The organism is Acinetobacter lwoffii (assembly GCF_019343495.1).
In the GTDB taxonomy this organism is placed as follows: domain Bacteria; phylum Pseudomonadota; class Gammaproteobacteria; order Pseudomonadales; family Moraxellaceae; genus Acinetobacter; species Acinetobacter lwoffii_P.
This window is the reverse complement of the sequence record NZ_CP072549.1, coordinates 1,557,128-1,672,470: the sequence shown is the minus strand read 5'-3', so window position 1 is coordinate 1,672,470 and position 115,343 is coordinate 1,557,128. Positions and strand designations below refer to the sequence as shown.

Genomic DNA, 115,343 nt, shown 5'->3' with positions numbered 1-115,343 from the left:
CACGATATTATCGTTCAGTGAGAAACCGATGATTGCAAGGAGTGCTGCAAGTACAGTCAGGTCAAATGGCCACTGCATCATCGCAAAAATCCCGAGGGTAACGACGATATCATGGAACAGTGACAATACTGCACCCATAGCCAGCTTGACCTCAAAGCGGATGGTGACATAGACCAGCATCAGCAGGAGCGCAAGTGCCACAGCACCGCCAGAACGGACATAGAGCTCATTACCGACCTGTCCACCGACGACATCAACCTTCGGTACTTCTGCGGCATTATTTGGCAGTTGAACTGCGGCTGTAACAGCTTTGGTCAGGTCTTCAGCTTCGATATCTTCCTGAACCGGCATACGCACCATCAGGTCACGTTCAGAACCTAAAGTCTGAACCACAGCATCATTAAAGCCTGCCTGGTTCAATGCCTTGGAGACATCTTCAGGTTTGACCGGATTGGTATAGTTTAATTCGGCTGCCACACCACCGGTAAAGTCTAAACCGAGGTTCAGGCCTTTGGTGGCAATAAAGAAGATACTCGCAACGGTTAAGAGGATTGAAAACAATGCCGCAGGCATCGCAATCTTCATAAACGGAATAATGCGTTCGTCTTCCGGGCGACCGTACTGTTTTTGATTCAGTTGAGTATTTTCAGTCATCAGTGATCTCCTTAAATGCTCAACTTTTTCAAGTTACGTTTTTTGCCATAAATGAGCTGTACCACGGCACGCGTTACTGTAATGGCAGTAAACATCGAGCAGACAATACCAATCATCAGGGTTACGGCAAAGCCTTTGATCGGACCTGTACCAATCGCGAACAGAATGAACGCCACCAGGAATGTGGTCAAGTTCGAGTCGAAAATGGTGTTATAGGCACGATCATAACCGGCCACAATCGCCTGTTTTGGCGAAGCTCCCCATTTCATTTCTTCCCGTATTCGTTCACAGATCAGTACGTTGGCATCGACCGCCATACCGATGGTAATGACGATACCGGCAATACCCGGAAGGGTAAGGGAAGCGCCAATCCAAGACATGACTGTCAGAATCATCGCCAGGTTAAAGACCAAGGCAAAGTTGGCAATCACACCAAACAGACGGAAGAATACCACCATCCAGATGGCGACCAGAAGGAAACCGATCTGAGTTGAAAGTACACCTTTATCGATGTTTTCTTGACCCAGACTTGGACCAATTACACGTTCTTCAACAAAATACATTGGCGCAGCCAACGCACCTGCACGCAGCATCAAGGCAAGTTCAGCAGCTTCTTGCGGCGAGTCCAGGCCAGTAATACGGAACTGAGAACCCAGTACTGCCTGAATGGTTGCAGCGTTAATGACTACAGATTCAGTATACGGGGTACGAACTTCAGTCTGAGTGCCGGTCGCAGGGTCTTCCACATAATTAATACGCTGCTTGTTCTCGATGAACAAGACGGCCATACGTTTGCCGACCGCATTACGGGTGGCATCCGACATCAGTTTGCCGCCTGCGCTGTCCAAGGTAATGTTAACTTCAGCACCGCCTGTGTCTTGGCTAAAGCCACTTGATGCATTCTGAACACGTTCACCGGTTAAGATACGGTTACGGTTCAATAGGAGCTGACGACCACTGTCCAGTGACTCATAAGCAAAGACTTCTGTGCCTGGTGGCAATGCACCCGTTGCCTGACCGGTATATGGATCAATATATTGATCATTCAGGTCAGACACCAGACGGAACTCGAGGTTCGCGGTACGACCTAAGACACGTTTCGCTTCAGCGGTATCCTGCACACCAGGAAGCTCAACCACAATACGGTTGCTGCCCTGAGTTTGAACCAGTGCTTCTGCCACACCTAACTCGTTAATACGGTTACGTAAAGTGGTCAAGTTCTGATTGACAGCATAAGATTCAATTTCTTGCTTACGCACATCAGTATAGTTTAGACGTAAGGTCGAACCGGTCTCGGTCGCAACAGCCTGCTGGGTAAACTCATTGCCATTACGGCGCAAGAAGTCCATCGTTGCAGAACGATCATCATTGTTGGCAAACTGCATCACAATGGTGTTGTTGCTTAAATTCAGGCTATTAAATTTCAGGTTGTTATCACGCAACTGACGACGTAGATCCGTCGCAGAGGTTTCCATGCGCTGGGAAATGGCCTTGTCCATATCCACTTCAAGCAAGAAGTGAACACCACCACGTAAATCCAGGCCAAGCTTCATTGGTTTGGCACCAATTTTTTGCAGCCATTCTGGGGTGGTCGGGGCAAGGTTCAGTGCAACCACGTAATCATCACCTAAACCACGACGTAAAGCCTCTTTGGCTTTAAGCTGTGATTCACTTGAATCTACACGTAATAAGGCTGCATTGTTGCCAAAGCTATTGTCATGGGTGGCAATATTTTCAGTTTTTAAAATTTGCTCTGCTTTTTGTACGATGCTTGCATCAATTTGAGTACCGGCTTTGGCACCCGAAATCTGTACAGCAGGTTCATCTGGATACAAACTTGGCAGGGCATATAAGGTACTGATCACCAGGACAACCAGGATCAGTACATATTTCCATGCTGGGTAACGCATTCGTTTTCTTCTTAAAATGAAAAAGTCGTGCGAGGGCACGACTATTTTTGATTAAAGGTTATTTAAAGTGCCTTCAGGGAGGACTGAAATCACACTTGCACGTTGAACTTTGACTTCTACACCACGGCTCAATTCAACCACTGCGAAGTCACCTTCAATCTTGGTGATTTTGCCCATTAATCCGCCTGCAAATACCACTTCACTGCCAACGCCAAGGCTGTCGACCAAAGCACGGTGTTCTTTGGCACGTTTAGATTGAGGACGCCAGATCAAGAAATAGAAGATTGCAATAAAAACAGCAATCATCAAAAGGTTCGCCATCATGCTTGGTTGTTGTGCAGCTTCACCTGCAGCGTGAGCAGTCGAAATAAAAAGGCTCATTACATTTTCCTAAAATAAAAAACTGGTGATCAACTCGATAATAAATTGACATATTCTTGCAATTTACATTGTCTTTTTCCTCAGCGCAAATGCTGATGGATTAATCTTGCGGACAAGGTGGCACTTCCAGGCCACGGCGGGCATAAAAGTCATGAACAAATTCGTCAAATGTACCGTTGTCTAATGCATCACGCATTGTTTCAGTCAAACGCAGGTAATAGCGCAGATTATGAATCGTACCGAGCATAGAGCCGAGCATTTCCCCACATTTCTCAAGATGGAATAAATAGGCACGGGTAAAGTTCTGGCAGGTATAGCAGTCGCAATGCGGATCGAGTGGGCTTTGGTCATGACGGTATTTACTGTTACGGATTCGCACCAAGCCGTCTGTCACAAAATAGTGACCGTTACGTGCATTTCGGGTTGGCATCACGCAGTCAAACATATCCACACCACGACGTACCGCTTCCACAATATCTTCGGGCTTGCCGACACCCATCAAATAACGCGGTTTATCTGCCGGCATTTTTTCTGGAAGATAATCCAGAACCTTGATCATTTCCTCTTTGGGTTCGCCAACGGACAGACCGCCAATCGCATAACCATCAAAGTCGATTTCAAGCAGGCCTTTTAAAGATTCATCACGCAAGTCTTCATACATGCCGCCCTGAATAATCCCGAACAGTGCATTACGGTTTTTCAGCACGTCATGATGCTGGGTTTTACAGCGTTTCGCCCAGCGTAAAGACAATTGCAATGATTTTTGCGCTTCTTCATGCGTCGCAGGGTACGGCGTGCATTCATCAAAAATCATTACAATGTCAGAATTCAGCGTATGCTGAATATCCATTGAAATTTCAGGCGATAAAAATACTTTTGAACCATCGATTGGTGAGCGGAAGGTCACACCTTCTTCTTTAATTTTACGCATTGCGCCCAGACTGAAGACCTGAAAGCCGCCTGAATCGGTCAAAATGGGACTATTCCATTTCATGAATTCGTGCAGGCCGCCATGTTCACGAATCACATCCAGTCCTGGACGTAGATACAAATGGAAAGTATTGCCCAGAATGACTTGAGATTTGATCTCTTTAATATCGCGCGGCAACAGGCCCTTGACCGTACCATACGTACCCACAGGCATGAACATCGGGGTTTCCACCACACCATGTTCAAGCGTTAAACGACCACGACGGGCACGGCCCGACTGACCTAATTTTTCAAACTTCATAGGAGTTCCACATCAAGGCGAAAAAACAGTTCGCTGATTGTTATAGCTAAAGGGCGCTATTTTCCTTGATTCTTACACTAAACGCCAGCATTGTAGAGCATTCGCTCTGTAATTTTATTTATCGCTGAAGCTAGGGAACATCCGTAGAAATGAGTGGATGTGTAGAAAACTGCTGCAAACGCTGCTGGATATCTTCCCGGCTGAGGGCGCAGCTGCCATCCGGTTCTGAGGCCATTGCAGCGATATGCTGGATCAGTTTCTGGATATAAATATTGCTATCGACAAAGTAGGATTCCAAGGTTAGCAAATAGGTATCTTGCGCCACTTGCAGATAGTCATAAGGTTCCATTACCAGCATCTGCTCCAGATCAATCAGAATACCCTTGTCGTTTTGCGAGAGTTTCAAGCGTTTCTGCATGGCAGGTAAATGAGTAGTTTGTCTGGATGCCAGAAATTTCTGTAAATGAATATGGGCCGGATTAAGTGTCTGCGCAGATTGGCATTCAAATTCGACTTGGGTGGGCAGGCTCATGAAAAACAGGATGCGATCCAGATCCAGACCATAGGCCTCAGAAAGACGATGTTTGGCCTGTTTAAAACTATCCAGCAATAAATCCAGATGCGTCGCGTGCAGCTGTTTTTGCTGTGTCAATACCGGATGGCCAAAGCTGTGCTAGGTTTTAAAATAATCGGCCAGCAAGGTTTTAAAGGGGGTGAGTCCTGAGTCGGGCGAAGTGTGGGCCCGATAACGCCATTTCTGGACATTCCAGCGATCCTGTTCCGCCAGATATTGCTGAAGATATTCCGGATCTTTAAAAATACTGCGTTCAGTCGAAATGGCCAGATCATCCAGCAGTAAAAATTCGTCAAAGACCAGACTACAGGCATAGATTTGATCATCCTGATAATGGTCGTATAACCGATAAAATTCCTCGACCAGCCTCTGTTGCAAGTGCTCTAAATAATCCAGCATAATTTTTATTCTTTATATTATAAGTTTTAGATAGGTACAGCCGCATCCTTGGCTATTTTTATAATAAGTTAATGCGCCAAGGATGCAAAATTTTATCAGATCTTACTGTTCACTCAGTGAAAGTTCGGACGGTAATCAAAATTCTGTGTCACGCTTTGATCACGGAATGGACGTACCACTTTTTTTCTGAGTAACATATTATTAATGATGTTGTGCGGAAAAATCTGGATCTGGTTGTTAAACAGCTCGACATTGCGATTATAAATGGTAATCGCTGCACCGACATTTTCATTCTGTTCTTCAATTTCAGCCATCATTTTCAGATAGATGTCATTGGCTTTCAGTTCCGGATAATTTTCAATCACGACATTCAGGCTATGCATTAACTGTTTGTTCAGACTTTCAATGCGTTGTAATTGTCCAATATCGGCATCCTTGATATTCAGGTTCATGATGTTCTGACGCAGTTCGGTGACTTTTTCTAGCGTGCCTTTTTCAAAACTCGAGTATTGCTCGACCAGCGGTTGCAGCCCATCCAGAATTTTCAGTTTTTGCCGTTCATAACTGGCGACATCCGACCAGGCGCGAATCGTGGCGTTGTGATGACGGACAATACTGTTGCGGATCATGATAATCGTGACAATCAGCGCCACAATGATCAAACATAAAATCAAAAATCCCATCCGAGATCTCCCCAAGCTATATCTATATTTTAAAAATGATGCGAAAAATTTATTTTAAAAACTGCAGCAGATCATGTTGTAAGTTTTCGAGCTGTTTTAATTTAAACGTTCTCAGGTGGCCGCGCAATGTGGAAATATCGCTAATATTCTGCTGCTTGCTCGATACCTGAAATAAATCATGGGGCCCTAGATAGCACAGCATCTTATTTTCTGGGTGAAACAGTAAATCACCCTGACGCTGTTCAAAAAAATCGGCCAGTCGCAGCACAAAACCCGGACTGAGTAATTTGGCAGTTTGCAGCGGATCACTGCCATAAAAGCTTAATCTCTGGTTGGTGCGAATATCGCTGCTGTGCCAGGGATGGCTATAAGGATAATAAAATTTCTTTCTGGAAGTCGTAACGGCCAGTCCCTGAATCTGGATATCAAACGCAAATACGCCCCACAGGTCTTTATGGACCTGCATCAGTTTGACTGGCTGACCTTCCTTATTTCGGGCCTGTACTTCATCAATATAGTGGTATTGGAACAGTAGCACCTGATGTTGCTGGCCATTTTCATCTTCCCAGACCGTGCTGGCATAACGCTGAATCTCATTACTCAACGAACCTTGATTGAATACTGGAAATAATTGTTTTAAATGCCGGATAAAGTGCAGGGGATTGAGTGGCATGGAAATATGCAGTGGCTGTTTTTGAAAGGCAAGCTGATATTTTTTGGCCAGTGCCTGTTCTTCCAGAAAAGCAATGACTTCCTCTAAGGGCTGCTGCTGTTCATAGCAAATATAGGCCCAGAAAATGCAGAGACAGCCGAGAAAAACACTGCCCTGAATCCAGATATTTCCCGGCGCAATAAAAATGCTGCCAATCAGAAAAAGCCCAATTCCGGCAAGCGCAAGCGGCAGGTTATTTTCAAACTTGAGCGTAATCGGGCCATTCCAGGGATGCAGCCCATCCAGCAATTGCTGATGCGTTTTGGCCTGTTGACCCAGATCCCAAAGCCGAGCGATATTTTGAAACACCACTGCATTTTTCTTGCGGCGAATATGAATGGACTGTTGTACAGACTCGATCGGCATGGGCAATGGTTCTCGCTTATTTCGCCTGATCAATCAGCATGGCATCGCCATAACTGAAGAAGCGATACTGGCTGTCTACTGCATGCTTATAAGCATTGAGAATATTGTCACGATTGGACAAGGCAGACACAAGCATTAACAGGGTCGATTCTGGTAAATGGAAGTTAGTGATCAAACGATCGACCACTTTAAACTGATAACCCGGATAGATGAAAATCTGGGTATCACCTGTCCAGGCTGCCAGTTCACCGTTATGTGCTTGTGCTGCACTTTCGACTGCACGGGTGGCAGTCGTGCCTACAGAAATGACTTTATTACCGCGGGCTTTAGTCTGACGAATCATCTCGACCGCAGTTTCAGGGACGTCGCACCATTCGCTGTGCATGATGTGATTTTGAATATCATCGGTACGCACTGGCAGGAAAGTACCTGCACCAACATGTAGGGTCACAAAAGTTTTTTGAATCCCTTTGGCTTCCAATTTTGCCAACAGATCGGCATCAAAATGCAGGCTGGCAGTAGGTGCTGCAACGCTGGCCAGTTTGGTTGGGTCATTAAACACGGTTTGATAACGTTCAGTATCAATCTCTTCCGCTTCACGGTTGAAATAAGGCGGAATCGGCAAGGCGCCGTATTGATCCAGCACATCGAGAATTGGTTGTGAAAATTCTACAATAAACAGATTTTCATGACGGCCTTGTACGGTCACTTTCACTGCATCCGGGCCAATAAAAAGTTCTGCACCGGCTTTCGGAGTGTTGCTGGCCTTAATATGACAATAGGCAATAAAGCGATCTTGCATACGCTCAACCAGCACTTCTACCGCACCGCCTGAAGCACGTTTACCTTTTAAACGGGCCTTCATGACTTTGGTGTCGTTTAATACCAACAAGTCGCCGTCTTCAAGTAAATCCAGAATGTCGGTAAATTGATGGTCATGATATTGACCTTGTGCATCGAGGTGCAGCAGGCGAGAGGCACTGCGGGTTTCCAGTGGATAGCGAGCAATCAGCTCATCGGGGAGATCAAAATTAAAATCAGAAAGTTGCATGATGATTTACGCTAAAAAAACTGCGGCTAGTATAAACTTTTTTCTTTTTTATGGCGGGAATTGCTCGATTTTAAAACGAAAAAATGCCATTTGTTTTAAAAATAAACAAATGTAAATATTCTGCGTTGACAGTGCTGAGAAATCGCGTATTATACCTTTCATCCACTCCCGAGGTGGTGAAATTGGTAGACGCGGCGGACTCAAAATCCGCTGTCAGAGATGACGTGTCGGTTCGAGTCCGACCCTCGGGACCAAAATTCTAGAAAACCCCAAGCGCATTCAGTCTTGGGGTTTTTTATTGTCTAATGAAAAATATAACAACTAGTTTATAATGAAGAAACTGTTATCACTAATTTAATAAAACAATTATCAAGCTTAAATTAAAGAGTTAAGTATGACCGTAGAGAAAATCGAATTGATTCAAAAATTAAATGAATTTAAAAATAGGCTTAGCGAAGAAGTATATAGTGCTTATAAAGAGAAAGGCAGGGAGTATGGGCGGGAAAGATTTAAATCATGGGAAAGAGCAATACAAAAATTTTTAGAAAAATATTTTCCTGCTTATACTAGTAAATTACACTCAAAACTTCATCCTCTAGTGATGGTTGGTTATCATGATCCAATTAAGCAATTTATGGAGGACGAGTATAAACCCTCAATCTCCTTTATTGATTCTCTAATTATGGATATTGAGAATGATGAAGTACTAGCTGATGATTCTAGTAAATTAAAAGTCAAACTTAGTAAATCTGATACAAATTCGAATACACCATTAAGAAAAGCTTTTATTGTTCATGGTCATGATAAAGCTAAAAAGCTTGAGACAGCACGCTTCTTAGAAAAAATAGGTTTTGAGGCTATTATCTTGCATGAGCAAGCTAGTAGTGGGAAAACTATTATTGAAAAATTAGAAAAATTTATCGATGTTGGATTTGGTATTGTGCTATATACGCCAGATGATGTTGGTGAGGCAGTTTCTAAGCAGGCTAATCTAAAACTGCGAGCGAGACAAAATGTTGTATTTGAACACGGTCTTTTAATTGGAAAGTTAGGACGTGATAAAGTAATTCCATTAGTTGTTGATCATAATATTGAACTTCCAGGAGATATCAGTGGAATGGTTTACATGTCTGATAATGGCTGGGAAATTCAACTTGCCAAAGAAATTAAATCCCTTGGTTACGAGGTAGATTTTAATAAATTATTTTAAACACATTAAAAAAACCGGCGCCTAGACGCCGGTTTTTCTACATCACTGACTCAGTTAGTTCTTAAAAGCTTAGATCGTTTCAAGCGCTGCATTCAAAGTTGCACTTGGACGCATCACTGCATTTACTTTTTCTTGATCAACTGCGTAGTAACCGCCGATGTCTACTGATTTGCCTTGAACTTCTGCAAGCTCAGCAACGATTTTCTCTTCATTTTCAGCTAAAGTTTTTGCAAGTGGTGCAAATTTCGCTTTCAATTCAGCATTTTCGTCTTGAGCAGCAAGTTCTTCAGCCCAGAATTTCGCCAGGTAGAAATGGCTACCACGGTTGTCCAATTCGCCAGTACGACGAGAAGGAGACTTGTCGTTATCTAGCAATTTACCAGTCGCTTGGTCTAAAGTTTTAGCAAGTAACTTGATGTCGTCATTGCCTTCTTTAATCCCCATTTCTTCTAAAGATACCGCCAACGCCATGAATTCACCGAGTGAATCCCAACGTAAGTGGTTTTCTTCAACTAACTGCTGTACGTGCTTAGGAGCAGAACCGCCTGCACCTGTTTCGTACATGCCACCACCTGCCATTAATGGCACGATTGACAACATTTTCGCAGATGTACCCAATTCCATGATCGGGAACAAGTCAGTCAGGTAGTCACGCAGAATGTTACCTGTTACAGAAATAGTATCTAGACCGCGAGCAACACGTTCAAGCGTATAACGCATTGCACGTACTTGTGACATGATCTGGATGTCAAGACCAGTGGTGTCATGATCTTTCAGGTATTTTTCAACTTTCTTGATCAGTTCGTTTTCGTGTGGACGGTACGGGTCAAGCCAGAAGATTGCCGGCATGCCAGAGTTGCGTGCACGAGTAACTGCAAGTTTTACCCAGTCGCGGATCGGTGCGTCTCTCACCTGACACATACGCCAGATATCGCCTTCTTCCACATTTTGAGACATTAACACTTCACCTGTTTCTAGGTCAGTGATGTTCGCAACACCTGCTTCAGGAATTTCGAAAGTCTTGTCGTGTGAACCGTATTCTTCCGCTTTTTGCGCCATCAAACCAACGTTAGGTACAGTACCCATGGTTTTTGGATCGAAGTTGCCATTCCACTTACAGAAATTGATCATTTCCTGGTAAATACGTGCGAATGTAGATTCAGGCATGACTGCTTTACAGTCATAAGGCTTGCCGTCAGCGCCCCACATTTTACCGCCACCACGAATCATTGCAGGCATAGAAGCATCTACAATCACGTCGTTTGGTGAATGGAAGTTAGTGATGCCTTTTGCAGAATCAACCATCGCTAAAGCTGGGCGGTGTTCTTGACAAGCATGTAAATCAGCAATGATTTCTTCACGTACAGAGGTTGGTAAAGTTTCAAGCTTTTCGTAAAGACCCGCCATACCGTTATTGACATTAATGCCAAGCTCATCAAAAAGCTTGCCATGTTTTTCGAATGCTTCTTTGTAGTAGATTCTTACACAGTGACCAAATACGATTGGGTGAGACACCTTCATCATGGTTGCTTTAACGTGTAAAGAGAACAGGATGCCTGCTTCACGACAGTCTTCAAGTTCTTTCTCGTAGAAGTCGCAAAGTGCTTTTTTGCTCATGAACATTGAGTCGATGATCTCGCCGTCCAGAAGCGCAACTTTTGGCTTAAGAACAATGGTTTCACCAGACTTGGTGATCAGTTCCATTTTCACATCACGTGCGCGGTCTAAAGTCATTGACTTTTCGCCGTGGTAGAAGTCACCTTCGTCCATGTGTGAAACGTGAGTTTGAGACCACTGTTTCCACTCGCTCATAGAGTGCGGGTGTTTTTTCACGTAGTTTTTAACGGCAGCAGGCGCACGACGGTCTGAGTTACCTTCACGTAGAACAGGGTTTACTGCTGAACCAAGACATTTGCTATAACGTGCCTTGATTGCTTTTTCTTCTTCAGTGGTCGGGTTTTCAGGATAGTCAGGGATTGCATAGCCTTTAGACTGAAGTTCCTTGATACACGCTGTTAGCTGGCCAACAGAAGCACTGATATTTGGGAGTTTGATAATGTTCGTGTCTGGATCTTGTGTAAGACGACCTAGCTCAGCTAGAGTGTCAGGCACCTTTTGCTCTTCGCTTAGGTAATCTGTAAATTCGGAGAGCACGCGCACAGCTACAGAGATGTCACTTTTGACGATCTCAACGCCAGCTGGCTTAGTAAAGGTCTCAATGATCGGCAGCAGAGAATAAGTCGCCAGTAATGGCGCCTCGTCGGTCAGTGTGTAAATGATAGTTGACTTTCCACCAGCCATATATAGCCCCTTGCGTTGGATTGAGTTTCTGAGGACCGAACTTTTGGCCCAGTCTCTTTGAACCGATTTGCTTAAATAAAAACATTGAGAGTATCGTCTTTCAGCGCATTTCAGTCAACGAAATATGCCTTTAGATTGAAATTTGGGCGAAAATTTGTACAGATTTGTACAGATTTGTGCGGTTTAGCCGTGTTTGTATTTTGTACAAAAAAATAATCCTCTATCGCTGTAAATCCTGATGAAAATGATCGGAAATGCTCTGTTAGCCAATTGTATTCACTGAAAATGAGTTTTTGGTCCTGAGACAGGCTTAAACTGATCCTCGAGATGTATATCGGTACCGAATGACTTCATGCTGTTTTGCGCAAATTCAGTCATGCTGATGATGCAAATTTGTCCTTGGCAGATGGCTACATCATCATGGAATAGCTTTGCGCTATACTGGCAAGCATCAATGAAATGATCTTAAAGATTGACGCTAACAAGGAAATGTAATGCCCAGCCTGTTTATTGTGATGCTCGGTGGTCGTCATGCCCGTGCCAATACAGAAGTTCATGATGTGGTTTTGGCAATAGGAGAGAGTCTGGAAGATACCTATGCGCAATTGAAAAATGCCTGGTTTGCGGAACAGAAAGGCTTGCATATTGATGCCTGGGCGCAAATCAATGGGCTAGAGTTTGAAGGCAGGTCCTATGCGCTGCAATTTACTGATGCACAGCCACAGCAATCCGATGAAAAACTTTGGCTGATTAATCTGGGTGGTTATGATCCACGCGAATTTGGCGAGTTGCATCGTTATGTGCTGGTGGTTGCGCAGAATGCCATGGTCGCTAAACAGCGCGGTAAAGCTTACTTCGCCAGGCACTGGCAAAAACAGCATACTGACCGTGTTCTGGATGTAGATGACTGTATTGCCATCGATCAGGTTTATGGCCGCTACGTCCAACTGCTAGAGGGCAGCTTTAGTGGCAATCGCTGGGAAAATACCTATCTCACGATTTAAAGCAGTTTGCGATTGAATTAAACCTGCGGCTGGCTTGATGATTCGATAAGCGGTTTAAAAAATCTCTTTATCAAAATTTAATAATTGGCATAATACTGCCAAGGAAAAACAGTTTTGACTGAGATGGAATGTCTTAAATGGATTTAATTCAGGCAAATGGACAACCGCGTTATGGACGTTTTAAGGAGCTTCCAAAAAGTATTGACTATCAGGCATATCAATACAAAAATCCTTATGGTCATGTGCTGTCAGGCTGGCGTAAGCATCTAAAATATAAAAAATTCAAATTCTGTAGTATTCAGCACGAGCATTATACGATTGGACTGGCAATTGCCGATATTGCATGGGCAGGGCATGGTTTTGTCTATGTCTATAACCATATGAGCAATGAAGTGCTGGAATGGAATGCGATTAATTTCCTGTCCCGTAACACGGTGCTGGACGAGCAGCCACTGTTTAATCATAGTTATTTTCACAAGTCACCTTTTCAGATCGATATCCAGCATGCCAACGGCGTGCGTTATATCAACGTCAGCAAATATGGTGAAATTAAACTCAGTGCCCGGATTTTCTGTGCTGGCACAGACCCGCTGAGTATGTGCAGTCCGATTGGCATCAACGGCTGGACCTATACCCAGAAACTGACCACTTTGGGCTGTGAAGGCTTTTTCATTAACAAGCAGGGGCAAACCATCCAGTTTAATGAACGCAGCTTTGCCTCATTAGATGATACCTGCGGCTTTTTACGTCCGGAAACCGCCTGGTTCTGGCTGTCCTGTAATTTCTGGGATGTGAACCAGAACCGGATTGGGATTAATCTGGCCTCTGGCGTAAATGAAAGCTTCGGTAACGAAAACTGTCTGTGGATCAATGGGAAAATTTATCCCTTGGCCGATGTGCTGTTTCAACAGGAATCGGAAAACCAATGGACGATTCAGTCGCTGGATGAAAAATTGAATCTGATGGTGAGTATAGGCTGGCGCCGTTATGAAAATCTGAACCTGCGTCTGGTCGGAAGTCAGTTTAGTCAGTGGCAGGCCAAGGTTTCAGGAACGATTCAGCAGGATGATCAGGAAATTATTTTACTGAATGAATATGCCTTGCTTGAGCAGCATTATGCCAAGTGGTAAATCAGATTGAGTCATTTAAAAGCCTTCAACATTGAATAATGCTGATCAGTTAAAGAATTTAGAAATAGGCTCTTTAACTTTTTAGTAGTTCACGATGGATTCTTACGTTTTAAATCAGATATTAATGAATCATTTGTTACTTTGGTTTCGCCCAAATGAGAAGCGGAGCTTCGCAAGGAAGGCATCTTGCGGAGTAATACTCCTCACCGCAAAACTTGTCAGCCACCATCCACTAGTAAATTTGTCGCAGAAATAATCATTTTTTAATGTAGTCCTGCCTCAAATAGTTGCGGATGACTTTTCCATCTATCAAATATAATACTGAATTTAAAAAATAAAATTCCAGTCAATTGCTTAACTGACGGGCACTATCAACATTAAAGGCTTTTTGACTTGAGCTTAATCTTTGGCGGCCTGCCAGAAGGCTTCACCGGCCTGAATTGGATCATTGGTTTCGGCTAAAGTCTTCACCCAGACATCATATTGCGCAATCACAGGATGCTGACTGGGATGAAAATCTTTTTTAAACCAGTCCCGATATTGTGGGCCCATACGAGTCAAGGTGCCGTTGCGGCCAAACAACCAGGGCAATCCTTTTAAGTTCATTTGCAAACGCTCTAAGACACTGAAGCCATCATGTTTCAGCATGACATTGGCGCGATAGGCGGTATAACTAAACATCAAAAATGTCGTGCTGAGCAGAGTCATTTTGCGCATCCATTCAGGTGTTTTTGCGACATCTTTCATCACGTCAAAAGCCACATCACGATGTTCCATTTCTTCAATCGCATGCCAGGCAAACATGGCACGTACATAAGGATGACCGTCTTTTAAGGTGGATTTCTGACCGTAAAAAGTTTCAGCCATCAGCGCGGTCAAGTGTTCTGCCGCTGCCGTCGTTGCAATATTGAACTGTGCTGAACGATGTTTGAGGTCATAAGCGAACATATTATTCAGACGCTCAATAAAATCATCGACAGGCATGCCTTGTTCACGCATCAGCTGGTTCATTTTTTCATGGGCAATGCCATGCTGTGCTTCCTGACGAATAAAATTTGCCACACGTTGTTGCAGTTCCAGGTCTGTGATCTGATCGCGGAACAGGCGCACACTTTGAATAAAATAACGCTCGCCATCTGGAAAGGTCAGGCTCAAGGCATCGAACATGCGGGTCAGAAAGGGATCGCCGCCAAACCAGTAGCGCGGAATTTCATCCAGTTTAAAATCAAGCTGGGTCCGGACCACGGGCTTTATTGAAGATTTTAATACTGCATTCATCTTAGAAGTTCTTTTTTGTGACGATGCTGACAGTATGTCGGGGAATGCCGTAATTGTTTTGACAGTGCTTGCCAATTTTTATACATTTTATGCCAAATGAAAATAAAACTGCTTAGACTAAAGCAGGCAGCGGGAAGCGCGCATGCAAGAAATTAAAATATCCAATGGTTATATTCAGCTTTGGGCGACTTATCTGCGCAGTCTGCAAATTGAGCCTTTGGAAGCTGACTTTCTGCAAGATGTACATGAAGCGCTTGTCCCCCTGATTGATCAGCCTTTTGCCACGCAAGTGCCGCTGGAATTATTAAATCAGCTTCTGTTAAGAACCCGGCAACATTTAAACTGTCCACAACTAATTTTCGAGATCGTGCAGGTTATTCGTCCAGAACATTTTGGCGTGCTCGGCTATATGGCTTCGCGAAGCAGCAGCGTTGCGGAAATGATCCGGCATATCATTCGCTTTCAACGACTGGTGATTGATGGCAGTGAGTTTGTACCTTTGCAATTGAAGCAGCGTGAACACAGTCTTGAATTATTTTGGGCCTATCTGGATGAAAAATATAATCTGCTCAATGAGCTGACCATGGCCGCGATGGTGCAATTGGGACGCGTCATTTTGCAGGATCATCAACTGTTACTGCATTGTGTACGCTTTGCCCATGCGCCCGATAGGGGACAAATGCATTATCAAAAGTTTTTCGCCAGCGAGGTGATATTTTCCCAAGCCTACTACGGCATAGAACTGGATTTACAAGGACTGGCACATCGGTCTGAGCAGGCAGATCCTATGCTGTTGCAGTTGCTGGTACATCAGGCAGAACAGGCCATTGCAGCCAAGCCACTAGTTGAGGGTCATCTGGAGCAGGCCCAGCAAATGATTGCCGAACAGCTCCGTACCCGGCATCAGGTCATTAAAGTTGAACAGCTTGCCCGGCAGCTGCTGATGTCGACACGGAGTCTGCAGCGCTTGTTCAGCACCCATGGCACCTCATTTAAAAAACTGCTGGAACAGCAGCGGATCAAACGTTGCGAGCTGTTGTTGCAGAAGGGATTAGGTCTGACCGAAATCGCCGAGCAGCTGGATTATTCTGACCAGTCGGCATTGGCACGGGCCTACAAGGCAGCCACCGGACAGACATTATTAGAGCGCAGAAAGCAGTTACACAAACAGCGCAGCTAAAAAAAGCGACCCGTATCGGTCGCTTTTTTATTTGAAGAAAATGGTGAGGTTAAGCGTTGGCTTTGATTTGAGGGAATCTAAACGCAATCGCCGCAATCGCAAAAATGGCCAGAATCCAGCAATAGTACACACCACCAATCAGTTCAACCGGTGAGATTTTTGCAATGGAACAGGCCAGTAGTAACTGTGCGCCATAGGGAATCAACCCTTGTACCACACAGGAGAAAATATCCATCAGTGCCGCAGAACGCTTAGGATCTACGCCGTATTCTTTGGCAACTTCACGTGCCATATCACCAGACAGAATAATCGCCACGGTATTATTGGCCACAAAGATATTCGAAAACACCACCAGAAAACTAATCCCGATTTCGCCGGCACGTTGCTTCCCAACTTTAAACAGACGGGTCAGGCTATAAATACGCTCGATCAGCCAGCGTAAACCGCCTTCACGCTGCATGATCGCCGACAGGCCACCCAGGAACATCGACAATAACGCCACTTCAAACATGCCGACAAAGCCGTCATAAATTGAAGTATTCAGTTTGAGCAGATCAAATTCAGCTGTGGCAAACAGGCCAAACAAGCCGGAAAGTAACACCCCAATGCTCAGCACAGCCAGAACGTGTAAACGGCTAAAGGCTAAAATAAATACGGCGATATAAGGTAAGACCAGAAGCCAGTTGAAGTCCCTGTATTCCACTGCATTGCTACTACCGCTACTCAACACGTAAATCAAAATAGTCACGATTGAGGCTGGAACCGCAATCCAGACATTGACTCTGAATTTGTCACGCAGTTGTACGCCCTGACTGGTCGTTGCAGCAATGGTGGTATCCGAGATCATTGAAAGGTTGTCACCGAACATGGCACCACCAACGACCGCACCAACCGCATAAACTACATTGATCTCGGTGACCTCGGCAAATCCAAAAGCGATCGGCGCACAGGCTGCAATGGTGCCCATAGAGGTACCCATCGCCGTAGCAATAAAGGCCGAGATCACAAATAACATCGGCAGAATAAATGTGGGTGGAATCACCGACAGGCCCATTTGCACGGTGGCATCCACACTGCCAATGGTGCTACTGACGCTGGCAAAAGCACCTGCCAGCATAAACACCATAAACATCAGGATTAAGTTCGGATGACTGGCACCTCTGAGGAATTCCTCAATGCCCTGGTTGAGTTTGCCGCGATACACTAATGCAGCCAAGATAATCGCAGGCAGGGCAGCCACAGGCGCTTTCACCTGATAGAACGCGAACTCGGTTCCGATCAGGGAATGATAGATCCCGCTACCCAAAAATATGGTTAAAAATACAATAAGCGGCAGCAGTGCAATGGCGCGTGCCTGCACTGTAGCCTCAGAATCAGTCTGCATAGGAGATAAAAAAGTAAGAGAATAGGACTAGTATAAAGCAGGTTTTGCTATTTCAGAAAACTTTAAATGAATGCGCTAACATCTGCATTTTTATTAATTTTTATATGATAAAAATAAGTTTATCTAAATATTCAGGATTTTAGGTAAGAGCAAAATTAGGCATCTTTGATCATTGTGAAAAAAATCAAAATAATCGTAAATAGACCCTTCCGAATTGTTTTGAAATCTTCGCACAGGAAATGAAGTACTCGAGGTCGGTATCGCAGACTGTTCATTGGACAAAAAATAGCGTTACAATGCGATGTCTTGTATTTCTACATAGTCAATGCCTCAAGTTTGAAACACGTTAAGGAAAATACCTCTCTATGTCACGTTTAGCCACACGATTTGGACAACTTAAATCTCAACAGCGTAAAGCTTTAGTTTCTTATGTCATGGCGGGTGATCCGCATCCAGAAGTCACAGTGCCTTTGCTGCATGAGATGGTGGAAGCGGGTGTCGACGTGATTGAGCTGGGACTTCCTTTCTCGGACCCGATGGCAGATGGGCCAGTGATTGCACTAGCTGCTGAACGTGCTCTGGCAGGTGGAACCAATACCCTGGATGCCCTGCACATGGTGAAAGAATTTCGCTTGAAAGATCGCGAAACACCAGTGGTGCTGATGGGTTATCTGAATCCGGTTGAAGTAATTGGCTATGAAAAGTTTGTGGCTTATGCCTATGAATGTGGAGTAGACGGTGTGTTGCTGGTGGACTTGCCACCAGAAGAAGCAAAAAGTCTGGGTGAAGTACTGGAAAAATATGACATGGATCAGATTTTCCTGCTGGCACCCACTTCAACCGATGCACGTATTCAACATGTAGCAAAACAGGCCAGCGGCTTTATTTACTATGTGTCACTGAAAGGCGTGACCGGTGCAGCAACTTTAGATGTTTCTGAAGCCGCTGCACGCATTCAAAAGATTAAAGCTGTGACTGATGTTCCTGTAGGCGTAGGTTTCGGTATCAGTGATGCTGCATCTGCGAAAGCGATGGGTGTTGCTGCCGATGCAGTTATTGTGGGTAGTGCGTTTGTAAAGCAGTTTGCAACGCTCGCACCAGAACAAGCCGTTATTGCGACGGTGAATAAAGTCAAGGAGCTTCGAGCAGCGCTCGATGAGTTAGTATGAGTCAACAAGTGAAATCAGGCAAAATTCTGAGCCCATCGACCCCATGGACGGAGCGTACTGTTCCGGGCATTCAGGTACCCGATGAGCAAACGGCATATAAAGCGACATTTACCGAGCCTACGATTGAGTGTCCTGAATGTCATGCATTGGTGACCCGTACTGCCATGTCATTTAATGCCTATGTCTGTCCGCAATGTGATGAACATTTGCGTATGAAAGCCCGTGAACGTCTGAACTGGTTCTTTGATCAGGTACAAACAGAATTGGGTCAGGAATTTATAGCCAAAGATCCCCTGAAATTTGTCGATAGTAAAGCCTATCCAGACCGTATGGCTGAAGCGCAAAAGAAAACCGGTGAAACTGAAGCACTGGTGGTAATTCAGGGTTTGCTGAAAGGCGTACCGATGATTGCCTGTGCGTTTGAGTTCGACTTCATGGGCGGTTCTATGGGCACAGTGGTCGGTGACCGCTTTGTTCAGGCTGCAGAACATGCGATTGAAGCTCGTCAACCTTTGATCTGTTTTGCTGCTTCGGGTGGTGCTCGTATGCAGGAAGGCATGTTGTCCCTGATGCAAATGGCGCGTACTTCGGCTGCGATCCAGCGTTTAAAAGAAGCAGGTCTGCCTTATGTCGTGGTACTGACTCATCCAGTGTACGGCGGTGTGACCGCATCATTGGCAATGCTGGGTGATGTACATATTGCTGAACCGAAAGCGATGATTGGCTTTGCCGGTAAACGTGTGATCGAACAGACTGTACGTGAAAAACTGGAAGAACCGTTCCAGCGCGCGGAATATTTGCTTGATCATGGGGTAATCGATCAGATTGTTCACCGTCATGCATTACGTGATACAGTTTATCGTATCGTTACGAAGTTGATGAATTTGCATTGAACACAGCACCCTTAGCAACAGATTCTTTAAATACATGGCTCGATTATTGGAGCCATGTTCACGTTACGGGTATTGATTTAGGTCTGGAACGGGTTATTCCTGTGGCTGAAAAGCTGGGAGTAACATGTCCGGAAGCCAAAGTGCTGACGGTGGCAGGAACCAATGGTAAGGGTTCAACCACCACTACGCTGGCCGCGATCTTGAATGCACAAGGCTTCAAGGTCGGATTATATCAGTCTCCACACGTGTACCGTTTCAATGAACGAGTGAAATTACGCGGCATTGAAGTGGAAGATCAGTTGCTCATTGATGCTTTTGTTCAGGTCGATCGGGCTCGTCGCGAATGCGGTTTGAGCCTGTCTTTCTTTGAAGCCACCACACTGGCTGCTTTTGTGATTTTTAAAGATCAGTGCTGTGATGTCTGGGTGCTGGAAGTTGGTTTAGGCGGCCGTCTGGATGTGGTCAATGTGGTCAATCCGGATGTTGCGGTGATTACCAATATTGGTCTGGATCATACTGACTGGCTTGGTGACACCATCGAGAAAATTGCTTTTGAAAAGGCCGGAATTATTCGCCCGGATATTCCAGTCGTGTTTGGTGGACAGCAACAGATCCCGCAAGCCATTCTAAATAAAGCTCAAGAATGTAATGCATCTTTGTATGCAATCAACCGTGATTATTTCTATAAAGCCTTTGAAGATGGCCAAAGCTGGGCTTTTGCTTCATCGGGTACGACCTTAAAACTCCCAACAGGTTCGCTGGCACTGGATAATATTTCTACCGCCGTGGCCGCCATTCTGCTGAGCGGATTAAACGTCAGCCAGCAGGCAATTGCACAAGGCATTCAAACGGCAAAATTGCCGGGACGGTTTGAAATCCGTCAAATCCAGAATAAAACCGTGATTTTTGATGCAGGACACAACCCGCATGGGGTCGAATTTCTACTGAAACAATTACGAGATTATTTAAATTACAATCAAAAATATAATGAAGTTATTTGTGTATTTTCAATGCTGGCAGATAAAGATATAAATTCTGTCGTCAAGTTATTGAAAGACACGGTTCAATTGTGGAAAATTGCACCATTATTCGTCCCACGTGCGGCAGAGGTCACAGTTTTGGCTGATGCTTTAAACGGTGAGGCGGTAGAACAATTTGACAATGTAAAATTAGCTTTTAAATCAGCACTGGATCAAACAGATAATAATCAGCTGATTTTGGTATGTGGATCATTTCATACCTTAGAAGCGGTATGGGAGTATTTGGAAGAATGTCAATGAATAACAAACAGCGCTGGATGGGCGGTGTTGTTTTACTCGGTGGTGGTGTTTTATTGGCAGCATTACTCCTGAAAGGCCAAGATGAAATCAATCAGGACCGTCAGCAAAATCCGGCACAGGCTGCGGAAGTTGAAAATAAAGAGACAGGCAATCATTCGCTCGGTTCTTTGACGGTCGATGTGGAAACAGAAAAGCGTTTACTTGAACAGCAACGTCGTGACCGGGAAAAATCGGTTGCAGAGCAGGAAGCACGTGCAGCCGAATTTTTAGCGATGCAACAGCAGGCTGAAGCAGATGCTGCGCGTAAAGCGGCTGAAGAATATGCTGCCCTGAATGCACACCGCCTGGGACAGCAAAGTTCCGATAATATTCCGCCAGAACTGGTTGAAGACGAACAGGCCAAGCAGAAACGTCTGGCTGAAGAAAAAGCGGTGCAAGAAAAAAAGTTAGCCCAGCAGCAGCTGGACCAACAAAAAGCCAATAGTTCTACTGATGCAGCCAAGAAAGAAGCAGAGCGTAAAGCTGCTGAAAGTAAAGCTGCTGAAGAAAAACGCAAGTTAGAGCAACAGCAAAAAGCCGAAGCAGAACGTAAGGCGGCTGAAGCAAAACGTAAAACCGAGGAAGAGCGTAAAGCGGCTGAAAAGAAAGAAGCTGAACGTAAAGCAGCCGAAGAAAAACGTAAGGCCGACGAAAAGCGTAAAGCTGAAGAAGCTAAGAAAAAGGCTGCAGCCGAAGAAGCCAAGAAGAAAGCAGAAGCTGAACAGGCGCGTAAGTTACTGGAAGGTGAAGAGGACAAGCAATGGATGGTGCAGGTGGCACTGGCAGCGAATGAAGCCAATGCAGATGCTGTAGCAGCCAAACTGCGTGCCAAAGGTTATAAAGTAACCAAAAGCTCAACGTCTAAAGGTGTACGTATCATGGTGGGTCCGTCCAAAGACCGTGAGACTGCAGATGCACTTCGTAAGAAAATTGCGTCTGATGCCAGCCTGAATATGAAATCAGCTTGGGTGAACGATTGGGTGCCGCTAGATAAGCGTTAATTCTTTGCATTAACCAAAGTTTCTGTAGATGGATTCGTGAGTTGCTCGCGAATCCATTTTACATTTTCAGGGGTAAATAAATTTTCAATATTGTGCCAAATGGCATGAAAACCATATCCGCCATGTTTCATTTCCTGTAGTGCCTGCTCAATCGGCCAATGTTCAAAAATAATCCGGTACATGGCGACACTTGCACCAGTTCGGTCTGAACCGTGATAACAATGCAAGAGCACCTTCTGGTGATTTTGTTGTGCTTGCTGAATCAGTAGCATAATTTTCAATAAATCTTCCCGATCAATTGCCCAGGTATGTATGGGTACATGATGTAGCTGAAAGTTTTCATTGCTCAAAACAAAGCTGTCTTGATCCCGTGAACGTAAATTAATAACTACATCGATTTGATGCTTTTTTAATAAAGGAATGAGTTCAGTTGAAGGCTGCTCACTACGATAGACAAAATTGCTGATTTGATGAAAATTATGATTCTGATGAATGGGCTGTCCCCAATGCTGAGGACGTTGCTGCTCAGGCAGGGCGGGCGTAGTCATGCAACCTGTGGTTAGGAGGTAGCCACTCATGAGAATTGGAAATATGCAGATTTTCATACAGAGCGTAGATGTTGTTTTTGTTATTTCAAGTTTAAAGTGAATACGAGATTTTGAATATAAAAAAGCCTATCCGAAGACAGGCTGTATCAACAAATCGAATCCGTGGCACGTCAATGTCGTATTCGATAAAGCATAAAATGTGGAAAATAGAGTTTCTCTTATCCTTTACTTTGCTTGTCTTTCGCAAAATTAAAAAGGAGTCCTTTTAATTTTGCTCAGGATGGGGCGTGAGGCGTAAATAAGGTTTAACCGCGGTATAACCTTTTGGAAAACGTTGCTTGATTTCTTCTTCATCTTTCAGTGAGGGAACAATCACCACATCATCGCCATGCTGCCAGTTCGCAGGCGTTGCTACTTTATGGCTATCGGTGAGTTGCAGGGAGTCCACCACACGCAAGATTTCATGGAAATTACGGCCGGTCGATGCAGGATAAGTAATAATCAAACGGACTTTTTTATTGGGATCAACGACCACTAAAGAACGAACTGTTAGCGTTTCGCTGGCATTTGGATGAATAAAGTCATATAGCTCGGAAACTTTACGATCCTGATCGGCAATGATCGGGAAATTCACCGTGGCGTTCTGGGTTTCATTAATATCTTTAATCCAGCCATGATGCGACTCCACATCATCAACTGACAAGGCAATCGCTTTAACACCACGTTTTGCAAACTCATCTTTCAGTTTTGCGGTATAGCCAAGTTCAGTCGTACATACCGGTGTATAGTCGGCAGGGTGTGAAAATAAAATGCCCCAGCTATCACCCAGAAAATCATAAAAATTAATCAGGCCTTCACTGGATTGTTGTTCAAAATTCGGTGCGGTATCGCCTAAACGTAAACTCATCTTTTTAGCCTCAATTGGTCTTTTAATGTCGAGATAGGATTTAATATGAACCAAATTTTTTATGATTAAAAATAGTGTTTTTTGCTTTCTTTATGATTAAATTGCATAAGTGGTATATCCATCTATCCAGAAGCGCAAAAATCAGTCACTTAATTGACTATGTTGCACAGGGAAAATTTGCTACATTACTTTGCCTTAGATCTTAGGGCTAGAACTAAGGATCAGATTTTTTTAGCGGTTTTACAGCAAAACCCTTGTAGTTCAAATTTCTAGCACCATAATAACGACTAAGAACATATTCATTTGACAAGCAAGATTTAGAGAGTCTATTCATGTTGGCAAGTCTGATCGGAGGAATCTTCGGTACCAAAAATGAGCGCGAACTCAAACGCATGCGTAAAATCGTAGACAAGATTAATGTGCTCGAGCCGACGATATCTACCCTGAGCGATGCAGACTTATCTGCAAAAACTGAAGAATTCAAACAACGATATAATAAGGGTGAAACCCTCGATAAATTACTGCCTGAAGCATTTGCAGTCTGTCGTGAAGCCGCAAAGCGGGTGATGGGCATGCGTCATTATGACGTGCAGCTGATCGGTGGTATTACCTTGCACGAAGGCAAAATCGCAGAAATGCGTACCGGTGAAGGTAAAACCCTGATGGGTACTTTGGCCTGTTATCTGAATGCTATCAGTGGCCAAGGTGTACATGTCATTACCGTGAACGATTACCTGGCGCAACGTGATGCCGAGTTAAACCGTCCATTATTCGAGTTTTTGGGTTTAAGCATCGGCATTATTTATTCCATGCAAAATCCGATGGAAAAAGCGGAAGCTTATCGTGCCGACATTACGTATGGTACCAATAACGAATTCGGCTTTGATTACCTGCGTGACAACATGGTGTTCTCGCTGGCTGAGAAAAAGCAGCGTGGTTTGACCTATGCCATTATCGATGAGGTCGATTCGATCCTGATTGATGAAGCGCGTACCCCGTTGATTATTTCCGGTCAAAGTGAAGATTCTTCACAGCTTTATGCAGCCATCAATAATATTCCACCAAAATTACAGGCACAGAAAGAAGAGAAAGTGCCGGATGGCGGTCACTTCTGGATTGATGAAAAACAGCGTTCAGTTGAAATTACTGAAGTGGGTTTTGAAACCATTGAAAGTGAACTGATTGAAATGGGCTTGTTGGCAGAAGGCGAGAGCTTGTATTCAGCGTCGAACCTGAACCTGTTGCATCATGTCACTGCAGCGATCCGTGCGCATTATCTCTATCAACGCAATGTGCAATACATCATCAATGATGGTGAAGTGATTATTGTCGATGAAAATACCGGTCGTACCATGCCGGGACGTCGCTGGTCTGAAGGTTTGCATCAAGCCGTAGAAGCCAAAGAAGGTCTGGAAATCCAACCAGAAAACCAGACACTGGCAACCACAACCTTCCAGAACTATTTCCGTTTGTATAAGAAACTGTCCGGTATGACCGGTACTGCTGATACTGAAGCAGCGGAAATGAAAGAAATTTATGGTCTGGATGTGGTGCTGATTCCGACCCACCGTCCAATGATTCGTCAAGACCATAACGATTTAATTTACTTAAATCGTGAAGGGAAATATAACGCGATTATTCAAGAAATTCAGCGTGTACATGAATCTGGTGTTGCACCAATTTTGATTGGTACAGCCACCATTGAAGCTTCTGAGATCCTGTCGGATAAGCTAAAAGCTGCAGGTATCCAGCATGAAGTACTGAATGCCAAACAGCACGAACGTGAAGCCGATATTATTGCGCAGGCCGGTGCACCACGTGCAGTGACGATTGCCACCAACATGGCCGGTCGTGGTACCGATATTTTGCTCGGTGGTAACTGGAAGGCGTTGCTGGCTAAAATTGAAAACCCGACTCCTGAAGATGAAACGCGTCTGAAAGCAGAATGGGATGTTAATCACCAGGCCGTGCTGGATTCTGGCGGTTTGCATATTATCGGTTCCGAGCGTCATGAATCACGCCGTATCGATAATCAGCTGCGTGGCCGTGCCGGTCGTCAGGGTGACCCAGGTGTGTCGCGTTTCTATCTGTCACTTGAAGATGACTTGATGCGTATTTTCGCCGGTGATCGCGTGGTTGGAATGATGCGTGCCATGGGCTTGCAGGAAGATGAAGCGATTGAGCACAAAATGGTGTCTCGTTCGATTGAAAATGCGCAGCGTAAAGTGGAAGCACGTAACTTCGATATTCGTAAGAACTTGCTGAAATACGATGACGTCAATAACGAACAGCGTAAGATCATTTATAGTCAGCGTGATGACATTCTGGCAGAAAATTCACTGCAGGATTATATTGAAGAAATGATCCGTGAAGTGATGCAAGGTGTAATCGCCAACTATATTCCACCTGAATCGATTCATGACCAGTGGGATATTGAAGGTCTGGAACTGGCGCTGCGTGAGGATCTTTCGATGGATCTTCCTATCGGACAATGGCTGGAACAGGACCGTCGTCTGGATGAAGAAGCTTTGGTGGTGCGCATTACCGATGAAGTGCTGAATCGCTACCGTTCACGTCGTGAACAAATGGGTGAGGAATCTGCAGCTTCGCTTGAACGTCACTTTATGCTGAATTCTCTGGACCGTCATTGGAAAGAGCATCTGGCGGCTATGGATTACTTGCGTCAGGGCATTCATTTGCGTGGTTATGCGCAGAAGAATCCAGAGCAGGAATACAAAAAAGAAGCTTATAACCTGTTTGTAAATATGCTCGGTACGATCAAATCCGATGTCGTGACAGATCTGTCGCGCATTCACGTACCGACCCCTGAAGAGCTAGCGGAAATGGAAGCACAGCAGCAGGCACAGGCTGAGGCAATGCGTTTGCAGTTATCTCATGAAGAGTTTGACGGCTTGCTGGCAGGTGAACATGAGGTGACGACCGAGCAAAATGCTCAGGCGAATCCTGTAGCACCAGTCTTTGAAGCACCGGCAAGTCGTAATGCGCCTTGTCCATGTGGTTCAGGTCTGAAATACAAACAGTGTCATGGCAAGATCTAAACGCTATTAAAAATCAGAGCCCCATGGCTCTGATTTTTTTATGTATGAAGATTTTTCAGAAATTGAATACTGTTTGCAGTCTTAGGAATTAAATGCTATTTAATGGCTCATTCAACACCTCAAAGTGGAATAACCTGAATGAAAAAAGTATTAAAAACGCTCATAATTGCCGCTTTGGCAACACCTGCCTTAAGTTTTGCACAAACTGCAGCGACTACAACAATTGATAAAGTTCAGCAAGCGGTGGGTACGACTACTGCTCAAGTACAACGTACCGATGCACAAGTGACTGTGGCAAGCCCACGTACCGGCATCCGTTATACCTTTGCCAATCAGAATCGTCCGATTGTGTTGCAGACCGCTGCGATTGCAGCTGCTAATGCGGCAAATGCAGACCGTATTGTTGCTACTAATCCTGCACTTTCTAGTGCAAGTCAACAACAAGCGAAACAGGCTTTACTAAGCGAATCTGGACAACTTGCACAAAATTAAAAATATCTTAATTTTAAAAACGTAGAAACCAGTCTTGATGACTGGTTTTTTATTGTGAAAACCCATAACAAATCTCAGGCTGGCTCAGGCTTTGGCTCGATTTTTTGTTGCAGATCAACTAAGCTGTATTTTTCTAAAACTTCAATATTGGACTTTAAAATGGCAGTTGGTGACGTATCTATGCCACAGATGCATGTGGTGAAAGGGGTTAAAATTGGTTCGGCTGAAGCCTATGTGCGCTATCAGAACCGACGTGACCTGGTGATATTTGAACTGGCTGCAGGCTCCAATGTTGCTGGGGTGTTTACCCAGAATGCCTTTTGTGCAGCACCTGTGCATGTATCCAAAGCACATTTGCAAGCGGGAAATCCACGTTACCTGGTAATCAATACCGGCAATGCCAATGCAGGAACAGGTCCTACAGGCATGGCAAATGCAGAAGCCACCTGTGCCAAGTTAGCTGAACTTGCAGGCGTACAGGCTGCTGAAGTGTTGCCATTCTCGACTGGTGTGATTGGTGAGCAGCTTCCAATGGAGCGTTTGCTTACAGGTTTACAGCCTGCGCTGGATTCATTGCGTGATGATGCCTGGGGCGATGCAGCGACTGGAATCATGACCACAGATACCACTCCGAAAGGTGCGTCAGAACAGTTCGAGCTGGATGGTGTGACTTATACCATGACCGGTATTTCCAAAGGTGCAGGCATGATTCGCCCGAATATGGCGACCATGCTGGGCTATGTTGCGACGGATACACCGATCAGCCGTGAACTGGTTCAACAGTTATTAACTGAAACAGTCAATGTATCGTTTAACCGTATTACAATTGATGGCGATACCTCAACTAATGACTCGTGTATTTTTATTGCCACAGGTCAGGCCGGTGGTGCTGAAATCACTTCGACTGAAGATCCACGTTATGCAGTGGTGCTAGACGTATTGACACGTACCATGAAACGCCTTGCGCAACTGATTGTACGTGATGGTGAAGGTGCGACTAAATTCATTACCGTGACTGTAGAAGGTGGTGGCAATACTCAAGAGTGCTGCGATATTGCCTATAGCATTGCGCATTCACCGCTGGTCAAAACCGCAATCTTTGCTTCTGACCCAAACTGGGGCCGTATTCTGGCAGCGATTGGTTATGCCGGTGTGCCAAATTTAGACGTTGCAAAAATTCAGGTTTGGTTAGATGATGTACAAATCTGCAAAGATGGTGGTGCGGCAGCAGACTATACTGAAGCAGCCGGTGCACGTGTGATGGCCCAGGCTGAAATGACGATTCGTGTTGATCTTGGACGAGGTCAGGCAAAAGATACGGTTTATACCTGTGACCTGTCGTATGACTACGTAAAAATCAATGCAGATTATCGCTCATAATTCAGATCGTTTCTAAAGCCTCCGTTGTGGGGCTTTTTTTATACTTAATGATTTTTAATGACTGGTCAAAAATAGCATTTCGCCAGAGCTGACCGGGATGTAGGGTGAAAGGTTCATTGAATAGTGAACCATGAGGGTAGAGTAAGAATTGTGATGAATGATGCGACCAAATTAATAGCCAATGAAGCTAAATCGATTGTGCAGGCGCATTTAGATCGTTTAGGTGTTCCACAAGAACATCAAATGAGCCAGCAGGAAAAATTGGACAAATTTGCACAGATCAAGGCAGAGCTGGAAAAACAGGATGCTGTTTTGGTGGCGCATTATTATTGTGATCCTGAAGTGCAAGAACTGGCTGAACTGACCGGTGGCTGTGTTTCCGATTCACTGGAAATGGCGCGTTTTGGTCGCGATCATCCAGCTTCAACGCTTGTGGTAGCTGGTGTGAAATTTATGGGCGAAACCTCTAAAATTCTTTCACCCAATAAAACCGTGCTGATGCCAACTTTGGAAGCGACCTGTTCACTGGACTTAGGTTGTCCTGTCGATGAGTTTACCGCTTTTTGCGATGCGCACCCGGATCATACCGTGGTGGTTTATGCCAACACGTCAGCGGCCGTGAAAGCCCGAGCCGATTGGGTCGTCACTTCAAGTTGTGCAGTGGAAATTATCGAACATCTGGACAGTCTGGGCGAAAAAATCATCTGGGCACCCGATCAGCATCTGGGTCGTTATATCCAGAAAAAAACCGGTGCAGAGATGTTGCTCTGGGATGGTGCCTGTATCGTGCATGAAGAATTCCGTTCACGCGGTATTGCCAATATGAAAGCACTCTATCCAGATGCTGCGGTTCTGGTACATCCTGAATCACCGATGTCTGTAGTCGAGATTGCTGATGCCGTGGGTAGCACTTCGCAACTGATTAAAGCAGCGCAGACTTTGCCACATCAACGTTTAATCGTAGCTACTGATCGCGGTATTTTTTATAAAATGCAGCAGGCAGTGCCGGATAAAATTCTGATTGAAGCACCAACCGCAGGAGAGGGGGCAACTTGTCGTTCTTGTGCGCATTGTCCTTGGATGGCCATGAACGAGCTGGATGGTATCTTGCATGTGTTACAGCATAAAGATCAGGAAGTGCATGTCGATCCGGTACTTGCTGAACGAGCTAAACTGCCTCTAGATCGCATGCTGAACTTTAGTGCCGGACTAAAACGTTAAAATTTGTATAAAAAATGTCTGAAGCGATTGATAAATAAACGCTTGAAGCGTTTTTTCGGTTTTTTTTAAATATAGGTGTTGACGTCTCCGGGCGTCGCGCCTAGAATGCACACCGTACCGAACGATGTTCGATACGAAAGCTGAGATGAATCGGAGCATAGCACAGCCTGGTAGTGCACCTGGTTTGGGACCAGGGGGTCGTAGGTTCGAATCCTACTGCTCCGACCAATTCTTCAAGGCAAATGATGTTTGCATCAGTAACGCGCTTGTAGCTCAGTTGGATAGAGCATCCGCCTTCTAAGCGGATGGTCACAGGTTCGAATCCTGTCAGGCGCGCCATTTGGTCGCTTGATTTTAAGAATCAAAATGATGGTGGATGTAGCTCAGTTGGTAGAGCCCTGGATTGTGATTCCAGTTGTCGCGGGTTCGAATCCCGTCATTCACCCCAACTTTAAAAGTTGAAATCGGAGCATAGCACAGCCTGGTAGTGCACCTGGTTTGGGACCAGGGGGTCGTAGGTTCGAATCCTACTGCTCCGACCATCTCCTTCAAGATGGTCGAGATAAAAGATACCGCGTTAAGCGGTTTTTTTATGCCTGAAATTTGATAATACTCTAAAAATAATTTTACTCTTACATGAAAATCATTATAAAAATCTTGCGATTGTATAAATAATCATCGATATTTGTTTTTATGCTTCTAATCATTTATTTAAAACAATAAGAGGTGGTTTAGTGTCTGACTTAGCTCGATTTTATTTATTACATTTGCATTAAGAGCCTTGTATCAAAACCGGTTGATAAAGCCAATCAATCTATCTATTCAACTCAATTCAATGCGCTTACATCACGCACCCACTCTATATAAGAATTTAGTTCGTATCTATCTCAGGCAGCTCTTTCAACCAGCTGAATTAGGCAAGCGTTTAATTTTGGCTGTATGTGTAATATTGCCTGTAATAATCATTCCCATAGTAAGTACAGGAGTGATTTTTGATAATTTTTATGGATTCAATGGGAAGGAGGTAAACAAAATGTATTTTTCCTTAGTTTCACTATCTCCATTCTTGTGTATTTGGTGGCTGAGTTACAGGTTGAACTGAAAAGTAAATTTTTACAGCAAAATTGCTTTATGCGATTGCAAGGCGTTTCTCAGTGCCAGATTGGTCAAGCGCGATACATGACCTTATGTGGGCTGGGCTTTTTTATTTTGCTTCCTTGTTTGGGCGTGGTGATCTATGAGGTGAGCATGTTGCATGCTGTATTGTCACTATTTATGGGGTTGATCTTGCTATGTATAAATATTTTGATTAACTCTAAACCAGAGAAGTGCATGCAGTAGCAAAGTTATTCATGTTTATCCTGTATTGTATTGCCTTAAGGTTAATTTTAGGTCTAAATTTTTAATAAAGATTAAAACTTTTAATCCAAAACATTTCTTAAATAAAAAAAACATGGATGGATTTAAACTGATTCAGTCCCTTTACTGCTCAAGAAATGAAGAAAAGTGCGATTTTTGTAGAATAAATAAACAGTCGTGATATTTTTGCTGAATTATTTAAAAATAGGTGTTGCAAGCGTTCTGAAATGCTGTAGAATGCACATCCATCGGCGGTGATGAAGATTAAAACTTCTGATAAAACAGTGACTTAGTTAAGTTTGATTGAGTTGGGTTTTAGAAATAAAGTTTAAAAATAGTTTTCATTACTGGTTGACTTTCTAGAGATAGAGAGTAATATAGCCGACCTAGCTTGCTGGTGACGAATCAGCAAGAAGATCATTAAGAGATTATGAAGAACAACTTGTGTGGATTTTTACTGGTTGATTGATCGAAATTATTTTCATTGATTGATGGTAGAAATTACTCGAAGTTTATTTGAGAAATATTTGTCAGAAAATTGATGAGCCAAGATTGGTGCCCTTTAAGGCACTACATAGTATTAAACTGAAGAGTTTGATCATGGCTCAGATTGAACGCTGGCGGCAGGCTTAACACATGCAAGTCGAGCGGGGAAGAGTAGCTTGCTACTTTACCTAGCGGCGGACGGGTGAGTAATGCTTAGGAATCTGCCTATTAGTGGGGGACAACATCTCGAAAGGGATGCTAATACCGCATACGTCCTACGGGAGAAAGCAGGGGACCTTCGGGCCTTGCGCTAATAGATGAGCCTAAGTCGGATTAGCTAGTTGGTGGGGTAAAGGCCTACCAAGGCGACGATCTGTAGCGGGTCTGAGAGGATGATCCGCCACACTGGGACTGAGACACGGCCCAGACTCCTACGGGAGGCAGCAGTGGGGAATATTGGACAATGGGGGGAACCCTGATCCAGCCATGCCGCGTGTGTGAAGAAGGCCTTTTGGTTGTAAAGCACTTTAAGCGAGGAGGAGGCTACCGAGATTAATACTCTTGGATAGTGGACGTTACTCGCAGAATAAGCACCGGCTAACTCTGTGCCAGCAGCCGCGGTAATACAGAGGGTGCAAGCGTTAATCGGATTTACTGGGCGTAAAGCGCGCGTAGGTGGCCAATTAAGTCAAATGTGAAATCCCCGAGCTTAACTTGGGAATTGCATTCGATACTGGTTGGCTAGAGTATGGGAGAGGATGGTAGAATTCCAGGTGTAGCGGTGAAATGCGTAGAGATCTGGAGGAATACCGATGGCGAAGGCAGCCATCTGGCCTAATACTGACACTGAGGTGCGAAAGCATGGGGAGCAAACAGGATTAGATACCCTGGTAGTCCATGCCGTAAACGATGTCTACTAGCCGTTGGGGCCTTTGAGGCTTTAGTGGCGCAGCTAACGCGATAAGTAGACCGCCTGGGGAGTACGGTCGCAAGACTAAAACTCAAATGAATTGACGGGGGCCCGCACAAGCGGTGGAGCATGTGGTTTAATTCGATGCAACGCGAAGAACCTTACCTGGTCTTGACATAGTAAGAACTTTCCAGAGATGGATTGGTGCCTTCGGGAACTTACATACAGGTGCTGCATGGCTGTCGTCAGCTCGTGTCGTGAGATGTTGGGTTAAGTCCCGCAACGAGCGCAACCCTTTTCCTTATTTGCCAGCGGGTTAAGCCGGGAACTTTAAGGATACTGCCAGTGACAAACTGGAGGAAGGCGGGGACGACGTCAAGTCATCATGGCCCTTACGACCAGGGCTACACACGTGCTACAATGGTCGGTACAAAGGGTTGCTACCTCGCGAGAGGATGCTAATCTCAAAAAGCCGATCGTAGTCCGGATTGGAGTCTGCAACTCGACTCCATGAAGTCGGAATCGCTAGTAATCGCGGATCAGAATGCCGCGGTGAATACGTTCCCGGGCCTTGTACACACCGCCCGTCACACCATGGGAGTTTGTTGCACCAGAAGTAGGTAGTCTAACCTTAGGGGGGACGCTTACCACGGTGTGGCAGATGACTGGGGTGAAGTCGTAACAAGGTAGCCGTAGGGGAACCTGCGGCTGGATCACCTCCTTAACGAAAGATTGACGATTGGTAAGAATCCACAACAAGTTGTTCTTCATACGATGTATCTGAGGGTCTGTAGCTCAGTTGGTTAGAGCACACGCTTGATAAGCGTGGGGTCACAAGTTCAAGTCTTGTCAGACCCACCACTACTGACGAAGTACGGAAAATCAGAAACATTGACTTATTGATAAGCTGGGGACTTAGCTTAGTTGGTAGAGCGCCTGCTTTGCACGCAGGAGGTCAGGAGTTCGACTCTCCTAGTCTCCACCACGTATCCTTCGGATACGTAATAAGCAAACGATCAGATAGCTTATAGAGCTTAGTGATAAAGCAGCGTATAATGCGCGGCATTGTTATTAACCTCTGTGATTTATCACAGTTTCCTGACCTGACGAAGGCTGGAAAAATCATTAACAGAATATATTTGAGTTGAAATAATTTGTTCAAACTCGTTTCAAGTAGGCAACTACAAGAAATGAGTTCTAGCGAAATTAACTGAATCAAGCGTTTTGGTATATGAATCTAATTGAAGCTGTACTGTAGTTAAATCTACGAAACGCCAACTGTATGAGAGTGTTGAAAGACACGATCTGTTGCTTATCCTACTTGTAAGGATAAACGACTGTTTGGGGTTGTATAGTCAAGTAATTAAGTGCATGTGGTGGATGCCTTGGCAGTCAGAGGCGAAGAAAGACGTGATAGCCTGCGAAAAGCTCCGGGGAGGCGGCAAATATCCTGTGATCCGGAGATGTCTGAATGGGGAAACCCACTTACCATAAGGTAGGTATTGCAACATGAATACATAGTGTTGCAAGGCGAACGAGGGGAAGTGAAACATCTCAGTACCCTTAGGAAAAGAAATCAATTGAGATTCCCTCAGTAGCGGCGAGCGAAAGGGGAAGAGCCCATTAAGTCATATAAGTTCTAGTGGAACGCTCTGGGAAGTGCGACCGTAGACGGTGATAGTCCTGTACACGAAAGGGCTTATATGATGATGTCGAGTAGGGCGAGGCACGTGAAACCTTGTCTGAATATGGGGGGACCATCCTCCAAGGCTAAATACTCCTGACTGACCGATAGTGAACCAGTACCGTGAGGGAAAGGCGAAAAGAACCCCTGTGAGGGGAGTGAAATAGATCCTGAAACCGCATGCATACAAGCAGTGGGAGCCGGCTTAGTCCGGTGACTGCGTACCTTTTGTATAATGGGTCAGCGACTTATATTCAGTAGCGAGGTTAACCGAATAGGGGAGCCGTAGGGAAACCGAGTCTTAATAGGGCGTTTAGTTGCTGGGTATAGACCCGAAACCAGGTGATCTATCCATGAGCAGGTTGAAGGTTGGGTAACACTAACTGGAGGACCGAACCCACTGTCGTTGAAAAGCCAGGGGATGACTTGTGGATAGGGGTGAAAGGCTAATCAAACTTGGTGATAGCTGGTTCTCCCCGAAAGCTATTTAGGTAGCGCCTCGGACGAATACCATTGGGGGTAGAGCACTGTTTCGGCTAGGGGGTCATCCCGACTTACCAAACCGATGCAAACTCCGAATACCAATGAGTACTATCCGGGAGACAGACTGCGGGTGCTAACGTCCGTAGTCAAGAGGAAAACAATCCAGACCGCCAGCTAAGGCCCCAAAATTATAGTTAAGTGGGAAACGATGTGGGAAGGCATAGACAGCTAGGAGGTTGGCTTAGAAGCAGCCACCCTTTAAAGAAAGCGTAATAGCTCACTAGTCGAGTCGGCCTGCGCGGAAGATGTAACGGGGCTAAAACTATATGCCGAAGCTGCGGATGCATAATTTATTATGCGTGGTAGGGGAGCGTTCTGTAAGCCGATGAAGGTGGATTGAGAAGTCTGCTGGAGGTATCAGAAGTGCGAATGCTGACGTGAGTAACGACAATGCGAGTGAAAAACTCGCACGCTGAAAGACCAAGGGTTCCAGTCCAACGTTAATCGGGGCTGGGTGAGTCGACCCCTAAGGCGAGGCCGAGAGGCGTAGTCGATGGGAAATTGGTTAATATTCCAATACTTCTGTGTAATGCGATGAGAGGACGGAGAAGGTTAAGTCAGCCTGGCGTTGGTTGTCCAGGTGGAAGGTTGTAGGCATGTATCTTAGGCAAATCCGGGGTACTCTATGCTGAGAACTGATAGCAAGCTGTACTTGTACAGTGAAGTGGCTGATACCATGCTTCCAGGAAAAGTCTCTAAGCTTCAGTTACACAGGAATCGTACCCGAAACCGACACAGGTGGTCAGGTCGAGTAGACCAAAGCGCTTGAGAGAACTCTGCTGAAGGAACTAGGCAAAATGGTACCGTAACTTCGGGAGAAGGTACGCTGTTGTCGGTGATAGGACTTGCTCCTTGAGCGGGCGACAGCCTCAGAAACCAGGCCCCTGCAACTGTTTATTAAAAACATAGCACTCTGCAAACACGAAAGTGGACGTATAGGGTGTGATGCCTGCCCGGTGCTGGAAGGTTAATTGATGGGGTTAGCGTAAGCGAAGCTCTTGATCGAAGCCCCAGTAAACGGCGGCCGTAACTATAACGGTCCTAAGGTAGCGAAATTCCTTGTCGGGTAAGTTCCGACCTGCACGAATGGCATAATGATGGGGGCGCTGTCTCCAGCAGAGACTCAGTGAAATCGAATTCGCCGTGAAGATGCGGTGTACCCGCGGCTAGACGGAAAGACCCCGTGAACCTTTACTGCAGCTTGACATTGAACTTTGATCTTACTTGTGTAGGATAGGTGGGAGGCTTTGAAGTCGCGACGCTAGTTGCGATGGAGCCGTCCTTGAAATACCACCCTGGTAATATTGAGGTTCTAACTCTGTCCCGTTATCCGGGACGAGGACCATGTCTGGTGGGTAGTTTGACTGGGGCGGTCTCCTCCTAAAGAGTAACGGAGGAGTACGAAGGTGCGCTCAGCGTGGTCGGAAATCACGCGTAGAGTATAAAGGCAAAAGCGCGCTTAACTGCGAGACCCACAAGTCGAGCAGGTACGAAAGTAGGTCTTAGTGATCCGGTGGTTCTGTATGGAAGGGCCATCGCTCAACGGATAAAAGGTACTCTGGGGATAACAGGCTGATACCGCCCAAGAGTTCATATCGACGGCGGTGTTTGGCACCTCGATGTCGGCTCATCTCATCCTGGGGCTGAAGCAGGTCCCAAGGGTATGGCTGTTCGCCATTTAAAGAGGTACGCGAGCTGGGTTTAGAACGTCGTGAGACAGTTCGGTCCCTATCTACCGTGGGCGTTGGAAATTTGAGAGGATCTGCTCCTAGTACGAGAGGACCAGAGTGGACGAACCTCTGGTGTACCGGTTGTCACGCCAGTGGCATCGCCGGGTAGCTATGTTCGGAAGGGATAACCGCTGAAAGCATCTAAGCGGGAAGCCTACCTCAAGATAAGATTTCCCCGAGACTTTATGTCTCCTAAAGAGCCGTTGAAGACTACGACGTTGATAGGTTGGATGTGGAAGCATAGTGATATGTGAAGCTGACCAATACTAATTGCTCGTGAGGCTTGACTATACAACACCCAAACAGTTGTTGTACGAACTTCGAAAGAAGTGAGGATCAATTGATTCGATATTAAGCAAAACAGCTTGATTTAGTGAACGCTAAAGAACAAAATACCCAACTCAGATATACCTGTTAATGAATTCTATTTGGTAGAAAGCAAGGCATCTCAATAAGACCTAGCAAGTATCCATAAACAGTTGTGCTGGCGACCATAGCAAGAGTGAACCACCTGATCCCTTCCCGAACTCAGAAGTGAAACCTCTTAGCGCTGATGGTAGTGTGGGGTTACCCATGTGAGAGTAAGTCATCGCCAGCTCATTATTCGAAATCCCCCTCCGCATACGCAGAGGGGGATTTTTTTATTCAAAAATTATTAGTCGTAAAAGACTAGAAATTTAAAATCCAGTTTGTATGTTTTTTGGTAAATCTGTGTTATAAAAAATAAAACGGCATAAAAATTGCTTATAAAACGGGATTTTCTATTAAGGGGGGTAACAATGAGATTATCAGTGGGCATAAAAATTGCGAACTCGCTGTCATTAACTCCACAATTACAGCAAGCAATTCGGCTATTACAACTTTCAAGTCTGGAATTGGAACAAGAAGTTCAGTTGCAACTTGATAGTAATCCTCTATTAGAAAAAGTTGAAGAGCAAATTACCCTTGAAAGCTTATCTACAATTGAATCAAATAATGAAAATAACGATCTAACCAATCAACTTAACGCCGATCATCTTCCTGATGACTTACCTGTAGATACCGATTGGGATGATGTTTATACCCATCAACCTACAAGTCTGGGGGCAGCCGAGTTCGAAGAGCGTGAAGATAATCGTCAAGGACATCAGAGCCTGCAAGAATATATGCTAGAACAAATTAATCTGTTGAATTTTTCACAGGTTGATAAATTAATCGCTTATTGCATCGTGGATTCTTTAGACGACAAAGGTTTTTTAGATGCAGAGTTGAGTGAAATTACTGCATCGGTACAACATTTACTCTCTTCTATAGGGTCTGAAGAAGAAATTGAAGATGATGAGGTTGCCGTTGTATTAAAGCATATCCAGCGTTTGGATCCGGTAGGTGTAGGTTCTAGAAGCTTGGCAGAATGCCTATTGGTTCAACTTGATAATTTACCTGCGTCAACCCCTTGCCGAAATGATGCGATCAAACTTCTGCAACATTATGAATTGTTGATTACCAATGAGCTTCCTAAGCTGATCAAACAGACTGGCTTAAATCCAGAACAGTTGCGCTGTGCTGTAGATTTGCTAAAAACCTTAAAACCGCATCCAGGTCTGGAATTTGAAAACAAGGAATCGGATTATCAGGTGCCAGATGTTGTGGTGATGAAAAAGAATAACTGCTGGCAAGTCAATTTAAACTCGGATGTACTGCCAAAGTTACGCGTCAATTCTTTTTATGCCAAAATGATTCGTCGTGCAGATCAAAGCGATGATAATCAGTACCTGCGTAATCAGATGCTGGAAGCGAAGAACTTTATCAAAAGTATCGATGAACGGCATAAAACATTATTGAAAGTCGCGACTTGTATTGTAGAACATCAAAAAATGTTCTTGGAAATTGGGGCGGAAGGCATGAAACCTCTGGTTTTAAGAGATATTGCCGAAGAAGTCGAATTGCATGAATCTACAGTTTCTCGTGTAACCACCAATAAATATATGCTGACCCCACGTGGATTGTTCGAGTTGAAATATTTCTTCTCGAGTCATGTCGGGACTACATCAGGTGGTGAAGCATCTTCTACTGCTATCCGTGCCAAAATCAAAAAACTGATTTCCGAAGAAAATGCCCGTAAGCCTCTGTCTGATAATGCACTTGCCAATATGTTAAAAGATGAAGGCATTGATGTGGCACGACGTACGGTGGCGAAATATCGTGAATCGTTACATATTCCTTCATCTTCTGAGCGAAAAGTCTTGATCTAAAATTTGAAATCTGGCTATTCTAGAGATTCATTATGACAACATAATGAATCTTTTTTCTTTTGAGGATCAGTAAGATTGATTTGATTCAGGACTTAAAATACGGATATTTTATTTATAAGTTACTGTATTTAAATTATTTTATATTGAGACTCTTCTAATCCTAACGAAGGTGAGGGATAGAACTATGCAAATAACAATTCGTGGACATCATTTATCGATTACGCCAGCTATTGAAGAAAGTATAAAAACCAAGTTTTCACAGATGACGAAGCACCTAGATCAGGTGAATAGTATGCAAGTGAAACTCTCGAAAGATCATCAAATTGATAAACGCTCTAGAAAGGGCAGTAGTAATCATATCGCAGAGGCTATTATCCGATTACCGGGCATTGAATTTTTTGCTCACGCCACCGCAGATGATATGTATACCTCAATTAAAATATTGACCGAAAAATTGAAACGGCAGATTGATCGATACCGGGAAATGCATTTACAGCAGCATCCTTTAGCTCTATAAAGGACAAATGATGAAAAAGAGGTTTTAAAAGCCTCTTTTTTTTATATATATAATGTATGGATCCATGAATTATTTTTGCTATTTATAGTAAAATGGCTCGTTTTACACCCTTAGTCCTATAAGAGGTCTTGTGATGAATAATGAACAGCTCGCTGAAATTTTAGAAGCCGCTTTTCCAGAGGCGGATGTTGCTGTGAGTGGTCAGGGCGGAAAATTTGATCTCCGTATTGTGGATGATCAATTTGAAGGTAAGCGTCCAGTTGCACGCCAACAAGCTGTTTATGCTCCTCTCAATGCCCATATTGCCAGTGGTGCAGTTCACGCAGTAACGATTCGCGCGATGACAAAAGAAGAATGGCGCAAAGCAAGCTTATTTGGAGCTTAATCATTTAATGGATAAATTTTTAATTCAGGGCGGTATCAAGCTCGAAGGTGAAGTGCGCATTTCTGGTGCAAAGAATGCAGCACTTCCATTATTGGCAGCAATGATTCTTGCTGATACCCCGATTACGCTCAGAAATGTTCCTAATCTAAAAGATGTCAATACGTTGGTGAAGCTGATTGCTGGTCTTGGGATCACCATGACTTATGAAGGCGATACGGTTGTTGCTGATACTTCTACATTAGATAACCAGTTCGCACCGTATGAGCTCGTAAAAACTATGCGTGCTTCTATTTTGGTGCTTGGTCCATTATTGGCGCGCTATGGCAGTGCAAAAGTGTCTTTACCAGGCGGTTGTGCGATTGGTTCCCGTCCTGTCGATCAGCATTTGAAAGCTTTAGAAGCTTTAGGCGCCGAGATTGAAGTCGAAGCCGGTTATGTACATGCCAAAGTCGATGGTCGCCTGAAAGGTGGTGAAGTTGTCTTTGATATGGTGACTGTGGGTGGGACAGAAAATATTCTGATGGCTGCCGTGTTGGCCGATGGTGTGACCACGATTCGCAATGCAGCACGTGAACCTGAGATCACTGATCTTGCGCAAATGCTGATCAAGATGGGTGCCAAGATTGAAGGTCTGGATACCGATACTTTAATTGTGACCGGTGTCGAACGTCTGCATGGCTGTGAATATGCGGTTGTTGCTGACCGGATTGAAACCGGTTCATATCTGGCAGCAGCAGCGATCACTGGCGGTCGTATCAAAACCACGCATACTGATCCGTCCCTGATGGAAGCGGTGCTGGACAAGTTTGAAGAAATGGGCGCAGAAGTGACCCGTGGTGACGACTGGATTGAACTGGATATGCTGGGTAAACGTCCGAAAGCTGCCAGCTTCCAAACCTTACCACATCCAGAATTTCCAACCGATATGCAAGCCCAGATTATGGCTGTGAATGCCATTGCTCAAGGCTTTGCGACAATTTCTGAAACGATTTTTGAAAACCGTTTCATGCATGTTCCTGAATTGGCACGTATGGGTGCCAATATTCAGGTAGAAGGTAATGATGCTGTGGTAACGGGTGTAGAAAAACTTTCTGCCGCACCCGTAATGGCAACAGATTTACGTGCTTCGTTCTCTTTGGTGCTGGCAGCACTTGCCGCTGAAGGTGAAACGCTGATTGACCGCATTTATCATATTGACCGCGGTTATGAAGATGTAGAAGCAAAGTTACAAAGTTTAGGTGCCCAAATTAAGCGAGTAAATTAATGAGCGATATGAGAAACGATGATCCAAACTTTGACGTAATGGGCAATTTTGATCATGGTTTAACTTTGGCATTAAGTAAGGGGCGTATCTTAAAAGAGACTTTACCTTTGCTAGAAACAGCAGGGATTAATCTTTTAGAAGATCCTGATAAATCTCGTAAACTGATTTTCCCGACCACGCATAAACAGGTTCGTATATTAATTTTACGTGCTTCAGATGTACCGACTTATGTTGAAAATGGTGCAGCCGATATTGGTGTGGCCGGTAAAGATGTATTGATGGAACATGGCGCGCAAAACGTCTATGAACCATTGGACCTGAAAATTGCGGTATGTAAATTGATGACTGCCGGTAAGGTAGGGATGCAACGTCCTAAAGGTCGCTTAAAAATTGCGACCAAGTACGTGAATTTGACCCGTCAATACTATGCCAGCCTGGGTGAGCAAGTAGATGTGATCAAGCTGTATGGCTCCATGGAACTTGCGCCACTGGTTGGTCTGGGTGATTACATTGTTGACGTCGTAGATACAGGCAATACCTTGCGTGCTAATGGTTTAGAGCCACTTGAAGAAATCTGTAAAGTATCTTCGCGTTTAATCGTAAACAAAGCTAGCTTCAAGCGTAAGCAAGCATTGTTAAATCCGATTCTGGCACAGCTTGAAAAAGCCGTGGAAGAACGTGAAAAGGCCAAACAGGCCTAAATTTGTTGCATAAAAAAACCGTCCTCTTAGGGTGGTTTTTTTATTCGATTGAACATAAATATGATGTGAATTCTTTCATCAATTTTACCAAAAGTTATTTCCAATAAAACTCATAGGGCTAGAGCACTATAGCTGCCGACAAAAGTCTGGAAAACAGGTAAACTAAAGCCTTCGAATTCAAACCTGATGGGTAAATTGATGCGACGTTTATCGACCCAAGATCAAAACTTCAAGCAAGCTTTTGCTGACTTGTTGGCTTTTGAAACTGTTAATGATCCTGAACTTTTAAAAACTGTAGATCAAATTATTGCTGATGTTCGTCAGCATGGTGATGCTCAAGTTCTTAAACTCACTCAACAGTTCGATCGACATCCGGCGCATCAATTTTCAGAGCTTGAACTGACCCAGGAACAATTGAAAGCAGCATTTGATGGTCTAAGCACGGAAGTCCGGGAAGCGCTTGAACTTGCAGCGAATCGTATTCGGGAATTCCACCAAGCACAAAAGCAAGATGGCTGGACTTATGTCGATGCCTTGGGCAATACGCTCGGTCAGAAAGTGACTCCACTGGATCGTGTGGGGATTTATGTACCGGGTGGTCTGGCGTCTTATCCATCTTCAGTATTGATGAATGCGGTGCCTGCACATGTGGCGGGTGTTCCTGAAATTATTATGGTGGTACCTGCGCCGAATGGTGATTTAAACCCATTGGTACTGGCGGCTGCATATCTGGCAGGCGTAACGCGTGTCTTTACCATTGGTGGCGCGCAAGCGGTTGCGGCATTGGCTTATGGTACAGAAACTGTCCCAGCAGTAGATAAAATTACTGGCCCGGGCAACCGTTTTGTTGCTGCAGCAAAACGTGCAGTGTTTGGTCAGGTCGGCATCGACATGATTGCAGGGCCTTCTGAAATTTTGGTATATGCCGAAGGCCAAAATAATGCTGAATGGCTGGCCATGGATTTACTTTCGCAAGCTGAGCATGACACTGTGGCACAGGCTATTTTCATCACACCAGATGAACAGTTGCTGAATGATGTTGAGCAGGCGATTGAAATGCATCTAGCAACATTACCGAAGGCAGAAATTGCCCGTACCTCGATTGCCAATCGTGGTGCTTTGGTCTTGGTGAAAGACCGTCAAGAAGCGTCAGATTTGATTAATCAGGTGGCGCCTGAGCATTTGATGTTGTGTTTAGATGATGCAGAAGCAATGTCTGATAGCATTCGTCATGCAGGTGCGATCTTTATGGGGCGTTATACGCCTGAAGCCATTGGTGATTACTGTGCCGGGCCAAACCATGTCTTGCCAACTTCAGGTACTGCGCGTTTTTCATCGCCACTTGGTGTCTATGATTTCCAGAAGCGCTCAAGCCTGATCATGTGCTCACAAGAAGGTGTAAAAACTTTAGCAAAAACCGCGGATATCTTGGCGCAACAAGAAAACCTGGATGCGCATGCGCGTTCAGCACGTTATCGTTATCAATCATAAATAGCATTACCACCTCTCCCTGACCCTCTCCTAAAAGGAGAGGAGAATTTAAACCACAAAAATCTTGTGTCTTTAGTAATGAAAATTCCTCTCTTGCGCCATATATGGCTCAGGGAGAGGTTAGGAGAGGGTTTAAAGAGAATACAAAATGAATATCACAACAGAACAAATGCGTTTTTGGAGTCCTGAAGTACGTGAATTAGAACCGTATATCCCAGGCGAACAACCAAAAATCCAGAATATTTTAAAACTTAATACCAATGAAAATCCGTATCCGCCATCACCCAAAGTGGTTGCGGCAGTACAACAGGTATTGGCAAATTCAGCAGACGTTTTGCGTTTATATCCAGATCCGGATGCGTCTGAACTGAAACAGGCGATCGCTAAACAGCAAAATGTACCTGTTGAAACTGTCTTTGTCGGCAATGGCTCAGATGAGATTTTGGCACATATCTTTAAAGCATTTTTTGTTCAAGAACGGCCTGTACTTTATCCAGATATTACCTATAGTTTCTATCCGGTTTATAGTCAGTTTTTCGGCGTCAAAACCAAAATCTTGCCACTGAATGATGACTTTGAAATTGTTGTAAATGACTATAAACAAGCTAATGGTGGCATTATTATCACTAACCCTAATGCACCGACTAGTATTGATCTAGGCTTGGTAGCCATTGAGGAAATTCTGCAAGCCAATCCGGATTCAGTGGTGGTGATTGATGAAGCCTATGTGGATTTTGGTGCCGAATCAGCAGTCAAGCTGGTTGAAAAATATGAAAATTTAGTCGTATGTCAAACTACTTCGAAGTCACGTTCTCTTGCAGGGTTACGTGTTGGTTTCGCGATTGCCCAGCCACATTTGATTGCAGCACTTGAAGCAGTCAAAAATAGCTTTAACTCCTATCCGATGGACCGTTTTGCGATTGCTGCAGCGGTCGCTTCATTTGAAGATCAAGCCTACTTTGAAGCACAAAATGCAAAAGTGATTAAGAGTCGTGAAAAGTTGGTGTCCCAATTAAATGAGCTTGGTTTTAAAGTTTTACCATCGAGTGCCAACTTTATTTTTGCCTCATTGCCATCTAAGGATGCGGGCGAACTTGCAAGTGAGTTGCGTGAACGTGGCATTATCGTGCGTTATTTTAACAAGCCACGTATTAACCAGTTCTTGCGAATTACTATTGGTACAGATGAGCAAAATCAGCGTTTAGTCGATACACTAAAAAATGAGATTTTGGTGTGATTAAAATCCCTCTTAGCCTCCCTTTGAAAAGGGAGGATTTCCCTCCTTTACTAAAGGAGGGTTAGGGTGGATTTGTAGAAAAAAGCGAGTCAAATGATTCGCTTTTTATTTATTTAGGCTGATACCACGTATTTAACAGATCCAGCATCGCTGAAACTTTATCAAAACATTCTTGATATTCTGCATCACAATCCGAAGAAATGGTAATACCACCACCCGCCCATAAAGAAACATCTTCTTGATATTTTTGGATGGAACGAATCAGAATGTTCCAGGAACCGGTACCATCAAAATTAAAATAACCCATTGATCCACAATAAGCCCCACGTGCTACACCTTCCAGTTCAGCAATAATCTGCATGGCACGAATTTTAGGCGCACCCGTAATTGAGCCACCTGGTAGGGCTGACATTAACACCTCGAAAGGATTGATATCTGCTTTTAAGGTCGCTTCAACTTCGCTCACCATATGATGTACTTGATTAAAACTTTCGATATTAAATAATTTGGGTGTTTTAACCGAACCTGTTTCCGCATACACACTTAAATCATTACGTAATAAATCCACAATCATGACATTTTCTGCTTGATCTTTTTCCGATGCTTTTAAGGTTTGTTTAGATTGTTCATCCAGCACTGGATCTGTATAGCGTGGCATGGTGCCTTTAATTGGTTTGGTGATAATTTTCCGATTTTTTTCGAAGTCAATAAATAACTCGGGTGAGCAGCTGAGTAATTCAAAATCACCAATACGCAAATAACCGGCATAGGGCGCTTCGGTTAATGTCCAGAATGCTTGGGCAGTTGCTAAGAGGGAGCCTTGGGCACGACCTTTAAACTCTTGGGTCAGATTAATCTGATAGCAGTCACCTGCAACAATATAGTCCTGAATTTTCTGAAAAGCCTGAGTATAAACAGATTTAGTCCAGCGTGAGATACAAGGATTTTTTAAATGAAATGTCGAGTGAATTTTATCTTGATTAAGTAAGTTCTGAATATGATTGAAAATTTGTTCTGCCTGTGGATCATCACTATAGAACATCCAGCCATCAGAGATTGGTTTAATGTAGGAAGGAAATTGACCAATAAATAAACCAGGTTGAGGACGGTCTGGATACTGAATATATTGTTGAGCCGCATAATCGTAGCCGATAAAGCCAACATAGCCTCCATGAAAGCCATTCTCTTGAGGAGTTTTTAATGCATTAATCACTAAATTAAATTCAGATGGGCTGGGTTGATACTGTTCAATCCCTATTCTTTTAAAAGACTGAATTTGTGATGTCTGCGCAACAAAATATTCTTGAGCGCAGCAGGCAATAAAAGGCCGACCATTATTATTTAAATACACTAGATGATTCAATGTCTTCAATGCGGATAATAGATCTGTAACCAGACGTGATTCAAACTTTAAGGGACGATGATAGAGAGCTTCGGTCATTCAGTTATGGAGAGTTCGATATGACTTACTATTTTATATCAAGAAGCCAGGAAAATATTTTTAAATCATGAAATACCGTTTATCGGTAAGCGACAGATTGCGACCAACAACAGTTGATCAAAATTTGACTCGACGCTAATTTAAGTGGGCTAACAAATTACTCAAGGAAAGATGCTTAAGCTGTCAGAAAATAAAAAATACAGCCTAAACACTGAGTAATTCACAACCAAAAAAAATAGTACTCTTGGGAGAGTAAACAATGAAAAAATTTACAAAATTAGTTTTAGCGACTTCAGTTGCATTTAGTGCCAATGCGATGGCGATGCAAGCAATGGATGATGCATCTCTAAGCGAAACAACGGGTCAAGACGGTTTGACAATTGGTATCGGCATCTCGAAAATTGCTATTGAAAAATTATTTATCCATGATAACGACGGTTTGGCACCTAAAGGTGTTGCAAATGAGGCGGGTTTCGGAGGTACTTCTACAGCAGGTGCGATCGTAATCCGTGGTAAGACTGATGTAGCTCCTGATGCCGCTGCTCTTGCTAATCCGACTACTGCAACTCATGGTGTAGTAATTGGTGCTAACTATGATGATGGTGGTGCTTACTTACTTGCATCCCGTAACCTTGCTGACTTGGTGATTGATTCAGATGCTGGTGCAGGGGGGGCTAATCCTTTCATTAATATTGCAGCACAAGTATCAGGTCTTGATATCAAGATCGGTCGAATTGGTGTAACTGCATCTGGCGTAAAAGGTGTAGGTGATAATGTAGATACAATTCGTCGAGGTGGAGGTGCGGTTATAAATGATATCCTCAGTGGTTTTGACGTTAAAACTGGTGTGATAAATGCCAATATTCAACTGGGTGCTGCTCCACAAGGTGCGATGATCAAACTGAATACTAAAATGGTTGGTGGCCTAGAAATTAAAAATCTAGGTATTCTGGATAATTCAACTAAAGGTGTAACTGTGGGACTTTCAGGTACAACTCCAGTAACTACACGTGAATCTGGTGAGATCTTCATTGAAAGTATTAAAATTGCAGATTCGAAGTCTAATGATTTAACGATTAGCCAAAACATTTCAGTATTTAATGATGCTTATGTAGGCACATCTAATACTGTGGGTAAAGCAGCACATATTCGTATTGTAAGTAATGATACGGGTGCTAAAGATCAATACATTCAAGGTATTCATTTAGGTAACCGTGAAGCAAGATCATCAATTGGTGATATGGAAGTTCAAGGCTTACAAACATTCTACTCTCAAGCTCAGGGTAGTTATACAAAAGGCGCAATTATTACTATTTCAGGTCACTAATCTTTATTTTAAAAAAAGCGCGTGTTTACACGCGCTTTTTTATGACTATATCACTTATCTAAAAAATAAAAAAAATACTGTATTTTTTTGAAAAAACAGGTATCTTTCTAGTTACAGGGAAGTAGAGTGAATGCTCTATAAAAAGAAAAATAGGCACATCATGCCCATTATAAGAAAAGTTAATAATTATGTTAGAGATCGCGTTGGGCTCGGCATTGATGTATTACGCTGCCAAAGAAGCTCTGGATATCAAAAAACAGCCGAATGGTGCTGTTCACTATACTGAAGTTCTTGATTCAAGAAATGACTCTTTTGTACGTATGCACCGTGAAGCTGTGGAAGTAAAACCGGCACTTCTGGATCAATTTCAGGGCATTGTACGTCAAGCTTATGATTATAGTTGTGGTTCAGCAGCACTGACGACCCTCCTCAATGGTTATGTCGGTACGCAGCTGGATGAGCAGCAAGTCATGAGTGGGCTAATGAAATTCGGTGAAACGGATAAAATTGTTGAACGCCGTAGTTTTTCTCTGCTTGATATGAAGCGCTTCGTTTCAGCCTTAGGATTGGAAAGTGGAGGATATCGAGGAGAGTTCAAAGATTTAGTCAATCAAGATCAGCCTGCCATTGTTCCGATTTCTTATGCGGGATTTAAGCATTTTGTAGTTTATAAAGGTTATAAAAATGGCCGGGTTTATGTTGCAGATCCGGCACTTGGTAATATCAGTTTTGAGGAACGGCGTTTTCAGGATATTTGGGAAAATAATACTTTGTTCCTGATTAATGTACCTGAACAATATCGTAAAAATTTTCTAGCATTAAAAGAATCAGATATGCGCCATGTAGAAGATGCTACGATCAATCGCTATGCCTTGGTTGACATGCAGTATCCACAATTTTATATGGACAAAATTGCTGATAAAGCTTCTACGATCCGTATGGACCGTAATCGTAATACAGAGTCAGAAAAATTTGGGGAATATCAACATAACTTCCTGAGACTGTATTACAAGAATAAATAAAACGAAAAACAGTAATAAAAATTAAAATGGTGAAATGGATATGAACAGTAAATGGATGAACAAGACGTTCTTGGCACTGAGCATTCAAATGGTAATGGGCGTTGCATTTGCTGCAGAAGAACCAGCACTAGGTGAATACGAAACGGTTGATGAAGAAGTTGTTGTTGAAACTGCTGCATCTGTACCGGCTCAAACCGGGCAGGTCGAAACGCAGACTGCAGAAGAATCGGAACTAGGTGGATATGAAGCAGTTGAAGAGGCTGCCGTGGAAACAGCAGCACCTGTAGAGACTCAGGCTGGCCAGGTAGTAGATGCATCTCAAGCTTTACAGCAACAAGAAGGAGATGCTACTCAGGCAGCTAACCTGGAAGAAGTATTTACGTCAAATGAACGCCAATACTCTCTGATAAAACAAGGTGAAATTTCATCATATTACGATATTGATTATACCTATTATCGAGACACTCAACTCGATATTGAAATGGCTCAGGGCCAATTGTATCAACTACGTGTTCAAGAAAATGCAACACATAGTATGACTAATACTTTTACTTTCCAATATGGTGTGAAAGATAACCTGACCTTGACTGCATCTCTACCTTTAGTGGCCAAAACTGACTTGTTAAAAGATACGTCTACTGCAGGTTTGGGCGATATTAGTTTGGGCGCTCGCTGGGAACCCTTTCCACTAAAAGCGGGTCGTCTGCCTCTGATTTTATTTGCAAATTTGTCGACCAAAACGGGTGACAGTCCTTATGAAATTAATGCTGCGACAGATCTGGCAGCAGGAAAGGGCTATTACTCTGCTGGAGTAGGTGCTAGTACACGTAAATATATTGATCCTGTCGTATTGTTTGCATCAGTTTCTGCGAACTATGGTTTTAAAGAATCGGGCCTGAATCAGCGTCGAGGTAGCCGGATTATTGAGGAGTTTGAACCGGGTGTTAGTGGAGGCTTTGCCTTTGGTTTCGCATATTCATTTAACTATGATGTTTCGATGACCATGTCCTATCAGCAAAGCTTTAATACTGGTGCGGAATTTAACTATAACACGGGTGAAAGTTATTCTGCTGCGGATCAGACCAGTTCTACCTTTGCAATTTCCTTAGGTGTGCGAGTTTCTCCAGAAACCATTGTTAATGGTACCGTTGGCTTAGGGCTGACCGAAGATGCACCGGATGTTTCGTTGGGACTGTCATTCCCACTTGATATTTTAGGTTTTGGTAAAAGAATCAGTTAATAGGGGCGTCGTATGAAAAACATTCGACTTAGCCCGTTATTGACAGGAATCATTCTTGCGGGCTGTTCAAGTTATACCTTTGCACAATTGGGAACCAACCTTTCAGTTGATTTACGTGCACTATCCATGGGGAATGCCGTCACCGCAGATCCTCCAGGGGTCAATGCCATCCACTTTAACCCGGCTGCACTGACTAAAATTGATGGTCTGCAAACCGAACAGCAAATCATTGTGGCTAATTTTGATATCCAGCGTGAGTTTTCAGTACCGGCCGGATATAACGTATTTGGCTATTCTGATGATCCTATTGTCTGTAATGACGGTCCTGAAGTTTCATCTGATTTGTGTACTGACTTTAAAGGTCCGGTAAAAGGCGATGTGGAATATGTCAGTCTTTATGTCCCTTTTCTGAAAAAAATGGTGGATTTAGGGGAAGGCCTTCCTTTGACTGCACCGACCATGGGGATTGCATACAATCCCCCTGGATCGAAAGCCACTTATGCGACTGCTGTTTATGCTCCTCTCATGGCAGGTTTTGGTCATGAAGATGGTAACCCGGCAAACTTTATGGGACAGCAGGTTGCTTTAGAGCGGATTACTTATCTGTCACCATCCATCGGTTATGAGGTCAATGACCAACTGTCGATTGGTGCTTCTATCGGGATGTCTTATCAAGCCATCGGGATGAAAACGGACTTGCGTTTCCCGAATGAGTTGATTGGGATGTTGCGTATGATCGACGAAGTCGTGTGTACGCCTTTTAAAGAAAATTCCGACATTATTACAGATATTCTTTTGCTCGGGATCTGTAATGCTGATGAGGGGATGAACCCATTTGGCAAGTTTGGTCAAATGCAACTGGAGCTTGAGCAAAACTTAAGCCCAAGCTATAACCTGGGAATATTGTGGGAACCACGCGAAGATTTTAGTTTTGGTATGGTGTACCAAAGTGCTGCAAAAATGCGCTTAAAAGGGAAATATCATATTGATAATGCAAAAGCTCCTCAGGAAATGATCAAAGGTTTAATGACCTCACCGACCGGCCAGATTCTGGCTGCAATTCTTGGATTTCCTACTTACATACCATCGAGTGAATCTGGTCTAGTGTCGCAGGATTTTGAATATCCGGCGCATTTTCAGGCAGGTATCAAATATAAAGTGATGCCAGATTTGCAAGTGAATTTTGATATTGGCTGGACAGATTACAAGGTCTGGGACGAATTTAAATTTGAATTTGATCGGACTATTTCAGCCTTAAAAATTGCCAAAATTTTGTCTGCCAATGTTACAGACTCAACCTTGGCTTTACCGATGGGATTTGAATCGCCGTGGAACTTCGGTATCGGGATTGAGTATTCCGCTACAGACCGTTTGAAGCTTCGGGCAGGTTATGAGCCACGTACCAGTGCTATTCCGAAAAATAAGCGTAATACCATGGTACCGATCAATGGTGCGCAGTTATTTGGTTTAGGTGTTGGTTACCGTTTTGATGCAGATACTGATCTGGATCTATCAATTGGTTTCTTGCGCAGCAAAGATCAGATTCCAGCAAATACCAGTAGTTTAGCCAACCAGACCGGGGTAAATAACCTGTTATTAAACCCATATGCAGGTTTGAATGTAAAAACAGATACCAAAATTACCATTTTAGGTTTGAACTATCGCACGCGTTGGTAAGGAAGAAATGATCAAGACAGGGAAAGTAGGATTGACAACGGTACTGGTATTAAGTCTGGTCCCCTTGTCTTTTTATACAAGCGCTAAAGAATTTATTACGATTATTGGTCCGGATGGGCGACCATTAGTCGTACCACGTAATAATGCAGAGAAAAAAACTGAGGAAAAATATCGATTGTCGAAAAAAGTAGGAGCTGCAGCAGTTCAGCCTATACCTGTAAGACAAAACATAGAAAAATTGCCCGTCGTAGAAAATAGGCAAGTTAAACCTAAGCATGACCATAATATGGTTGTACAACCAGTACAACCAGTACAACCAGTACAACCAGTACAACCAGTACAACCAGTACAACCAGTACAACCAGTACAACCAGTACAACCAGTACAACCAGTACAATTACATACCGCGCAAGAAAAGATTCAGTCTAAACCACAATTAAAACCGGAATCTCAAGCTATTCAAAATCCTGATGCTGGAACTGAATCTTCTGTTGCTACTATACACAAACCGGGATTTAGCCAAGTTGAAGGCATTGAATATGTGGATAGTGAGTATCTGGAAAATAAAGAATTTAATTTGGAAGGCAAAAAACGTTTCTATAGCATGCCCGAAGGAGTAGTAGATAAAAATATTGGAACTACCCGGATCCAGACAATTGAACGTGAAAAAGGGGTGGGACAATCCGTATTAAAATCCTTGTTTCAAACGCCAGAAGTAGATTCTGGTCCTGTGGTACTGGCTCAAAGTTATTATCGTATTTCACAGTCGGAGACCATCAAGAGCTTAGGCAAGCAGTGTTTTAATGATAAGAAAATTAAAAAAGCGAAAGAAATCAGCCTTAAAAAAGCAGTTAACCTGTGGCCTCGCGCACCTCTTAAAGCAGACGAATTTGATTTTGAAGTGGTAAAGCTTCAATCCGATATCCAGAATATTCAGATCAACTCTTATGCTTCTAGCCAGAAAAATCCAACGTATTATTGGCCTTTTGTTGTGTTTTTAGACAGTCGCGGCTGTGTGCTTGAAGGAGCGGGCGGTTATAAAAATCAGGAAGAACAGGCGAATATTATTCAACATGAGCGTATCGAAGGGGTTCTCCAGATTCCTGCACAAACTGAATATGTATTATTGACGCCTTTGGCCTCCGCGATAGATGTTGAAGACAAGATGCTGACAAATCATGGACAACTAAAATTAGTCGCCATTCGATAAGGACTATTCGAGTATAAAAAGATGAAAAATAAAATATTATTTCCATTTGCTTTAACCACACTTTTAACGGCACTGAGCGGGTGTGGTGGGGAAAGTGCCAATGTCATTCCAGAAAAAAACGATGAAGCCACGACCAATGGTACTTGTACCCCAGGTACAACGAACTGTGTGGAATGGGGGCTGGAATATCCGCTCGATGGTTTGAACTTTAACTGTAGTAGCGATACAGAAAATACCTTTATTACGTTATTTGACAGTAAAAATGGGGTTGCTTCTGGAACCTGTCAAAAGACGGATAATATTGAGTTTTATATTCAAAGTTTTGCTTCGCGCAAGATTAATTTAGGTCAAATTAAACTCAGCGATTATGCCAGTTTTAGTGCCCAGACCCAGCTGCCGCGTTTAAGTGTAATCGATATTGCAACTGGGATTGCTCGACGTCCGGTAGGTGATTTGGTGCCTAATGATCCTACCGTTCAGGTGGCCATGCGTCTGGTTAAAATTCTGCAAGCTTTGGCGTTAGAAGAAGGGCGTATTATTAATCCATCTGATGTACAACCTTTGTATATTACTGAAGAGATGCGTAAAGACCTGGCGAAAACCAGTGAGAATATCAATCTGATGGATGCCGATTTGGCGACCAAAATTAAAGATTTTGTTGATATCAGCACAATTTCGGATGAGGTGGCTTTTGCCACCGTTAAAAAACTGGTGACGATTGCTAACGCAGCCGTGTATCAGCCAGAATTTTCATTATTCTCAACTTCAGGCGTAATTGGTAGTAACCTGACGGGTTCAGATGGACTGGTGGGCTGTAATCAAAACCCTTGTGATATTAAAAATAAGAATACTAAATATTTATTTGGCCATTTTATGCTGATTACCGATCGCCAGGGCTATACCTTTGGCAGCGGCTTACAATGGCGTGATAATGAGTTAACTCTGGCTAAAGAAAATTTATCTTCCTTAGGGGGGATTAATGCTCAACTCATCCGTAAGATGAAACCGGTACAAATGACCGCTGATCCGCAAAGTTCATGGATTCATCCAACCAGTAAAACCATTAACACGCCTTACCGCTTGAATGTTGCAAATAATGCGACTCCGCTTGAGTTGTATCAAGGCAGATTATTGAATGATTATGTGATCGCGGGTAAAGAAGCTTTCTATAAGATGGTGACTGACAAAAAAACGCTGGATACTTCCGATCAAGCCAATTTGGGGTTGTGGCGTTTGCAGGCCGATGGTGAAAACTATAGGGGAAGCATTGATCTCTATAAGATTTTCCCAATTAGTTATCTGGATCGTCAGGTCTTTAAAACAGCACAGAACGTGGCAGATAAGGAGAAATATATCTTCCCAATGTATGCCAATCTGGAATTTAAATTTACAGATACCACTGTCAGCCCAATTACTTTAGGAATTGTAATTGACAGTAATGGTGATGTACGCACCAATATGCAATCCTCTAGTAATTTTGCGACTGATCCGGTGAATGGCTGTCAAGGTGATGTATTGGCAGCTACGCTCTTAGATCATCAAGGCATACAACAATATCGCCTTGGAACTTTAGGACGTGCATTTGTGGCTGATAAAGCGGTTTCCATGCGCCTGATTTTGGCTAATGAAAAGTTTGGTAATATCAATGGCGCATTGGTAGGGGTAGACTCACGCATCCAGTCTTCACCGGATTCTAGGGATTCGATTGTGATCGGTGGTGCACTGCTTAATTTGTCTAATGTGTTGGATACTAATGTTGGCCAGAATGGGCGTGTAACTTTCCTGAATTCGGCAGGTGATGGGGTACAATGGGCCAATACCTATGCGAGTTTTCAAAAAGTTTATAATAATAACAATGAGGGTGAAACACCGGCAGATATTAGCTTGGCAAAATTAAATGGTGGTTCGGTTGAGTTTAAACTCGCGGATTGCTATCAAGTCAAAGCTAAATAATATTCCTTAAAAATAAAAAAAATCCCATCTTAGTATGGGATTTTTTATACAGATTAGATTTAACCCGTGTGGTCTAGACGTGTGCCTAAGGTTTCCAGATGCATTGGGAAAGTGTTGCTTTTACGATCTTCAAAATAATGTCTGAGGGTGTGTTCTACACTCGGGAAGGCAAGTTCAGTCCAGGGAATATCTGCTTCATCAAATAAACGTGTTTCGATGGTCTCTTCACCCGCACCAAATTTTCCATCAATCAGATTGGCTTTAAATAGCACATAAATCTGACCAATACGTGGAATGTTATACATACAGTACAACTGTTCAATGTCTACTTCAGCTTCGGCTTCTTCGCGGGTTTCCCGGGCAGCCCCTTGCTCCATAGTTTCAAACAGTTCCATATAGCCGGCAGGTAAAGTCCATAAGCCGTAGCGTGGTTCAATGGCACGACGGCACAGCAGTACTTTGTTTTCGAATAAGACTAAAGCGCCACAAATCACTTTCGGATTAATGTAATGAATAGAGCCGCATGAATCACATACGCTGCGAATTTGCTGATCGCCCAAAGGAATTTTAGCAGTGGTTTTATGTCCACAATTCACACAGAAGTTCATATTCATCATCAATGATAAAAGTAAGCTCAGGATAACTGAAAAAGCAAAATTTGGCATCATTTCTCTCCCGCCCCGACTAAAATCAGCTATGATGAAATTATGATCATCGTCAGGGCTGAGAGAATGGATGCATGTGAATTGACACACAGGTTGCAGCAACGATTACGTTTTTCCAAGCGTATCCGATCTGCCCATGCTGCCGTGTTGATTGCAATTACAGATGAAGCTGACCCGAAAGTATTGCTGACGCGCCGTTCAGCTTATTTGAATAATCATGCTGGAGAAGTCTCATTTCCGGGTGGCAAGCGCGATCCGCAAGATACCAGTAATATTGTGGTGGCTCTAAGAGAAGCCTATGAGGAAACGGCACTCAATCCTTTTGATGTACATTTAATGGGTGATTTGCCGATGCAAAAAGCCCGCAATGGCATGCTGGTCAAACCGATTGTGGGACTGATTCCTCCGCAAGTGAAGCTGATTCCACAACCGACGGAAATCGACCGGATTTTCTTTGCCTCATTGCAGCATTTACTTGAAGTGACACCCACGCCCTATGAAGTCCGTTTTGCCCAGCAATCTTTATATTTTCCGAGTATGCGGGTAGAAAATGAAGTGGTTTGGGGCTTGACCGCACGTATGCTGATTTCTTTATTTCAATATGGGCTGGATTATAAGAAAGACTGGCCATTTTTACTTAATTCTCCAACGTTTAAACGCTCCAAATTTTTTTAACCATTGAACAGGATTTTATCAATGTTGTATAAATTTCAGGGATATATACCCACTGCTACACATCAGCCCTGGGATGGCTGGGTGGCACCAACCGCAACGGTGATTGGACAGGTTGAACTTGGACGACAAGTCAGTGTTTGGTTCGGTGCAGTAGTGCGCGCAGATAACAGTAAAATTAAATTGGGTGACTTTAGCAATGTGCAGGAAAATGCAGTACTGCATACGGATGCCGGCATTGAGATGAGTATTGGCAATTATGTGACAATTGGGCATCAGGCCATGCTACATGGTTGTACCATTGGCGATAACAGCCTGATCGGGATTCAAGCAGTCATTCTAAACAATGCCGTGATTGGCAAGAATTGTATTATTGGTGCCAATGCCTTGATTCCGGAAGGCAAGATCATTCCAGATAATTCAGTGGTGATGGGCTCACCCGGTAAAGTGGTAAAAACGCTGGATGAGGACAGCATTCAGAAACTGAAAATGAGCGCCATGCATTATGCCGAGCATTTTCAGAAATTTCAGGACTTGGAAGAAGTGCAACTCTAAGGCACTCTTTTAATAAGTGAATCATAAGCCTAGATTTTCTAGGCATTTTTGTATCTGTTTCGGGAAAATCTCGCGTAGCGGATATGAGTGGAGTATCATATCCGCGTTTTTTATATTCTCTGAATTAAGGTTGTGCATGAAAGTGCTGGCATTGGAGACTGCCAATGAGCAGTGTTCCGTTTCTGTAATCGATGATACTCAAGAACTATTTTTTCAGCTTGATGCGCGCGCCAAGGCACAAACGCAAACGATTCTCCCAATGATTGAACAAGGTCTGCAAGATCTTGGGCTGGCCATTGCTGATTTGACCGCGATTGCCTTTAGTCGTGGTCCGGGTTCTTTTAGCGGTGTCCGCATTAATGCTGCCGTGACTCAGGCCTTGGCTTGGTCCAATGATGTGCCGGTGATTCCGGTGTCAACTTTGCAGGCTTTGGCACAAGCAGCCTACCGTTTGCATGGTCTGACTGAAGTGTCTGCGGTATTGGATGCCCGCATGAGCGAAGTCTATATCGCGAGCTATCAACTGGATGCGAAGGGGATTATGCAACCGGTCGATGATGAGCAACTATTAAGTTATGCAGAAGGCAGCCAAGCTGTGTGCTTTACCCCGGTAGGTTCAGGTGCTGAACTGGTACAAAGCGAAACTTCAATTTATAAAGATGTGCATGCGACCGCACAGGATATCGCCAGCATTGCACGCGCAGCGGCACAAGCAGAAAACTGGGTCAGTGCAGAATTGGCATTACCCGTATATTTACGCGATAACGCGTGGAAAAAAATTCCAGAACAAGGCAAAGCATAATTAATTAGGATAAAGCATGGATCTTTTACTGCTACTCAAAGCGGCCATCATGGGTATTATCGAAGGCATTACCGAGTTTTTGCCTATTTCCAGTACCGGCCATTTGATTTTGGCATCAGAATTAATGAATTTCTGGACCAAGGAAAAGAGTGATGTATTCGTCATCGCGATCCAGATGGGGGCAATTGCTGCCGTTATTTATGAATATTGGGCACGTCTTTGGGGGGCAGCGACCGGGATTGTCAGCGGTGAACCGCAAGGTCGCCGTTTAGGCATTGGCCTGATTCTGGCTTCTATTCCGATTATATTGATTGGTCTGACTTTGGGACAAACCGTCAAACAATTATTGTTTAATGATATTGCGATTGCCATTGGTTTGATTGTCGGTGGTTTGATCATTATCTGGATTGAAAAGAATCCACCACAAGTCCGTGTACATGAAGTTGAAGAACTCAGCATTAGAGATGCGATCTGGATTGGCCTGATTCAGGTTTTATCCTTAATTCCGGGTACTTCCCGTTCAGGCGCAACCATTATCGGTGCGATGTTTTTGGGTGTGTCACGTAAGGCAGCGACTGAATTCTCATTTTTCTTGGGTATTCCGGTGATTATTGGCGCTGGCCTGCTAGATCTTTATCAAAGCTATGATGTCTTAAATACCACTGAAGACTGGACCGTGATTGGGGTTGGGCTTCTGGTTTCCTTTATCTCGGCATTGATATTAATCCGTGCGCTGGTCGCTTATGTGGCCAAACGCGACTTTATGATCTTTGCCTGGTATCGTATTGCTTCGGGTCTGCTGATTTTATTATTTGCCTATACAGGTTGGAAATTATGGTAAGCGCGATTCGCTTATATGCCGAATCTGACGATCAAGAGAAAGCACAGCACTTCGAGGCTGTGCTTTCTTCTCGTGGGGTACAGGTCGAGATTGAAACTGTTGAAAAACTCAATGCACGTTTTTTCCGTTTAAATCCTGAACTGGCCCTTTGTGTTGATGCTGACGGACTCTGGTTATGTGCCAACGGCATGAAGATGCAACCGGACTGGCAAGCGGAAACCGGGCGTTTAAAACGCGCATCTTTAAAGTCAGAAATGATTGCACGTGCCTGTAATTTAAGTGAAAAACCAAGCTTAGTTGATGCGACTGCAGGTCTGGGACATGACAGTCTGTTGATGGCACATTTAGGTGCGCAAGTGACCTTGGTTGAACGGCATCCGATTTTGTTCACCTTGCTTGAAGATACCCATACGCGTGCCCAGTCGGATGCATTTCTAAGTCAGGTCGTATCACGGATTCATTTGGTTTTTTCTGATTCAGCCGATTATCTGCAACAACAGGCCCAGCAGCATAAAGTTGTCGATGTAGTTTATCTTGATCCAATGTTTCCACAGCGGGATCAAAATCAGCAGGCAGTCAAAAAGCAGGCACAGGTCAAAAAACAGATGCAGCTGTTGCATATGTTATTGCCTGAAGATGGTGAAATGGATCTGGGCGATAACCTTTTAGAATGGGCGCAGAAAATTGGCAAGCGTGTCGTGGTCAAACGTCCACGTTTGGCGGTATTTCTGGCCGGAAAAGAGCCAAATCATCAATGGCAAGGCGATGCTTGTCGCTTTGATGCGTATTTTCAGCATGAACTTGTAGCTGAATAGGATAATGGCTTCTTTATTAAGCAAAGATTTGTTATATATTTAAAATTAGCATTGATTAAATGCTTATCAAGCATAAACTTATTCAGCACATTAGCGAGCCACTCATCTCCTTGAAATCCTATGATCGACTTTAAACCCTCCATTAATTTTTGGCACGATTTTAAGAGCAACCAAATTGCCGGGATGTGGTTATTTCTGGGGTCGAGGCGTTCTTTACAACTGGTCCGTCCATCCATCATGCAACTGGTGTTCTGGGGGATCTTAGGGGGCTGCGCCAACAGTTTGTTTAGCTGGCTCAGTTCAGGCCGTATGGGAGATTTTAACTCTCAAGGCCTGATCAGTTATGCGCTTTGGCCTTTCATTGCCCTGATTGTCGGTATTTTTCTTTCGCAACGGGTCAATAATCCACGCTTGATGCTGGTGCCAGCCTTGTTATGGTTGGTGTTAGATACTCATATCATGCTGTTCCAGTGTCTGATTCAGTATCTGGGTGATCTGGATTATCTGCCTTATATCCTTTACGACTATATTCCAACGCTCTTTGTCATGCTGTTTGTCTGGCAAAGTCTGGCAGTGGTCTGGGTGATTTCACATGAATTAAAATGGCCGTGGTGGGAACGTGCGCTGATTATGCTGGCGACTTTGTTTACGCTAGTAGTTTGGCAGATTTCAGTCAAAGATCAGCCGATCTGGAAAGTCGAAGAAATTCCACCGAGTTTTGCCGAAGATGCTTTCTATGCCCAGCCAACTTTGCTGAATAAAGCGCTGGAAAATATCGAGTATGGTGAATTTGCACAGTCACACTGGTATTTCATGGGAGTAGCTGGAGCGAGCTATCAGGATGTATTCCATTCTGAAGTTGAGCGGATTAAAGAGCAGTTTGATACCCGTTTTGGTACTTTTGGCCGATCGATTGCCTTGGTCAATCACCCAGCGACACGTACCACTATGCCGATTGCTTCCAAAACCAGTATGGAGCTGACATTGCGCCGTATGGGGCAGCAGATGAACCGTGAAAGTGACGTATTATTTTTATATATGACCTCTCACGGTTTGCCGAATGTATTTGAAATGGAAAATGCCCCACTGGATCTGGCGCAGGTTGATCCAAAATGGTTGCGTGAAACACTAGATGCATCAGGCATACGTTGGCGCGTGATCGTAATCTCGGCCTGTTTTTCAGGCAGTTTTGCTTCTGCTTTACAGAATGACAATACCTTGGTGATTACGGCTTCGGCAGCTGATCGGCAGTCTTTTGGCTGTTCGAATGAAGCGGATTATACCTATTTTGGTCGTGCGTTCTTTGATGAAGCCATGCGTGAAAATAGCAGCTTGCAAAGCGCTTTCGCACAGGCCACAGATACCGTAGCAAAATGGGAATCAGCTCAAGGTTTTGAGCCATCAGAACCGCAATGGGTCATCGGTAAGAATATGGAATTGATGTTGCCGCAACTGGAGCAACGTTTATTTCCACAGACCACTACGGCGACATCATCTCCCTAGATCAATGTCATCCACAGACCGGTTGCAATAATAAGGAATAGCCATGGAACTTATACAGAACAATAGAAGCTTTGAAGGTGAACAGCGGATTTATCGTTTTGATTCACGCTATCTTAAAACACCGACTAAATTTGGCATTTTTCTGCCGCCTCAAGCTTTAGAAGGTCACAGCTGTCCGGCATTATTCTATCTGGCAGGTTTGACCTGTACCGAAGAAACCTTTGCCATCAAGGCGCATGCACAGCGTTTGGCGGCGCAACTTGGCTTGATTCTGATTACACCAGATACCTCACCACGTGGTGAAAGCGTGGCAGAAGGCGACAACTGGGATATCGGTCAGGGTGCAGGTTTTTATATTAATGCCACTCAGGCACCATGGGCTGAACATTATCAGATGGAAAGCTTTATTGTCGATGAGCTTTATGCACTGGTCACTGAGGAGTTCGTGATTCATCCCGGCAAGATCGGCATCTTCGGCCACTCTATGGGCGGTCATGGCGCATTGACCTTGGCATATAAATATCCAGAAAAATTTAAATCTGTTTCAGCCTTTGCACCGATTTGTGCACCGAGTCAGTGTCCTTGGGGTGACAAGGCATTCTCGAATTATCTGGGTACTGAGAAAGAGGAATGGCTGAAACATGATGCGACCGCTTTGGTTCAGGAAAAGGGCGCATTGTTTGGCGATATCCTGATTGATCAGGGTTTTTCAGACCAGTTCTATAACCAGCTTAATCCAGCCCTGTTCCAGCAGGCTTGTGATGGCGTGAACCAGCCGCTAACTTTGCGTGAACATCAGGGCTATGATCATGGTTATTACTTTATTCAAAGTTTCGTAGATGATCATTTGCAATTCCATGCCGTGCAGTTAAATCCTTAAAGTAGGACTGCAGATATGTAGCAAAGCCAAAAAGATTAAAAAACCTCCAAAATGTTTTTACATTCTGGGGGTTTTTCTTTTAATATCAGATGTATAAAAGTATAAAAAATTGGGGTCGTCATGCAGCAGACAGCAGACGGTATTCGTGTCAGTGAGTCATTATTTCCAGCTGCTTCAAGTTTTTCGACTGAAGCCACGCCTTCGGTCAGACCGAAATATCAGCGATATGGATTCAGATTTCATGGCAGTGCATCCGAATATTTTGGTATCTGGATGGTGAATCTGATGCTGACCATTGTGACATTGACCTTGTACAGCCCTTGGGCCAAAGCACGCCGTATGCGTTATTTCTACGGCAATACCCAATTTTTAAAACATCGCTTCGACTTTGTGCCCATGCCGAGCCGGATCCTGCTGGGTCGTCTGTTTGCACTGGAACTGTATCTGGTTACCGTCGTACTGACCAACTATTCAATCCTTGCTACCAGCTCTTTATTGATGGTCGCTGCGCTGTGTTTGCCCTGGCTCATTCGGATGACCCTGAAATTCAAGGCCCGAAATAGCAAATATGGCAATGTGCGCTTTTATTTTAATGGCAGCAACCGCGAGGCTTACAGGGTCTTATTTCTGGCCATCCTGATCAATATCTTTACTTTGCTGCTGTTTAGTCCGGTGATGATCTGGCTCTACAAACGCTATTGCTTTAATCATTTATCGATTGGTCAGCTGCAATTCAAGCTGAATATTAACTGGTCCAAGTTTATGTCTGCCGTTTATCTGCCCTTGAGTCTTTGCCTGCTGGTTGGTATTGGCTGGCTTGCAGCAGTGGTGTACTGGGTAGACCGGATAGGGACCAATTTGTTTAGTCTGGGTTTACTGCTTAGCTATCTGCTTTGCCTGGCGCTGGTCTGGCCGGTCATTTCTGCACGTTTATACCTCATTACCTGGAATCATGTGGAGCTCGGTCAAAGTTACTTTAAAACACGGGTCACGACATGGCGTTATAGCTGGATTGTGCTGAGCAACTGGATAGTGCGTGTTCTTAGTCTGGGCTTAATGACGCCTTGGGCTGCCATCCGATTATATGAGTATCAGTTGAACCATCTGGAACTCTATGTAGCAGACGATGAAACTAATCTTGAGCATATCTTGCAACCTGACCCGAGTGCTTTGGCTGATGAAATCCTGGACGTATTTGATTTCGATGCATCGCTATAGGAGTAAATGTGATGAAACGACCTGTCGAAGTTAAGTTTTATGACGGAATTCTCGCTGAAGCCCGCCGTGCCTGGATTGTACCGGATCAGCAACAAGGGATTGCCCTGAAACTTGATGAGGATGTTCCAGCACAAGTTAGCGATGCAGATTTTTATTTTGCTTATCCGGACATGGCCTACATTGGTGGTGTCGGTAGTCGTAAACCGATTATTGAGCTGCCTGAAGAGCGTCGGATTGAATTTTTAAGCAAAGCGCCGCATTGGCTCGGCATTAAACATAAAGATATTTATCATGCGATCTGGAAGTTTGAACGTTCACCGATCCTGATTTTCTTTTCCATGATCATCGTGATTAGTGCAGTGATTGTGATTTTAAAATGGGGGATTCCTTATACTGCCAAACAGCTGGCAAAGCTCCTTCCGGAGCAGACTTTAATTGAAGTAGGCAACCGGACAGAGCAGCAATTAATTGTCCAGACCCAACCAAGTACACTCCCGGCAGAACAACAGACGCGATTGAAAACTTTGTATGAACAAAAGATTGCTGTAGGAAAACCTGCAAAAATTATTTTCCGTCAAGGTGGATCAAGCATGGGCATGAATGCCGCAGCCATCCCGAATAACACCATTATTGTGACCGATGAACTGGTGAAAATCAGCGGCACCGATGAAGAAGTCCTTGCAGTATTGGCCCACGAACAAGGCCATCTGGTACAGAAGCACAGCATGCAAAAAGTGATTTCTAATCTGGGGGCGGCGGGACTTTTTGCCTTGGTAACTGGAGATTTAAGTGATGTGGTCACCGCATCTGTAGTCGTGTTGACCGATGCCGGATATTCGCAGGCGATTGAACTGGATGCCGATGACTATGCCATGCAGCATTTGCATCAACAGCAGATTTCCAGTATTTACTTGTCTAACTTTTCGCAGCGGGTGGAAAATGCCAGAATACTGGCAGAGGAATCGCAAACCTTAAAAATGAAAAATTTCACTCTCAATATTGATGGAAAAGACCGGCACCTGACAGAAACCGAACTGAAATGGATTCGCCTAATCGGGAAGTTTAAAAAATATCTGGAATCACATCTCGAACTGGATAAAAGAATTCAGCGTATCCATGCCTTTAATGATCAGGCGAATCATCGTATCTAGTTTCTGATCATTGCTATGCCCTGATCACTAAGGCTTTTTAGCCCCTATCTTTGCCAGTCGGCAGTCAGATGTTCCTGTCCCATACGGATCAGATGATCCAGAACCACATTTTCGAGTTTATTCAGGTCAGTAAATTCATCTGTGCTTTGAATCGTTACGGTTAGATGATCCTGTTCAGGAGCCAATATCACTTCAGCATTTGGAAAATGAATCAGGAAATTTTGTTCGGTTTCATCAATATTAAATTTATGTTTCCAGTGATTGGCCAGGCGTTTGGCAATTCGTGAAGCTTGTTGCGTCTGGATATGGGCAATACTTTTCATCAGTCTTCTACACTATTCATCATTATCCTGTACTTTAAACCAAGCGGTGATGCCGGCATAAGCCTCAAAGCGTTACACAGCGTTTTAATCTTGCAACATCGAATCACAGTAGCCGGAGCGGATTTGATATAATGGGAAAAATCCAATTTCAACAAGCCAGGTTCTCCCATGTCCAAGCCTTATTTAATTGCCCCTTCTATTTTATCTGCTGACTTTGCCCGTTTAGGTGAAGAAGTCGAGAATGTGTTGGAAGCAGGTGCAGACGTTGTTCATTTTGATGTCATGGACAACCATTATGTACCGAACCTGACTTTTGGTGCAGGTGTTTGTAAGGCCTTGAAAAATTATGGGATCAAGGCGCCCATTGATGTGCATTTGATGGTTAAGCCGGTGGATCGCATGATCGGGGATTTCCTTGAAGCGGGTGCTGATATCATTACTTTTCATCCAGAAGCTTCTGATCATATTGACCGTTCTTTACAGTTGATCAAATCAGGTGGTGCAAAAGCGGGACTGGTATTTAATCCGGCAACACCATTGCATTACCTGGATTATGTGCTGGATAAAGTCGATCAAATCCTGCTCATGAGCGTGAACCCGGGCTTTGGCGGACAGAAATTTATTCCAATGACTTTGGATAAATTGCGTCAGGCACGCAAACTGATCGATGCTTCAGGTCGTGATATTCGTCTGGAAGTCGATGGTGGCGTTACGCCAAGCAACATTCGTGAAATTGCCGAAGCGGGTGCCGATATGTTTGTAGCTGGTTCAGCTATTTTTGGCAAGCCGGATTATAAAGCTGTGATTGATGAAATGCGTACGGAATTAGCGAGAGTAGGGCAGGTTCAACTGTAATCGTTAAAAACTCATAAGTGCATAAATATGTGGATAACTTTATGGATAAGTGTGTAGATATCTATGTTGATAACCATATGGATATGTTGCATAAAATGTAATCGTTTGTAGCCTGATTGATTGCGATTTAGACAAAATTTGTATAAAAAGAACTCAAATTGGGTTCTTTTTTATCGCCTATAACTCTTGTCTTTGGTGGTTGTTTATTCACCATAGGTTGATAATGGAACCAGGCAAAAAGTGATCAATGTGTCGTATATTTGTGTTTCATTATGTAATTTCTCCAGACAAAGTTTAAATTTAATTGATGTGTATAACTTAATATTCTGAGTCCATTCTCATGTAATTGTTGTGAATGAATTGCCCGATTATTAGAACTATTTCTGACTTGGCATTTTCAAAATCTACCATAACCAGAGTAGCCATGAATGTCGTGAAGATTTGAGTAAGACAAAGTTAAGTTGTATCTCGATAAGTGATGTTTTGTAAAAATAGCCAGATTGCTGAAACGCGGTTTTATCAAATTTTTACACCTAGGAGGAACGACCTCCCTTGTGAATTACGTATCGGAATTTACAGGAAAAATCGTCAGGACGGCCTGATTCTTATATAAAAGGAGGAGGGCTGCATGGCCTGGATCGTACTTATTCTTGCGGGTATTTTTGAAATCGTTTGGGCATATTCGATGAAGCTGTCTGAAGGCTTTACCAGACTCACTCCAAGTATTATTACCATTGTCTTCATGGTACTCAGTTTTGCTTTACTGGCTTATGCGATGCGTACTTTGCCGCTAGGTACAGCCTATACGATCTGGACCGGGATTGGTGCAGTGGGTTCATTTCTCATCGGTATTTGGGTTCTGGGTGAACCTGCTACAGCATTGCGTATGCTGGCTGCCGTACTCATCATTTCCGGTCTGGTACTGATGAAAGTATCCTCTTCATAATTTGTTTCTGCCTGTCTCGGTGAACTGGGTTAATATAGAAAATGAACTCAGTGATTGGGACAGGGCGCCATCATGAACTTAAGTTATCTCTATATGGATTCTCCCGTAGGTCAGCTACAACTGGTCGCGAATGAAACCGCGCTGGTGGCTGTGCTTTGGGACTGTGAACAGCCGAATCGGGTGAAACTGGCGACCTTGGTTGAAGATCCGCAGCATCCGGTTTTGATTGAAACCAGACGTCAGCTCCAGGAATATTTTGCCGGTCAGCGCAATGTTTTTGACCTGCCTTTGGACTTTGCCGGTACTGATTTTCAGAAAAAAGTCTGGCAGGCGCTACTGAATATTCCCTACGGACAGACGCGAAGCTATCGCGACATTGCTGAACAGGTGGGTAATATCAAGGCTGTACGCGCCGTGGGTGCAGCCAATGGCAAAAACCCGATTTCGATTATTGCACCCTGTCATCGGGTGATTGGTCGCAGTGGCAAGCTGGTAGGATTTGCCGGTGGTTTGGATAAAAAAGAAATCCTGTTAAATATTGAGCGGACGCATTCATAAATCTCTTTTATAAATCAAAAAATGATCGTTCTATTCATTTTAAAATGAATATTAAAAGTTCCTTCTCCCTCTGGGATAAGAAGCACTGCTTAGCAAGGAGATGAGGGGGTAAAAACCTCTCCCTCGCCCTCTCCTACAAGGAGAGGGTATTTCCTTTGTAGTGATTATAAAAAATGATTTATGAAAGAACTTTAATATCTAAAAATTTAAAACAAATGAAAAATTAGAATATGGATGTTCTGCTAGTAGAAATTAATCTATTCATACTTTGTGATTGGATTTATTTCGAAGTGGTATTCAAAACAGCCTAAGCAGTCATAAGCTTTTACGAGCCCATAAAAAAGCCTTTGAATGATTCAAAGGCTTTTTAGTTTTAAATATTTGAAGCTTTCAGTTTTTCGGTAATCTCGGCCAGAACTTTAATCCGTTTTACTTCATCCCATAATGCTTTGGCTTCAGGATAATGTTTCGACATCATGCCCAGCCATTGCTTGTAACGGCCGACCATCCCGATCTCAGTTTTGGCGGGACCGTTAATAAAACGGATTTGCAGTTGCAGCAGTTCATTCCAGTTCATCAAAGGTGCATCCGAATTTTGACGGATACATTGGGTCAGGTCGGGTGTGGTCACTGCACCCCTGCCAATCATCAGGTCTTCGCAACCGGATTCTAGACGGCACTGTTTGGCATCGGCATTGTTCCAGATTTCACCATTGGCGATTACATGGATCTTGAGTGCTTCACGAATCGGTTGTAACTGGTCCCAGAATGCGGGCGGAGTATAGCCATCGGCTTTGGTGCGCGCATGAACGGTAACCCACGCTGCTCCAGCATCTTCAATGGCATGCGCATTTTCCAGCATGAAATTACGGTCCATATAACCCAGACGCATTTTGGCAGAAACCGGAATATGTGCAGGAACGGCATCACGCACGGCTTTAACCAGCTCATGTACGACTTCGGGTTCATCTAAAAGGACTGAGCCCCCGCGATGACGGTTCACGGTTTTGGCCGGACAGCCAAAGTTCATGTCAATTGCCGGTGCACCCATGGCTGCCACTTTGGCGGCATTCGCTGCCAGCATCTCCGGATTATTTCCTAAGAATTGCACATGTACCGGTGTACCTGCCGCCGTCTTGCCATCATTCAACAGTTCAGGGTAGTAAGTATGATAAATATGATCGGGCAGAATGGAGTCGGTGACACGAATAAACTCGGTCACGCACCAGTCAAAGCTACCTACGGATGTCAGCACATCACGCATAATCGGATCGGTTAAGCCTTCCATGGGAGCAAGCACAAGTTTCAACGGTGCACACCTGTAAATTTAAAACGGTGTTATACGTTTTTTTAGGCAGCCTGTCTAGGCTGGATGGGAATTGAATGATGAGTACCTGAAAATTGAACTTTTTGGGCGGATATAAAAAGGCCCTTAATGTGGATTAAAGGCCTTTAAAAGTGAAGCTTAAGAAGGTTTAGCAATATCCAGCCATTTTAGTCAGCCAGTTTCTCGACTTTCATACTTTCACGATAATACTGACAGCCCTTGTACAACAGGAAGCAGCCAATCAATCCGGCAATCGCATTGACGATCGAGATCGAGTTACCAACCATTAAGGTATTCTGGAAATATTTATCCGTGATTAATGCCACAGCGGTGGTTCCGACGCCTAAGGCAATCAGGTTTGAAACCAGTAGGAACTTGGCAGATACCTGTGCGCGTAGCTGATTCGGTGTCAGCATTTGCGTGGCAGCTGCCGATGCAGGAATCGGGAAAGTGGAGAAGAACATCGCCACAAAAATCAGCACAAATGAAAGCTGCATATTATCGACCTGAGTAAATAGCACACTCGGAATAATCAGCGCTGCACAGCCGATGGCACCGGTACGAATTGCAGCATCGCTATAGCCACGTTTCGAGAAGAAGTCGATCAGCCAGCCACAGAACAAGGCACCTGAAGTATTCGCGACTAGAATAATCGTACCGAGGATATAACCGGTTTGACTCGCATCCAGACCGAAATTACGCATGTAGTAGGCAGGTGCCCAGCCCAGCAGCGAATACAACATCATGGTATAAAAAGAAAAACCAATAAAATGACAGAAGAAGGTCTTTTTATGTGTCTTGATAAAACCGATCGAATTTTTGAAAGAGGCTTTAATGACTTGGCCATCCTGACCGACTTTCATCCCCTTACGTGCAGGTTCACGCACCGTCAGCACCATGAGTAGAGCCAGCAATACGCCCGGTAGACCCACAATCATAAAGGTGAGTTGCCAGGTTTTCACTTCACCAATGAGGGGTAAGGCTACGAAGCTGACATCTTTTAGCAGGCCAATCACATAGCCGCCAATCAGGAAAGCTAGGCCCGAACCAATAAAGGCACCAATCGCATATACACCGAGTGCACGGCCTAATTTATCTTTCGGAAATAAATCGGCAACGATTGAATAAAAGGCAGGGGAAAGCGCGGCTTCACCGGCACCGACACTCAAACGTGCAATAAACATTTGAATAAAGTTTTTACTGAGACCACATGCCGCTGTGGCGAGACTCCAGAATGCAATCCCGGTCGCAATGATTTTAATTCGGGACTTTTGATCCGCCAGCGCGGCAATGGGCAGACCCATAATGGCATAAAACAAGGAGAAGGCCAAACCTTGCAATAGACTAAACTGGGTATCGCTTAGCATTAAATCGGCTTTAATCGGTTCAATCATGAGCGATAAAATTTGACGGTCTACAAATGACAGAATGTAAGCCACCATACAAATGACCACCACATACCATTGATAGGTGCTGCTTTCCGGTGGTGGTTCAATCTGTTCAGACAGCGGTACGGCCGTTTCTGTCGGTATAGGCTCAAAATTTTGATCTGTTGGTTGAATCGTCCTTTCAACCATTTCTAGGTTCAGCGATTTATCATTCATCATGCAACATCCTGTGCTGATCGTTTAAGATATTTATTTGATACTTTTAATCTGATTATTATTTTTATGTTGTATCGCATTTAAATAATCTAGAGCCTAAATAGATAGATGTCAATCTGTTTTTAAAAATAGATACAAATAATTTTTAAAGATAAAAAAAAGGAATCATAATTATTCCTTTTTTTGGTGTGAATTTTTAGCCACGTTCAACCAGCGTTAAAATATCGTAGGTTGCAACCAGTTCATTGCGCTGGTTTTTCACTTTAATATCCCAGACCACGACACCATGTGGTTTCTGGGCCGGATCGCGCAGTGCTTTTGGAGTTTTCTGTTTACAGGTCAGTTCCACCTGAATGGTATCGCCAATTTTCACCGGTTCTACAAAGCGCAAGTTGTCCATGCCATAGTTGGCAATGACTGGACCCTGGGCGGCATCAACGAATAAACCGGCCGCAGCAGACACCACGAAATAGCCATGTGCCACACGTTCACCAAACAGGGATTCTGCTGCAGCAATCTTGTCCATATGCGCATAGAAGTGATCACCGCTCAGACAGCCGAAATTCACCAGATCCGCTTCGGTCACGCTACGTCGTGCAGTCAGTAAACGCTCGCCGATACGCAATTCATCAAATGATTTTTTAAAAGGATGCACGCGGTCTTCAAAGACTTGAGCGCCAGCTGTCCAGCTATGGCCGACCTGGGTCATGGCATTTGGCGAGCCTTGAATCGCAGTCCGTTGCATATAATGTTTGACTGCACGCAAACCGCCGAGTTCCTCACCGCCACCAGCACGTCCCGGTCCGCCATGAACCAGCAAAGGTAATGGAGAGCCATGTCCGGTACTTTCTTTGGCACTTTCTGCATCCAGAATATGGACACGGCCATGCCATGGCGCAATTTTGCTCAGCAGTTGTTCAATATTTTCATCGGTATTGCGTACGATGGATGCTACCAAGCTACCTTCGCCACGTGCCACCAGGTCAGCAAGCTGAGCCAGGTCAGTATATGGCATTAAAGTCACTACAGGCCCAAAAGCTTCAATCTTATGAATATTTTCTGCCTGAGCTGGCGCTTTGCAGACCAACACAGTAGGTGGATAGCATGCAGACTTCTCCGTATTTTGTACTTGAATCTTAAAGTCCTGACGTAAGTGGCTACCGAATACGATCTCTGCATCCTGGCTGAGCTGTTCAACTTTTGCCGCGACATCGTGTTTCTGTTTGACGCTGGCCAAAGCGCCCATGCTGACGCCTTCTTGAGCCGGATCGCCCACAACCACTTTTTTCAGTTTTGCAATCAGACGGTCTTGTACTGTATCCAATAGCTCGGCTGGCACAAAGGCACGACGAATGGCGGTACATTTCTGTCCGGCTTTGCTGGTCATTTCACGGAAAACTTCACGGACAAATAAATCAATCGTTTCATCATTGGCTTGCGCCGTCAAAATTGCACTATTGACTGAATCTGCTTCCATGGTGAATGGAATCGAGTAGGCATTTAAGTGTGGATGCGAACGCAGTTTTTGCCCTGTTGAAGCAGAACCGGTAAAGGTGACCGTATCTTGAGGATTTAAATGATCAAATAAATCATAGACCTGTCCGCAAATGAGCTGCAATGAACCTTCTGGCAAGAAACCGCTTTCATGAATGGCTTTGACCACGGCATGAGTCAGCTCGGCACCTTCAGTGGCCGGTTTGACAATACAGGGTACGCCTGCCAGCAGTGTCGGTGCGATTTTTTCCAGCATGCCCCAGATCGGAAAGTTAAAGGCATTGATATGCACGGCGACACCGGCTTTAGGCGTCAGAATATGTTTCGCGCCAAAGCTACCTTGCTTAGAAAGAGGAATCCAGGCATCTTCGACCCATGCTGTTTCATCACTCAGTTCACGACGCACCAAACTCGAATAAGCATATAAGGTGCCAATCCCGCCTTCAATATCAATCCAGGCATCTTTACGGGTACAGCCGGTTGCTTTGGCAAGCTCATAAAAGTCTTCTTTGCGTTCCATCAAATACTGAGCCACTTGCTTCAGTGCATTGGCACGTTGATGGAAGGTCCATGTGGCAATAGTCGCGCCTTTTTGTTTGGCATACTTCACCACGGCTTGGGTATCGATGCCCTGACTGCCGACCTGATAAACCGCTTCACCGCTAATGGCATGATAAACCGTACGTAAATCGGCTTGCGCTGCGTATTCCTGGCCGTACACCAGTGAAGCTAAGCTTTTGATGGCAATAGGATTATGGGTTGATGCAGTATCTTGATAATCCGTTGTGCTTGAGCTGCTGTCTAACTCTAACATTGTAAAAACTCCATTTATGATACGTTTTGAGATGTATTTTAATTTTGATGTTTCATAATTTGTGTTGAAAAATTGAAAATGTCAATCATAAATCTGTATTTAAAAATGCGTAACAATAAAATAAAAAATATTAAGTTATATAAAACAAATATTTATTAAAAATAAGGAGTGAAAATTAAATGATACCAATAAATAGATATTGATTTTAATTACGTATCGTTTTAATTTGAGTGTATCAACACTTGGGATAAGTGAGGGAACAATGAATAATCAACAACAAATCTTCGATCAAAAGATTGAAAAAGATATTTCCATCGAGCCGAAGGACTGGATGCCGGATGCTTATCGTAAGACCTTGATTCGTCAGATTGGTCAGCATGCACACTCTGAAGTGGTGGGCATGTTGCCGGAAGGCAACTGGATTACCCGTGCACCGACCTTGAAGCGTAAAGCTGTGCTGATGGCAAAAGTTCAGGACGAAGCCGGTCATGCTTTGTATCTGTACAGTGCTGCAGAAACCTTGGGTGCGGATCGTGACGACATGATGGATAAGCTGATTGCCGGTCGCATGAAATATTCTTCAATTTTCAACTATCCAACCCTGAGCTGGGCCGATGTTGCCGCGATTGGCTGGCTGGTAGATGGTGCAGCAATTGTCAATCAGGTTGCGCTGTGCCGTACATCTTATGGTCCTTATGCCCGCGCTATGGTGCGTGTGTGTAAAGAAGAAAGTTTCCATCAGCGTCAGGGCTTTGAAGCCATGATGGAATTGGCCAATGGTACGCCGGAACAAAAGCAGATGGCACAGGATGCAGTGAACCGTTTCTGGTGGCCGGCACTGATGATGTTTGGTCCAAGTGATGATAATTCACCGAACAGTGCACAAAGTATGCAGTGGAAAATTAAATTATTCAGCAACGATGAGCTACGTCAGAAATTTGTCGATAACACCGTGTCGCAAGTCTTACAGCTAGGTTTAACCGTTCCAGATCCAGACATCAAATTCAATGAAGCCACCGGACATTACGAATTTGGTGAAATCAATTGGGATGAGTTTTTTACGATTCTTGCAGGCAAGGGACCGTGTAACCATGAGCGTATTGAAGCACGCCGCAAAGCTTGGGAAGGCGGCAAGTGGGTACGTGATTCAGCAGCCGTCTATGCGCAGAAACAGCAGCAACAGTCAGCAGCACAAAAAGTTGCTTAAAAAATAGTTTGATCGATATAAGGAAATTTGCTCATGAATAACAAAAATAACTGGTCACTTTATGAAGTGTTTGTGCGTAGTAAACAGGGTCTGAGTCACCGTCATGTCGGCAGCCTGCGTGCGCCGGATGAGGAAGTCGCACTACAAAATGCCCGCGATGTATATACCCGCCGCAATGAAGGCATCAGTATCTGGGTGGTGAAATCTGAATTGATTACCTCTTCCCAGCCAGATGAAAAAGCAGAGTTTTTTGAACCCGCTTTGGACAAGGTTTATCGTCATCCAACCTTTTATAACATTCCAGCTGGCATCGAGCACATGTAAAGGGAAAGGTGAAGAATATGACAAATCAAGTATTGGCAGAATTTCTTTTACATGTGGGTGACAGTCAACTGATCCTGTCTCATCGTTTGGCAGAGTGGTGTGGTCATGCACCTGAACTGGAGCTGGATATTGCCTTAGCCAATATCGGACTGGATTTATTGGGTCAGGCACGTACTGCCCTCAGTCTGGCGGGTGAAGTGGAAGGACAGGGCCGTGATGAAGACAAGCTGGCTTATTTCCGTACCGAACGTGAATACCGTAATTTGCTGCTGTGTGAACAGCCGAATGGTGACTTTGCCCAGACCCTGGTGCGCCAGTGGTTGATGGATCACTACCACGCTTTATTGTTTAGCGCCTTAAGTCAAAGTCAGCATGCTGAGTTGGCGGCTTTTGCAGTGAAATCACTCAAAGAAGTGAAATATCACCAGCGTTTTTCCACCACCTGGATGGAACGCTTAAGTTTAGGTACCGCAGAAGCGCATGAAAAAACCCAGCAAGGTTTAAACCAGTTATGGCGTTTTACCGAGGAACTTTTTGTTCTGACGGCTGATGAAAGACAGTTGGTCGATAGCGGTGTCATTCCAGATATTGAAAATTTAAAAGCCCAGTGGCTGGAGACCATTACATCCGAGTTAGCGCGATTTGAATTAAGCCTGCCAGAGCTAGGCGCTTATCGCAGTGGGGCTAAACAGGGTTTACATACAGAACATCTCGGTTTTGTTTTGGCTGAACTGCAATACATGCAGCGCTCATATCCAAACATGAACTGGTAATTCGGCACAATCACAGGGAGTGAGTCGCATGAATCTGATTCGACACGTAGAAGATCAATGTTGGGACGTTTTACAGCAGGTTTCTGATCCAGAGATTCCGGTATTGTCAGTGATTGATCTGGGTATGATTCGTGGCGTCGAGCTGAATCAGCAGGATGAAATTGTGGTGCGACTCACGCCGACCTATAGCGGCTGTCCGGCCACGGATTTATTAAAAGCAGAAATTACCCAGGCTTTCGAGGCCAATGGTTTGACGCCGGTCAAAGTCATTGTGGACCTGTCTCAAGCCTGGACCACGGACTGGATGAGTGAATCGGGCAAACACAAATTACAGCAATATGGTATTGCCCCGCCGCAAGGCCAGTCACATAGCTGTGGTACGCATGTGGCATTGACCGATGGCATCACCTGTCCACAGTGCTTAAGTAACAACAGCAAATTATTAAGTGAATTCGGTTCGACCGCCTGTAAAGCTTTATATCAATGTCGGGACTGCTTAGAAACTTTTGACTATTTCAAATGTATTTGATTGTAACGATTGCGCGGTGGGCAGGGTAAACCAATAACAAGCCTGAACACCGCCACCTAAAAGAAGGATTTTGCCATGAGCCAATTTATACCATTAACCATTAAATCGATTCAGCCACAAACCGAGCAGGCGATCTGCATTGCCTTTGATCTCGCGCCTGAGCAGTTGGATACTTTTCAATATCAGCCGGGTCAGCACCTCACCATTCGTCATTTAACTGATGACGGCGAGCTGCGCCGCTGCTACTCGATCTGCAGTGATACTCAGGAAGACATGAGCATTGCGATTAAAAAAATTGATCAGGGTCAGTTTTCAACCTGGGCCAATACGCATCTCAAAGCGGGGGATGTACTAGAAGTCATGCCACCGCAAGGGGTGTTCTTTCAGAAAGCCGCCAAGGCTGGTGGCCAGAATTATCTAGGATTTGCAGCAGGCAGTGGCATTACGCCAATTTTATCGATTGTAAAGTCGGTGTTGAACCGTCAAGCGGAAGCAACATTCACTCTGGTATATGGCAACCGCTCCTGGAAACAGACCATGTTCTCTGAACAGATCATGGACTTGAAAGACCGTTTTAAGGAACGTCTGCAACTGGTAAATATTTTTTCACGTGAACTGAATGACAGTGACATCTTTAATGGTCGGATTGATGCAGACAAATTGCAGCAGTTATTTCAGGCCAATCTGATTTCTGCCGAAGCAGATCACTGTTTCGCTTGCGGTCCTGAAGAAATGATGACAGCAGTCGAAACGGTATTACCGACTTGGGGCATTCAACGCAGCAAGATTCATACGGAACGCTTCAATACGGGTACTGCACCGAAAGCAACCGCCCAGCAGATGGAAAGCCGCAGCGAAGAACGCGTCAATATCATCCTCGATGGTCGCGAGCTGATTGTTGAAGTCTCTAAGCAGGATGACAGTATTTTAGATGCTGCGCTACGTGCCGGAGCCGACCTGCCATATGCCTGTAAGGGCGGCGTTTGTGCCACCTGTAAATGTAAGGTGTTAGAGGGACAGGTTGAAATGGCGGTGAATTACAGTCTGGAGGAAGATGAAATTCAGAAAGGCTATGTGCTCAGTTGTCAGGCACGTCCAACCACGGCCAATGTCCGACTCAGTTTTGATGAATAAAAGCTGAATTTACAGCACCGCGAGCATAGCAGGAGTTCAAGGATGACCTACATTAAAACCAGCTCACCCAAGCCGGGTGTGGTACTGATCGAGCTAAATCGTCCAGAAAAGCGCAATGCTTTAAACAATGCCACCTTGCAAAACATTGCAGCCTGTCTACAGGACTTGGAAACAGATGCTGCTGTGAAAGCCGTGGTCATCACCGGAAATACGCAATGCTTTGCTGCCGGTGCTGATTTAAATGAGCTGGCGCAGTTAGATGTGGTCAGCATCCAGCAAGACCAACGCCCACTGCTCTGGAAAAAAATTGATGAATTTTCCAAGCCTTTAATCATGGCCGTAAATGGTTATGCTTTTGGTGCAGGTTTCGAGTTGGCTTTGCATGGTGACATGGTGCTGACCGGAGAAAATGCCCAGTTTGCCTTGCCTGAAATTGGTTTGGGTATGTTGCCGGGTGCCGGTGGAACCCAGCGTCTGGCCCGTCTGGTCGGTCAGCAATTAACGATGCGCTGGGCCATGACTGGTGAAATGATTTCGGCACAAACAGCCTTGCAACATGGCATTAGTAGCCAGGTTTGTCCGGCAGGATTGACCGTGCAATACGCACTGGAACTGGCAGAAAAAATTGCCAAGCAGGCACCGCTGGCCATTCGTGCCATCAAGCAATCTTTAAAGTCGATCCATGAAGTGACTTTAAGTCAGGGGTTGAAATTGGAACGTCAACATTTTGTCTGGCTGGCTGCAACCCAAGATCGCCAGGAAGGCATTAATGCATTTTTAGAAAAAAGAAAACCAGAATTTAGAGGTGTGTAATGGATTATCAAACAATTATTGTCGAAGAAAAAAATGCAGTGGGCTACCTGACCTTTAACCGTCCAAAACAGCTCAACAGTTTTAATGAAACCATGCATCAGGAAGTCTCCAAGGTCATCAAGGCCTGGGCCAAAGACAGCCAGATTCGTGCCGTGGTGATTTCAGCTGAAGGCCGTGGTTTCTGTGCCGGTCAGGATCTGAATGACCGTGTGGTCGATCCGAATGCCGATGCACCGGACTTAGGCCTATCGATTGAAAAATATTACAACCCTTTGATCAAGCTGATTACTGAAATGCCTAAACCGGTGATTTGTGCGGTGAATGGTGTGGCAGCAGGGGCAGGCGCCAATATTGCCCTGGCCTGTGACATTGTGGTGGCAGCAAAATCGGCTTCCTTTATTCAGGCCTTTTGCCGTCTTGGCTTGGTGCCAGATTCAGGCGGTACCTGGTTCCTGCCGCGTCTGGTCGGGCGTGCTCAGGCGATGGGCCTTGCCATGCTCGGCGATAAAATTCCGGCTGAGCGCGCAGTACAACTGGGCATGATCTGGCAAGTGGTTGAAGATGAAAAACTGCAAGCAGAAGCGAAAAAACTGGCAGAGCATCTGGCACAGCAACCGACCTATGGTCTGTCCCTGATCAAAAAAGCCATCCATGCCGCAGCCGACAATAATCTGGATGAGCAGCTCATTCTGGAACGTGACCTGCAACGTCTGGCTGGACGTTCAAGCGACTATAAAGAAGGTGTACAAGCCTTTATGCAGAAGCGTACCCCTGAATATAAAGGATGCTAAATCATGCAACAGATCAATTTAGAGCAAGTCAAAGTTGCTGTGGTCGGTGCGGGAACCATGGGGATTGGCATTGCACAACTGGCAGCCATGCACGGGCATCCGACCTATGTGTTTGATCTCGATCGCAGCAAAGTTCAGAGTGCCTTAACTGCTTTAGAGGCACAGCTCAGCAAGCGGGTACAAAATGGAAAAATGACCCAGCAATTGCTGGAAAGTACCTTTGCCAATCTGATCGTGGTAGAGGACATTCAGCAGCTTGCCGATGTGGGCTTAATTATTGAAGCCATTGTCGAGAAGAAAGAAGTCAAACAAAACCTGTTTCAACAGCTGGCTGCCATTTGCCCGGAACAGACGATTTTTGCGTCCAATACTTCTTCGATTTCCATTACCGCCATTGCCTCGGCGATTCCACATCCAGAGCGAGTGATTGGTCTGCATTTCTTTAATCCGGCGCCGGTGATGAAACTGGTCGAGATTATCCGCGGACTGAAAACCTCAGCAGCGATTGCCGATGCAGTATTTGATCTGATGAAGGACTGGAACAAGGTTCCGGTGCGAGCCAAATCGACCCCCGGTTTTATCGTCAATCGTGTCGCACGACCTTATTATGCCGAGGCCTTTCGTGCCTTGCAGGAAAATGCCACCACCCCGGAACAGCTCGATTACATCATGCGCGAATGTGGCCGTTTTGCCATGGGGCCGTGTGAACTTACAGATCTGATTGGGCAGGATGTGAATTTCTCGGTCACACAAAGTGTCTATCAGGAATTTTTCTATGAGCCACGCTACCGCCCGTCCTTGATTCAAAAAGAACTGGTCGATGCCGGTTGTTATGGTCGCAAGTCCGGTCAGGGTTTTTATGATTACGCTCAGGCCAAGCCTACGCCTGTATATGAATTGCCAGTGTGTTATGCCAAGTCGCTGAATAAGCTCAAAGTCACAGTAAAAGGTGAATGGCTACATTCCTCAGTACTGATTGAACGTTTAAAACAGGCCTCTCATGTAGAGCTGAGTTTTCAGGCAGCAGAACAGAATGAAATCCTGATTGGTGACCTTTCTCTGCGATTATCGCTTGGCGAATCAGTTGAACTTACCTATCCGCATGAGCCTGTGGTGTTGATGGACTGGCATGCAGATTGGACAAATGCTCAAGCGATTCCAGTCGTTGCATCACCGGCGTGTAGTGCTGAACAGCGCCAGGCAGTGGAGCTATTCCTCATAGGTATGGATATGATACCTATTTGGTCTAAGGATCATCCCGGTCTTTATGTTATACGTAGTATTGCCATGTTGGTGAATGAAGCCTGTGAAGCAGTATTGCATGATATTGCATCAGAACAAGATATTGATTCTGCTATGAAATATGGCGTTAATTATCCTTGTGGTCCATTCGAATGGGCAGATAAAATTGGATATTACGTAATTTTACAAATTTTAGAAAATATGTATCGTATTTATGGTGAAGACCGCTATAGAACTAGTATATATTTAGCAAAGAAAGCGGTGCAGGGACATGCACAGAAAACTCAGCAGCAACCATTACGCGTTGCTGGCTAAAAGGAAGAATCATGGAACAGGTTTATATTTTTGATGGAATTCGCACCCCGATCGGACGCTATGCCGGTGGACTGAGCAGCATTCGTGCTGATGATCTGGCAGCGCTACCGGTTCAATATCTGAAAGATCAGCATCCGGCCTTGCCATGGGCAGAACTGGATGAAGTGATCCTAGGCTGTGCCAATCAGGCCGGTGAAGATAACCGCAACGTGGCGCGTATGGCTGCTTTACTCGCAGGGTTGCCTGAATCTGTTCCAGCACTCACCGTAAACCGTTTATGTGCCTCAGGTCTGGATGCCATTGGACTGGCAGCCCGTGCCATCAAATCGGGTGAAGCCCAATTTGTTTTGGCTGGTGGCGTAGAATCCATGAGCCGAGCGCCTTTCGTGCAATCCAAACCCACGACTGCCTTCAGCCGTACCCCTGAAATTTATGACACCACCATTGGCTGGCGTTTTATCAACCCAAAATTTAAAGCCCAGTTTGGCGTCGACAGCATGCCGGAAACAGCCGAAAACGTCGCTGAAAAGTATCAGATTAGCCGTGCAGACCAGGACCTGTTTGCCTATCACAGCCAGCAGAAAACCGCAATAGCCCAGCAGAAGGGTATTTTTGCCGAAGAAATTCTGCCAGTAGAGGTCAAAGGTCCGAAGAAAAGCACTCTGACCATTTCCCAAGATGAGCATCCGCGCGCAGAGACGACGCTGGATAATCTGGCCGCCTTAAAAACCCCATTTCGTAAAGAAGGCGGCTCAGTCACCGCTGGCAATGCTTCGGGTGTCAATGACGGGGCGGCTTGCGTATTACTTGGGAATCAGCAGTTTGCCGAGCAGTATGGTTTGAGCCCGAAAGCTAAAGTGATCGGGATGGCCAGCGCCGGTGTCGAAGCTAAATATATGGGTATTGGGCCGGTTCCAGCGGTACAGAAAGTCTTGAAACAGACTGGCCTGAGTCTGGAGCAGATGGACGTGATCGAGCTGAATGAAGCATTTGCAGCGCAATCGCTGGCCGTGATCCGTGAACTCGGCTTGCAAGACGATGATTCCAGAATTAACCCGAATGGCGGTGCCATCGCTTTGGGTCATCCGCTGGGTATGAGTGGCACCCGTTTGGTGATTACCGCCATGAAAGAATTAAAACGTCGTAATGGCAAATATGCACTCTGCACCATGTGTGTGGGTGTTGGTCAAGGTGTTGCACTGGTTTTAGAAAATATGGATTAAACACATCATTCAATCAATGAATTAAACCGTGGTCAGGAAGACTGCGTCAGGAGTAAGAATATGAATAACAATGCAATGGAAAAAATTGAAAAAGTATCGGTTGATGAGTTACGCAGTGTTCAGCTACAGCGTATGAAAAAGACGTTGCAACATGCTTATCAGAATAGCCCGGTTTATAAAAAGAAATTCGATGATGCTGGCGTGCATCCAGACGATTTTAACTCGCTAGAAGACCTGGCTAAATTCCCGTTTACCACCAAGCAGGATTTACGCGATAACTATCCGTTTGGTATGTTCGCTGTTCCACAGGAACAGATTGTACGTGTGCACGCATCTTCTGGCACCACCGGTCAGCCGACCGTGGTGGGTTATACTCAGAATGATATTAATGTCTGGTCGGACGTAGTGGCGCGTTCGCTTCGAGCAGCGGGTTTAAGCAGTAAAGATATCATTCAGGTGTCTTATGGTTATGGTCTGTTTACGGGCGGTTTAGGTGCGCATTATGGCGTTGAGCGTTTGGGTGCAACCGTGATTCCAATGTCTGGCGGACAAACCGATAAACAGGCGCAACTGATTCATGATTTTAAACCGACAGCACTGATGGTTACGCCATCTTACTGCCTGAACATTATTGAAGCGCTTGAAAAGAAATTTGGCACAGCCAAAAACTGCTCGATTAAAACCGGTGTATTTGGTGCAGAGCCATGGACCAATGAAATGCGCAAGGAAATCGAAGAACGTCTGGGTATTGATGCCCTGGATATTTATGGTCTGTCTGAAGTGATGGGGCCGGGTGTCGCAATGGAATGTCTGGAATCCAAAGATGGCCCAACCATCTGGGAAGATCATTTCTATCCTGAAATTATCCATCCGGAAACTGGAGAAGTGCTGCCAGATGGCGAACTGGGTGAACTGGTATTTACCACCATTACCAAAGAAGGCATGCCGGTAATCCGTTACCGTACCCGCGATTTGACCCGTTTATTGCCAGGCACGGCACGCACCATGCGTCGTATGGACAAGATTGTGGGCCGCAGTGATGACATGATGATTATTCGTGGAGTGAATGTGTTCCCGTCGCAGATTGAAGAGCAGATTTTACAGATCCAACAACTGATTCCGAACTACCAGATTCAGATTTGCAAACAGGGACATCTGGATACATTGCATATCCGTACAGAAATGCGTAAAGATAGCAGTGACATTATGGCGCACCAGCTGGCAACTCAGCTTAAGGGCCAGATTAAAACTATGGTCGGAATCACCGTAAGTGTCGAAGTGTTACCTGAAGGAAGTCTGCCACGCTCTGAAGGTAAGGCACAGCGCGTGTTTGATATCCGCAAGTCTGCATGAAGTACTATTGGATGATAGCCAAATGGTCTATCATCCAGTTTCTATAAGGTAAAGTTAAACGTAATGAATCCGAAATTAAAACAAATAATTGATGACTTTATTCAAACTGAAGCACTCAGCGGAACCTCATTAATCATGACCATCTTCGGTGACTGTATTTTTCACCGGGGTGGCATTATCAGTCTGGCCAGCCTGATTCAGCTCATGGATGTCTTCGGATTTAATGAACGATCGGTACGGACTGCCGTATTCCGTCTGGTCCAAAATGGCTGGCTGATGTCTGAAAAAATTGGTCGCACCAGCTATTACCGCGTCACTGAAAGCAGCCGCCAGCGTTTTATTATGGCGGATCAAAAAATTTATAGTTTTCAGCATACCGAATGGGATCAGAAATGGGATCTGGTGCTGCTCAGTTCGGTGGAACTGGAAAATAAACTGGTTCTGAAAAAAGAACTGGAATGGCTGGGCTTTGCCAATATCGCCACCAATGTCATGGCCTATCCGGGCTGTGATCACCAGAAGCTACAAAACCTGCTGCTGAACTTAAAAATGACCGATCAGGTGGTAGTGTTTAAGGCCGAAACCTTGCAGCTCTGGCAGGAATCCTATCCAACCGTGAAACGCATGGTTGCCACCAACTGGCCGGTGCAGGAACTGCATCAGCGCTATGAAAAATTTATTGCAGATTTCCGGGAATTCTTTCATCTGGTGGAACAGGAAGATGAACTGGATCCGGTTCAGGCTTTTCAGTTGCGAATTTTGCTGATTCATCAATTCCGCCGGATTTTATTAAAAGATCCGAATCTGCCTTTTGAATTATTGCCATCCAACTGGCTTTCCCTGAATGCCCGTAATCTGAGCAGTAATTTGTATCAAACGGTGGTTGCGGCAGGGGATGAATTCTTTATGGAGATCGCCCGAACTTCGGAAGGTTCGATGCCGCCGGTACATCCACAATTCTATAAACGCTTTGGCGGTTTGCGACTGGAAGCCGTCAGCTAATCTAATTCTGCATTTTTAAAGGAATAAAATAATGCCGTGTTATGCCATTGATGGGGTGATTCCTGTGGTCAGCCCTCACGCTTATGTGCATCCGCAAGCCGTTCTGATCGGGGATGTAGTGATTGAAGAGGGCGTATATATCGGGCCTTTCGCTACTTTAAGAGCCGACTTCGGCGGGATTCACATCCAGAAAAATGCCAATGTTCAAGATTCCTGTACCATCCATGGCTTTCCCGGTAGCGTCACGCTGGTCGAAGAGTATGGCCATATCGGACACGGCGCGATTTTACATGGCTGTATCATTCGTAAAAATGTACTGGTCGGCATGAACAGCGTGATTCTTGATGAAGCCGAGATTGGTGAAAATACCATTGTTGGTGCTAATAGTACGGTTAAAGCCAAGGCCCAAATTCCGGAAAATTCATTGGTACTCGGTAGTCCAGCACGGGTCATCCGTCCCCTGGACACCAAAGAAATTGCTTGGAAAAGCAAAGGGACACAAGAATATATTCAGCTGACAGAGCGCTGCTTGTCCTCCATGCAGGAAGTCAATCCTTTAACGGAAGTCTCCGCAGACCGGCTGAGCTACAAAGCCTTCAAGGCAGAGTATCAGATCAAGCAGAATAGCTTGAATGACTAAGTCAAGAACATGATTCTATTCATTGGATGAATTCTGCATTTTAAAAACAGGAAGTGACTGAAACCAAATTCCAACTGCATTCCCTGACTGGCTATTTAGACTGAAATAAAACTGGTCTGGAAAGCATATATGGAAAACAGGGAATTTAAAGATCATTTCTCCCAGCAATCACAGGATTATGCCTTGTTTCGTCCGCATTATCCGGATGCATTGGGAAAGCTATTGGCAGAGCTGTCACCAAGTACTAAATTGGCTGTAGATATCGGCTGTGGTTCTGGACAGCTTTCAGAAGTTTTGGCGAATTACTTTGATCAGGTGATGGCTATTGATGCGAGTAGTGAGCAGATTGCTCAGGCCAAACCGCATCCAAAAATTCAGTATGGTCAGGCATTCGCTGAAGATATCCCGTGTGCTGACCAGAGTGTTGATCTGATTTCGGTGGCTCAAGCAGCGCATTGGCTCGATCTGGAAAAATTTTACGCAGAAGTTCGCCGTATTGCCCGGCCTAACGCCATTCTGGCTTTAATTAGCTACGGCGTGTTCAGTGTGGATGAGCCACATCTGAATCATTATTTTAAGCCTTTTTATGAAGTCACGCTTGCACCGTACTGGCCGCCCGAACGTCGCCATGTAGATGAAGGATATAAAAATCTCCCATTTCCATTTCAGGAAATTGTGATTCGGCCACCGGTATTGCAGGTTGAATGGAACTTTTATCAGTTAATTGGTTATATAAGTACTTGGTCAGCCGTGAAAGCAGCCACTCAAGCACTTGGACATAATCCATTAAATGCACTGGCAGATGCCTTATTGCCAGAATGGGAAGATCCAGAATTGCCCAGAGTCATTCGCTGGCCATTATCAGTGCGTGCGGGGCGTATAATCGTTTAAAAAAATATTAGAGCTAGAATCTGTTTATTGAACAATGAATTGAATATTCACGGCTCAGAATTATCGCCCTAGAATCATTTCCAGCACAAATTTAGAACCAATAAAACCCAGTGCCAGCAAGCCAAAACCGAGTAGGGTAAAGCGCACAGCTTTTTGGCCACGCCAGCCAAACTTCCAGTGTCCAATTAATAGTGAACCGTAAACAAGCCAGGAAATGATACTGAACGCCGTTTTATGTGCCAGATGTTGAGCAAAGAAATTGTCGATAGTAAAAAAGCCAAAGCCCAAAGCGAGGGTAAGTAAAACAAAACCGGTCATCAGCATATCAAACAGCAATGATTCCATGTCTTGATAAGAGGGTAGCAAACTGACCCAAACGCGGCGTTTTTGCTTCTTTTTCAGCTCACGATCCTGAAAGCGTAAAATTACGGCCTGAATGGTCGCCATGAGCAATACCGCATAAGCAGACAAAGACAGGATAATATGAATATCCAGACCCAAAGAGTTTTGTGTGATGATTTTTGCAGGCTGAGTAAACGCAAAGCCAAGAATTAATCCGGTCGCAGCCACCGGAATCCCGATCAGGTTCAGGGCAATAATCGGACGATAAGTGCTGTAAATAATGCTGAGTAACAGCATCAGACCAGAGGTAAAGGAAAACAGGGCAAAGACATCATAATTGATGCCCAGCGGGGTATGCATATCGCCATATAAAACCAGCGCATGCAAGCCCAGTCCAAGCAGTGCGGTTAGCGAGACAAACCATTGATTAGGAGCACGTTTAGACATTAAATGAATGAACAGATACCAGAAGGAAGCGGTATAAGCGACTAATGCTAAGATCGTATAAACCAAGGGGAGGCTAACCATGTCAAACCTTTTTAAGGGTGATGAATATTCATTTATATAAATTCGCTGCGAACTACAGTATCCTATAGCATTCTATGCATAAATTTTCTATTTTAAGAAACAATTTTTTGCTCATGGCTATTTTAAGCGGATTTTGCAATGTTTGATACCTTAACAGAACGACTCACGCAGAGTTTAAGAAATGTTACTGGCTCAGGGCAGCTAACCGAAGACAATATTAAAGATACGTTACGTGAAGTGCGTATGGCGCTTCTTGAGGCCGATGTTGCGTTACCTGTAACTCGTGAATTCATCGCGAAAGTTAAGGAAGAAGCATTGGGCCAGGAAGTGATGACTCAGTTATCTCCTGGGCAGGCTTTTGTCAAAATCGTTCATGACGAATTGACCAAAATGATGGGCGAGGCCAATGAAAGCCTCGACCTCGCTGCAAAACCACCTGTGGTTGTCCTGCTGGCAGGCTTGCAGGGTGCAGGTAAAACAACAACTGCAGCGAAACTTGCACGCTTCTTACAAGAACGTCAAAAGAAAAAAGTCGTGATGGTCTCTGCCGATGTGTATCGTCCGGCTGCGATCAAACAGCTACAGACTGTCGCGGGTGAAGTCGGTGCGATTTTCCTGGAATCTAGCGCAGACGAAAAACCGATTACGATTGTGAATCGCGCGATTGAACAGGCAAAAATCCAGTTTGCCGATGTGCTGATTGTCGATACGGCAGGTCGTTTGCATATCGATGATGACATGATGGGTGAAATCAAAGAGCTGCATGCAGCGATTAACCCGACTGAAACCCTGTTCGTGGTCGATGCCATGACCGGTCAGGATGCGGCAAACACCGCCAAAGCATTTAATGATGCCTTGCCTTTAACTGGTGTGATCCTGACCAAAACTGATGGTGATGCGCGCGGTGGTGCAGCGCTTTCAGTACGGGCGATTACCGGCAAGCCAATCAAATTCTTGGGTATGGGTGAGAAACTCGATGCCTTGGAGCCATTCCATCCTGAGCGTGTTGCACAGCGTATTCTCGGTATGGGTGATGTACTTTCTTTGGTCGAAGAACTTGAACGCAAGGTCGACAAAGAAAAAGCCGAAAAAATGGCGAAAAAACTGCAAAAAGGCGGCAGCTTCAACTTTGAAGACATGCTGATGCAGTTTGAGCAGATGAACAAGATGGGCGGCATGATGGGCTTCCTGGACAAACTTCCTGGCATGAGCAATGCCGGTCTGCAAGATGCGTTGGCGCAAGCCAATCCTGAAAAGCAGGTCAAGAAAATGGAAGCGATTATCCAGTCGATGACTATCAAAGAGCGCCGTAACCCGGACTTGATGAACCCAAGCCGTAAAAAACGTATCGCAGCAGGTTGTGGTATGGAAGTGGCAGAAGTCAACAAGCTGATCAAGCAACATGCCCAAATGGCCAAGATGATGAAAAAATTTGCCAATCCATCCGGTATGGCAAAAATGATGAAGTCACTCGGCGGCTTGCAGAAACAGTTTGGCGGCGGGGGTGGTATGGGTCCATTGTTCGGCGGCAATGACAAGAAATAAGTTTTGTTTTAAAAAAAGGCGCAATATGCGCCTTTTTTTATTGCGAATAAATAGTCAAACCGGTTTAAACAAAACAACATTTACTTACCCAAAATAAAAATCCGATCAGGCAGACTCGGGAATATCAGCACAAAATAAAGAGAAATTTCAAATGAACCAAGTAATTGTCGTACATGGTTATACTGCAAGCCCGGAAGAAAACTGGTACCCATGGATTCAGGAAAAAGCCCAACAGGAAAATGTCAGTTTAAAAGTCCTCCGGCTGGATCCATCAACTACACCGACACTGGACACCTGGGATCAACAAATGCGTGAACAGATTGATGCAATTGACGAGGACAGTATCTTTATTGCACATAGCTTGGGAACTGTGGCCGCATTGCACTACTTATCCAGAGAATTAAAACAGCAGAAAATTCAGCAACTGGTACTGATCGCGGGATTTAATGGTCGATTGGGTCGTCTGGATGAAATAAACCCTTTTATTGATGCCGCGGATATCGATTTCGATTTACTCAAACAACAGGTTGCAGAGCGTGTGGTGATCTACTCCGAGGGAGATGACCGGGTTGCACCAGAATTTAGCCTGGAACAGGCGGACAGTCTGAACGCGATTGTGGTGAATGCCAAGCATCACGGACATTTTATTGATTCTCAAGGTTGTACTGATCTGCCGGAGCTCTGGAAAGTGATCGAGCCGTATCTGATTAAATCCGAAGTTTAAGCATGTTGTTGTATTCGCTAAATTTTAAAATTTAACATGAGATGGCGTTCAAAAAGAGACTTGAATTCCATCTCCAGACTGTTTAAAACTAGTTTTTTGTCGACGCAATTTGCGTTCAATGATAATAAGTAAATCACTATGAAAAATATAATAAAGAAAGTTTATATCGTGCCGGATTATCAGGCGACCTCCAATGATCACTGGTATCCGTGGCTGAGTCGTCAACTTAAAAATGCCGGTTTTGAGTCCAAGCGGATTATGCTGGCCAACCCCTTTCAGCCCAATTTAGAAGAATGGCAGCAGAACCTGAAATTGCACATTCCGCACATGGATGAACATACCTTTTTAGTTGCACATGGCCTGAGTTGCGTCAGTGTTTTAAACTTTTTACAGGAACATTATATTCAGCAGCAACGCAAGATCGGCGGGGTAATTCTGGTCTCAGCCTTTGATACGCCTTTGGTGGCCTGGTCAGAACTGAATAAAATACTGCAGGCTGTGCGACTCGATCTGAAAAACTTACCGTATAGCTATAAACGTGCGGTGATGCTGATCTCCAGTAATGATCCCTATGTGCCTGCACCGATTTCCTTGCGTTTAGCACATAGCTTGAATGCACAAATTTTTGAGATCAAAAAAGCCGGGCATTTCAACAAGTCCGATGGCTTTGCCGATTTTCCGCAATTGCTGGACATTATCAAACAGTGTCTGGCAAATGAGCTGCAAAATGCTGCAGGCCTTTAAGCAAAAGATCCGGTTCAATCCGGGGCTGATACTGAGCGAGATGCTGCGCAAATAGCGGGGCATCTCCACCGGTTAAAACCAACTGTGCTGGAAAATCATGTAGTACTTTCTCAATCGTGCTGAGCAGACCCAGTAGGATGCCATGATGAACAGCATCGATGGTGTTGCGTCCAGGATTGAGTTCAGAAAAAGCGGCATCCGGGATTTTAATGCCTTTGGTATTCTGAATTAGGGAATCACGTTGCAAGTATAGATTTGGCAGAATAAAACCGCCCAAATGTTGTTGCCCTTGCGCCAAATCAATAGTCAGCGCCGTACCGCAACTAATCACACAATAATTTTCATGCGCTTGCGTCGCGACCGCAAGTACCTGCAACCAGCGGTCAATCCCTAGTTGTGAAGGTTCATCATAACCACAGATCAGACCTGCATATTCTGCCTGTACCTGAGCAAAAATGACTGGAATATGCAGGCTTTCTAAAATGCTGAGAATGCGCTCATTATTGATTTTATCCTGGACTGAGGATAGACCTACCTGATGCAAGCCCAGCGCTTTGAAATGCTGAATCAGGCCAAGTAACAAATCAGCAGGGGACTGTAAATGTAATTCTGCTGCCTGTTCAATAATCTGATCATGCTCGGTAATCCAGTATTTAAGCCGGGTATTGCCGATATCCAACCATAATTTTTTCATTGCTGTATGCCTGTTCATCCACCGTGTTTAAGGCGGAGCTGTCCCTGATAAAAGGTCTGGATTCCCTGATCGGTCAAAATCTTGACCGCACCATCGTCCTGAATCCCGAGAAAAGTACCGGAATATTGCCCTTGCACGTCAGTAAATTCAACTGCTTGTTGCATAAATGCAGCCGATCGATTGAAACGCGCCGCCAGGTTTTGACTGCCATAATTAAACCATTGCCCGGCTTGTTGAATCGCCAGATATAACTGGGCAATCAGCTCGACTCTTGAAGTGCGAGATAAACCCAGCTCGCTCAGGGAACTGACCAGCTGGTCTGGAAGGTTGGTGGGCAGAGGATCAATATTTAGCCCGACCCCGACCACCACCTGCGTGGTTGAAACCGGCTCGACCAGAATACCGCCCCATTTTCCATGCAGGCTATACAGGTCATTCGGCCATTTTACCTGTAATTCCAGGCCTTTTAGACTTGGCATTTGCAGGATATTTAACGCAATTTCTAGCGCCAGACGACCATCAATGGGTTTTTGTGTATGCAGCAATGTGCTTAAATAGATGTTCCCTTCAGGTGATATCCACTGACGTTGACGCTGTCCACGGCCTTGGGTCTGCACATGACTGCATACCAGAACCTGCTGTACCCCTTTCGTTGCCAATTCGCGCACATCATCATTGGTCGATGTGGTAATCGGTTTGATGAGTAATACTTCCGGGAGTTGGCCTGCATCGCTTAATCGTTGTTGCAGTTCACGAGTTTCTACATCCATTTGAATCTAAACGTGGTAAATATCGTTATGGAGTTAATCATATATTTATTGATTGGTGCAATTGCCGGATTCACCGCAGGCCTGTTTGGGGTCGGTGGTGGTTTGATTATTGTGCCGATCCTGTACATTGTTTTTACCCAGCTTCAGTACGATCCCAGCGTGATTATGCATATGGCGGTGGGCACTTCCTTGGCAACGATTATTGTGACTTCTATCAGTTCGGTGATGGCGCATCATCAGCGAGGGGCAGTACTATGGCCTGTGTTTCGTAATCTGGCGCCAGGTCTGATTATCGGTTCTTTCCTAGGTGCGGGGATTGCCGATTATTTATCTGGTCAGGGTTTGCAGTTAATGATTGGCTTCTTTGCGGTCTGGGTGGCATTTAGAATGTTCAAGGGAGCGCATATCCAGATTGATCCGAATCAAAAATTGCCTTCAACCCCGGTACAAATTGCTGCAGGTGGTGGAATCGGTGTGGCATCGGCGATCTTTGGGATTGGCGGGGGAAGTCTGACCGTCCCATTTCTGAATCGCTGCGGAATCGTGATGCAAAAAGCCGTAGCGACCTCTGCGGCTTGTGGATTGCCAATTGCAGTCGCAGGTGCGCTGGGTTTTATCTGGTTTGGTAAACAGGCGCAGGTTACCGTACCAAATACCATTGGCTATATTCATATTTATGCCTTTATCGGGATCAGCATGATGAGTTTTTTCACGGCCAAGCTGGGGGCAAAAGTGGCACATCTGCTTTCACCGGCCGTATTAAAAAAATGTTTTGCTGCACTACTGACTACCGTCGGCCTGTATTTTATTTATCAAGGTTTTATGGCTTGATTTAAACCTTTTAGGTTGAAGTGATTTACCGTATAAGGAGAATAGATGACTATTCTCCTTTTTTATGGCCTTGAGTTGGCTATATAGACATAAGATTGTCTGACAATGTCAAAGTATTTATGGATAAAAACCCGTTTAATAGCAACATAGTCCAAATAAAGGGCTAAACCAGTATCCATAAAAATAAAGACAGGAACGGTATGCCATTAGAACAAGCGCAGAGTTTGTCTGAGCAGATTGCCAAGCACATTAGCGAACAGATTATCCGCGGTGAACTGGTCGAAGGCGAACGTATACAGGAGCTCAGGATTGCCTCGGAGCTTGATGTCAGTCGGGGTTCGGTTCGTGAAGCCCTGCTTTTGCTGGAACGCACCCAGCTGATTGAAATTTTCCCGCGCCGGGGAGCGATTGTCTCGGAAATGTCGGCCTTGCAGGTGCGTGCCTTATTTGACATGACATCGTTATTGCTCGGGCAGATGGTGCACCGCATGGCGGAAACCTGGCGGGTGCATGAAGCTGAGCACATTCAGCTATTATTAGAGCAATTGGAAGCAGAAACCCGCCAAGGACACACTGAAAAGTTTTATGATCTGATCTTTCAGGGCATGGCCCAGCAGCATGAGATGGTCGGGAATCCTTATCTGATGCGCTATTATCAGGAACTGCTGCCTTCTTTGCGTCGGAGCTATTTTCTGACCCTGAATATTTCCAGACGAGAGTTACAGGAATCTTTCGACTTATTTAAACTGGTCACTGAAGCAATTTTGATACGAAAAACCCATCAGGCCACTTTATTTATGGAAGATTTTTGTCGACACTTGCGCAACCTTGTGTTGGAATCTCTGACACGGATGAAACAAATTGAACTCGCGTGGGCCAGACGCTCACGACGTTAAATCAGGACATTATGCGTTTAAGCAGTTTAAAACTTTCAGGCTTTAAATCTTTTGCCGACAGTACCACTTTACATTTTAAAGATAATCGTACTGCGGTCGTGGGACCGAATGGTTGTGGTAAATCCAACGTCATTGATGCCATACGCTGGGTCATGGGCGAGTCCAGTGCACGCCAGTTGCGTGGTGGCAGCATGCAGGATGTCATCTTTACCGGAACTGCCAAGCGTAAACCGGTGGGCATGGCCAGTGTAGAACTGCGCTTTGACAATACCTATGGCAAGCTGGGCGGTGCTTATAATGCCTATAATGAACTGGCAGTACGCCGTCAGGTCAACCGCGATGGCAAGTCTGAATATTTTCTGAATGGCAGCAAATGCCGTCGTCGTGATATTACCGATATTTTCCTGGGTACTGGTCTTGGTCCGCGTTCCTATGCGATTATTGAACAGGGCATGATCAACCGTCTGGTCGATGCCAAGCCCGATGAAATGCGGGTCTATATTGAAGAAGCGGCTGGGGTATCGCGCTATCAGGCACGTCGCCGTGAAACCATGCTACATCTGGATCACACCACACAAAACCTGTCGCGTCTGGAAGATATCGCCTCCGAACTGAAATCCCAGCTAAAAACCCTGAAACGTCAGTCGGAAAGTGCGATTCAATATAAAGAACTGGAAGGACAGATCCGCACAATCAAGATCGAAATTCTGTCTTTTCAATGTGAGCAAAGCCAGCGTTTACAGGAAGAATATACCCTTGAGATGAATACGCTCGGGGAAAACTTTAAGCTGGTACGTTCCGAACTGACCACCGTTGAACATGATTTGGGCAGCACCAGTGGACTGTTCCAGCGTCTGATTCAGCAATCCACTCCTTTGCAAAGCGAATGGCAACAGGCCGAGAAAAAACTGGCTGAACTGGAAATGACCCTGCAACAAAAGCAGTCTTTGCTGGAGCAGAATTCCACCAGTCTGATCAAGTTGGAACAGCAAAAAGTCCAAACCAAAGAGCGTTTGCAGTTGATTGAACTGCAACTCGAAACCTTGCTGCAGCAACTTGAAGATCAGCAGGCACAATTGCAGCAGCAAGATGGCCAGAGTCAGGCGCAAAGCCAAAACTTGACTGAGCTCAAAGCTCAACATAGCACTGTGGCAGCGCAATTTACCCAGATCAAAACCCAGGTCGAACAGCAGCAACAGCGTAAATTACAGATGTTGGCTCAAAGCGAGCAACTGGCAAAGAATATTGAGCGGATTGAACAGCAGAAACAGACGCTCCAACAGCAAAGTGCACAGATTCAGCAACAGGCGCAGCAAGATGAGCTGGAGCAGTATCAGGCAGACAAAGCCCAAGCTGAACAGCAAATCGTTGGCTATGAAATTCAATTAACAGATTTAAGAACTCAATTCGAGCAGATTCAGGAAGAGCAGGCGACCCAACAACAGCGCTTGATGCAGCTCAAATCTGAAATTCAGGTACTTCATTCAGAAAAGAAAAACCTGAGCCAATTACTGACCAAAGCTAACCCAAATGCCAAGAGTGATGCGGTCCAGTTGATGCATGTGCTTAAGCTCAATGATGCAGGCAAAGGACATGCCAGCCTGATCGAAAAGTTTCTGGCCAAGTGGCTGTCTGCCCAGATTCTGGCAGAGGGCGAGCATTTCCTTGAAGATCGTGCGCGTCAGTTAAAGCAACGGGCTGTTCAGGATGAAATTCAGATTGCCAATACGATGTGTCTGGCCGACTGGATTGAATCTCCGCATTATTCACTGTGGCAGCAAGTTGGAGTCGTAGATACATTAGCACAAGCATTACCGCTTCAAACTGAGTTATTACAAGGCCAGACATTACTGAGTTTGGATGGCTATCAGGTTGGGTCAGACTGGGTCATTGCGCTGGACTATGATGAAGCCAGTCAGGCCGGACAAGGTGCATTGAGTCATCGAATCCGTCTGGATGAAATCGAGCAGCAGCTTGCGGAACTTGAACCTAAGTTTATGCAGCTGGAGCAGCAGTTACCTGAATTCGCCGATCAGGTTAAAGCTTTGCAAAACCAGATTCAGAGTATCAGTGAGCAGCACAAGCATACCCAAAAGCAGCTGCAGCAACTCGATATTCACATTGCCAAAGTACAAAGTAGCGCTCATGCTTTCGCCTTGCAAAAGCAGCAATTACAGCATCAGTTACAACAACTGGATGAGCAGCTTGAAGAAGATGCCATGCAGAAAGATGATCTGGAAATTGATCTGCATGCCTTGAATATCAAACTGGAACAGGCGCTACCAAATTATAAAACCCTGCAATTCCAGCTGGAAGAATTGAGTACTCAGCTGGATGACTCACAGCAGCTCAGTCAGCAAGCGCAGCAGGAATTAGAAGTGCTGCGTAGGCAAAATGTGCAAAGCCAGCAGCAAATTGAATTGCTGGAAAAAGATCAGGTATTCCTAAAAGAACAGTCTCAACAAATTACTGCACAAATCGAGCAGGCCAAGAAATTTGTTGATCCGGTACAGCTGGAATTACCTGCTTTACAGAGCCAGTTTAATGAACAGGCGCAGATCACTGAAAAGCTGCAAAAGACCTGGGCCGACTGGCAGATTGAATTAAATCAGGTGCAGAGCAAACAGCAGCAGCTGACCGAACAGCGTCACAGCTTTCAGCAGCAGGATGAAAAACTCCGCAGTACACTGGAAGAAAAACGTCTGGCCTGGCAGGCAGCCAAATCTGATTTGCAGCATTATTCTGAACAGCTGAAAGAATTGAATAGTGAAGTAATTTCCGGACTGAATATTGACCTTAAAGCACATCAGGCGAAACTGGAAAAAGCTCAGGCTCAGTTCGATAAACTTGGTGCAGTCAATCTGGCGGCTTCTGAAGAATATGAAGAAGTGTCAAAACGTTATGAGGAACTGAGTCACCAGATGCAGGATCTGGAAAATACGGTTGAACAGCTACAGGCCGCGATGAAGAGTATTGATCAGGAAACCCGTAAACTGTTTATGCACACGTTTGATCAGGTCAATGCTGAACTGCAAAACCTGTTCCCGAAAGTGTTTGAAGGCGGTGAGGCGAGTTTAAGCCTTGAAGATGGCTGGCAGTCGGGTGTAAAACTGATGGCCCGACCACCGGGTAAACGAAACAGCTCATTGGCCTTACTCTCTGGTGGAGAAAAGGCCTTAACCGCATTAGCATTGGTATTCGCGATTTTTCGCTTAAATCCGGCACCATTTTGTGTACTGGATGAAGTCGATGCACCGCTGGATGATGCCAATGTGGGACGCTTTTGTAATTTAGTCAAAGAGCTTTCTGAACACGTGCAATTTATTTATATTACCCATAACAAACTTGCAATGATGATGGCGACTGATCTTTTGGGTGTAACCATGCCTGAACCGGGAACATCAAAATTAGTGACAGTTAATTTGGAACAGGCAAAAGAATACGGCCTAGCTGCGGAGGTATAATATGGAAATCACCACCATTATCGGGATTGTTATCGCAATTGTGATTATGCTGTTTGGTATAAGAATGCTGTTCAAAAAACCTGTAGAGGCTGTACCTTCACTGGATGCCAACCTGCATATTGACCCGGATAGCCAGACACCGATCATTCCAAGGCATGTACGTTCTCAATTGGCACAACAGGATGTCGAATCTGATCGTATCGAGCCAAGCCTGGGTATAGATGAACCGGCTCCTGAAAAGCCTTCAGTATTTCACAAGGCTGAATCAACTCCGATTGAGCCGGCAGCGGTCGAAACTCTTGCAGTTGTCCCGTCAACAGAAGCTGAAGGAGTGGCAAAGTCGGTAGGAACGGCAGCAGATATTCCGCAAGTAAAAGCAGAGAGGGAGAATAGCCAGACTGAAACCAAGGAAGAAACGCCTGAATTCAGCCTGAACAGCAACATCGAAAAAGCAGAAATTTCTGAATTTAATGATGAAAGTAGTATTCTGGATGCACATCTGCATGAGCAAAAAATAGTGGATGAAGAAAGTGCTTTGTCCAATGCTGAAACCATTATTTCTTTGCATATCTATCCGCAAGGCCGTGTACTTTCAGGTGATAAAACCCTGAAAGTTTTACTAAAATATGGCCTGCGTTATGGCGAATTGGCCTGTTTCCACCGTTATAGTGAAGACGGTTCAAAACTGCTGTTCTCGGTATTGCAAATGACCGATACTGGAATGGAAGGCTTTGATCTGGAAACCCTATCAACTCAGGAAGTGAAAGGTCTGGCATTCTTCCTGGCTTTACCGCATAGCGATGTACAAAATGCGTTTGATACCATGGACAGTATTTCACGTCTGATTGCCCGTGAAGTGGATGGTCTGGTCTATGACCAGAACCAGCAGGAATTTACTCCACAATTACGTGAATTCTGGCGCCATCAGGCCATTGATTATCGTGCTGGACAAGGTACGGTAGTTTAAGGCTGCTTTGTTCAATCTCCAAGTTGAATCTGTAGACTGCAATTTTTATAATAGCTAAAAGCTGAATATTCTACAGGGCGGATTTTCCGCCCTTTTTTATGGTGAAATTATGACCCAAGATGCCACTGTCATTGCGCAAATGCGTCAACTGATTCAACTGCTTGCCAAGCATAACCATGCTTATTATGTGATGGATCAACCGAGCATTGAAGACAGTGAATATGATCAGCTCTTTCATCAGCTCAAAGCCTTAGAACAACAATATCCTGACCTGATCCAGTCCGATAGCCCGACCGATAAAGTGGGTGGGCAGGCGCTTTCAAAATTTGTGACCGTAACACACGCCGTGCCGATGCTGTCATTAGGCAATGTCTTTAATCAGGAAGATCTGCTGGCTTTTGCCCGCCGTATTGAAGAACGTTTGCCGAATCAAAAAATTGAATATGATGTTGAACTGAAATTTGATGGTCTGGCCATTTCACTCTGGTATGAGCATGGCGTATTGACGCGTGGGGTGACACGCGGCGATGGGGAAACCGGTGAAGACATCACCCAGAATGTCAGAACCATTCGCAACCTTCCGAAACTTTTATCTCCGGTGAATGGCATCATTCCCGATTTGTTGGAAGTCCGCGGCGAAGTGTTGATGCCGAAATCCGGTTTTGAAAAATTGAATGCTGCCAATGCCGCCAAAGGTGAAAAGACCTTTGCTAATCCGCGTAATGCTGCGGCAGGAAGTTTGCGTCAGCTGGACCCGAATATTGCTGCCTCGCGGCCATTGGCTTTTTATGCTTATGGGATTGCTCAGTGCGTGCCGCATCATGGACAAACCACTATGTCCGCCAGTCTGGAATGGTTACATCAGTTCGGTTTTGCGGTTGGCGAGCGTCACTTTATCTGTGACAGTATTCAGGACGTGCAAAAGGTCTACGAACAGATCATTGATGAGCGTGCCAGTCTCAGTGTCGAAATCGATGGTATGGTGATCAAGGTCAATGACCTGAAACAGCAACAACAGCTTGGTTTCCTGAGCCGTGAACCGCGTTGGGCCACCGCCTATAAATTTCCGGCAGTTGCAGCACTGACCACAGTAGAAAATATTAATTGGCAAGTCGGTCGTACTGGAACATTAACGCCGGTTGCGCGTTTAAATCCAGTCGCTGTCGGTGGAGTAACAGTTTCCAATGTGACGCTGCATAATATTGGCGAAATTCACCGTCTGGATGTACGTATTGGCGATACGGTCAGTGTTTATCGTAGTGGCGATGTGATTCCCAAAGTCGAAAAGGTCTGGCCGGAATTTCGCCCGGTTGATGCAGTCGAAGTGCATTTACCTGAGCAATGCCCAGTCTGTGATTCACCCGTGGTCATGCCGGAAGGCGAAGCCTTGGCACGGTGTTCGGGTGGGCTGTATTGTGCCGCGCAGCGTATTGAGGCCATTCGTCACTTTGTTTCGCGTAAAGCTATGGATATTGAGGGCCTGGGTGACCGTTGGGCAGAGTCACTGCTACATCTAAATCTTCTCAAAGATGTATCAGATATTTACCATCTGCATGAGCACCGTGAGCAGTTACTCCAGATTGAAAAAATGGGGGAAAAATCGGTCCAGAATTTAGTTGATTCTATCGAGAACAGCAAGAAAACTACACTGGCTGCTTTTATCTATGCACTCGGTATTCGTGGAGTGGGAGAAACTACGGCACGTATGCTGGCCAATACTTTCCAGACACTGGAGGCATTGCGTCAGGCAGATCTGGAGGCTTTAAAGAAAACTCCGGATGTAGGCGATATTACTGCGGAATGGATTCTGGATTTCTTCAAGGCGCCACATAATCTGGAAGTTCTGGATCGTTTACTGGCTGCCGGTATTCACTGGGATGCACCGATTGCACCAACGCGTCAGCCATTGAACGGCGAAAGCTGGGTGGTCACCGGAACTTTAAGCAGTATGGGGCGGGATGATGCAACCCAGTTATTGCAAGCCTTAGGTGCGCGAGTCAGTGGTAGTGTGTCCAGTAAAACCAAATGTGTGGTTGCAGGTGAAAAAGCTGGCTCAAAACTGGATAAAGCAGAAAAACTGGGTATTCCAGTGATCAATGAACAACAGTTTATTGGCTTGATGCAGGATTACGGTCAGCTTGAGGCCTAAATCTCTGGATATTTCATGAAAGAATAAGAGTTAAAAAAGCCACCTTCGGGTGGCTTTTTCGCATAGAAAGATTAAGGAATATATTTTTTCACGACACCATCATCGAGCAATTGCTGGAAATGATCCACCAGACTTTCTTTCACCGGACGATACTCAATGCCGAGCTCATCTTTACTTTTCTGGGCATTAAAGAAAATTGGATAACCCATATTCAACTCTACAAATTTGCGGCTAAAGCCTGCTACAGGCCCGAACATTTTGAAAGCTGCCTTCGGCAATTGATTGCGTGGGAACGGAAATTTATTGCCAAAATGCGCCCGTAGAATTTGGCCCATTTCCAGCAGGCTCAAGCTTTCACTACAAATGATATAACGGCCATGCGCTTGCGGATTAAACGCCGCACGGATATGCGCTTCAGCGACATCCTGAACATCGACCACGCCATTCCACATCGGTGGAACGCCAAGTAAAGTCATACCATTGGCAAACTGTTGCAGGACTTCTACACTGCCAGATTGGGTATTTGGGGTTAAGGATTGACCAAAAACCAGTGCAGGATTGATACAGACTAGATCCCAGCGATCTTGTGCTTCAGCCATTTCCCAGGCTTTACGCTCTGCCATGACTTTGGAATAAGGATAAGGCTGATGCGTGGCCGAACTGGTGGTATTCCAGTGTGATTCATCAAAACTGTTATTTTTAGTTTGTAGAATATCAATGGCATCGCCATAGGTGGATGCGATACTCGATGTCACGATCACGCGTTTCACTGATTCAGTCTGATTGACACTATTCAGTACATTTTCAGTGCCTAACACCGCAGGTTCGATAATATCTTTGACTGCATCTTTATAGTTGGTGACCACAAAAGGTGAGGCCATATGAAAGACAATTTCACAACCTTGCATCGCCTGATCAAAAGAACCTGGGCTTAATAAATTGGCCTGAAATAACTTGAGAGTTCCCGGTGTGCTGTCGGCAATTTTTTCTAAATGGGCAAAGCTTTTACTTTTATTTAGGTCACGTACCGTGGCATGTACAGTATAGCCTTGCGTGAGTAATTTCTGGATGACCCAGCTGGCAATATAACCCGATGCACCGGTAACCAGAACAGGCGCTGTTGTTTGTGGATGTGTCATATCGGAACCGTTGTTGTTTTAAATTTGTGTGAATGATAAGCGAAATTTAAGCATGAAGTACGCCAATGCAGTGATGTTTATACAAAAAGAATGAATCTGTCTGGTCAAAATTAAGATTTACAAATTTTAACGCATGTGTTTATTTGCCGGTTTTAGGTTATTGCCAAGCGTAATGAAAATGCAAAGTGTTGTTTTATAAATGGGATTTCATTAAGAACGAAGTGTAAATGCAAGTACTTCTCATTTTAATTATATAAAAATCAAATATTTAACCATGGTTAAGCTTTGCAAATTCAATTGCTTTTCGCCATAATAGCAAAATACAGGTAGGGAGTTATTCAAATGCGCGGAAATCCAGAAGTCGTAGATTATTTAAATATGTTGATCGGTGGCGAACTGGCTGCTCGTGACCAATACTTGATTCACTCTCGTATGTATGAAGATTGGGGATTGACCAAAATCTTTGAACGTATTGATCACGAAATGCAAGAAGAGTCCCAGCATGCGGATGCGATTATCCGTCGTGTTCTGTTCCTTGAAGGAACGCCAAACATGCAGCGCGATGACGTTGAGATTGGCGAGGATGTGGTGAGCTGCCTGAAAGCTGATCTAAAACTTGAATATCATGTGCGGGAAAAACTGGCGCAGGGCATCAAACTGTGCGAAGAGAAAGGTGACTATATCAGCCGTGATATGTTACGCCAGCAAATGTCGGATACCGAAGAAGACCATACTTACTGGCTAGAAAAACAATTGCGTTTAATCGAACTGATTGGTTTGCAAAATTATATTCAGTCACAGATGTAAAACCGAATGAATAAAAAACCCAGCACATGCTGGGTTTTTTTATATCTTGAAAATGCTTAGTTGTTGTTACTCATAATGCCAATTTTTTTGACTTCCAGCCGTTGAGCTGCAGCCATGACCATCGCAATATGCTTGTATTCAGTGGCACGATCCGCCTTGATTTTAATCTGATCCTGATCCACTTTTTGCGCTACTGTCTTGAAAAAGTTTTCCAGAGCTTGGGTATTTGCTACCGGCTGTTCATTCCAGAAAATCTTACCTTGTGCATCCAGACGTAATTCCACCAGCTCAGGCGGTTTTTCATCGGTTACAGGAGGCGTTCCATTCGGTAGATCGATATTAATCGAGTTATTCGGCAAAGGAATTGTGATAATAAACATAATCAGCAAGACCAGCATGACATCAATTAGTGGCGTCATATTGACATCTAACATCACATCATCGTCTTGATTTGAACCAACATTCATACCCATAAACTTAATCCCTCTTTGTGCTTAAGGTGTAGCGGGCGGAGTGGTGACAAAAGCAATTTTGCCGATACCGGCCTGTTGGGTGGTACTAATCACCTGATCAATTGCCTCATAAGGTGTTAACTGATCACCACGGATATGCACTTCAGGCTGAGGTCGCTTTTGAGCTTCTGCCTGTAATCGGCTCAGTAAAACCGTCTTATCCGGGATATAAGACTCATTCCAGAAAATATCGCCGGTTTTATTGACGGCCAGCTGAACATTTTCTGGCTTGGTTTCATACGGGACATTACGTTCTTCTGGCAGATCGACTGGTACGGTATGAATGGCAACCGGTACAGTAATCAGGAAGATAATGAGCAGAACCAGCATAATATCAACCAAAGGTGTGGTATTAATGGTTCCAATTACCTCATCATCGTTGTCGTTTGAATTGACCATCATTCCCATGGCTGATACCTCACTCTTACTTCACGTCACGATTAACAGGATTGTTGGTCGTAATTTCGCCGCTGAGTAATACTGCGTGTAAATCAGAACCAAAGGTACGTACTTCTTCCATGACCGCTTTATTACGGCGAGTCAACCAGTTGTAGCCGAGTACCGCAGGAACTGCGACTGCCAGACCGATCGCTGTCATGATCAGTGCTTCACCCACTGGACCTGCTACTTTATCAATCGAAGCCTGACCAGAAACACCAATCGCGGTAAGTGCGTGATAGATACCCCAAACCGTACCAAACAGGCCAACAAAGGGCGCAGTAGAACCTACTGTCGCAAGGAAGGCCAGGCCACCACTCAGATGGTTCTGGATTTTGTCGATTGCACGGGAAATCGAAATGGTGACCCAGGTATTGAAATCAATACGCTCAAGTAATGTGCCACCATGATTTTTGGTTGATTTAATCCCTTTTTCCGCAATAAAACGGTAGACGCTGGCTTCATCCAGATTCTCGGTTGCATTATCTAGAGAAGATGATTCCCAGAATTGGTGTTCAGCTTCCTTGGCTTGCTTACGGATCTTACTTTGCTGTAAACATTTGCTGATCATGATGTACCAGGTACCGATCGACATGACCACCAGAATAAACAAAGTGATTTTAGAAACAATATCACCTTCTTTCCACATGGCTTCTAGGCCATAAGGATTGTATCCAGCTTTTTCATCGCTAGCTTCAGCAGGCAGTGGTGGCGGGGTCGGTGTAGCCGCTGTTGCAGGTGTTGTTACCACTGTTTCAGTGACAGCACTGGTATTGGGGGTAGCGGACTGTTCTGCAAAAACTGTTTGCAGAGGTAATAAAGTGCTCATGGCAATTACACCAGCAGCAGTCATATTTTTTAAAGGTTTGAATGATTTTTTCATAGTGGATCTCCTGATTTTTCTTTATCTTTTGTATGTGTTAGTCAAGGACAAATTCATATGGAATGTCATACCAAGATTCTTGCGGTTCGCCATTTTTCATTGCCGGCTTGAAAGTACATAAGCTGAAGGCCTTGGATGCTGCACGATCCAGCGCACGACTACCGCTCGACTTTTTCACTTTGGCATCTTGGACCTTGCCGGTGGTATTTACATATACAGAGATCAAGACTTCACCTTGTTCTTCATTCATCAGTGCATCACGTGGATAGTCTGGGCGTTTACAACCTGCTTCACCTTGTGAAACACCACGAGTTACGCCAGCGGGTGGAGGAGCTGGGGCTGGAGCGGCTGCGACTACTGGAGCCGGTGCTGCTACCGGACTTGGTGAAGGACTCGCTGCAACGGGAGTAGGTACTGCAACAGTTGTCGGTTGGGTTGGTGTTGGAAGTGTTTTCTGTACAGGAACGACTTTTTCAACCGGTTTCACCTCAGGCACTTGTGCTACTTTTTCCACGATTTTTGGTGGTTCAGGTGGTGTTTCTTTTGGTGGCTCAGGTTCAGGCGGCTTAATATCTTGAATAATCATTAGCTCAACTGGCTGTTCCGTTGGTTTAATAATGTCTTTTGCCATACCAGCCATGAGTACCAGGCCAACCAGGATATGCAAAAAAACAACGACCCCAATACCAGTCAGTTTTTTGGCGGAGTTTTTTTCTAAGTCTTCAAACTTTGTGCCCATCATGACTCCTAGAATTTAAGACAAACAGGAAATAGTGCACTGATGAGAATTTTTTTTGATTACAGGCAGCATTATTTTTTGTTTGGCTAAAATTAAACGGGGAAAACCGCAAACACCGCTTGGCAGCAGTGTTTGCGAAGTAATTAATTAAAAGAATTTATAGGTACCACGTAAGAAGTAAGCGCGGCCTGTTGGATCGCTATAACGTGGGTCATAACCGTATTGGAAGTTATCCATTACGTCAGAGGCAGGTGGTTCTGCATCGAACATATTTTTAATACCGGCAGTTAGCTCCAGATTTTTAAATCCTTTGTAAGTGCCAGAAATGTTGTATACGGTGTAGTCAGCAACATCGCGTTCTTCTGAATAGTCTTCATAACCACGAACGAACTGTTGTTCAAACACCATTCTCCAGTTTTCATAAGACCAGTTCACGTTTGCAGTATGTTTCCAACGAACCACTGCTGGGTCATCATAAACACCGACATAACCTTCCCACTCGCCGCCTGGTTCGCTTTGGTAATCCATTTTGATCACATAAGTACCGTCAATACCAAAACCGAAGCGGCCAGTTGCCGTCATTGGAGAAAGATAGTTCAAACTCAAATCAATACCTTGGGTTTTCAAGCCACCGGAGTTAATCAAGTTAGTTGAGATATGGTCAATACGCCCTTCTGCATTACGAACAAAGTATTGAGCATACTTTTCTGGATCACCAAAAATTGATGATTCACCAATCGTTCCAATTAGGTTTTCAATTTCGATATTGTAGTAATCGGCAGTGAAAACTAAGTTTTTGATCGGTTCAAAGACAAAACCAGCCATGTAAGATGTTGACTCTTCTGGACCTAGTTCAGAATTGCCGCCTTGTGTACGGATAAACTGGGTATTACATTCAGTTTGGTATCTGGTTTCAGTTGGTGTACCACCCGGGCAAAGAATCGGGTCGTTATATCTTGCACCAGTCCAGGTTCTGACCGAAGGAGCATTGACGTCATATAAGCTTGGTGCACGGAAACCGGTACTGTAAGAAGTACGGAACATGAGTTCTTTAACTGGTTCCCAGCGTAAGGCCACTTTAGGATTAAAGGTGTCACCAAAATCGCTATAGTCATCATAACGAGCAGCCAACTGTAATTCCAGGTTGGTCAATAAAGGTACTTGGAATTCAGTGAATACTGCGCTAATGTCACGATCGCCTGAGCTTTTTGGTTTATTTGGATCAATACCAGAACCTGGAACTTGAGCAACAATTTCAGAATTTACAGTTGCTTCCCAGTCTTGTTTGGAGAAACTACCGCCGAAAGCAAAACCAACATCACCTGCAGGAAGTGTGTAGATTGGACGACTCACGGTAAAGTCAATTGTAGTTGAATCTAAAGATGCCTGATTGGTATCGCCTTTGACATCAAAAGTGTTCCAAAGACCTTGATCCTCTGGCGCTTGTGGTCCAAATGGGTTCAAAGTTCCATTATCAAGTGCAGCCTGAACTCGACTACGGTTTAAATACCCACTTACGAAACTATCGGTTGCCTCACTTTTTGTGTAAGTGATACCCCCGTTCATGTCCCAACCGTATGCTTCACCTTCGATCCCAGCAAAGATACGGTTCGATTCGTTAATTGACTTAGAAACACGGTTGCCGCCTTGTGAACGTAGATACAGTTGCAGGGTGTTAGTCGTCAAACCATCAAATGCTGGGGTAATGCCTTTACCTGGATAATATTTACTAGCATAAGGCAAGGTCACACTACGGCTATAAACATCAGGCGCGATTGAAGTGGTTACTTCATCACGTGCATAGATATATTCACCAATTGCATTAAAGTTGTCTGATAGTTTGAAGGTTGCACGACCTAATGCAGAAAGATTTTCTTGTTCAGGCACAATACCAATAACAGTTTGGGTATTTAGATAACAGAAGCCATCTTCAGGTACAGTATCTTTGGTATTTAAACAGTCATCGCCATAAGGGTTGCCTAATATCCCTTCAGGATTACCATCTTCATCCAATGGACCACCATTAGGATCGTAGAAGTTTGCAGGGAAAGCATTTGCTGAACTGCCATCAATTCCTAATTCAGGAAGTACCCCACCACGGCGGCTGACTTTACGGTCTTTTGCCCAAATCGTATCTTGTTTTCGGTAATCGATCACACCGTAGACATTAAAACCCTGTTCATCTAGATCGCCATATCCCCCAAAAATCGAAACGTCAATTTTTTCGCCGCCTTTTTCTTCAGGAATTTGACCACCTAAAGTAATGCCCACGCCTTCATATTGCTTTTTCGTAATAAAGTTGATTACACCACCCACTGCATCTGCACCATAGACTGCAGATGCGCCGTCACGTAAGACTTCAATGCGCTCTACCAATGCGAGAGGGATGTTGTTTAAGTTGGTTGAATCGGTACCAAATGCACTGCTTGCAACACGGCGACCATTAATTAAAACTAAAGTTTTATCCGAACCAAGACCACGTAAATTTGCTGTTGAACCACTGGTATTACTGGCACCGACATTTTGTGCTGTGACATAACTTGCTTGGTTGGCACTGACTTTCATCAATGCTTCTTCTACAGTGGTTACCCCCTGATTCACCAGATCTTCACCTTTAATAATCGTGATTGGTGAGGCGCTTTGTGCGGCTACACCTTTAATAGATGATCCAGTAACTCGCACTTTCTCTACCTTGGTAGGTTGTGCAGCGGAGTTTTCTGGTTCATCTGCTGCATGTGCCAGCGAAAGACACATCATGCTTAAGCTTAACGCGCTTAATTTGATGAGTTTTTTTCCAACGGTTGGAGCCCCCATAGATCCGACCAATTTGTTTTTTTTCATCGTAATTTTCACCCTTTTGTTATGTGAAGTAGTGCTGGGAGGACTTAAGCAAAGCGAATGCCAACTTATAAATTATTAATTTTAAAAAATATTAAGTGATTGAAAAAATTATATTTAATTTAGTTTTTTGGGAGGTTTACTAAGTTTTGATGAAGAAAAATTAAGAGAGTGGGGTTTAAAATCTGAAGAAAGTCTCTATAGGAAACCATGAGAAAGTAAAAAATAAATATTTAATGAATAAGAAAGGAATCTAAAACTGAAAGATAAATTGAATAAAGTTTAATCATGGTGCATGATTTTTACATAAAATATACAATAATTTAATAAGATAATAATTATATATTTCATTTGCTTATGTATGTATTTTCTTGGGTTGAAGTAGTGGGAGGATGCAATAATATGAAACAGGTCTGGTTTATTTTTGTGCAGACTAGGCTTGGGACTAGATTTTAAGAATAAATATTAAATTAATGATTCATGGAAAATATTATGTTATTGATAATGTTTTAAATGATTAATAAAAATAAGCTTTTTTGAGTTAATAACAGGAAAAAATCGTTATTTTTCGAGGATGGCATGAAATTCGCTTTGTTCAGTTTATTCCATCTGTCCAGCTTTGACCCATCCATTGAAGCAAATATGGGATGATGTGTTAAAGACTTCCTATAGTAATAAAACTTCAAGATCAAGAATAGGTACAAATTTGAAATCAGCATTTTTCAGTATGACAATTTTGGCTTTGGCCATGACTACGGGGCAAGCCTCCTGGGCAAAATCATCTGCACATCCGGATAAAGTTTTAAACCTGGCTTTCGAAGCGCCTGATGATGGTTTTGATATGGTCAAAACCTATAATTTTTATAGTGGTAGCGTTGCTGAAGCCATTTTTGAACCTTTATTGCGTTATGACTATCTGGCGCGGCCGGCAATTCTGGTACCAAATACCGCCGAATCCTTACCCAAGGTTGAACAGGATGGCAAAGTCTATACCTTTAAAATCAAGCCAGGAATTTATTTTAGTCCTGATCCTGTATTTCAGGGCAAGAAGCGTGAACTGGTGGCACGTGATTATATCTACTCCATGCAAAGGATCATGGATCCCACAAATCATTCTCCGTCTTTTTCTTTTATTGAGGGAAAAATCCTTGGGGCAGATCAGGTCATCCAGCAGGCTAAAAAAACTGGCAAGTTCAACTACGATGCGCCTATTCCCGGTTTAAAAGCACTAGATAAATATACTTTACAAATCACCTTGACCCGTTCCGATCTGAATTTTCCATATATTCTGGCCTATGTCGCTTTTGCTGGTACTGCACGCGAAGTCATCGAACATTATGGCGATCGGGTAGGTCAGCATCCAGTCGGAACAGGGGCATATCAGTTACACAAATATGTGCCGCGTAGCCGTATTGAGTTAATTGCTAGTCCAAATTATCGCGGTTTTGTCTGGAACTTCAAGGGAGATGGTTCAGAGTGGGATCAACGGATTGTCAAGGCTATGCAAGGCAAGCAGATGCCGCAAATCGGCAAGGTCAAGATCAGCATCATTGAAGAAGAACAATCACGCTGGCTGGCTTTAAAATCTGGACAATTAGACTATGACAAACTGACTGCAAGCGGCGCTGAACAGGCACTGGAAAATAAGCAGCTGAAAAGTGAATACAAGAAAAAAGGCATCCTGCATTATCTGAATAAAGAACCGGAAATCACCTATACCATCATGAATATGCGTGATCCGGTGATTGGTGGGAACTCACTGGAAAAAATTGCACTACGCCGTGCCATTGCCTTGTCCTATAACCAGAAAGAAGCCATCCAGCAGCTATATAAGGGCCATGCTGTTAAAGCTGAAATGATTCTTCCTGAAGGCGTGGGCGGATATAACCCGAATTATAGAAGCAGCATTGCCTACAACCCATTGATTGCCAATAAACTGCTCGATCGTTTTGGCTACAAGAAAGGAGTCGACGGTTACCGCACCTTGCCTGATGGCAAACCATTGGTTCTGAAAATGAACTCGACTAGCTCAAGCTCTTCCATTATTTCTGCGGAGCTATGGAAAAAGAACCTGGATGCAATCGGGGTAAAAGTTGAATTTAAAGTCAGTAACTTTGCCGACAATTTAAAAGAAGCCACTCAATGCAAACATATGATGTGGGGTGGCGCCTGGATTGCAGATTATCCGGAAGGGGAAAACTTTGCCCAGTTGCTGTATGGCCCAAATGCCCAGCAAGGTAACCTGAGCTGCTATACCTCTAAAGCCTATGACGCGCTGTATCAAACTGCGATGAAACTGCCGCCTCAGCAACGCACTCCATATTATGAGCAGATGAACCGCCAGATGGAGGCCGATAATCCATGGATTTTGCACAATACCCGGGTACGTAACTGGCTGATTCACCCACAGGTACAGGGCTTTAAGGCACATCCGGTGACTAGAGCAGTTTGGCAATATCTGGATATTGAACCTGTTAAAAAATAACTTGAGAAGATTAAGAACCAGTATGAATGTGAATACAAACGCTTTAAAAAAGCTGGCCAGTGGTGTCTTAATGGCCAGTTTAATGATGGCCGGTGCTGCACCCACATGGGCTGCCAATCCCGCCAATCCAAATAAAGTCTTAAAAACGGTCTTTCCCGCGGCTGAAACCGGTTTCGACCCCGGTTATATCCATGACCGTTATTCGGCCAAGATTAACTCGGCGATTTTCGAAACCTTATATACCTATGATTATCTGGCTTCCCCAGCGAAACTGGTGCCATTGACTGCGGTAGATATGCCTCAGGTCAGTGCGGATGGCCTGACTTATACCATCAAAATCAAAAAGGGCATTTACTTTGCCGATGATCCTGTTTTCGGCGGTAAAAAACGTGAACTGACTTCGTATGACTATGCTTATAGCTTAAAACGTCTACTGGACCCAAAACTGCATTCACCGAACAGCTGGTTGCTGGATGGCCGAATTAAGGGGCTGGAAGCATGGTTGGCCCTAACCAAAAAGAATGGCAAAGCCTATGAAAATCCGTTTGAAGGTATTCAGACCCCAGACCGCTATACCTTGGTATTAAAGCTGAATAATCCGGATCAGAACTTTCCGATGTTGCTGGCACATGGGCCTGCCGCTGCAGTAGCTCGTGAAGTGATTGAAAAATATAAAGACAAGGCGGGTTGGGTCATGAATAGGCCAGTGGGAACTGGTCCTTATGTGCTCAGCCGCTGGACACCAGGCTCACGGATTATCTTAAAACCAAATCCGGCTTATCGTGGTTTTGTCTGGGACTTTAAAGCCAGTGGTGCAGAAGATCAGGCGATTGTAAAAGCCATGCAGGGCAAAAAAATGCCTCAAATCGGCACTATTGATGTGCGTGTTATTGAAGAAGCGCAATCCCGGATGCTGGCATTTAAGAAAAATGAACTGGACCTGCTCGAAATTGAGGGTGATATCGTCGTACAGGCCCTCGATGGCGATAAATTAAAGCCTGAGCTGGCCCAGCAGGGGGTGAAGCTGTCACGTATTTTAGAGCCCTCCATTAGTTACCATTACTGGAATATGCAAAACCCGGTTGTGGGTGGTTTCGCGCCAGAAAAAATTGCCTTACGTCGTGCCATGGCGATGGCATTTTCTGTGGAAAACATGATCAATGTATTACTTAAGGGAGATGGAGCAAAACTGCACATGCCTATTCCCCCAGGAGTAGCAGGCTATTCACCGTCCTATAAAAGCAGTATTCCCTATTCAGTCAAAGCAGCCAACATGTTGCTCGACCGCTATAACTACAAGATCGGTGCAGATGGCTGGCGAAAGACGCCTGAAGGTAAACCTCTGGTGATTGAACTGATTACTGGGAATACCAGTCGGGGCCAGCAACAGGGTGAGTTCTGGAAAAAGACCCTGGACAGTATTCATATTCAGCTGACCAGTAAGGCTATGCCATTCGCTGAAGGCATCAAGCTGGAAAAGCAATGTAAAACCATGTTCAAGAGTTCTGCATGGATTGCCGATTATCCAGATGCTGACAATTTTATGCAGCTGTTCTATGGCAAGAATGTCAATGTCACCAATAATTCCTGCTTTAAACACCCTGAATTTGACCGTCTGTACGAACAAACCCAGAGCATGCCACCAGGTCCGGAGCGTGATCTGCTTTATCGCAAAATGACCCGGATTCTCGAAGTCAACATGCCGACCCTGATGCTCTATAGCACCTACCGTAATGCCTTGACCCAACCCCAAATTATTGGACATAAGTCCCATCCGATTCTGTCTTCAGAATGGATGTATATCGATATTAATACGAAAAAGTAAGAAAAAATCTGGAGATGAATATGAAATCAAAGTCTTTAAAATTAAGTACCTTATGTTTAATGATAATGGGGGGATATCAAGGTGTAGCGGCAGAAACCCAAGCGCAGCTGCTGCCATTATTCAAGGCTGCAGAAATTCCGTCTTTATGTGATGCCAGTCTGGCTTCCATGCAAAAAGATATCCAGATATTTGAAAATAAGAAAATTAAAGATAATGTCAAGGCAGGACCTTATCTGGCTGAATGGGATGAATTGCATGCCAAAGCCCGTGATTTCGGTGCGGCAGTAGGGTTGTACAGTAATGTCGATCCGGATCCTGCATTGCGTCAGGCAGCCGATGACTGTGAACTTAAAATCAGCAAATACCAAACCACCCTGTATCAGAATCCGAAACTGTATGGACAGTTCAAAAAACTGAAAGCCAGTGATCCGATTGATCAGAAATTTTTAGAAGACATTCTGGAACAGTTTGAGAACACCGGGGTACAACTCAGTGCAGAAAAACAGAAACGACTGAAAGAAATTATTGAAGAAAGTACCAAACTGGGGCAGGATTTTTCCAAAAATGTGCGGGATAACCCTGAAAAAGTTGAATTTACTCCAGCTGAAATGAAAGGCCTGCCAGAAAGTTACATCGCAAATTTAAAGAAAAATGAAAAGGGCAATTATCTGCTCGGCTTTGATTATCCGGAATACCAGCCTTTTATGGAGCTGGCAGAAAGTGATGAAGCACGCAAACGTTACCAGACCGCTTACACGCGTCGCGGGACCGAAAAAAACCTGCAATTCATGAAAAAAGCCATTGATCTGCGTTATGAAATGGCACAACTTTTTGATAAGGAAAGCTATGCCCATTCTGCGCTTGAATTCCGCATGGCCAAAACTCCGGAAGCAGTGAACGGTTTTCTGGATGAGGTTTATGCCAAAGTTGCACCTTTAGAAAAGCAGGATGTAGAACAATTACGTCAGTTCAAGGCTGAAACTTTAAAAGTTCCACTAGAAAAAGCAGAAATTACACGCTGGAATCAGGGTTATTGGAGTGAAAAACTGCGTCAGGCCAAATACAAGGTTGACCAGGAAAAATTGCGGGATTATTTCCCGACAGAAGCATCGCAAAAATGGTTATTCGCTATTTCTTCGGAACTCTATGGCATTGAGTTCAAGCCGGTGAAAGTCAAGGCCTGGCATGATGAAGTGGAATATTATGCGGTACATGACAAAGCAACGGGCGAATTCTTGGGCGGATTATATGTCGATAAATACCCGCGTGAAGGTAAATATGGGCATGCAGCTGTCTGGGGAGCTTATGGCGGCAGTACCCTGAATCAGCGTCGTCCGGTATCGGTACTGGTGACCAATTTTAACCGTAAGGGCTTGAATAGCAACGAGCTGGAAACCTTTGTGCATGAAATGGGTCATGCCTTGCACGGGATTCTATCGAAAACCCGCTATACAGAACAGTCTGGTACCTCGGTAGAGCGTGACTTTGTAGAAGCACCATCACAGATGTATGAAGAGTGGGCACGCCGTCTGGAAACCTTGTCAAAAGTAGCGGATTACTGTGAGCCGGCATGTCCTCGGGTGGATGCTGCCATGACCGAGCGCTTAAAGAATGTGAAGAATTACGGTCGAGGCCTGCATTACGCCCGTCAGGCTTTATATGCCCAATATGATATGGCCTTGCATGGTAAAGATGCAAAAAACATTGAGCCTTTAAAACTCTGGCAGGATATGGAAGGCAAGACCGCCTTGGGTTATGTCAGCGGTCAGCAGTTCCCGGGACAGTTCGGGCATCTGATGGGCGGCTATCAGGCAGGTTACTACAGCTATATGTGGTCTGAAGTCATTGCCCTGGATATGCTTTCATCCTTTGGTGATCAGCTCATGGACAAGAAAGTCGGTGCGCATTATCGTAATACGGTCCTGGCTCAAGGCGGACAAAAGCATGGCGAGCAAATGGTGAAAGACTTCTTGGGTCGTGATCCGGACAGCAAAGCTTTCTTTAATGAAATCTCTGGAAAAAATTAAGGAAGGCAAGCGATGCTGGCATATATTATTCGACGGCTTTGGCAAATGATCCCGACCATGCTTGGGGTGATTTTGCTGATATTCCTGCTGTTTAACTGGGTAGGTGGAGACCCTGCCTATATTCTGGCCGGTAAAATGGCCAATGCGGAACAGATTGAGAACATCCGTCAGCAACTGGGTGTGGATCAACCGTATTACGTACAACTCTGGATCTTTATCAAGCAGATTTTAACCTTTGATTATGGGGTGAGCTGGAGTACCGGGGAATCGGTGGCACAGATTATCACCACCCGTTTGGGGCCCTCACTGACCATTCTGATTCCACTGACCATTCTGCAAACTATTATTTCTATCATTTTGGCTTTGGGGGTGGCTTCGGTTCGTGGTTCTTTGACTGATCGCATGATCATGATGCTGTGTACGATCGGTATGTCGATCAGTATTCTGGTATACATCATCGTGTTCCAGTATTTCCTGGCTTATGAATTGAGCTGGTTTCCGGTACAGGGCTGGAGTGATAATTTCGCCGATAATCTTTTCAAATATGCCTTGTTACCTGTGCTGATTATGTTGGTGGTAAGTATTGCACCAACACTACGCCTGTATCGTAGTTTCGTACTGGATGAAGTTAATCAGGACTATGTACGTACTGCGCGTGCCAAAGGCCTGGGTGAAAACCGTATCATGGGCGTGCATGTCTTGCGCAATGCCTCGATTCCGATTATTACCGATGTCATGGCAGGACTTCCGGCACTGCTGATCGGTGCTTTCCTGATTGAACGTTTTTTTGGTATTCCTGGAATTGGCCGTGAAGTCATTATTGCGGTAGAACGTTCCGATTTTCCTGTGATTAAAGCCATTACGGTCTATGTTGCTGCTGCGACCATGATATTCAACCTGATTGCCGATCTGATCTATAAATGGGTCGATCCGCGTGTACAGTTGAAGTAGGTGAATTATGCTGAGTGCGATATTTAAAAAAGAACAAGCGGCTGAAGCAGCACCTGAATCGGCTTCAACAGGATTATGGCAACTGGCCATGCGCCGTTTGAAACGTGACCGGATTGCCATGTTTTCCCTGTATGTGGTGCTGTTTTATCTGCTGCTGCTGGTACTGTCAATGAGCGGCCTAATTGCCAAAGACTGGAATAAAGAAGTGGCGGTCAGCTATGCACCGCCGAGTTTTATCAGTGCAGCGCCAGTTCCGGCTGTATCTGATACAGAGCAGGGCGCAGAATCTGTACCTCTACCAGTCAATCCAGTTGATCCTTTAAAAGATGTCATTGCTGAATTGAATGCTGAAATTGCTGCTGAGCAGGGTGCTGGTGCAGGCATCGATTATTATGGAGTGGTCGATCCGCTGGCAGAAGACATGAAGGCCATTAATCAGGAACTCGGTGGCCAGCTGATGGATGAAAGTGGGGAACTCAAGCAAAGTCTGGTCTTCGGTGCCGATAAATGGGGCCAGGATGTTTTACAGAAAACCATTAAGGGGGCTGAAACCTCGATTCTGGTTGGACTGATTGCAGCCTTTGTCGCTGTACTGATTGGGACTGCACTGGGTGCAATAGCAGGTTACTTTGGTGGTTGGGTCGATGATGTCCTAAACTGGTTCTATAATATCTTTACCTCGATTCCCTATCTGTTGCTGGTTTTGGCCATTGCCGCAGTGTTACAGCAGAAAGGTATTTTATCAATCATCCTGATTTTAGGTCTGACTGGCTGGACCGGGGTCTTCCGTTTGGTTCGTGCTGAATATATGAAACATACAGCACGTGAATATGTGCTGGCTGCCAAGGCGATTGGCGTGAGTAATATGCGTCGTATGTTTGTCCATATTTTTCCCAATGTCAGCCATATTGCCCTGGTACAGATGTCTATTCTGGTGGTGGCATTTATCAAGTCCGAAGTCATTTTGAGCTTCCTTGGTTTTGGTGTGCCTATCGGGGTAGTGTCATGGGGCAGTATGCTAAATGAAGCACAAAGCGAGCTGATTTTGGGTAAATGGTGGCAACTGGCGGCAGCCTCAATCGCCATGGCGGTATTGGTAACTGCTTTCTCGATGTTTACCGATGCACTCCGTGATGCATTAGATCCAAAACTGAAATAGGAGCGCAACGATGTCTGAAATCAATCCAAGCACAGCACCTGCGCTACTTCGCGTAGAAAATCTGCGAGTCAGTTTTAAAGGTGAAAATAAAGAATATATTGAGACTGTAAAAGGGGTTTCTTTCGAGATTCCGGCCAATACCACAGTTGCACTGGTAGGCGAATCGGGAAGTGGCAAGTCGGTCACTTCCCTCGCCACTATGGGCCTGCTTCCGGCAGAAAGCGCACGTATTTCAGAAGATAGCCAGATCATCTTTGAAGGGAAAAACCTGCTCAAGCTTAAAACCCGTGAAATGCGCAAGATGTGTGGCAAAGACATTGCCATGATTTTTCAGGAGCCAATGTCTTCGCTAAATCCGGTATTTACGGTAGGCATGCAGATTGCAGAAATCTTGCAACTACATTTAGGCATGAATAAAAAACAGGCGCGGCAACGTACCCTGGAGCTCCTCAAAGAAGTGGGGATCCCTGCGCCAGAAACTAAAATTGATGCCTATCCGGGGCAGCTTTCCGGTGGACAGCAGCAACGGGTCATGATTGCCATGGCTATTGCCTGTGAACCGAAACTGTTGATTGCAGATGAACCGACCACGGCCCTGGATGTGACTATTCAAAAGCAGATTCTGGACTTGCTGGAATCGCTACGTCAGCGTCGTCAGATGTCGATGCTGTTTATTACCCATGATCTGGCATTGGTTGGTGAAATTGCCGATCAGGTTATTGTGATGCGCCATGGGGAAATCCGTGAACAGGGTCCGGTTCGGGAGGTGCTGGACCGGCCTCAGGACATGTATACCAAAGCCTTGTTGCACTGCCGCCCGCAACTCTCGCAACGTCCGTTACGTTTGCCGATGATCAGCGATTTTATGAAACAGGATGGTTCAACCTGGCTGGAAGATATCCGTCTGAATACTCAGCTTCCGCAACGTTCACGTGGGCTAAAGGGTGGAGAGGAAATTATTCTGGATGTACGGGATCTGAAGAAATCTTTTTATAGTCGTAAAGGACTGTTTGGCAAAGATGAATTTCAGGCAGTAAAAGGAGTTTCTTTCCAGCTGGCCAAAGGAAAAACCTTGGGGCTGGTCGGGGAGTCCGGTTCGGGTAAAACCACCATCGGTTTATTACTGATGCGTCTGCAACAGGCTACAGGTGGTAAGGCACTGTTTCAGGGGCGGGATATTCTGGATATGTCGGAAAAGGAATTTACCCAGTATCAACGTAAAATCCAGATCATTTTTCAGAATCCCTATGCTTCGCTGAATCCACGTTTTACTGTTGGACAAATCCTGATGGAACCGATGCAGATTCACAAGATTGGTCAGGATGATGCCGAACGCAAACAAATGGCTTTAGACTTGTTGGAGAGGGTCAGCTTGCCTGCACAGGCTTTTTATCGTTATCCGCATGAGTTTTCTGGTGGTCAGCGTCAGCGGATTGCAATTGCACGTTGTCTGACTTTAAAACCTGAGATTTTAATCTGTGATGAATCGGTCTCGGCGCTGGATGTATCAGTACAGGCGCAAGTGCTGAATTTACTGCAAGACTTACAGGATGAATTTGGTCTGAGCTATATCTTTATTTCGCATGATTTATCGGTAGTGAAATATATTTCTGATCAGATCATGGTGATGAATCATGGGGAGTTGGTAGAAATCGCCAATTCAGATGAACTGTATCAATCGCCACAGCATGAATATACCAAGCGTTTACTCGGTGCTATTCCGCAAGGGATCCCACAAAGTGCCTGATGCATAAGGCATAAAAAAGTCAGGCAATGTGCCTGACTTTTTTATTTATCTTAATTAAAACTTTTTAAAGCCTTTGTTGACGCCATATGGACGGCGCGGCGCATTTTCATCACGCTCTTCACGGCGGCCGAAACCTTGATCAGGACGGTTTTCACGACGTACAAACTGAGTGCCATTCTGGTTTTCAGCTCTGTCACGACGACCATAAGCATTGTCATCACGACGCTCACGGCCAGTATTATTTTGTGGTTGCTCATCACTGTCACGACGTTGCTGACGCAAGAAACCGCCACGGCGCGCAGCCATCGGCTTGTCCTGCATACGTTCATTACGGCGTTTCGCCATACCAAACAAACCTGTACCTTGACGTGGTTTCAATTCCACAGCTTTGGTCAGGTTGTCGATATCGTTTTTATCCAGTTCAATCCAGCGACCGGTACGCAGTTCACGTGGCAAAATCACAGTACCATAACGGGTACGCAGTAGACGGCTAACTTTCAGACCTTGCGATTCAAAGATACGACGTACTTCACGGTTACGACCTTCTTTTACTACTACCTGGAACCAACGGTTGATCCCGTCACCGCCCAATTCAGAGAAAGATTCGAATTTTGCCGGACCATCGTCAAGCACTACGCCTTTGAGCATGTTGTTGCGAATTTGTGGTGTAACTTCACCCATGACACGAACTGCATATTCACGTTCGATTTCATTCGATGGGTGCATCAAGCGGTTGGCAAGTTCGCCATCATTTGTGAACAAGAGCAGACCGGTCGAGTTAATATCCAGACGACCGACCATCACCCAGCGATCGCCTGGAATAGCAGGCAGCTGTTCAAACACGGTCGGACGGTTTTCAGGATCGCTACGTGAACAAATCTCGCCTTCAGGCTTGTAATAGATAATGACACGACGACGGATTTCGTCTTCAATCTGAAAGGCAACTTTACGACCATCGATGCGAAGCTCATCACCTGGTTCGATTCGTTCACCCACTTGGGCAATTTGCCCGTTGACACTTACACGACCCGCGG

The 115,343-nt window shown here is 44.6% G+C and carries 93 protein-coding genes, 7 tRNA genes, 3 rRNA genes and 1 pseudogene (2 of these 104 running past the window's edge); 75 read left to right on the top strand and 29 right to left on the bottom strand.

Features of this window, described 5'->3' with window-relative positions; translation table 11 throughout:
• The 8 genes and pseudogenes from secF to queA form a co-directional block, all read right to left on the bottom strand.
• On the bottom strand, positions 1 to 657 hold the 5' portion of the coding sequence (gene secF, locus J7649_RS07860) for a protein translocase subunit SecF (RefSeq protein WP_171066787.1). 318 nt of this gene lie to the left of the window's left edge; 657 of the gene's 975 nt are visible here — the first part of the coding sequence; it begins with the start codon at positions 655 to 657; its stop codon lies off the left edge, out of view.
• Positions 658 to 665: 8 nt separating this feature from the next.
• Positions 666 to 2,564: a protein translocase subunit SecD gene (gene secD / locus J7649_RS07855; RefSeq protein ID WP_004733746.1), complete on the bottom strand. Its 1,899-nt coding sequence runs from the start codon at positions 2,562 to 2,564 to the stop codon at positions 666 to 668.
• Between the two features lie 51 nt (positions 2,565 to 2,615).
• A complete protein-coding gene (yajC, locus tag J7649_RS07850; RefSeq protein ID WP_004645158.1) occupies positions 2,616 to 2,945 on the bottom strand; it encodes a preprotein translocase subunit YajC in 330 nt (109 codons plus the stop codon).
• Between the two features lie 100 nt (positions 2,946 to 3,045).
• Positions 3,046 to 4,176 (bottom strand): tRNA guanosine(34) transglycosylase Tgt, encoded by a 1,131-nt coding sequence (gene tgt / locus J7649_RS07845; RefSeq protein WP_219307260.1) that lies wholly within the window; start codon positions 4,174 to 4,176, stop codon positions 3,046 to 3,048.
• Between the two features lie 130 nt (positions 4,177 to 4,306).
• A pseudogene (locus J7649_RS16775) lies at positions 4,307 to 5,149 on the bottom strand (hypothetical protein).
• Positions 5,150 to 5,262: 113 nt separating this feature from the next.
• A complete protein-coding gene (locus J7649_RS07830) occupies positions 5,263 to 5,832 on the bottom strand; it encodes a LemA family protein (protein ID WP_004645163.1) in 570 nt (189 codons plus the stop codon).
• Between the two features lie 49 nt (positions 5,833 to 5,881).
• Positions 5,882 to 6,910 (bottom strand): hypothetical protein, encoded by a 1,029-nt coding sequence (locus tag J7649_RS07825; protein WP_219307255.1) that lies wholly within the window; start codon positions 6,908 to 6,910, stop codon positions 5,882 to 5,884.
• A gap of 16 nt (positions 6,911 to 6,926) precedes the next feature.
• On the bottom strand, positions 6,927 to 7,961 hold the full coding sequence (queA, locus tag J7649_RS07820) for a tRNA preQ1(34) S-adenosylmethionine ribosyltransferase-isomerase QueA (RefSeq protein ID WP_005106092.1): 1,035 nt from the start codon (positions 7,959 to 7,961) through the stop codon (positions 6,927 to 6,929).
• Positions 7,962 to 8,128: 167 nt separating this feature from the next.
• On the opposite strand from queA, the gene J7649_RS07815 reads away from it, so the two are divergent.
• Positions 8,129 to 8,215, top strand: a tRNA-Leu gene (locus J7649_RS07815).
• 140 nt (positions 8,216 to 8,355) lie between these two features.
• Positions 8,356 to 9,171 (top strand): TIR domain-containing protein, encoded by an 816-nt coding sequence (locus J7649_RS07810; protein ID WP_219307253.1) that lies wholly within the window; start codon positions 8,356 to 8,358, stop codon positions 9,169 to 9,171.
• Positions 9,172 to 9,240: 69 nt separating this feature from the next.
• Here J7649_RS07810 and J7649_RS07805 read toward each other — a convergent pair whose 3' ends face one another.
• A complete protein-coding gene (locus tag J7649_RS07805; protein ID WP_219307251.1) occupies positions 9,241 to 11,472 on the bottom strand; it encodes an NADP-dependent isocitrate dehydrogenase in 2,232 nt (743 codons plus the stop codon).
• 494 nt (positions 11,473 to 11,966) lie between these two features.
• On the opposite strand from J7649_RS07805, the gene J7649_RS07800 reads away from it, so the two are divergent.
• Together J7649_RS07800 and J7649_RS07795 are read left to right on the top strand one after the other, a co-directional pair.
• Positions 11,967 to 12,476 carry a DUF1543 domain-containing protein gene (locus J7649_RS07800; protein WP_219307249.1) on the top strand — a complete coding sequence of 170 codons (510 nt, stop codon included), beginning with the start codon at positions 11,967 to 11,969 and terminating at the stop codon, positions 12,474 to 12,476.
• A gap of 137 nt (positions 12,477 to 12,613) precedes the next feature.
• Positions 12,614 to 13,606: a DUF2804 domain-containing protein gene (locus tag J7649_RS07795; protein WP_219307247.1), complete on the top strand. Its 993-nt coding sequence runs from the start codon at positions 12,614 to 12,616 to the stop codon at positions 13,604 to 13,606.
• A 399-nt stretch (positions 13,607 to 14,005) separates the two neighbouring features.
• Here J7649_RS07795 and J7649_RS07790 read toward each other — a convergent pair whose 3' ends face one another.
• Entirely contained in the window at positions 14,006 to 14,884 is an 879-nt protein-coding gene (locus tag J7649_RS07790) for a metal-dependent hydrolase (protein ID WP_180038936.1), read from the bottom strand.
• 142 nt (positions 14,885 to 15,026) lie between these two features.
• Here J7649_RS07790 and J7649_RS07785 point away from each other — a divergent pair, with 142 nt between their 5' ends.
• Positions 15,027 to 16,064 carry a helix-turn-helix transcriptional regulator gene (locus J7649_RS07785; RefSeq protein WP_219307237.1) on the top strand — a complete coding sequence of 346 codons (1,038 nt, stop codon included), beginning with the start codon at positions 15,027 to 15,029 and terminating at the stop codon, positions 16,062 to 16,064.
• Positions 16,065 to 16,113: 49 nt separating this feature from the next.
• Here J7649_RS07785 and J7649_RS07780 read toward each other — a convergent pair whose 3' ends face one another.
• Positions 16,114 to 17,448, bottom strand: a complete 1,335-nt coding sequence (locus J7649_RS07780; protein ID WP_005248033.1) for a Na+/H+ antiporter NhaC family protein — start codon at positions 17,446 to 17,448, stop codon at positions 16,114 to 16,116.
• Between the two features lie 365 nt (positions 17,449 to 17,813).
• On the opposite strand from J7649_RS07780, the gene trpA reads away from it, so the two are divergent.
• The 4 genes from trpA to J7649_RS07760 are packed head-to-tail and all read left to right on the top strand — an operon-like array spanning position 17,814 to position 21,830.
• Complete coding sequence (gene trpA, locus J7649_RS07775; protein WP_005106102.1) at positions 17,814 to 18,617, top strand: tryptophan synthase subunit alpha; 804 nt, start codon at positions 17,814 to 17,816, stop codon at positions 18,615 to 18,617.
• Positions 18,614 to 19,510: an acetyl-CoA carboxylase, carboxyltransferase subunit beta gene (accD, locus tag J7649_RS07770; RefSeq protein WP_004645174.1), complete on the top strand. Its 897-nt coding sequence runs from the start codon at positions 18,614 to 18,616 to the stop codon at positions 19,508 to 19,510. Before trpA ends, accD begins: the two co-directional genes overlap by 4 nt.
• Positions 19,507 to 20,790: a bifunctional tetrahydrofolate synthase/dihydrofolate synthase gene (gene folC / locus J7649_RS07765; RefSeq protein ID WP_219307235.1), complete on the top strand. Its 1,284-nt coding sequence runs from the start codon at positions 19,507 to 19,509 to the stop codon at positions 20,788 to 20,790. Before accD ends, folC begins: the two co-directional genes overlap by 4 nt.
• On the top strand, positions 20,787 to 21,830 hold the full coding sequence (locus J7649_RS07760; protein ID WP_005252804.1) for an SPOR domain-containing protein: 1,044 nt from the start codon (positions 20,787 to 20,789) through the stop codon (positions 21,828 to 21,830). Before folC ends, J7649_RS07760 begins: the two co-directional genes overlap by 4 nt.
• On the opposite strand, the gene J7649_RS07755 is transcribed toward J7649_RS07760, so the two are convergent.
• Together J7649_RS07755 and J7649_RS07750 are read right to left on the bottom strand one after the other, a co-directional pair.
• Positions 21,827 to 22,435 (bottom strand): dual specificity protein phosphatase family protein, encoded by a 609-nt coding sequence (locus J7649_RS07755; RefSeq protein WP_219307233.1) that lies wholly within the window; start codon positions 22,433 to 22,435, stop codon positions 21,827 to 21,829. The two genes, J7649_RS07760 and J7649_RS07755, sit on opposite strands and share 4 nt — an antisense overlap.
• A gap of 208 nt (positions 22,436 to 22,643) precedes the next feature.
• Positions 22,644 to 23,285 (bottom strand): peroxiredoxin, encoded by a 642-nt coding sequence (locus tag J7649_RS07750; protein ID WP_219307231.1) that lies wholly within the window; start codon positions 23,283 to 23,285, stop codon positions 22,644 to 22,646.
• Positions 23,286 to 23,617: 332 nt separating this feature from the next.
• Between J7649_RS07750 and secA the strand changes: the two genes are divergently transcribed.
• From secA to hisC, 20 genes are all read left to right on the top strand, one after another.
• Complete coding sequence (gene secA, locus J7649_RS07745; RefSeq protein ID WP_219307220.1) at positions 23,618 to 26,344, top strand: preprotein translocase subunit SecA; 2,727 nt, start codon at positions 23,618 to 23,620, stop codon at positions 26,342 to 26,344.
• 138 nt (positions 26,345 to 26,482) lie between these two features.
• Positions 26,483 to 26,836, top strand: coding sequence for a hypothetical protein (locus J7649_RS07740; protein WP_005106111.1), 354 nt, complete (start codon positions 26,483 to 26,485; stop codon positions 26,834 to 26,836).
• A gap of 159 nt (positions 26,837 to 26,995) precedes the next feature.
• Positions 26,996 to 28,216 carry a bifunctional glutamate N-acetyltransferase/amino-acid acetyltransferase ArgJ gene (argJ, locus tag J7649_RS07735; protein WP_005252791.1) on the top strand — a complete coding sequence of 407 codons (1,221 nt, stop codon included), beginning with the start codon at positions 26,996 to 26,998 and terminating at the stop codon, positions 28,214 to 28,216.
• A gap of 153 nt (positions 28,217 to 28,369) precedes the next feature.
• Complete coding sequence (gene nadA, locus J7649_RS07730) at positions 28,370 to 29,437, top strand: quinolinate synthase NadA (protein ID WP_219307218.1); 1,068 nt, start codon at positions 28,370 to 28,372, stop codon at positions 29,435 to 29,437.
• A 151-nt stretch (positions 29,438 to 29,588) separates the two neighbouring features.
• Positions 29,589 to 29,665: transfer RNA gene (locus J7649_RS07725), tRNA-Pro, on the top strand.
• 34 nt (positions 29,666 to 29,699) lie between these two features.
• A tRNA-Arg gene (locus tag J7649_RS07720) sits at positions 29,700 to 29,776 on the top strand.
• A 33-nt stretch (positions 29,777 to 29,809) separates the two neighbouring features.
• A tRNA-His gene (locus tag J7649_RS07715) sits at positions 29,810 to 29,885 on the top strand.
• A 17-nt stretch (positions 29,886 to 29,902) separates the two neighbouring features.
• Positions 29,903 to 29,979, top strand: a tRNA-Pro gene (locus J7649_RS07710).
• Between the two features lie 1,399 nt (positions 29,980 to 31,378).
• Positions 31,379 to 32,916: ribosomal RNA gene (locus J7649_RS07705) — 16S ribosomal RNA — on the top strand.
• Between the two features lie 60 nt (positions 32,917 to 32,976).
• A tRNA-Ile gene (locus tag J7649_RS07700) sits at positions 32,977 to 33,053 on the top strand.
• A gap of 48 nt (positions 33,054 to 33,101) precedes the next feature.
• Positions 33,102 to 33,177, top strand: a tRNA-Ala gene (locus tag J7649_RS07695).
• Between the two features lie 368 nt (positions 33,178 to 33,545).
• A 23S ribosomal RNA gene (locus J7649_RS07690) occupies positions 33,546 to 36,440 on the top strand.
• 192 nt (positions 36,441 to 36,632) lie between these two features.
• Positions 36,633 to 36,747 (top strand): 5S ribosomal RNA (gene rrf / locus J7649_RS07685).
• Together the 16S, 23S and 5S rRNA genes with 2 tRNA genes alongside form the textbook arrangement of a ribosomal RNA operon.
• 181 nt (positions 36,748 to 36,928) lie before the next feature.
• Complete coding sequence (locus J7649_RS07680) at positions 36,929 to 38,380, top strand: RNA polymerase factor sigma-54 (protein WP_219307216.1); 1,452 nt, start codon at positions 36,929 to 36,931, stop codon at positions 38,378 to 38,380.
• Between the two features lie 184 nt (positions 38,381 to 38,564).
• A complete protein-coding gene (gene hpf / locus J7649_RS07675; RefSeq protein WP_004730744.1) occupies positions 38,565 to 38,897 on the top strand; it encodes a ribosome hibernation-promoting factor, HPF/YfiA family in 333 nt (110 codons plus the stop codon).
• A 133-nt stretch (positions 38,898 to 39,030) separates the two neighbouring features.
• Complete coding sequence (gene ibaG, locus J7649_RS07670; protein ID WP_004730742.1) at positions 39,031 to 39,282, top strand: BolA family iron metabolism protein IbaG; 252 nt, start codon at positions 39,031 to 39,033, stop codon at positions 39,280 to 39,282.
• A 7-nt stretch (positions 39,283 to 39,289) separates the two neighbouring features.
• Positions 39,290 to 40,546 carry a UDP-N-acetylglucosamine 1-carboxyvinyltransferase gene (gene murA / locus J7649_RS07665; protein ID WP_219307214.1) on the top strand — a complete coding sequence of 419 codons (1,257 nt, stop codon included), beginning with the start codon at positions 39,290 to 39,292 and terminating at the stop codon, positions 40,544 to 40,546.
• Positions 40,546 to 41,247, top strand: coding sequence for an ATP phosphoribosyltransferase (gene hisG / locus J7649_RS07660; protein WP_004646025.1), 702 nt, complete (start codon positions 40,546 to 40,548; stop codon positions 41,245 to 41,247). Before murA ends, hisG begins: the two co-directional genes overlap by 1 nt.
• A 186-nt stretch (positions 41,248 to 41,433) precedes the next feature.
• Positions 41,434 to 42,738: a histidinol dehydrogenase gene (gene hisD / locus J7649_RS07655; RefSeq protein WP_219307212.1), complete on the top strand. Its 1,305-nt coding sequence runs from the start codon at positions 41,434 to 41,436 to the stop codon at positions 42,736 to 42,738.
• Positions 42,739 to 42,886: 148 nt separating this feature from the next.
• Positions 42,887 to 43,975: a histidinol-phosphate transaminase gene (hisC, locus tag J7649_RS07650; protein WP_219307210.1), complete on the top strand. Its 1,089-nt coding sequence runs from the start codon at positions 42,887 to 42,889 to the stop codon at positions 43,973 to 43,975.
• 109 nt (positions 43,976 to 44,084) lie between these two features.
• Here the strand turns inward: hisC and J7649_RS07645 are convergent, their stop codons facing one another.
• Positions 44,085 to 45,416, bottom strand: a complete 1,332-nt coding sequence (locus tag J7649_RS07645; protein ID WP_219307208.1) for an anthranilate synthase component I family protein — start codon at positions 45,414 to 45,416, stop codon at positions 44,085 to 44,087.
• 259 nt (positions 45,417 to 45,675) lie between these two features.
• Between J7649_RS07645 and filA the strand changes: the two genes are divergently transcribed.
• The 6 genes from filA to filF all read left to right on the top strand — a co-directional run bounded on the left by filA (position 45,676) and on the right by filF (position 53,845).
• Positions 45,676 to 46,743: a putative pilus system protein FilA gene (gene filA / locus J7649_RS07640; RefSeq protein WP_219307206.1), complete on the top strand. Its 1,068-nt coding sequence runs from the start codon at positions 45,676 to 45,678 to the stop codon at positions 46,741 to 46,743.
• 188 nt (positions 46,744 to 46,931) lie between these two features.
• Entirely contained in the window at positions 46,932 to 47,765 is an 834-nt protein-coding gene (gene filB, locus J7649_RS07635) for a putative pilus system C39 family peptidase FilB (RefSeq protein WP_004646031.1), read from the top strand.
• Between the two features lie 34 nt (positions 47,766 to 47,799).
• On the top strand, positions 47,800 to 49,005 hold the full coding sequence (filC, locus tag J7649_RS07630; RefSeq protein ID WP_219307204.1) for a putative pilus system protein FilC: 1,206 nt from the start codon (positions 47,800 to 47,802) through the stop codon (positions 49,003 to 49,005).
• A 12-nt stretch (positions 49,006 to 49,017) separates the two neighbouring features.
• Entirely contained in the window at positions 49,018 to 50,682 is a 1,665-nt protein-coding gene (filD, locus tag J7649_RS07625) for a putative pilus system OmpP1/FadL family transporter FilD (RefSeq protein ID WP_219307201.1), read from the top strand.
• Positions 50,683 to 50,689: 7 nt separating this feature from the next.
• The gene (gene filE, locus J7649_RS07620) at positions 50,690 to 51,892 is read left to right on the top strand and encodes a putative pilus assembly protein FilE (RefSeq protein WP_219307199.1); all 1,203 of its coding nucleotides are present in this window, start codon (positions 50,690 to 50,692) and stop codon (positions 51,890 to 51,892) included.
• 21 nt (positions 51,893 to 51,913) lie between these two features.
• Positions 51,914 to 53,845, top strand: coding sequence for a putative pilus system protein FilF (gene filF, locus J7649_RS07615; RefSeq protein ID WP_219307196.1), 1,932 nt, complete (start codon positions 51,914 to 51,916; stop codon positions 53,843 to 53,845).
• A 59-nt stretch (positions 53,846 to 53,904) separates the two neighbouring features.
• On the opposite strand, the gene J7649_RS07610 is transcribed toward filF, so the two are convergent.
• Positions 53,905 to 54,453, bottom strand: coding sequence for an NUDIX hydrolase (locus J7649_RS07610; RefSeq protein WP_171065901.1), 549 nt, complete (start codon positions 54,451 to 54,453; stop codon positions 53,905 to 53,907).
• 123 nt (positions 54,454 to 54,576) lie between these two features.
• Between J7649_RS07610 and J7649_RS07605 the strand changes: the two genes are divergently transcribed.
• The 9 genes from J7649_RS07605 (at position 54,577) to J7649_RS07565 (ending at position 62,947) form a co-directional block, all read left to right on the top strand.
• Positions 54,577 to 55,185 carry an NUDIX hydrolase gene (locus tag J7649_RS07605; protein WP_005104899.1) on the top strand — a complete coding sequence of 203 codons (609 nt, stop codon included), beginning with the start codon at positions 54,577 to 54,579 and terminating at the stop codon, positions 55,183 to 55,185.
• 24 nt (positions 55,186 to 55,209) lie between these two features.
• The gene (locus tag J7649_RS07600; protein ID WP_219310078.1) at positions 55,210 to 55,737 is read left to right on the top strand and encodes a gamma carbonic anhydrase family protein; all 528 of its coding nucleotides are present in this window, start codon (positions 55,210 to 55,212) and stop codon (positions 55,735 to 55,737) included.
• 136 nt (positions 55,738 to 55,873) lie between these two features.
• Positions 55,874 to 56,539 (top strand): tRNA (adenosine(37)-N6)-threonylcarbamoyltransferase complex dimerization subunit type 1 TsaB, encoded by a 666-nt coding sequence (gene tsaB / locus J7649_RS07595; protein ID WP_219307194.1) that lies wholly within the window; start codon positions 55,874 to 55,876, stop codon positions 56,537 to 56,539.
• 16 nt (positions 56,540 to 56,555) lie between these two features.
• Complete coding sequence (locus tag J7649_RS07590) at positions 56,556 to 57,380, top strand: undecaprenyl-diphosphate phosphatase (RefSeq protein WP_004279167.1); 825 nt, start codon at positions 56,556 to 56,558, stop codon at positions 57,378 to 57,380.
• Entirely contained in the window at positions 57,374 to 58,195 is an 822-nt protein-coding gene (locus tag J7649_RS07585; protein ID WP_420868607.1) for a class I SAM-dependent methyltransferase, read from the top strand. Before J7649_RS07590 ends, J7649_RS07585 begins: the two co-directional genes overlap by 7 nt.
• Before the next feature lie 120 nt (positions 58,196 to 58,315).
• Positions 58,316 to 59,698, top strand: coding sequence for a C13 family peptidase (locus J7649_RS07580; RefSeq protein ID WP_004279169.1), 1,383 nt, complete (start codon positions 58,316 to 58,318; stop codon positions 59,696 to 59,698).
• Between the two features lie 43 nt (positions 59,699 to 59,741).
• Positions 59,742 to 60,578, top strand: coding sequence for an S-formylglutathione hydrolase (gene fghA, locus J7649_RS07575; RefSeq protein ID WP_219307192.1), 837 nt, complete (start codon positions 59,742 to 59,744; stop codon positions 60,576 to 60,578).
• 120 nt (positions 60,579 to 60,698) lie between these two features.
• Positions 60,699 to 61,796, top strand: a complete 1,098-nt coding sequence (locus tag J7649_RS07570) for a YjgN family protein (protein ID WP_219307190.1) — start codon at positions 60,699 to 60,701, stop codon at positions 61,794 to 61,796.
• A gap of 11 nt (positions 61,797 to 61,807) precedes the next feature.
• Positions 61,808 to 62,947, top strand: coding sequence for a M48 family metallopeptidase (locus J7649_RS07565; protein ID WP_219307188.1), 1,140 nt, complete (start codon positions 61,808 to 61,810; stop codon positions 62,945 to 62,947).
• A gap of 44 nt (positions 62,948 to 62,991) precedes the next feature.
• Here J7649_RS07565 and J7649_RS07560 read toward each other — a convergent pair whose 3' ends face one another.
• Positions 62,992 to 63,270 carry a DUF2218 domain-containing protein gene (locus J7649_RS07560; protein ID WP_153566722.1) on the bottom strand — a complete coding sequence of 93 codons (279 nt, stop codon included), beginning with the start codon at positions 63,268 to 63,270 and terminating at the stop codon, positions 62,992 to 62,994.
• 168 nt (positions 63,271 to 63,438) lie between these two features.
• Here J7649_RS07560 and rpe point away from each other — a divergent pair, with 168 nt between their 5' ends.
• The 3 genes from rpe to J7649_RS07545 all read left to right on the top strand — a co-directional run bounded on the left by rpe (position 63,439) and on the right by J7649_RS07545 (position 65,629).
• Positions 63,439 to 64,125 (top strand): ribulose-phosphate 3-epimerase, encoded by a 687-nt coding sequence (rpe, locus tag J7649_RS07555; protein ID WP_005247170.1) that lies wholly within the window; start codon positions 63,439 to 63,441, stop codon positions 64,123 to 64,125.
• Positions 64,126 to 64,753: 628 nt separating this feature from the next.
• Positions 64,754 to 65,071 carry a DMT family transporter gene (locus tag J7649_RS07550; protein ID WP_004279177.1) on the top strand — a complete coding sequence of 106 codons (318 nt, stop codon included), beginning with the start codon at positions 64,754 to 64,756 and terminating at the stop codon, positions 65,069 to 65,071.
• A gap of 72 nt (positions 65,072 to 65,143) precedes the next feature.
• Positions 65,144 to 65,629 (top strand): methylated-DNA--[protein]-cysteine S-methyltransferase, encoded by a 486-nt coding sequence (locus tag J7649_RS07545; protein WP_004279178.1) that lies wholly within the window; start codon positions 65,144 to 65,146, stop codon positions 65,627 to 65,629.
• Positions 65,630 to 66,002: 373 nt separating this feature from the next.
• Here the strand turns inward: J7649_RS07545 and J7649_RS07540 are convergent, their stop codons facing one another.
• The 3 genes from J7649_RS07540 to paaZ all read right to left on the bottom strand — a co-directional run bounded on the left by J7649_RS07540 (position 66,003) and on the right by paaZ (position 70,868).
• The gene (locus J7649_RS07540) at positions 66,003 to 66,938 is read right to left on the bottom strand and encodes a tRNA dihydrouridine synthase (RefSeq protein ID WP_219307186.1); all 936 of its coding nucleotides are present in this window, start codon (positions 66,936 to 66,938) and stop codon (positions 66,003 to 66,005) included.
• Between the two features lie 185 nt (positions 66,939 to 67,123).
• Positions 67,124 to 68,563 (bottom strand): spinster family MFS transporter, encoded by a 1,440-nt coding sequence (locus J7649_RS07535; RefSeq protein ID WP_219307184.1) that lies wholly within the window; start codon positions 68,561 to 68,563, stop codon positions 67,124 to 67,126.
• 193 nt (positions 68,564 to 68,756) lie between these two features.
• Positions 68,757 to 70,868, bottom strand: coding sequence for a phenylacetic acid degradation bifunctional protein PaaZ (gene paaZ / locus J7649_RS07530; protein ID WP_219307182.1), 2,112 nt, complete (start codon positions 70,866 to 70,868; stop codon positions 68,757 to 68,759).
• Positions 70,869 to 71,130: 262 nt separating this feature from the next.
• Between paaZ and paaA the strand changes: the two genes are divergently transcribed.
• From paaA to J7649_RS07465, 13 genes are all read left to right on the top strand, one after another.
• Complete coding sequence (gene paaA, locus J7649_RS07525) at positions 71,131 to 72,075, top strand: 1,2-phenylacetyl-CoA epoxidase subunit PaaA (RefSeq protein WP_219307180.1); 945 nt, start codon at positions 71,131 to 71,133, stop codon at positions 72,073 to 72,075.
• Between the two features lie 33 nt (positions 72,076 to 72,108).
• Positions 72,109 to 72,399, top strand: a complete 291-nt coding sequence (gene paaB / locus J7649_RS07520) for a 1,2-phenylacetyl-CoA epoxidase subunit PaaB (RefSeq protein WP_004279183.1) — start codon at positions 72,109 to 72,111, stop codon at positions 72,397 to 72,399.
• A gap of 17 nt (positions 72,400 to 72,416) precedes the next feature.
• The gene (gene paaC, locus J7649_RS07515) at positions 72,417 to 73,172 is read left to right on the top strand and encodes a 1,2-phenylacetyl-CoA epoxidase subunit PaaC (protein ID WP_026056591.1); all 756 of its coding nucleotides are present in this window, start codon (positions 72,417 to 72,419) and stop codon (positions 73,170 to 73,172) included.
• 28 nt (positions 73,173 to 73,200) lie between these two features.
• Positions 73,201 to 73,701, top strand: a complete 501-nt coding sequence (gene paaD / locus J7649_RS07510) for a 1,2-phenylacetyl-CoA epoxidase subunit PaaD (protein WP_005247163.1) — start codon at positions 73,201 to 73,203, stop codon at positions 73,699 to 73,701.
• A gap of 75 nt (positions 73,702 to 73,776) precedes the next feature.
• The gene (gene paaE / locus J7649_RS07505; RefSeq protein ID WP_219307178.1) at positions 73,777 to 74,835 is read left to right on the top strand and encodes a 1,2-phenylacetyl-CoA epoxidase subunit PaaE; all 1,059 of its coding nucleotides are present in this window, start codon (positions 73,777 to 73,779) and stop codon (positions 74,833 to 74,835) included.
• A 42-nt stretch (positions 74,836 to 74,877) separates the two neighbouring features.
• The gene (locus J7649_RS07500) at positions 74,878 to 75,648 is read left to right on the top strand and encodes an enoyl-CoA hydratase-related protein (RefSeq protein WP_005104871.1); all 771 of its coding nucleotides are present in this window, start codon (positions 74,878 to 74,880) and stop codon (positions 75,646 to 75,648) included.
• The gene (gene paaG / locus J7649_RS07495; RefSeq protein ID WP_219307159.1) at positions 75,648 to 76,439 is read left to right on the top strand and encodes a 2-(1,2-epoxy-1,2-dihydrophenyl)acetyl-CoA isomerase PaaG; all 792 of its coding nucleotides are present in this window, start codon (positions 75,648 to 75,650) and stop codon (positions 76,437 to 76,439) included. Before J7649_RS07500 ends, paaG begins: the two co-directional genes overlap by 1 nt.
• Before the next feature lie 3 nt (positions 76,440 to 76,442).
• On the top strand, positions 76,443 to 77,996 hold the full coding sequence (locus tag J7649_RS07490) for a 3-hydroxyacyl-CoA dehydrogenase (RefSeq protein WP_219307141.1): 1,554 nt from the start codon (positions 76,443 to 76,445) through the stop codon (positions 77,994 to 77,996).
• Positions 77,997 to 78,007: 11 nt separating this feature from the next.
• Complete coding sequence (gene pcaF, locus J7649_RS07485) at positions 78,008 to 79,219, top strand: 3-oxoadipyl-CoA thiolase (RefSeq protein WP_219307139.1); 1,212 nt, start codon at positions 78,008 to 78,010, stop codon at positions 79,217 to 79,219.
• A gap of 60 nt (positions 79,220 to 79,279) precedes the next feature.
• Complete coding sequence (gene paaK / locus J7649_RS07480) at positions 79,280 to 80,572, top strand: phenylacetate--CoA ligase PaaK (RefSeq protein WP_005247155.1); 1,293 nt, start codon at positions 79,280 to 79,282, stop codon at positions 80,570 to 80,572.
• A gap of 63 nt (positions 80,573 to 80,635) precedes the next feature.
• Positions 80,636 to 81,574: a phenylacetic acid degradation operon negative regulatory protein PaaX gene (gene paaX / locus J7649_RS07475; RefSeq protein WP_004279192.1), complete on the top strand. Its 939-nt coding sequence runs from the start codon at positions 80,636 to 80,638 to the stop codon at positions 81,572 to 81,574.
• A gap of 31 nt (positions 81,575 to 81,605) precedes the next feature.
• Positions 81,606 to 82,214, top strand: coding sequence for a DapH/DapD/GlmU-related protein (locus J7649_RS07470; protein ID WP_219307137.1), 609 nt, complete (start codon positions 81,606 to 81,608; stop codon positions 82,212 to 82,214).
• 129 nt (positions 82,215 to 82,343) lie between these two features.
• A complete protein-coding gene (locus tag J7649_RS07465; protein WP_219307135.1) occupies positions 82,344 to 83,105 on the top strand; it encodes a class I SAM-dependent methyltransferase in 762 nt (253 codons plus the stop codon).
• Positions 83,106 to 83,165: 60 nt separating this feature from the next.
• Here the strand turns inward: J7649_RS07465 and J7649_RS07460 are convergent, their stop codons facing one another.
• The gene (locus J7649_RS07460) at positions 83,166 to 83,975 is read right to left on the bottom strand and encodes a cytochrome C assembly family protein (RefSeq protein WP_004730673.1); all 810 of its coding nucleotides are present in this window, start codon (positions 83,973 to 83,975) and stop codon (positions 83,166 to 83,168) included.
• Positions 83,976 to 84,113: 138 nt separating this feature from the next.
• Between J7649_RS07460 and ffh the strand changes: the two genes are divergently transcribed.
• The 3 genes from ffh to J7649_RS07445 all read left to right on the top strand — a co-directional run bounded on the left by ffh (position 84,114) and on the right by J7649_RS07445 (position 86,988).
• Complete coding sequence (gene ffh, locus J7649_RS07455) at positions 84,114 to 85,520, top strand: signal recognition particle protein (protein ID WP_219307133.1); 1,407 nt, start codon at positions 84,114 to 84,116, stop codon at positions 85,518 to 85,520.
• A 151-nt stretch (positions 85,521 to 85,671) separates the two neighbouring features.
• Positions 85,672 to 86,244, top strand: a complete 573-nt coding sequence (locus tag J7649_RS07450; RefSeq protein ID WP_219307131.1) for an RBBP9/YdeN family alpha/beta hydrolase — start codon at positions 85,672 to 85,674, stop codon at positions 86,242 to 86,244.
• A 138-nt stretch (positions 86,245 to 86,382) separates the two neighbouring features.
• A complete protein-coding gene (locus J7649_RS07445; RefSeq protein ID WP_213686917.1) occupies positions 86,383 to 86,988 on the top strand; it encodes an RBBP9/YdeN family alpha/beta hydrolase in 606 nt (201 codons plus the stop codon).
• On the opposite strand, the gene J7649_RS07440 is transcribed toward J7649_RS07445, so the two are convergent.
• A complete protein-coding gene (locus tag J7649_RS07440; protein WP_004730667.1) occupies positions 86,942 to 87,682 on the bottom strand; it encodes a type III pantothenate kinase in 741 nt (246 codons plus the stop codon). The genes J7649_RS07445 and J7649_RS07440 overlap by 47 nt on opposite strands.
• A gap of 14 nt (positions 87,683 to 87,696) precedes the next feature.
• A complete protein-coding gene (locus tag J7649_RS07435) occupies positions 87,697 to 88,452 on the bottom strand; it encodes a biotin--[acetyl-CoA-carboxylase] ligase (RefSeq protein ID WP_219307128.1) in 756 nt (251 codons plus the stop codon).
• Positions 88,453 to 88,479: 27 nt separating this feature from the next.
• Here J7649_RS07435 and J7649_RS07430 point away from each other — a divergent pair, with 27 nt between their 5' ends.
• The 5 genes from J7649_RS07430 to ligA all read left to right on the top strand — a co-directional run bounded on the left by J7649_RS07430 (position 88,480) and on the right by ligA (position 96,759).
• Positions 88,480 to 89,283 (top strand): sulfite exporter TauE/SafE family protein, encoded by an 804-nt coding sequence (locus J7649_RS07430; RefSeq protein ID WP_005107741.1) that lies wholly within the window; start codon positions 88,480 to 88,482, stop codon positions 89,281 to 89,283.
• A gap of 200 nt (positions 89,284 to 89,483) precedes the next feature.
• Positions 89,484 to 90,179, top strand: coding sequence for a GntR family transcriptional regulator (locus tag J7649_RS07425; RefSeq protein WP_219307118.1), 696 nt, complete (start codon positions 89,484 to 89,486; stop codon positions 90,177 to 90,179).
• A gap of 11 nt (positions 90,180 to 90,190) precedes the next feature.
• The gene (smc, locus tag J7649_RS07420; RefSeq protein WP_219310074.1) at positions 90,191 to 93,643 is read left to right on the top strand and encodes a chromosome segregation protein SMC; all 3,453 of its coding nucleotides are present in this window, start codon (positions 90,191 to 90,193) and stop codon (positions 93,641 to 93,643) included.
• Position 93,644: 1 nt separating this feature from the next.
• Positions 93,645 to 94,610: a cell division protein ZipA C-terminal FtsZ-binding domain-containing protein gene (locus J7649_RS07415; protein ID WP_219307116.1), complete on the top strand. Its 966-nt coding sequence runs from the start codon at positions 93,645 to 93,647 to the stop codon at positions 94,608 to 94,610.
• A 109-nt stretch (positions 94,611 to 94,719) separates the two neighbouring features.
• Positions 94,720 to 96,759, top strand: a complete 2,040-nt coding sequence (gene ligA / locus J7649_RS07410; RefSeq protein WP_219307114.1) for an NAD-dependent DNA ligase LigA — start codon at positions 94,720 to 94,722, stop codon at positions 96,757 to 96,759.
• Between the two features lie 71 nt (positions 96,760 to 96,830).
• Here ligA and J7649_RS07405 read toward each other — a convergent pair whose 3' ends face one another.
• Complete coding sequence (locus J7649_RS07405) at positions 96,831 to 97,898, bottom strand: SDR family oxidoreductase (RefSeq protein WP_219307112.1); 1,068 nt, start codon at positions 97,896 to 97,898, stop codon at positions 96,831 to 96,833.
• Between the two features lie 342 nt (positions 97,899 to 98,240).
• On the opposite strand from J7649_RS07405, the gene ftn reads away from it, so the two are divergent.
• On the top strand, positions 98,241 to 98,705 hold the full coding sequence (gene ftn / locus J7649_RS07400; RefSeq protein ID WP_004279207.1) for a heteropolymeric bacterioferritin subunit Ftn: 465 nt from the start codon (positions 98,241 to 98,243) through the stop codon (positions 98,703 to 98,705).
• 56 nt (positions 98,706 to 98,761) lie between these two features.
• Here the strand turns inward: ftn and J7649_RS07395 are convergent, their stop codons facing one another.
• The 5 genes from J7649_RS07395 to J7649_RS07375 form a co-directional block, all read right to left on the bottom strand.
• Complete coding sequence (locus tag J7649_RS07395; RefSeq protein WP_219307110.1) at positions 98,762 to 99,178, bottom strand: ExbD/TolR family protein; 417 nt, start codon at positions 99,176 to 99,178, stop codon at positions 98,762 to 98,764.
• Positions 99,179 to 99,199: 21 nt separating this feature from the next.
• Entirely contained in the window at positions 99,200 to 99,625 is a 426-nt protein-coding gene (locus tag J7649_RS07390) for an ExbD/TolR family protein (RefSeq protein ID WP_219307100.1), read from the bottom strand.
• Positions 99,626 to 99,641: 16 nt separating this feature from the next.
• Entirely contained in the window at positions 99,642 to 100,538 is an 897-nt protein-coding gene (locus J7649_RS07385; protein WP_219307098.1) for a MotA/TolQ/ExbB proton channel family protein, read from the bottom strand.
• Between the two features lie 37 nt (positions 100,539 to 100,575).
• Entirely contained in the window at positions 100,576 to 101,277 is a 702-nt protein-coding gene (locus tag J7649_RS07380) for an energy transducer TonB (protein WP_004646084.1), read from the bottom strand.
• Positions 101,278 to 101,424: 147 nt separating this feature from the next.
• Complete coding sequence (locus tag J7649_RS07375) at positions 101,425 to 104,118, bottom strand: TonB-dependent receptor (protein ID WP_219307096.1); 2,694 nt, start codon at positions 104,116 to 104,118, stop codon at positions 101,425 to 101,427.
• 724 nt (positions 104,119 to 104,842) lie between these two features.
• On the opposite strand from J7649_RS07375, the gene J7649_RS07370 reads away from it, so the two are divergent.
• Genes J7649_RS07370 through J7649_RS07345 form a run of 6 tightly spaced genes read left to right on the top strand, consistent with a single transcriptional unit; the run spans position 104,843 to position 114,309 of the window.
• Positions 104,843 to 106,600 carry an ABC transporter substrate-binding protein gene (locus J7649_RS07370; protein WP_219307094.1) on the top strand — a complete coding sequence of 586 codons (1,758 nt, stop codon included), beginning with the start codon at positions 104,843 to 104,845 and terminating at the stop codon, positions 106,598 to 106,600.
• 22 nt (positions 106,601 to 106,622) lie between these two features.
• Positions 106,623 to 108,425, top strand: coding sequence for an ABC transporter substrate-binding protein (locus tag J7649_RS07365; protein WP_219307093.1), 1,803 nt, complete (start codon positions 106,623 to 106,625; stop codon positions 108,423 to 108,425).
• A gap of 20 nt (positions 108,426 to 108,445) precedes the next feature.
• Positions 108,446 to 110,452, top strand: coding sequence for a M3 family metallopeptidase (locus tag J7649_RS07360; protein WP_219307091.1), 2,007 nt, complete (start codon positions 108,446 to 108,448; stop codon positions 110,450 to 110,452).
• Between the two features lie 12 nt (positions 110,453 to 110,464).
• Positions 110,465 to 111,403, top strand: coding sequence for an ABC transporter permease (locus tag J7649_RS07355; RefSeq protein WP_004279216.1), 939 nt, complete (start codon positions 110,465 to 110,467; stop codon positions 111,401 to 111,403).
• Between the two features lie 7 nt (positions 111,404 to 111,410).
• Positions 111,411 to 112,562, top strand: a complete 1,152-nt coding sequence (locus J7649_RS07350) for an ABC transporter permease (RefSeq protein WP_005104834.1) — start codon at positions 111,411 to 111,413, stop codon at positions 112,560 to 112,562.
• A gap of 10 nt (positions 112,563 to 112,572) precedes the next feature.
• Positions 112,573 to 114,309 carry an ABC transporter ATP-binding protein gene (locus J7649_RS07345; protein WP_219307089.1) on the top strand — a complete coding sequence of 579 codons (1,737 nt, stop codon included), beginning with the start codon at positions 112,573 to 112,575 and terminating at the stop codon, positions 114,307 to 114,309.
• Positions 114,310 to 114,363: 54 nt separating this feature from the next.
• On the opposite strand, the gene rluB is transcribed toward J7649_RS07345, so the two are convergent.
• A protein-coding gene (rluB, locus tag J7649_RS07340) for a 23S rRNA pseudouridine(2605) synthase RluB (RefSeq protein WP_005107723.1) crosses the window boundary here: on the bottom strand, positions 114,364 to 115,343 show its 3' portion. 73 nt of this gene lie beyond the right edge of the window; only the last 980 of its 1,053 coding nucleotides appear in the window; its start codon lies beyond the right edge, outside the window — the gene reads right to left on this strand; its stop codon occupies positions 114,364 to 114,366.

Excerpts from the sequence above, each read along its gene's own strand:
- secD (WP_004733746.1), bottom strand. The coding sequence starts at position 2,564 with ATGCGTTACCCAGCATGGAAATATGTACTGATCCTGGTTGTCCTGGTG.
- yajC (WP_004645158.1), bottom strand. The coding sequence starts at position 2,945 with ATGAGCCTTTTTATTTCGACTGCTCACGCTGCAGGTGAAGCTGCACAA.
- tgt (WP_219307260.1), bottom strand. The coding sequence starts at position 4,176 with ATGAAGTTTGAAAAATTAGGTCAGTCGGGCCGTGCCCGTCGTGGTCGT.
- J7649_RS07830 (WP_004645163.1), bottom strand. The coding sequence starts at position 5,832 with ATGGGATTTTTGATTTTATGTTTGATCATTGTGGCGCTGATTGTCACG.
- J7649_RS07825 (WP_219307255.1), bottom strand. The coding sequence starts at position 6,910 with ATGCCGATCGAGTCTGTACAACAGTCCATTCATATTCGCCGCAAGAAA.
- queA (WP_005106092.1), bottom strand. The coding sequence starts at position 7,961 with ATGCAACTTTCTGATTTTAATTTTGATCTCCCCGATGAGCTGATTGCT.
- J7649_RS07810 (WP_219307253.1), top strand. The coding sequence starts at position 8,356 with ATGACCGTAGAGAAAATCGAATTGATTCAAAAATTAAATGAATTTAAA.
- J7649_RS07805 (WP_219307251.1), bottom strand. The coding sequence starts at position 11,472 with ATGGCTGGTGGAAAGTCAACTATCATTTACACACTGACCGACGAGGCG.
- J7649_RS07800 (WP_219307249.1), top strand. The coding sequence starts at position 11,967 with ATGCCCAGCCTGTTTATTGTGATGCTCGGTGGTCGTCATGCCCGTGCC.
- J7649_RS07795 (WP_219307247.1), top strand. The coding sequence starts at position 12,614 with ATGGATTTAATTCAGGCAAATGGACAACCGCGTTATGGACGTTTTAAG.
- J7649_RS07790 (WP_180038936.1), bottom strand. The coding sequence starts at position 14,884 with ATGAATGCAGTATTAAAATCTTCAATAAAGCCCGTGGTCCGGACCCAG.
- J7649_RS07785 (WP_219307237.1), top strand. The coding sequence starts at position 15,027 with ATGCAAGAAATTAAAATATCCAATGGTTATATTCAGCTTTGGGCGACT.
- J7649_RS07780 (WP_005248033.1), bottom strand. The coding sequence starts at position 17,448 with ATGCAGACTGATTCTGAGGCTACAGTGCAGGCACGCGCCATTGCACTG.
- trpA (WP_005106102.1), top strand. The coding sequence starts at position 17,814 with ATGTCACGTTTAGCCACACGATTTGGACAACTTAAATCTCAACAGCGT.
- accD (WP_004645174.1), top strand. The coding sequence starts at position 18,614 with ATGAGTCAACAAGTGAAATCAGGCAAAATTCTGAGCCCATCGACCCCA.
- J7649_RS07760 (WP_005252804.1), top strand. The coding sequence starts at position 20,787 with ATGAATAACAAACAGCGCTGGATGGGCGGTGTTGTTTTACTCGGTGGT.
- J7649_RS07755 (WP_219307233.1), bottom strand. The coding sequence starts at position 22,435 with ATGAAAATCTGCATATTTCCAATTCTCATGAGTGGCTACCTCCTAACC.
- J7649_RS07750 (WP_219307231.1), bottom strand. The coding sequence starts at position 23,285 with ATGAGTTTACGTTTAGGCGATACCGCACCGAATTTTGAACAACAATCC.
- secA (WP_219307220.1), top strand. The coding sequence starts at position 23,618 with ATGTTGGCAAGTCTGATCGGAGGAATCTTCGGTACCAAAAATGAGCGC.
- J7649_RS07740 (WP_005106111.1), top strand. The coding sequence starts at position 26,483 with ATGAAAAAAGTATTAAAAACGCTCATAATTGCCGCTTTGGCAACACCT.
- argJ (WP_005252791.1), top strand. The coding sequence starts at position 26,996 with ATGGCAGTTGGTGACGTATCTATGCCACAGATGCATGTGGTGAAAGGG.
- nadA (WP_219307218.1), top strand. The coding sequence starts at position 28,370 with ATGAATGATGCGACCAAATTAATAGCCAATGAAGCTAAATCGATTGTG.
- J7649_RS07680 (WP_219307216.1), top strand. The coding sequence starts at position 36,929 with ATGAGATTATCAGTGGGCATAAAAATTGCGAACTCGCTGTCATTAACT.
- hpf (WP_004730744.1), top strand. The coding sequence starts at position 38,565 with ATGCAAATAACAATTCGTGGACATCATTTATCGATTACGCCAGCTATT.
- ibaG (WP_004730742.1), top strand. The coding sequence starts at position 39,031 with ATGAATAATGAACAGCTCGCTGAAATTTTAGAAGCCGCTTTTCCAGAG.
- murA (WP_219307214.1), top strand. The coding sequence starts at position 39,290 with ATGGATAAATTTTTAATTCAGGGCGGTATCAAGCTCGAAGGTGAAGTG.
- hisG (WP_004646025.1), top strand. The coding sequence starts at position 40,546 with ATGAGCGATATGAGAAACGATGATCCAAACTTTGACGTAATGGGCAAT.
- hisD (WP_219307212.1), top strand. The coding sequence starts at position 41,434 with ATGGGTAAATTGATGCGACGTTTATCGACCCAAGATCAAAACTTCAAG.
- hisC (WP_219307210.1), top strand. The coding sequence starts at position 42,887 with ATGAATATCACAACAGAACAAATGCGTTTTTGGAGTCCTGAAGTACGT.
- J7649_RS07645 (WP_219307208.1), bottom strand. The coding sequence starts at position 45,416 with ATGACCGAAGCTCTCTATCATCGTCCCTTAAAGTTTGAATCACGTCTG.
- filA (WP_219307206.1), top strand. The coding sequence starts at position 45,676 with ATGAAAAAATTTACAAAATTAGTTTTAGCGACTTCAGTTGCATTTAGT.
- filB (WP_004646031.1), top strand. The coding sequence starts at position 46,932 with ATGTTAGAGATCGCGTTGGGCTCGGCATTGATGTATTACGCTGCCAAA.
- filC (WP_219307204.1), top strand. The coding sequence starts at position 47,800 with ATGGATATGAACAGTAAATGGATGAACAAGACGTTCTTGGCACTGAGC.
- filD (WP_219307201.1), top strand. The coding sequence starts at position 49,018 with ATGAAAAACATTCGACTTAGCCCGTTATTGACAGGAATCATTCTTGCG.
- filE (WP_219307199.1), top strand. The coding sequence starts at position 50,690 with ATGATCAAGACAGGGAAAGTAGGATTGACAACGGTACTGGTATTAAGT.
- filF (WP_219307196.1), top strand. The coding sequence starts at position 51,914 with ATGAAAAATAAAATATTATTTCCATTTGCTTTAACCACACTTTTAACG.
- J7649_RS07610 (WP_171065901.1), bottom strand. The coding sequence starts at position 54,453 with ATGAACTTCTGTGTGAATTGTGGACATAAAACCACTGCTAAAATTCCT.
- J7649_RS07605 (WP_005104899.1), top strand. The coding sequence starts at position 54,577 with ATGGATGCATGTGAATTGACACACAGGTTGCAGCAACGATTACGTTTT.
- tsaB (WP_219307194.1), top strand. The coding sequence starts at position 55,874 with ATGAAAGTGCTGGCATTGGAGACTGCCAATGAGCAGTGTTCCGTTTCT.
- J7649_RS07590 (WP_004279167.1), top strand. The coding sequence starts at position 56,556 with ATGGATCTTTTACTGCTACTCAAAGCGGCCATCATGGGTATTATCGAA.
- J7649_RS07585 (WP_420868607.1), top strand. The coding sequence starts at position 57,374 with ATGGTAAGCGCGATTCGCTTATATGCCGAATCTGACGATCAAGAGAAA.
- J7649_RS07580 (WP_004279169.1), top strand. The coding sequence starts at position 58,316 with ATGATCGACTTTAAACCCTCCATTAATTTTTGGCACGATTTTAAGAGC.
- fghA (WP_219307192.1), top strand. The coding sequence starts at position 59,742 with ATGGAACTTATACAGAACAATAGAAGCTTTGAAGGTGAACAGCGGATT.
- J7649_RS07570 (WP_219307190.1), top strand. The coding sequence starts at position 60,699 with ATGCAGCAGACAGCAGACGGTATTCGTGTCAGTGAGTCATTATTTCCA.
- J7649_RS07565 (WP_219307188.1), top strand. The coding sequence starts at position 61,808 with ATGAAACGACCTGTCGAAGTTAAGTTTTATGACGGAATTCTCGCTGAA.
- J7649_RS07560 (WP_153566722.1), bottom strand. The coding sequence starts at position 63,270 with ATGAAAAGTATTGCCCATATCCAGACGCAACAAGCTTCACGAATTGCC.
- rpe (WP_005247170.1), top strand. The coding sequence starts at position 63,439 with ATGTCCAAGCCTTATTTAATTGCCCCTTCTATTTTATCTGCTGACTTT.
- J7649_RS07550 (WP_004279177.1), top strand. The coding sequence starts at position 64,754 with ATGGCCTGGATCGTACTTATTCTTGCGGGTATTTTTGAAATCGTTTGG.
- J7649_RS07545 (WP_004279178.1), top strand. The coding sequence starts at position 65,144 with ATGAACTTAAGTTATCTCTATATGGATTCTCCCGTAGGTCAGCTACAA.
- J7649_RS07535 (WP_219307184.1), bottom strand. The coding sequence starts at position 68,563 with ATGATGAATGATAAATCGCTGAACCTAGAAATGGTTGAAAGGACGATT.
- paaZ (WP_219307182.1), bottom strand. The coding sequence starts at position 70,868 with ATGTTAGAGTTAGACAGCAGCTCAAGCACAACGGATTATCAAGATACT.
- paaA (WP_219307180.1), top strand. The coding sequence starts at position 71,131 with ATGAATAATCAACAACAAATCTTCGATCAAAAGATTGAAAAAGATATT.
- paaB (WP_004279183.1), top strand. The coding sequence starts at position 72,109 with ATGAATAACAAAAATAACTGGTCACTTTATGAAGTGTTTGTGCGTAGT.
- paaC (WP_026056591.1), top strand. The coding sequence starts at position 72,417 with ATGACAAATCAAGTATTGGCAGAATTTCTTTTACATGTGGGTGACAGT.
- paaD (WP_005247163.1), top strand. The coding sequence starts at position 73,201 with ATGAATCTGATTCGACACGTAGAAGATCAATGTTGGGACGTTTTACAG.
- paaE (WP_219307178.1), top strand. The coding sequence starts at position 73,777 with ATGAGCCAATTTATACCATTAACCATTAAATCGATTCAGCCACAAACC.
- J7649_RS07500 (WP_005104871.1), top strand. The coding sequence starts at position 74,878 with ATGACCTACATTAAAACCAGCTCACCCAAGCCGGGTGTGGTACTGATC.
- paaG (WP_219307159.1), top strand. The coding sequence starts at position 75,648 with ATGGATTATCAAACAATTATTGTCGAAGAAAAAAATGCAGTGGGCTAC.
- J7649_RS07490 (WP_219307141.1), top strand. The coding sequence starts at position 76,443 with ATGCAACAGATCAATTTAGAGCAAGTCAAAGTTGCTGTGGTCGGTGCG.
- pcaF (WP_219307139.1), top strand. The coding sequence starts at position 78,008 with ATGGAACAGGTTTATATTTTTGATGGAATTCGCACCCCGATCGGACGC.
- paaK (WP_005247155.1), top strand. The coding sequence starts at position 79,280 with ATGAATAACAATGCAATGGAAAAAATTGAAAAAGTATCGGTTGATGAG.
- paaX (WP_004279192.1), top strand. The coding sequence starts at position 80,636 with ATGAATCCGAAATTAAAACAAATAATTGATGACTTTATTCAAACTGAA.
- J7649_RS07470 (WP_219307137.1), top strand. The coding sequence starts at position 81,606 with ATGCCGTGTTATGCCATTGATGGGGTGATTCCTGTGGTCAGCCCTCAC.
- J7649_RS07465 (WP_219307135.1), top strand. The coding sequence starts at position 82,344 with ATGGAAAACAGGGAATTTAAAGATCATTTCTCCCAGCAATCACAGGAT.
- J7649_RS07460 (WP_004730673.1), bottom strand. The coding sequence starts at position 83,975 with ATGGTTAGCCTCCCCTTGGTTTATACGATCTTAGCATTAGTCGCTTAT.
- ffh (WP_219307133.1), top strand. The coding sequence starts at position 84,114 with ATGTTTGATACCTTAACAGAACGACTCACGCAGAGTTTAAGAAATGTT.
- J7649_RS07450 (WP_219307131.1), top strand. The coding sequence starts at position 85,672 with ATGAACCAAGTAATTGTCGTACATGGTTATACTGCAAGCCCGGAAGAA.
- J7649_RS07445 (WP_213686917.1), top strand. The coding sequence starts at position 86,383 with ATGAAAAATATAATAAAGAAAGTTTATATCGTGCCGGATTATCAGGCG.
- J7649_RS07440 (WP_004730667.1), bottom strand. The coding sequence starts at position 87,682 with ATGAAAAAATTATGGTTGGATATCGGCAATACCCGGCTTAAATACTGG.
- J7649_RS07435 (WP_219307128.1), bottom strand. The coding sequence starts at position 88,452 with ATGGATGTAGAAACTCGTGAACTGCAACAACGATTAAGCGATGCAGGC.
- J7649_RS07430 (WP_005107741.1), top strand. The coding sequence starts at position 88,480 with ATGGAGTTAATCATATATTTATTGATTGGTGCAATTGCCGGATTCACC.
- J7649_RS07425 (WP_219307118.1), top strand. The coding sequence starts at position 89,484 with ATGCCATTAGAACAAGCGCAGAGTTTGTCTGAGCAGATTGCCAAGCAC.
- smc (WP_219310074.1), top strand. The coding sequence starts at position 90,191 with ATGCGTTTAAGCAGTTTAAAACTTTCAGGCTTTAAATCTTTTGCCGAC.
- J7649_RS07415 (WP_219307116.1), top strand. The coding sequence starts at position 93,645 with ATGGAAATCACCACCATTATCGGGATTGTTATCGCAATTGTGATTATG.
- ligA (WP_219307114.1), top strand. The coding sequence starts at position 94,720 with ATGACCCAAGATGCCACTGTCATTGCGCAAATGCGTCAACTGATTCAA.
- J7649_RS07405 (WP_219307112.1), bottom strand. The coding sequence starts at position 97,898 with ATGACACATCCACAAACAACAGCGCCTGTTCTGGTTACCGGTGCATCG.
- ftn (WP_004279207.1), top strand. The coding sequence starts at position 98,241 with ATGCGCGGAAATCCAGAAGTCGTAGATTATTTAAATATGTTGATCGGT.
- J7649_RS07395 (WP_219307110.1), bottom strand. The coding sequence starts at position 99,178 with ATGGGTATGAATGTTGGTTCAAATCAAGACGATGATGTGATGTTAGAT.
- J7649_RS07390 (WP_219307100.1), bottom strand. The coding sequence starts at position 99,625 with ATGGGAATGATGGTCAATTCAAACGACAACGATGATGAGGTAATTGGA.
- J7649_RS07385 (WP_219307098.1), bottom strand. The coding sequence starts at position 100,538 with ATGAAAAAATCATTCAAACCTTTAAAAAATATGACTGCTGCTGGTGTA.
- J7649_RS07380 (WP_004646084.1), bottom strand. The coding sequence starts at position 101,277 with ATGGGCACAAAGTTTGAAGACTTAGAAAAAAACTCCGCCAAAAAACTG.
- J7649_RS07375 (WP_219307096.1), bottom strand. The coding sequence starts at position 104,118 with ATGAAAAAAAACAAATTGGTCGGATCTATGGGGGCTCCAACCGTTGGA.
- J7649_RS07370 (WP_219307094.1), top strand. The coding sequence starts at position 104,843 with ATGACAATTTTGGCTTTGGCCATGACTACGGGGCAAGCCTCCTGGGCA.
- J7649_RS07365 (WP_219307093.1), top strand. The coding sequence starts at position 106,623 with ATGAATGTGAATACAAACGCTTTAAAAAAGCTGGCCAGTGGTGTCTTA.
- J7649_RS07360 (WP_219307091.1), top strand. The coding sequence starts at position 108,446 with ATGAAATCAAAGTCTTTAAAATTAAGTACCTTATGTTTAATGATAATG.
- J7649_RS07355 (WP_004279216.1), top strand. The coding sequence starts at position 110,465 with ATGCTGGCATATATTATTCGACGGCTTTGGCAAATGATCCCGACCATG.
- J7649_RS07350 (WP_005104834.1), top strand. The coding sequence starts at position 111,411 with ATGCTGAGTGCGATATTTAAAAAAGAACAAGCGGCTGAAGCAGCACCT.
- J7649_RS07345 (WP_219307089.1), top strand. The coding sequence starts at position 112,573 with ATGTCTGAAATCAATCCAAGCACAGCACCTGCGCTACTTCGCGTAGAA.